The 115,343-nt window shown below is 60.2% G+C and carries 92 protein-coding genes, 4 tRNA genes, 3 rRNA genes and 1 riboswitch (2 of these 100 cut by a window edge); of the genes, 50 read left to right on the top strand and 49 right to left on the bottom strand.

The annotated features are described in order from the left end of the window. Together EGY12_RS06750 and metF are read left to right on the top strand one after the other, a co-directional pair. Positions 1 to 2,391: the 3' portion of a bifunctional aspartate kinase/homoserine dehydrogenase II gene (locus tag EGY12_RS06750; protein ID WP_123892954.1), read on the top strand. 45 nt of this gene lie to the left of the window's left edge; only the last 2,391 of its 2,436 coding nucleotides appear in the window; its start codon lies off the left edge, out of view; its stop codon occupies positions 2,389 to 2,391. A 227-nt stretch (positions 2,392 to 2,618) separates the two neighbouring features. Beyond that, the gene (gene metF / locus EGY12_RS06745; RefSeq protein ID WP_033645217.1) at positions 2,619 to 3,515 is read left to right on the top strand and encodes a methylenetetrahydrofolate reductase; all 897 of its coding nucleotides are present in this window, start codon (positions 2,619 to 2,621) and stop codon (positions 3,513 to 3,515) included. A gap of 105 nt (positions 3,516 to 3,620) precedes the next feature. Here the strand turns inward: metF and ppc are convergent, their stop codons facing one another. Together ppc and argE are read right to left on the bottom strand one after the other, a co-directional pair. Further along, complete coding sequence (ppc, locus tag EGY12_RS06740) at positions 3,621 to 6,257, bottom strand: phosphoenolpyruvate carboxylase (RefSeq protein ID WP_015379411.1); 2,637 nt, start codon at positions 6,255 to 6,257, stop codon at positions 3,621 to 3,623. Between the two features lie 258 nt (positions 6,258 to 6,515). Beyond that, the gene (argE, locus tag EGY12_RS06735) at positions 6,516 to 7,661 is read right to left on the bottom strand and encodes an acetylornithine deacetylase (protein ID WP_172962905.1); all 1,146 of its coding nucleotides are present in this window, start codon (positions 7,659 to 7,661) and stop codon (positions 6,516 to 6,518) included. Between the two features lie 216 nt (positions 7,662 to 7,877). On the opposite strand from argE, the gene argC reads away from it, so the two are divergent. The 4 genes from argC to argH all read left to right on the top strand — a co-directional run bounded on the left by argC (position 7,878) and on the right by argH (position 12,366). Beyond that, positions 7,878 to 8,882, top strand: coding sequence for an N-acetyl-gamma-glutamyl-phosphate reductase (gene argC / locus EGY12_RS06730; protein ID WP_123892952.1), 1,005 nt, complete (start codon positions 7,878 to 7,880; stop codon positions 8,880 to 8,882). Between the two features lie 20 nt (positions 8,883 to 8,902). Then, positions 8,903 to 9,676: an acetylglutamate kinase gene (gene argB, locus EGY12_RS06725; protein ID WP_123892951.1), complete on the top strand. Its 774-nt coding sequence runs from the start codon at positions 8,903 to 8,905 to the stop codon at positions 9,674 to 9,676. 25 nt (positions 9,677 to 9,701) lie between these two features. Continuing rightward, positions 9,702 to 10,922 (top strand): argininosuccinate synthase, encoded by a 1,221-nt coding sequence (locus EGY12_RS06720; protein WP_033649897.1) that lies wholly within the window; start codon positions 9,702 to 9,704, stop codon positions 10,920 to 10,922. Positions 10,923 to 10,992: 70 nt separating this feature from the next. Continuing rightward, complete coding sequence (gene argH, locus EGY12_RS06715; RefSeq protein WP_123892950.1) at positions 10,993 to 12,366, top strand: argininosuccinate lyase; 1,374 nt, start codon at positions 10,993 to 10,995, stop codon at positions 12,364 to 12,366. Positions 12,367 to 12,402: 36 nt separating this feature from the next. On the opposite strand, the gene EGY12_RS06710 is transcribed toward argH, so the two are convergent. The 4 genes from EGY12_RS06710 to EGY12_RS06695 all read right to left on the bottom strand — a co-directional run bounded on the left by EGY12_RS06710 (position 12,403) and on the right by EGY12_RS06695 (position 15,391). Further along, entirely contained in the window at positions 12,403 to 12,729 is a 327-nt protein-coding gene (locus EGY12_RS06710) for a type II toxin-antitoxin system HicB family antitoxin (protein WP_019452249.1), read from the bottom strand. Then, positions 12,716 to 12,976, bottom strand: a complete 261-nt coding sequence (locus EGY12_RS06705) for a toxin HicA (protein ID WP_123892949.1) — start codon at positions 12,974 to 12,976, stop codon at positions 12,716 to 12,718. Before EGY12_RS06705 ends, EGY12_RS06710 begins: the two co-directional genes overlap by 14 nt. Positions 12,977 to 13,138: 162 nt before the next feature. Further along, a complete protein-coding gene (locus tag EGY12_RS06700) occupies positions 13,139 to 14,587 on the bottom strand; it encodes a dihydrolipoyl dehydrogenase (protein ID WP_123892948.1) in 1,449 nt (482 codons plus the stop codon). Positions 14,588 to 14,659: 72 nt separating this feature from the next. Continuing rightward, complete coding sequence (locus EGY12_RS06695; RefSeq protein ID WP_004931051.1) at positions 14,660 to 15,391, bottom strand: glutathione peroxidase; 732 nt, start codon at positions 15,389 to 15,391, stop codon at positions 14,660 to 14,662. A 151-nt stretch (positions 15,392 to 15,542) separates the two neighbouring features. On the opposite strand from EGY12_RS06695, the gene oxyR reads away from it, so the two are divergent. Continuing rightward, the gene (oxyR, locus tag EGY12_RS06690; RefSeq protein WP_025304651.1) at positions 15,543 to 16,460 is read left to right on the top strand and encodes a DNA-binding transcriptional regulator OxyR; all 918 of its coding nucleotides are present in this window, start codon (positions 15,543 to 15,545) and stop codon (positions 16,458 to 16,460) included. Here oxyR and sthA read toward each other — a convergent pair. Next, positions 16,443 to 17,840, bottom strand: coding sequence for a Si-specific NAD(P)(+) transhydrogenase (gene sthA, locus EGY12_RS06685; RefSeq protein WP_004931047.1), 1,398 nt, complete (start codon positions 17,838 to 17,840; stop codon positions 16,443 to 16,445). The genes oxyR and sthA overlap by 18 nt on opposite strands. Before the next feature lie 217 nt (positions 17,841 to 18,057). Between sthA and fabR the strand changes: the two genes are divergently transcribed. Continuing rightward, the gene (gene fabR / locus EGY12_RS06680) at positions 18,058 to 18,690 is read left to right on the top strand and encodes an HTH-type transcriptional repressor FabR (protein ID WP_004931044.1); all 633 of its coding nucleotides are present in this window, start codon (positions 18,058 to 18,060) and stop codon (positions 18,688 to 18,690) included. 15 nt (positions 18,691 to 18,705) lie between these two features. After that, the gene (locus tag EGY12_RS06675; RefSeq protein ID WP_004931042.1) at positions 18,706 to 19,077 is read left to right on the top strand and encodes a YijD family membrane protein; all 372 of its coding nucleotides are present in this window, start codon (positions 18,706 to 18,708) and stop codon (positions 19,075 to 19,077) included. Between the two features lie 33 nt (positions 19,078 to 19,110). Here the strand turns inward: EGY12_RS06675 and trmA are convergent, their stop codons facing one another. Continuing rightward, on the bottom strand, positions 19,111 to 20,214 hold the full coding sequence (gene trmA / locus EGY12_RS06670) for a tRNA (uridine(54)-C5)-methyltransferase TrmA (protein WP_123892947.1): 1,104 nt from the start codon (positions 20,212 to 20,214) through the stop codon (positions 19,111 to 19,113). Positions 20,215 to 20,336: 122 nt separating this feature from the next. Next, a riboswitch (cobalamin riboswitch) is annotated at positions 20,337 to 20,550 on the top strand. Between the two features lie 68 nt (positions 20,551 to 20,618). Between trmA and btuB the strand changes: the two genes are divergently transcribed. The 9 genes from btuB (at position 20,619) to EGY12_RS06625 (ending at position 29,101) form a co-directional block, all read left to right on the top strand. Continuing rightward, positions 20,619 to 22,490, top strand: coding sequence for a TonB-dependent vitamin B12 receptor BtuB (gene btuB, locus EGY12_RS06665; protein ID WP_123892946.1), 1,872 nt, complete (start codon positions 20,619 to 20,621; stop codon positions 22,488 to 22,490). After that, positions 22,435 to 23,298 carry a glutamate racemase gene (gene murI / locus EGY12_RS06660; RefSeq protein ID WP_060424947.1) on the top strand — a complete coding sequence of 288 codons (864 nt, stop codon included), beginning with the start codon at positions 22,435 to 22,437 and terminating at the stop codon, positions 23,296 to 23,298. Before btuB ends, murI begins: the two co-directional genes overlap by 56 nt. A 372-nt stretch (positions 23,299 to 23,670) precedes the next feature. After that, positions 23,671 to 25,211 (top strand): 16S ribosomal RNA (locus tag EGY12_RS06655). A 74-nt stretch (positions 25,212 to 25,285) separates the two neighbouring features. Beyond that, positions 25,286 to 25,362: transfer RNA gene (locus EGY12_RS06650), tRNA-Ile, on the top strand. A gap of 38 nt (positions 25,363 to 25,400) precedes the next feature. Continuing rightward, positions 25,401 to 25,476: transfer RNA gene (locus EGY12_RS06645), tRNA-Ala, on the top strand. A 207-nt stretch (positions 25,477 to 25,683) separates the two neighbouring features. Then, positions 25,684 to 28,581, top strand: a 23S ribosomal RNA gene (locus EGY12_RS06640). Positions 28,582 to 28,687: 106 nt separating this feature from the next. Continuing rightward, positions 28,688 to 28,803: ribosomal RNA gene (rrf, locus tag EGY12_RS06635) — 5S ribosomal RNA — on the top strand. Together the 16S, 23S and 5S rRNA genes with 4 tRNA genes alongside form the textbook arrangement of a ribosomal RNA operon. A 94-nt stretch (positions 28,804 to 28,897) precedes the next feature. Beyond that, positions 28,898 to 28,974 (top strand) — tRNA-Asp (locus tag EGY12_RS06630). Positions 28,975 to 29,025: 51 nt separating this feature from the next. Next, positions 29,026 to 29,101: transfer RNA gene (locus EGY12_RS06625), tRNA-Trp, on the top strand. Between the two features lie 270 nt (positions 29,102 to 29,371). On the opposite strand, the gene hdfR is transcribed toward EGY12_RS06625, so the two are convergent. After that, positions 29,372 to 30,199 (bottom strand): HTH-type transcriptional regulator HdfR, encoded by an 828-nt coding sequence (gene hdfR, locus EGY12_RS06620; protein ID WP_049198322.1) that lies wholly within the window; start codon positions 30,197 to 30,199, stop codon positions 29,372 to 29,374. Between the two features lie 119 nt (positions 30,200 to 30,318). Between hdfR and EGY12_RS06615 the strand changes: the two genes are divergently transcribed. Next, positions 30,319 to 30,657, top strand: coding sequence for a DUF413 domain-containing protein (locus tag EGY12_RS06615; protein WP_019455272.1), 339 nt, complete (start codon positions 30,319 to 30,321; stop codon positions 30,655 to 30,657). 28 nt (positions 30,658 to 30,685) lie between these two features. On the opposite strand, the gene EGY12_RS06610 is transcribed toward EGY12_RS06615, so the two are convergent. Continuing rightward, a complete protein-coding gene (locus EGY12_RS06610; protein ID WP_123892945.1) occupies positions 30,686 to 32,209 on the bottom strand; it encodes a YifB family Mg chelatase-like AAA ATPase in 1,524 nt (507 codons plus the stop codon). A 342-nt stretch (positions 32,210 to 32,551) separates the two neighbouring features. On the opposite strand from EGY12_RS06610, the gene EGY12_RS06605 reads away from it, so the two are divergent. From EGY12_RS06605 to EGY12_RS06560, 10 genes are all read left to right on the top strand, one after another. Beyond that, positions 32,552 to 33,784 carry an MFS transporter gene (locus tag EGY12_RS06605; protein ID WP_123892944.1) on the top strand — a complete coding sequence of 411 codons (1,233 nt, stop codon included), beginning with the start codon at positions 32,552 to 32,554 and terminating at the stop codon, positions 33,782 to 33,784. Between the two features lie 133 nt (positions 33,785 to 33,917). Next, positions 33,918 to 34,016 carry an ilv operon leader peptide gene (ilvL, locus tag EGY12_RS06600; protein ID WP_013814970.1) on the top strand — a complete coding sequence of 33 codons (99 nt, stop codon included), beginning with the start codon at positions 33,918 to 33,920 and terminating at the stop codon, positions 34,014 to 34,016. Positions 34,017 to 34,158: 142 nt separating this feature from the next. Then, positions 34,159 to 35,805 (top strand): acetolactate synthase 2 catalytic subunit, encoded by a 1,647-nt coding sequence (gene ilvG, locus EGY12_RS06595; protein WP_123892943.1) that lies wholly within the window; start codon positions 34,159 to 34,161, stop codon positions 35,803 to 35,805. Further along, positions 35,802 to 36,059 carry an acetolactate synthase 2 small subunit gene (ilvM, locus tag EGY12_RS06590; protein ID WP_004929955.1) on the top strand — a complete coding sequence of 86 codons (258 nt, stop codon included), beginning with the start codon at positions 35,802 to 35,804 and terminating at the stop codon, positions 36,057 to 36,059. Before ilvG ends, ilvM begins: the two co-directional genes overlap by 4 nt. 23 nt (positions 36,060 to 36,082) lie before the next feature. Beyond that, entirely contained in the window at positions 36,083 to 37,009 is a 927-nt protein-coding gene (locus EGY12_RS06585) for a branched-chain amino acid transaminase (protein WP_016930475.1), read from the top strand. 106 nt (positions 37,010 to 37,115) lie between these two features. Then, the gene (gene ilvD, locus EGY12_RS06580) at positions 37,116 to 38,966 is read left to right on the top strand and encodes a dihydroxy-acid dehydratase (RefSeq protein ID WP_123892942.1); all 1,851 of its coding nucleotides are present in this window, start codon (positions 37,116 to 37,118) and stop codon (positions 38,964 to 38,966) included. Between the two features lie 4 nt (positions 38,967 to 38,970). Further along, positions 38,971 to 40,515, top strand: a complete 1,545-nt coding sequence (gene ilvA, locus EGY12_RS06575; protein ID WP_123892941.1) for a threonine ammonia-lyase, biosynthetic — start codon at positions 38,971 to 38,973, stop codon at positions 40,513 to 40,515. Positions 40,516 to 40,627: 112 nt separating this feature from the next. Next, positions 40,628 to 41,623 (top strand): hypothetical protein, encoded by a 996-nt coding sequence (locus EGY12_RS06570; RefSeq protein WP_016930472.1) that lies wholly within the window; start codon positions 40,628 to 40,630, stop codon positions 41,621 to 41,623. Further along, complete coding sequence (locus EGY12_RS06565; RefSeq protein WP_123892940.1) at positions 41,623 to 42,201, top strand: hypothetical protein; 579 nt, start codon at positions 41,623 to 41,625, stop codon at positions 42,199 to 42,201. Before EGY12_RS06570 ends, EGY12_RS06565 begins: the two co-directional genes overlap by 1 nt. A 21-nt stretch (positions 42,202 to 42,222) precedes the next feature. Next, positions 42,223 to 42,924 (top strand): DUF2461 domain-containing protein, encoded by a 702-nt coding sequence (locus tag EGY12_RS06560; RefSeq protein WP_123892939.1) that lies wholly within the window; start codon positions 42,223 to 42,225, stop codon positions 42,922 to 42,924. Positions 42,925 to 42,932: 8 nt separating this feature from the next. Here the strand turns inward: EGY12_RS06560 and ilvY are convergent, their stop codons facing one another. Then, positions 42,933 to 43,823 carry an HTH-type transcriptional activator IlvY gene (gene ilvY / locus EGY12_RS06555; protein ID WP_033636409.1) on the bottom strand — a complete coding sequence of 297 codons (891 nt, stop codon included), beginning with the start codon at positions 43,821 to 43,823 and terminating at the stop codon, positions 42,933 to 42,935. 168 nt (positions 43,824 to 43,991) lie between these two features. Between ilvY and ilvC the strand changes: the two genes are divergently transcribed. Beyond that, entirely contained in the window at positions 43,992 to 45,467 is a 1,476-nt protein-coding gene (gene ilvC, locus EGY12_RS06550; protein WP_033636408.1) for a ketol-acid reductoisomerase, read from the top strand. 47 nt (positions 45,468 to 45,514) lie between these two features. Here ilvC and EGY12_RS06545 read toward each other — a convergent pair whose 3' ends face one another. Both EGY12_RS06545 and EGY12_RS06540 read right to left on the bottom strand, forming a co-directional pair. Further along, positions 45,515 to 46,216, bottom strand: a complete 702-nt coding sequence (locus EGY12_RS06545; protein ID WP_123892938.1) for a LuxR family transcriptional regulator — start codon at positions 46,214 to 46,216, stop codon at positions 45,515 to 45,517. A gap of 243 nt (positions 46,217 to 46,459) precedes the next feature. Continuing rightward, on the bottom strand, positions 46,460 to 47,392 hold the full coding sequence (locus EGY12_RS06540) for a sugar kinase (RefSeq protein WP_123892937.1): 933 nt from the start codon (positions 47,390 to 47,392) through the stop codon (positions 46,460 to 46,462). Between the two features lie 238 nt (positions 47,393 to 47,630). On the opposite strand from EGY12_RS06540, the gene pdeH reads away from it, so the two are divergent. Then, positions 47,631 to 48,422, top strand: a complete 792-nt coding sequence (pdeH, locus tag EGY12_RS06535) for a cyclic-guanylate-specific phosphodiesterase (RefSeq protein ID WP_123892936.1) — start codon at positions 47,631 to 47,633, stop codon at positions 48,420 to 48,422. Between the two features lie 90 nt (positions 48,423 to 48,512). Then, complete coding sequence (locus EGY12_RS06530) at positions 48,513 to 50,552, top strand: AsmA family protein (protein ID WP_123892935.1); 2,040 nt, start codon at positions 48,513 to 48,515, stop codon at positions 50,550 to 50,552. Here the strand turns inward: EGY12_RS06530 and EGY12_RS06525 are convergent, their stop codons facing one another. The 3 genes from EGY12_RS06525 to yhjD form a co-directional block, all read right to left on the bottom strand. After that, positions 50,553 to 51,320 (bottom strand): CDP-diacylglycerol diphosphatase, encoded by a 768-nt coding sequence (locus tag EGY12_RS06525; RefSeq protein WP_123892934.1) that lies wholly within the window; start codon positions 51,318 to 51,320, stop codon positions 50,553 to 50,555. Positions 51,321 to 51,421: 101 nt separating this feature from the next. Beyond that, entirely contained in the window at positions 51,422 to 52,744 is a 1,323-nt protein-coding gene (locus EGY12_RS06520; protein ID WP_038874673.1) for an MFS transporter, read from the bottom strand. 328 nt (positions 52,745 to 53,072) lie between these two features. Next, positions 53,073 to 54,092: an inner membrane protein YhjD gene (yhjD, locus tag EGY12_RS06515; RefSeq protein ID WP_049198311.1), complete on the bottom strand. Its 1,020-nt coding sequence runs from the start codon at positions 54,090 to 54,092 to the stop codon at positions 53,073 to 53,075. Between the two features lie 341 nt (positions 54,093 to 54,433). Here yhjD and EGY12_RS06510 point away from each other — a divergent pair, with 341 nt between their 5' ends. Further along, the gene (locus EGY12_RS06510) at positions 54,434 to 55,300 is read left to right on the top strand and encodes a crotonase/enoyl-CoA hydratase family protein (protein ID WP_033636400.1); all 867 of its coding nucleotides are present in this window, start codon (positions 54,434 to 54,436) and stop codon (positions 55,298 to 55,300) included. A 16-nt stretch (positions 55,301 to 55,316) separates the two neighbouring features. Here the strand turns inward: EGY12_RS06510 and pdeR are convergent, their stop codons facing one another. Then, positions 55,317 to 57,311, bottom strand: coding sequence for a cyclic di-GMP phosphodiesterase (gene pdeR, locus EGY12_RS06505; RefSeq protein WP_123892933.1), 1,995 nt, complete (start codon positions 57,309 to 57,311; stop codon positions 55,317 to 55,319). Between the two features lie 540 nt (positions 57,312 to 57,851). On the opposite strand from pdeR, the gene spy reads away from it, so the two are divergent. Further along, positions 57,852 to 58,343, top strand: coding sequence for an ATP-independent periplasmic protein-refolding chaperone Spy (gene spy, locus EGY12_RS06500; protein WP_123892932.1), 492 nt, complete (start codon positions 57,852 to 57,854; stop codon positions 58,341 to 58,343). Between the two features lie 120 nt (positions 58,344 to 58,463). On the opposite strand, the gene EGY12_RS06495 is transcribed toward spy, so the two are convergent. Continuing rightward, complete coding sequence (locus EGY12_RS06495; RefSeq protein ID WP_049198307.1) at positions 58,464 to 59,297, bottom strand: phosphoenolpyruvate hydrolase family protein; 834 nt, start codon at positions 59,295 to 59,297, stop codon at positions 58,464 to 58,466. A gap of 12 nt (positions 59,298 to 59,309) precedes the next feature. Then, positions 59,310 to 60,527: a Tm-1-like ATP-binding domain-containing protein gene (locus tag EGY12_RS06490; protein ID WP_123892931.1), complete on the bottom strand. Its 1,218-nt coding sequence runs from the start codon at positions 60,525 to 60,527 to the stop codon at positions 59,310 to 59,312. Positions 60,528 to 60,913: 386 nt separating this feature from the next. Here EGY12_RS06490 and EGY12_RS06485 point away from each other — a divergent pair, with 386 nt between their 5' ends. From EGY12_RS06485 to EGY12_RS06470, 4 genes are all read left to right on the top strand, one after another. After that, positions 60,914 to 61,480: a TetR/AcrR family transcriptional regulator gene (locus EGY12_RS06485; protein ID WP_171555245.1), complete on the top strand. Its 567-nt coding sequence runs from the start codon at positions 60,914 to 60,916 to the stop codon at positions 61,478 to 61,480. Between the two features lie 479 nt (positions 61,481 to 61,959). Then, positions 61,960 to 64,971 carry an autotransporter serine protease gene (locus EGY12_RS06480; RefSeq protein WP_123895564.1) on the top strand — a complete coding sequence of 1,004 codons (3,012 nt, stop codon included), beginning with the start codon at positions 61,960 to 61,962 and terminating at the stop codon, positions 64,969 to 64,971. 118 nt (positions 64,972 to 65,089) lie between these two features. Continuing rightward, positions 65,090 to 68,194 (top strand): autotransporter outer membrane beta-barrel domain-containing protein, encoded by a 3,105-nt coding sequence (locus tag EGY12_RS06475; protein ID WP_371415417.1) that lies wholly within the window; start codon positions 65,090 to 65,092, stop codon positions 68,192 to 68,194. Positions 68,195 to 68,650: 456 nt separating this feature from the next. Continuing rightward, on the top strand, positions 68,651 to 69,502 hold the full coding sequence (locus EGY12_RS06470) for a helix-turn-helix domain-containing protein (protein ID WP_123892930.1): 852 nt from the start codon (positions 68,651 to 68,653) through the stop codon (positions 69,500 to 69,502). Here the strand turns inward: EGY12_RS06470 and EGY12_RS06465 are convergent. From EGY12_RS06465 to EGY12_RS06450, 4 genes are all read right to left on the bottom strand, one after another. Next, positions 69,492 to 71,276, bottom strand: a complete 1,785-nt coding sequence (locus EGY12_RS06465; RefSeq protein ID WP_123892929.1) for an ATP-binding protein — start codon at positions 71,274 to 71,276, stop codon at positions 69,492 to 69,494. The two genes, EGY12_RS06470 and EGY12_RS06465, sit on opposite strands and share 11 nt — an antisense overlap. Beyond that, a complete protein-coding gene (locus EGY12_RS06460; protein ID WP_033636391.1) occupies positions 71,273 to 71,767 on the bottom strand; it encodes a molybdopterin-dependent oxidoreductase in 495 nt (164 codons plus the stop codon). The genes EGY12_RS06465 and EGY12_RS06460 overlap by 4 nt, the downstream gene beginning before the upstream one ends. A gap of 157 nt (positions 71,768 to 71,924) precedes the next feature. Continuing rightward, positions 71,925 to 73,277 carry a glutathione-disulfide reductase gene (gene gorA / locus EGY12_RS06455; protein WP_123892928.1) on the bottom strand — a complete coding sequence of 451 codons (1,353 nt, stop codon included), beginning with the start codon at positions 73,275 to 73,277 and terminating at the stop codon, positions 71,925 to 71,927. A gap of 130 nt (positions 73,278 to 73,407) precedes the next feature. Further along, entirely contained in the window at positions 73,408 to 74,250 is an 843-nt protein-coding gene (locus EGY12_RS06450; protein ID WP_004931012.1) for a 23S rRNA (adenine(2030)-N(6))-methyltransferase RlmJ, read from the bottom strand. A gap of 135 nt (positions 74,251 to 74,385) precedes the next feature. Between EGY12_RS06450 and EGY12_RS06445 the strand changes: the two genes are divergently transcribed. From EGY12_RS06445 to rsmJ, 4 genes are all read left to right on the top strand, one after another. After that, on the top strand, positions 74,386 to 74,790 hold the full coding sequence (locus tag EGY12_RS06445; RefSeq protein WP_123892927.1) for an ASCH domain-containing protein: 405 nt from the start codon (positions 74,386 to 74,388) through the stop codon (positions 74,788 to 74,790). Positions 74,791 to 74,806: 16 nt separating this feature from the next. After that, positions 74,807 to 75,268, top strand: a complete 462-nt coding sequence (locus tag EGY12_RS06440; RefSeq protein ID WP_123892926.1) for an HIT family protein — start codon at positions 74,807 to 74,809, stop codon at positions 75,266 to 75,268. Between the two features lie 118 nt (positions 75,269 to 75,386). Beyond that, positions 75,387 to 77,429 carry an oligopeptidase A gene (prlC, locus tag EGY12_RS06435; RefSeq protein ID WP_123892925.1) on the top strand — a complete coding sequence of 681 codons (2,043 nt, stop codon included), beginning with the start codon at positions 75,387 to 75,389 and terminating at the stop codon, positions 77,427 to 77,429. A gap of 8 nt (positions 77,430 to 77,437) precedes the next feature. Beyond that, entirely contained in the window at positions 77,438 to 78,184 is a 747-nt protein-coding gene (gene rsmJ, locus EGY12_RS06430; protein WP_123892924.1) for a 16S rRNA (guanine(1516)-N(2))-methyltransferase RsmJ, read from the top strand. A gap of 28 nt (positions 78,185 to 78,212) precedes the next feature. Here the strand turns inward: rsmJ and EGY12_RS06425 are convergent, their stop codons facing one another. The 10 genes from EGY12_RS06425 to EGY12_RS06380 all read right to left on the bottom strand — a co-directional run bounded on the left by EGY12_RS06425 (position 78,213) and on the right by EGY12_RS06380 (position 89,617). Then, the gene (locus EGY12_RS06425) at positions 78,213 to 78,812 is read right to left on the bottom strand and encodes an SIS domain-containing protein (RefSeq protein WP_060433490.1); all 600 of its coding nucleotides are present in this window, start codon (positions 78,810 to 78,812) and stop codon (positions 78,213 to 78,215) included. After that, positions 78,812 to 80,449, bottom strand: coding sequence for an FGGY-family carbohydrate kinase (locus tag EGY12_RS06420; protein ID WP_033649383.1), 1,638 nt, complete (start codon positions 80,447 to 80,449; stop codon positions 78,812 to 78,814). The genes EGY12_RS06425 and EGY12_RS06420 overlap by 1 nt, the downstream gene beginning before the upstream one ends. Positions 80,450 to 80,728: 279 nt before the next feature. Then, positions 80,729 to 81,682 carry an ABC transporter permease gene (locus EGY12_RS06415; protein WP_123892923.1) on the bottom strand — a complete coding sequence of 318 codons (954 nt, stop codon included), beginning with the start codon at positions 81,680 to 81,682 and terminating at the stop codon, positions 80,729 to 80,731. Between the two features lies 1 nt (position 81,683). Beyond that, on the bottom strand, positions 81,684 to 82,673 hold the full coding sequence (locus EGY12_RS06410) for an ABC transporter permease (protein ID WP_015379367.1): 990 nt from the start codon (positions 82,671 to 82,673) through the stop codon (positions 81,684 to 81,686). Then, positions 82,666 to 84,165 (bottom strand): sugar ABC transporter ATP-binding protein, encoded by a 1,500-nt coding sequence (locus tag EGY12_RS06405; protein WP_123892922.1) that lies wholly within the window; start codon positions 84,163 to 84,165, stop codon positions 82,666 to 82,668. Before EGY12_RS06405 ends, EGY12_RS06410 begins: the two co-directional genes overlap by 8 nt. Before the next feature lie 104 nt (positions 84,166 to 84,269). After that, on the bottom strand, positions 84,270 to 85,256 hold the full coding sequence (locus EGY12_RS06400; RefSeq protein WP_123892921.1) for an autoinducer 2 ABC transporter substrate-binding protein: 987 nt from the start codon (positions 85,254 to 85,256) through the stop codon (positions 84,270 to 84,272). A 328-nt stretch (positions 85,257 to 85,584) separates the two neighbouring features. Beyond that, the gene (gdhA, locus tag EGY12_RS06395; protein WP_033649380.1) at positions 85,585 to 86,928 is read right to left on the bottom strand and encodes an NADP-specific glutamate dehydrogenase; all 1,344 of its coding nucleotides are present in this window, start codon (positions 86,926 to 86,928) and stop codon (positions 85,585 to 85,587) included. Positions 86,929 to 87,127: 199 nt separating this feature from the next. Then, positions 87,128 to 87,565 (bottom strand): universal stress protein UspA, encoded by a 438-nt coding sequence (gene uspA, locus EGY12_RS06390; protein ID WP_004930988.1) that lies wholly within the window; start codon positions 87,563 to 87,565, stop codon positions 87,128 to 87,130. Between the two features lie 267 nt (positions 87,566 to 87,832). After that, complete coding sequence (locus tag EGY12_RS06385) at positions 87,833 to 88,741, bottom strand: LysR family transcriptional regulator (RefSeq protein ID WP_123892920.1); 909 nt, start codon at positions 88,739 to 88,741, stop codon at positions 87,833 to 87,835. A 102-nt stretch (positions 88,742 to 88,843) separates the two neighbouring features. Continuing rightward, positions 88,844 to 89,617 (bottom strand): SDR family oxidoreductase, encoded by a 774-nt coding sequence (locus EGY12_RS06380; RefSeq protein ID WP_123892919.1) that lies wholly within the window; start codon positions 89,615 to 89,617, stop codon positions 88,844 to 88,846. A 423-nt stretch (positions 89,618 to 90,040) separates the two neighbouring features. On the opposite strand from EGY12_RS06380, the gene uspB reads away from it, so the two are divergent. Continuing rightward, the gene (gene uspB / locus EGY12_RS06375) at positions 90,041 to 90,376 is read left to right on the top strand and encodes a universal stress protein UspB (RefSeq protein WP_016930435.1); all 336 of its coding nucleotides are present in this window, start codon (positions 90,041 to 90,043) and stop codon (positions 90,374 to 90,376) included. 73 nt (positions 90,377 to 90,449) lie between these two features. On the opposite strand, the gene pitA is transcribed toward uspB, so the two are convergent. Beyond that, positions 90,450 to 91,952, bottom strand: a complete 1,503-nt coding sequence (pitA, locus tag EGY12_RS06370) for an inorganic phosphate transporter PitA (RefSeq protein WP_123892918.1) — start codon at positions 91,950 to 91,952, stop codon at positions 90,450 to 90,452. A 300-nt stretch (positions 91,953 to 92,252) separates the two neighbouring features. Here pitA and EGY12_RS06365 point away from each other — a divergent pair, with 300 nt between their 5' ends. After that, positions 92,253 to 93,452 carry an NAD(P)/FAD-dependent oxidoreductase gene (locus tag EGY12_RS06365; RefSeq protein WP_123892917.1) on the top strand — a complete coding sequence of 400 codons (1,200 nt, stop codon included), beginning with the start codon at positions 92,253 to 92,255 and terminating at the stop codon, positions 93,450 to 93,452. Positions 93,453 to 93,455: 3 nt separating this feature from the next. On the opposite strand, the gene EGY12_RS06360 is transcribed toward EGY12_RS06365, so the two are convergent. From EGY12_RS06360 to EGY12_RS06340, 5 genes are all read right to left on the bottom strand, one after another. Next, complete coding sequence (locus tag EGY12_RS06360) at positions 93,456 to 93,710, bottom strand: hypothetical protein (RefSeq protein WP_123892916.1); 255 nt, start codon at positions 93,708 to 93,710, stop codon at positions 93,456 to 93,458. Between the two features lie 98 nt (positions 93,711 to 93,808). Further along, positions 93,809 to 94,219 (bottom strand): VOC family protein, encoded by a 411-nt coding sequence (locus tag EGY12_RS06355; protein WP_123892915.1) that lies wholly within the window; start codon positions 94,217 to 94,219, stop codon positions 93,809 to 93,811. 91 nt (positions 94,220 to 94,310) lie between these two features. Then, positions 94,311 to 96,491, bottom strand: coding sequence for a virulence factor SrfC family protein (locus EGY12_RS06350; protein WP_123892914.1), 2,181 nt, complete (start codon positions 96,489 to 96,491; stop codon positions 94,311 to 94,313). Then, the gene (locus EGY12_RS06345; RefSeq protein WP_172962955.1) at positions 96,488 to 99,433 is read right to left on the bottom strand and encodes a virulence factor SrfB; all 2,946 of its coding nucleotides are present in this window, start codon (positions 99,431 to 99,433) and stop codon (positions 96,488 to 96,490) included. Before EGY12_RS06345 ends, EGY12_RS06350 begins: the two co-directional genes overlap by 4 nt. Then, complete coding sequence (locus tag EGY12_RS06340; protein ID WP_123892912.1) at positions 99,433 to 100,653, bottom strand: SrfA family protein; 1,221 nt, start codon at positions 100,651 to 100,653, stop codon at positions 99,433 to 99,435. Before EGY12_RS06340 ends, EGY12_RS06345 begins: the two co-directional genes overlap by 1 nt. A 294-nt stretch (positions 100,654 to 100,947) precedes the next feature. Between EGY12_RS06340 and EGY12_RS06335 the strand changes: the two genes are divergently transcribed. Continuing rightward, on the top strand, positions 100,948 to 101,865 hold the full coding sequence (locus EGY12_RS06335; protein WP_371415416.1) for a DMT family transporter: 918 nt from the start codon (positions 100,948 to 100,950) through the stop codon (positions 101,863 to 101,865). Here the strand turns inward: EGY12_RS06335 and EGY12_RS06330 are convergent. The 9 genes from EGY12_RS06330 to EGY12_RS06290 form a co-directional block, all read right to left on the bottom strand. Further along, the gene (locus tag EGY12_RS06330; RefSeq protein ID WP_123892911.1) at positions 101,862 to 103,355 is read right to left on the bottom strand and encodes a PLP-dependent aminotransferase family protein; all 1,494 of its coding nucleotides are present in this window, start codon (positions 103,353 to 103,355) and stop codon (positions 101,862 to 101,864) included. The two genes, EGY12_RS06335 and EGY12_RS06330, sit on opposite strands and share 4 nt — an antisense overlap. Positions 103,356 to 103,434: 79 nt before the next feature. Continuing rightward, entirely contained in the window at positions 103,435 to 104,058 is a 624-nt protein-coding gene (locus EGY12_RS06325; protein WP_123892910.1) for a LuxR family transcriptional regulator, read from the bottom strand. Positions 104,059 to 104,167: 109 nt separating this feature from the next. Continuing rightward, positions 104,168 to 104,707 carry a fimbrial protein gene (locus tag EGY12_RS06320; protein WP_123892909.1) on the bottom strand — a complete coding sequence of 180 codons (540 nt, stop codon included), beginning with the start codon at positions 104,705 to 104,707 and terminating at the stop codon, positions 104,168 to 104,170. Between the two features lie 18 nt (positions 104,708 to 104,725). Then, a complete protein-coding gene (locus EGY12_RS06315; RefSeq protein ID WP_123892908.1) occupies positions 104,726 to 105,730 on the bottom strand; it encodes a fimbrial protein in 1,005 nt (334 codons plus the stop codon). A gap of 14 nt (positions 105,731 to 105,744) precedes the next feature. Then, on the bottom strand, positions 105,745 to 106,356 hold the full coding sequence (locus EGY12_RS06310) for a fimbrial protein (RefSeq protein ID WP_123892907.1): 612 nt from the start codon (positions 106,354 to 106,356) through the stop codon (positions 105,745 to 105,747). An 11-nt stretch (positions 106,357 to 106,367) separates the two neighbouring features. After that, a complete protein-coding gene (locus EGY12_RS06305; RefSeq protein WP_038871480.1) occupies positions 106,368 to 107,114 on the bottom strand; it encodes a molecular chaperone in 747 nt (248 codons plus the stop codon). A 24-nt stretch (positions 107,115 to 107,138) separates the two neighbouring features. Continuing rightward, positions 107,139 to 109,640 (bottom strand): fimbria/pilus outer membrane usher protein, encoded by a 2,502-nt coding sequence (locus tag EGY12_RS06300; RefSeq protein WP_172962903.1) that lies wholly within the window; start codon positions 109,638 to 109,640, stop codon positions 107,139 to 107,141. A gap of 71 nt (positions 109,641 to 109,711) precedes the next feature. Beyond that, positions 109,712 to 110,263: a fimbrial protein gene (locus EGY12_RS06295; RefSeq protein ID WP_123892905.1), complete on the bottom strand. Its 552-nt coding sequence runs from the start codon at positions 110,261 to 110,263 to the stop codon at positions 109,712 to 109,714. Between the two features lie 91 nt (positions 110,264 to 110,354). After that, positions 110,355 to 110,885: a fimbrial protein gene (locus EGY12_RS06290; protein WP_123892904.1), complete on the bottom strand. Its 531-nt coding sequence runs from the start codon at positions 110,883 to 110,885 to the stop codon at positions 110,355 to 110,357. Positions 110,886 to 111,642: 757 nt separating this feature from the next. On the opposite strand from EGY12_RS06290, the gene EGY12_RS06285 reads away from it, so the two are divergent. The 5 genes from EGY12_RS06285 to fetB all read left to right on the top strand — a co-directional run bounded on the left by EGY12_RS06285 (position 111,643) and on the right by fetB (position 115,143). Continuing rightward, on the top strand, positions 111,643 to 112,056 hold the full coding sequence (locus EGY12_RS06285) for a hypothetical protein (RefSeq protein ID WP_123892903.1): 414 nt from the start codon (positions 111,643 to 111,645) through the stop codon (positions 112,054 to 112,056). A gap of 29 nt (positions 112,057 to 112,085) precedes the next feature. Next, on the top strand, positions 112,086 to 113,189 hold the full coding sequence (locus EGY12_RS06280; RefSeq protein WP_253722943.1) for an FKBP-type peptidyl-prolyl cis-trans isomerase N-terminal domain-containing protein: 1,104 nt from the start codon (positions 112,086 to 112,088) through the stop codon (positions 113,187 to 113,189). A 38-nt stretch (positions 113,190 to 113,227) separates the two neighbouring features. After that, positions 113,228 to 113,515, top strand: coding sequence for a FaeA/PapI family transcriptional regulator (locus EGY12_RS06275; protein ID WP_123892901.1), 288 nt, complete (start codon positions 113,228 to 113,230; stop codon positions 113,513 to 113,515). 190 nt (positions 113,516 to 113,705) lie between these two features. Then, a complete protein-coding gene (gene fetA, locus EGY12_RS06270) occupies positions 113,706 to 114,383 on the top strand; it encodes an iron ABC transporter ATP-binding protein FetA (RefSeq protein ID WP_123892900.1) in 678 nt (225 codons plus the stop codon). Further along, positions 114,370 to 115,143: an iron export ABC transporter permease subunit FetB gene (gene fetB / locus EGY12_RS06265; protein ID WP_033645324.1), complete on the top strand. Its 774-nt coding sequence runs from the start codon at positions 114,370 to 114,372 to the stop codon at positions 115,141 to 115,143. The genes fetA and fetB overlap by 14 nt, the downstream gene beginning before the upstream one ends. 36 nt (positions 115,144 to 115,179) lie before the next feature. Here fetB and EGY12_RS06260 read toward each other — a convergent pair whose 3' ends face one another. Next, positions 115,180 to 115,343, bottom strand: partial view of a TIM barrel protein gene (locus tag EGY12_RS06260; protein ID WP_123892899.1) — the final stretch only. The gene runs 673 nt beyond the window's last position; only the last 164 of its 837 coding nucleotides appear in the window; the start codon falls outside the window, past its right edge; its stop codon occupies positions 115,180 to 115,182.

Below are 115,343 nucleotides of genomic sequence, written 5' to 3'. Positions count from 1 at the left end.
CACAAGTTTGGCGGCAGCAGTCTGGCGGATGTGAAGTGTTATCTGCGTGTGGCCGGGATTATGGCGGAATACAGCCAGCCGGGCGACATGATGGTGGTATCGGCCGCCGGCAGTACCACCAACCAGTTGATCAACTGGCTGAAGCTCAGCCAGAGCGATCGCCTGTCTGCGCACCAGGTGCAGCAGACGTTGCGTCGTTATCACAGCGATCTCATCAGCGGCCTGTTGCCGCCGGAAAGCGCCGAGCCGTTGATCGCCGAGTTTATTCAGGATCTGGAACGTCTGGCGGCGCTGCTGGACGGCAAAGTCGACGACGTGTGCTACGCCGAAGTGGTCGGGCACGGCGAGGTCTGGTCGGCGCGGCTGATGGCGGCGGTGCTCAACCACCTGGATATGCAGGCGGCCTGGCTGGATGCGCGTGATTTCCTGCGCGCCGAGCGCGCCGCGCAGCCGCAGGTGGATGAAGGCCGTTCTTACCCGCTGCTGCAGCAGTTGTTGGCTCAACATCCGGGCAAACGCCTGGTGGTGACCGGGTTTATTTCGCGCAACGACGCCGGGGAAACCGTGCTGTTGGGGCGTAACGGCAGCGACTACTCCGCCACTCAGGTCGGCGCCTTGGCCGGCGCTGCGCGCGTTACCATCTGGAGCGACGTGGCCGGGGTATACAGCGCCGACCCGCGCAAGGTGAAAGACGCCTGCCTGCTGCCGCTGCTGCGTCTGGACGAAGCCAGCGAGCTGGCGCGTCTGGCGGCGCCGGTGTTGCATACCCGCACCCTGCAGCCGGTCTCCGGCAGCGATATCGATCTTCAGCTGCGCTGCAGCTACCAACCGGAACAGGGTTCGACGCGCATCGAGCGCGTATTGGCATCCGGCACCGGCGCCAAAATTGTCACCAGCCACGATGACGTGTGCCTGATTGAGCTGCACGTCGCCGCTCAGCATGACTTCAAACTGGCGCAGAAAGAGTTGGATCTGGTGCTCAAGCGCGCACAGATCAAACCGTTGGCGGTAGGTATCCATCCTGACCGCAACCTGGTGCAGCTGTGCTACACCTCAGAGGTGGTCAACAGCGCGCTGGCGACCCTGCAGGCCTCGGCGCTGCCGGGTGAACTGCACCTGCGCGAAGGGTTGGCGCTGGTGGCGATGGTCGGTGCCGGGGTATGCAAGAACCCGCTGCACAGCCACCGTTTCTATCAGCAGCTGAAAGATCAGCCGGTCGAGTTTATCTGGCAGGCGGAAGATGGCATCAGCCTGGTGGCGGTGTTGCGTCAGGGGCCGACCGCGCTGCTGATCCAGGGGCTGCACCAAAGCCTGTTCCGCGCCGAGAAGCGCATCGGTCTGGTGCTGTTCGGCAAGGGCAATATCGGGTCGCGCTGGCTGGAGCTGTTTGCCCGCGAGCAGACCAATATCTCCGCGCGCAGCGGTTTCGAATTTATCCTGGCGGGGGTGGTGGACAGCCGCCGCAGCCTGCTGAACTACGACGGGCTGGACGCCAGCCGTGCGTTGGCCTTTTTTGAGGATGAGGCGCAGGAGCTGGACGAAGAGTCGCTGTTCCTGTGGATGCGCGCGCACCCGTTCGACGATCTGGTGGTGCTCGACGTGACCGCCAGCGAAGAGCTGGCCGGGCAGTATCTGGATTTCGCCAGCTACGGTTTCCACGTGATCAGCGCCAACAAGCTGGCGGGTGCCTCGTGTAGCGATACCTATCGCCAAATTCGCGACGCCTTCGCCAAAACCGGCCGCCACTGGCTGTACAACGCCACCGTCGGCGCCGGCCTGCCGGTCAACCATACGGTGCGCGATCTGCGCGACAGCGGCGACAGCATTTTGGCGATCAGCGGCATCTTCTCCGGCACGCTCTCCTGGCTGTTCTTGCAGTATGACGGCACGGTGCCGTTCACTGAACTGGTGGATCAGGCCTGGCAGCAGGGGCTGACCGAACCGGATCCGCGGGTCGATCTCTCCGGTCAGGACGTGATGCGCAAACTGGTGATCCTGGCGCGCGAAGCGGGCTACGACATCGAACCGAACCAGGTGCGGGTCGAGTCGCTGGTGCCGGCGGGCTGTGAGCTGGGCTCCGTCGATCAGTTCTTTGAGAATGGCGAGGCGCTGAACCAGCAGATGCAGCAGCGCTTTGAGGCCGCCAGCGAAATGGGCCTGGTGCTGCGTCACGTGGCGCGTTTCGACGCCAATGGCAAGGCGCGGGTCGGCGTGGAGGCGGTGCGTCCTGAGCATCCGCTGGCCTCGCTGCTGCCGTGCGACAACGTGTTCGCCATCGAAAGCCGCTGGTATCGCGATAATCCGCTGGTGATCCGCGGGCCGGGCGCCGGCCGCGACGTGACCGCCGGAGCGATCCAGTCAGACCTTAACCGGTTGGCGCAGCTGCTTTAATCCTCTGCGGGCGCGGGTTCACCGCGCCCCTTGCTTTTCCTGCCATACTTATCCCTGATGCCGTCATGAAATTCCCTCGTTGAGCGGGTGAGGATTAATCATCTTATTCCCCTCATTTTCCTGTTGACTCTTTAGCCAACATGCGGCATTTTCTATCTAGACGTCTAAACGTATAGACGCTCATCAAGATGAAATAAAAACAGTGATCGATAAGAGGTGAGCAGGGTATGAGTTTTTTCCACGCAAACCAGCGGGAAGCGCTGAATCAGAGTCTGGCGGAGTTGAACGGCCAGATTAACGTGTCATTCGAATTCTTCCCGCCACGCACCAGCGAGATGGAAGAGACCCTGTGGCAGTCGATCGATCGTCTGAGCATCCTCAAACCCAAATTCGTTTCCGTCACCTACGGCGCCAACTCCGGCGAGCGCGATCGCACCCACAGCATCATCAAGGGGATTAAGGAACGCACCGGCCTGGAGGCGGCGCCGCACCTGACCTGTATCGACGCCAGCCCGGCGCAGCTGCGCGACATCGCGACCGACTACTGGAACAGCGGCATCCGCCATATCGTGGCGCTGCGCGGCGATCTGCCTCCGGGCGGCGGCAAGCCGGAAATGTACGCGACCGATCTGGTGGCGCTGCTGAAAGACGTGGGCGACTTCGACATTTCCGTCGCCGCCTATCCGGAAGTGCACCCGGAGGCGAAGAGCGCCCAGGCCGATTTAATCAACCTGAAGCGCAAGATTGACGCCGGTGCCAGCCGCGCCATCACCCAGTTCTTCTTTGACGTCGAGAGCTACCTTCGCTTCCGCGATCGTTGCGTCGCCGCCGGTATCGACGTGGAAATCGTGCCAGGTATTCTGCCGGTGTCCAACTTCAAGCAGCTGCAGCGCTTCGCCACCATGACCAACGTGCGGGTGCCAAGCTGGATGACCAGCATGTTCGAAGGGCTGGACGATGATGCGGAGACCCGCAAAATGGTCGGCGCCAACATCGCCATGGACATGGTGAAGATCCTCAGCCGGGAAGGGGTGAAAGATTTCCACTTCTATACCCTGAACCGCGCCGAGATGAGCTACGCCATCTGTCACACGCTGGGCGTGCGCCCGGTGGCCGCCGCCTGACGGGTTTGTTCCATTGAAAAAGGGCGTCGCTTTACCGCGGCGCCCTTTTTTGTGGGGGAATACATAAAAAAGCGGCCCCGATCAACGGGGCCGCGATGAGACTCACTAGCCGGTGTTGCGCATCCCGGCGGCGACGCCGGCGATGGTGACCATCAGCGCCTGCTCGACGCGGGCGTCCGGCTGTTCCTGCTGACGCGAACGGTGCAGCAGTTCGGCCTGCAAGACGTTCAGCGGGTCGGTATAAACGTTGCGCAGCGCGATAGATTCGGCGATCCACGGCAGGTCTTCCATCAGGTGCGCATCGTTGGCGATGGTCAGCACCACCTTGATGTCACTTTCCAGCTGATCGCGCAACTGTTGGCCCAGCGGCCACAGCGACTTATCCACCAGGCGCTGATCGTAGTATTCCGCCAGCCACAGGTCGGCCTTGGCGAACACCATTTCCAGCATGGCGATGCGGGTGGAGAAGAATGGCCAGTCGCGGCACATCGCCTCCAGCTCCGCCTGTTTGCCTGCTTTCACCGCTTCCTGTAATCCGGCACCGGCGCCGAGCCAGGCCGGCAGCATCAGGCGGTTCTGCGTCCAGGCGAAGATCCACGGGATGGCGCGCAGGCTTTCCACGCCGCCGTTCGGCTTGCGTTTGGCCGGGCGTGAGCCCAGCGGCAGTTTACCCAGCTCCAGCTCCGGCGTGGCCGCGCGGAAGTAAGGCACGAAGTCCGGGTTTTCACGCACGTAACCGCGATACATCCGACAGGATGTATCGGACAGGTCGTCCATCAACGCCCGCCATTCTTTCTTCGGTTCCGGCGGCGGCAGCAGGTTGGCCTCGAGGATGGCACCGGCATAGAGCGCCAGGCTGCTGATGGTGACTTCCGGCAGGCCGAATTTGAAGCGGATCATCTCGCCCTGTTCGGTAACGCGCAGGCCGCCCTTCAGGCTGCCCGGCGGCTGCGACAGCAGCGCCGCATGCGCCGGTGCGCCGCCGCGGCCGATGGAACCGCCGCGGCCGTGGAACAGCGTCAGCGCCACGCCGGCCTTTTCACAGGTTTTGATCAGTGCGTCCTGCGCGCGGTATTGCGCCCAGGAAGCCGCCATCACGCCGGCGTCTTTCGCCGAGTCGGAGTAGCCGATCATCACCATCTGTTTGCCCTGAATAAAGCCGCGATACCAGTCGATGTTCAGCAACTGGGTCATCACGTCGTCGGCGTTGTTCAGATCGTCGAGGGTTTCGAACAGCGGGGCGACCGGCAGCGCGAACGGGCAGCCGGCCTCTTTCAACAGCAGGTGCACCGCCAGCACGTCGGAAGGCGTGCGCGCCATCGAAATCACGTAGGCGGCGATCGAGCCCTGCGGCGCTTCGGCGATCACCCGGCAGGTTTCCAGCACTTCCTGCGTGTCGGCGCTCGGTTGCCATTTCAGCGGCACCAGCGGGCGTTTGGAGTTCAGCTCACGGATCAGGAACGCCTGTTTATCGGCTTCCGACCAGCTTTCATAGTCGCCCAGCCCCAGGTAGCGGGTCAGCTCGGCGATGGCTTCGGTATGGCGGGTGCTTTCCTGGCGCACGTCGATGCGTACCAGCGGCACGCCGAAGCAGCGCACGCGGCGCAGGGTGTCCAGCAGCTGACCGTTGGCGATGATGCCCATGCCGCAGGCCTGCAGCGACTGGTAGCAGGCATACAGCGGCTCCCACAGCTGCTCGTTGTTCACCAGCAGGTCGTGTGGCTTCAGCACGCGCTCGCCCTTCAGGCGACCTTCCAGATAAGCCTGGGAGCTCATCAGCTGGCTGCGCAGCTGCTTCATGATTTCGCGGTACGGTTCCTGCACCTCGTCACCGCCGGCGCGGGCGCGCAGCTCAGGGGTGCATTCGGTCATCGACAGCTCGGAGACCAGCACCTGGATATCGCGGGTGAACAGGTCGCAGGCTTTCCAGCGGCTGAGCAGCAGCACATGGCGGGTGATTTCGGCGGTCACGTTCGGGTTGCCGTCGCGGTCGCCGCCCATCCAGGAGGTGAAGCGCACCGGCACCGCTTCCACCGGCAGGCTGTAATCGATGGAGTTTTCCAACTGCTCGTTGAACTCGCGCAGGAACGCCGGCACGCCTTCCCACAGGCTGTTTTCCACCACCGCGAAGCCCCACTTGGCTTCGTCGATCGGGGAGGGGCGGTGTTTGCGAATTTCATCGGTGTGCCACGACTGGGCCACCAGCTGGCGCAGGCGGCGCATGATCTTGTTGCGCTCGTAGTCGGCCAGATCGTTGTGATCGAGCTGGCTGAGGCAGGTGTTGACCTCCACCAGCTTGTGGATCAGGGTGCGGCGGGTGATCTCCGTCGGGTGTGCCGTCAGCACCAGTTCGATGGAAAGTTGCGACACCGCGTGCTGCAGCTCTTTGTCGCTGAGTTTTTTGTCTTTGAGACGGCTGAACAGCTGAGCCAATGCTTCCGGATTGCTGGCGGCCTCGCCGTTGGGCGAAATGCTGTGGTACTGCTCGGCGACGTTGGTCAGGTTGAGGAACTGGCTGAAGGCGCGCGCCACCGGCAGCAGCTCGTCGTTGGACAGATTCTGCAGGGTGGAGAGCAGTTCCTGGCGATGCGCTTCGTTGCCGGCGCGTGAGGATTTGGAAAGCTTACGGATGGTCTCAACGCGATCGAGAATATGCTCGCCCAGCGCTTCTTTGATGGTATCGCCGAGCAATTTGCCGAGCATACTGACATTACTGCGCATTGCCGAATATTGTTCGTTCATATAACCCCTGACCCAGTTCTGTATGATTTTTATCTTGTAAATAAATTTCACGCGTCAGGCGCAGACCGCCTGCCTGATCACATCGCGTTCCTGTCCAATCGTCAATTGACACTATTTTTAGCAAAAAAACATCAAAATCGGCGCTTTTTCTGAAATTTAATTACGGCGCGTCGGTTATCAGCACGGCTTATTTCGCCGTTTTCTACTTATTTTGAGTTAGGGGAAAGCATAAAGCATTTCCCCTGTTAAATGTCGGGTTTATTGCCGGCAAAAGTGGTTGACCAGCTGGCCCAGCAGTTTGCGCGTCGGTTCGATAAACGCGGTGTCGATGTATTCGTCCGGTTGGTGGGCCTGATCGATGGAGCCGGGGCCGAGCACCAACGTCGGGCAGATCTGCTGCACGAACGGTGCTTCGGTGCAGTAGTTGACCACCTGCGTGCGGGTGCCCAGCAGCTCCTCGATCACCGCCACCATGCGGTGGTCGGTCGGACATTCGTAACCCGGCACCGAAGCATGCAGCTCTTCGATGGTCAGGCGGCCCGGCCAGCGTTGACTCACCGGCTCCAATGCCTGATGCATCAGCTCGTTGATATTATCGAGCGTCATGCCGGGCAGAGGACGGATATCCAGGTGCAGCTCGCAGCAGGCGCAGATGCGGTTGGCCGCGTCGCCGCCGCTGATATGGCCGAAGTTCATGGTGGGATAAGGCACGGCGAACGCCGGATTGTTGTAGCGCTCCTGCAGGGTTTTGCGCAGCTCCATCAGGCGGCCGATGGATTCATGCATCAGATCGATGGCGTTGACGCCGCGTGCCGGATCGCTGGAATGGCCGGACTGGCCGACGATGCGAATGGCGTTGGCCATGTGGCCCTTGTGCGCGCGCACCGGCTGCAGCGAGGTCGGTTCGCCGATGATGGCGAAATCCGGACGAATGGCGGTGGAGGCGGCGAAATAACGCGCGCCGGCCATCGTCGTTTCTTCATCTGCGGTAGCCAGAATGTACAGCGGCTTGGTCAGTTTGCTCGCGTCGATGTCGCGTACCGCATCCAGAATAAAGGCGAAGAAGCCTTTCATGTCGGCGGTACCCAGGCCGTAGAGCTTGTTGTCGTGCTCGGTCAGGGTGAAGGGATCGCGCGTCCAGCGGCCTTCGTCGTAAGGCACCGTATCGGTATGGCCGGCCAGCAGCAGGCCGCCGCTGCCTTCGCCGATGCTGGCCAGCAGGTTGAATTTGTGGCGCGATTCCGGCACCGGCTGTACGTCGACGCGAAAGCCCAGGTCGGCAAACCATCCGGCCAGCAAGTTGATTAACGCCTCATTGCTCTGATCGAGGCCGGCATCGGTGGCGCTGATCGACGGAGTGGCGATCAACGCCCGGTACAGCTCAATAAATGGAGGTAATTTCATCTTCACTGTTGACAGCCTTTGGTTAGGATAGTATCAATATTCATGCATTTATTTTGAATAAAAATACAGTAAGCCGAAGCGTAAGGGAACCCGATACCCGGATGTTTATAAAAGCATCAACGCCTGGCTCCGTGGGTGAACGGCGCAACAACGCTGGCTAGCCCTGTTACCTGGGTCGAAAGCGACCGCACGTCAGTCTAGAAGGTGAAAGGCCACATGTTGAATACGCTGATCGTTGGTGCCAGCGGTTACGCCGGAGCGGAGCTCACGGCTTACCTGAATCGCCACCCACACATGAACATAACCGCTTTAGCGGTTTCAGCGCAAAGTGCAGATGCAGGAAAATTACTTTCCGATCTCCATCCCCAGTTGAAAGGCATCGTCGATCTGCCGCTGCAGCCGTTGACCGACGTTACCAAGGCGGCGCAGGACATCGACGTGGTGTTCCTCGCCACCGCCCATGAAGTCAGCCACGATATTGCCCCGGTCTTCCTGGCGGCGGGCTGCGTGGTGTTCGATCTGTCGGGCGCCTTCCGCGTGCAGGACGCCGGTTTTTATACTCAGTACTACGGTTTCGAGCATCAGCATGGCGCCCTGCTGGAACAGGCGGTGTACGGCCTGGCGGAATGGCAGAGCGACAAGATTAAACAGGCGCAGCTGATTGCCGTGCCAGGGTGTTACCCGACGGCGGCGCAACTGGCGCTGAAGCCGTTGATCGAAAAGCAACTGCTGAACCTCGACCAGTGGCCGGTGATCAACGCCACCAGCGGCGTCAGCGGCGCCGGGCGCAAGGCCAGCATGACCACCAGCTTCTGCGAAGTGAGCCTGCAACCGTACGGTATTTTCACTCATCGGCACCAGCCGGAGATCGCCGCGCACCTGGGCGTGCCGGTTATCTTTACGCCGCACCTGGGCAACTTCCCGCGCGGCATCCTTGAAACCATCACCTGCCGCCTGAAGGCAGGCGTGACCGCGCAGGACGTCGCGGCCGCCTATCATGCCGCCTATGACGACAAGCCGCTGGTGCGGTTGTACGACCAGGGCGTGCCAGCGCTGAAAGCGGTGGTGGGGCTGCCGTTCTGTGACATCGGTTTTGCGGTGCAGGGCGAGCATCTGATCGCCGTAGCGGTGGAAGACAACCTGCTGAAAGGCGCGGCGGCGCAGGCGGTGCAATGCCTGAATATCCGTTTCGGCTTCCCGGAAACCCAGTCACTCCTTTAAACCAGCGTGAGTAAACAGCAATGAACCCGTTAATTATCAAGTTAGGTGGCGTGTTATTAGACAGTGAAGAAGCGCTGGAGCGTCTGTTTACCGCGCTGGACAGCTACCGGCAGCAGCATCAGCGGCCGCTGGTGATCGTGCACGGCGGCGGCTGTGTGGTGGACGAACTGATGAAGCAGCTCTCTTTACCGGTGGTGAAAAAGAACGGCCTGCGGGTCACGCCGGCCGATCAGATAGACATCATCACCGGCGCGCTGGCCGGCACCGCCAACAAAACCCTGCTGGCGTGGGCGATTAAACACCAAATCAACGCCGTCGGCCTGAGCCTGGCGGACGGCGGCAGCGCGGTCGTGACCCCGCTCGATCCGGCATTGGGCCACGTCGGCAACGCGCAGCCCGGTTCGCCGGCGCTGCTTAATACCCTGCTGGGCGCCGGCTACCTGCCGGTTGTCAGCTCCATCGGCATCACTGCCGAAGGGCAGTTAATGAACGTGAACGCCGATCAGGCGGCGACGGCCTTGGCGGCGACGCTGGGGGCGGATCTGATCCTGCTGTCGGACGTCAGCGGCATCCTCGACGGCAAGGGGCAACGTATTGCGGAAATGACGGCGCAAAAAGCGGAACAACTGATCGCGCAAGGCATCATCACCGATGGTATGGTGGTGAAGGTGAATGCGGCGCTCGACGCGGCGCGCACCCTCGGCCGCCCGGTGGATATCGCCAGCTGGCGCCATGCCGATCAGCTTCCTGCTTTGTTTAACGGCGTGTCGATTGGCACCCGGATCCTCGCTTAATTTTAGAATTAGAAAGGAATAGATCATGCAAAACCAAGGCATCAAAAAAATCGTTCTGGCGTACTCCGGCGGCCTGGATACCTCGGCCATCATTCCATGGCTGAAAGAGAACTATGGCGGCTGTGAAGTGGTGGCGTTCGTGGCGGACATCGGTCAGGAGCGCAGCGATCTGGAAGGCGTGGAGCAAAAAGCCCTGCAGTCCGGTGCCTCTGAATGTCACGTGGTCGATCTGCGTGAAGAATTTATCCGCGATTACGTTTATCCGGTGCTGCAGACCGGCGCCCTGTATGAAGGCAGCTACCTGCTGGGCACCTCGATGGCGCGGCCGATCATCGCCAAGGCGCAGGTCGAGCTGGCGTTGAAAGTGGGCGCCGACGCGCTGTGCCACGGTGCGACTGGCAAGGGCAACGATCAGGTGCGTTTCGAAACCACCTACACCGCGCTGGCACCGCAGCTGAAAGTGGTGGCGCCGTGGCGTGAGTGGAACCTGCGTTCCCGTGAGGCGCTGCTGGATTACCTGAAAGAGCGCAATATTCCGACGACCGCGTCGCTGGAGAAGATCTACAGCCGCGATGAAAATGCCTGGCACATCTCCACCGAAGGCGGCGTGCTGGAAAGCCCGTGGAACGCGCCGAACAAAGATTGCTGGGTGTGGACCGTCGATCCGCAGGAAGCGCCGGATCAGCCTGAGCAGGTGACCGTTACCGTTGAGAAAGGCCGCGTCGTGGCGGTTAACGGTAAAGCGCTGTCGCCGTACCAGTGCCTGGAAACCCTGAACGCGCTGGGCGCCAAGCATGGCGTCGGCCGTATCGACATCGTGGAAAACCGTCTGGTGGGCATCAAATCCCGCGGCTGCTATGAAACCCCGGGGGGCACCATCATGGTGGCGGCGCTGCGCGCCGTCGAGCAGCTGGTGTTGGATCGTGACAGCTTCAAATGGCGCGAGCAGCTGGGCCTGGAGATGTCCTATGTGGTGTACGACGGCCGCTGGTTTGCGCCGCTGCGCCGCTCGCTGCAGGCTTCTGCCGAAGCGCTGGCTGAAGAGGTGAACGGCGAAGTCGTGCTGCAGCTGTACAAAGGCCAGGTGACGGCGATCCAGAAGAAATCCGCCAACAGCCTGTACTCCGAAGAGTTCGCCACCTTCGGCGAAGACGAGGTTTATGATCACAGCCACGCGGGCGGCTTTATCCGTCTGTTCTCTCTGTCTTCACGCATCCGCGCGTTGAACGAGAAAAAGAATAAATAATCGATTGGCGTGACTCTGCAAGGGCGCAGCATGCTGCGCCCTTTCGCATAAAGAATTCAGGAGAATAGGTATGGCACTTTGGGGCGGACGGTTCACTCAGGCGGCGGATCAGCGGTTCAAGCAACTCAACGATTCACTGCGGTTCGATTATCGCCTGGCGGAGCAGGACATCGTGGGATCGGTGGCCTGGTCGAAGGCGCTGGTGACCGTCAACGTGTTGACCGCGGCGGAGCAACAGCGGCTGGAGCAGGCGCTGAATGCACTATTGACGGAAGTCCAGGCCGATCCTTTGGCGATCGTCCAAAGCGATGCTGAAGATATCCACAGCTGGGTGGAGCAAAAGCTGATCGAGAAGGTCGGTGATTTGGGCAAGAAGCTGCACACCGGCCGCAGCCGCAACGATCAGGTCGCGACCGATTTGAAGCTGTGGTGCAAACAGCAAATCGGCGATCTGCATCAGGCGATCGTCCAGCTGCAGCAGGCGCTGGTGGAGACCGCCGAAGCCAACCAGGATGCGGTGATGCCGGGGTATACCCACCTGCAACGCGCGCAGCCGGTGACTTTTGCGCACTGGTGCCTGGCCTATGTCGAGATGCTGGCGCGCGATGAGAGCCGTTTGCAGGATACCCTGAAACGGCTGGACGTCAGCCCATTGGGCAGCGGCGCGCTGGCCGGCACCGCTTATCCTATCGATCGCGAGCAGCTGGCCGGTTGGCTGGGCTTCGCCTCGGCGACCCGCAACAGCCTGGACAGCGTATCCGATCGCGACCATGTGCTGGAACTGCTGTCCAACGCCGCCATCAGCATGGTGCACCTGTCGCGCTTCGCCGAAGATCTGATCTTCTTCAACAGCGGTGAAGCGGCGTTTGTCGAGCTGTCTGACCGCGTGACCTCCGGCTCTTCGCTGATGCCGCAGAAGAAAAACCCGGACGCGCTGGAGCTGATCCGCGGCAAATGCGGCCGCGTACAAGGCGCGCTGACCGGCATGATGATGACGCTGAAAGGCCTGCCGCTGGCGTACAACAAAGACATGCAGGAAGACAAAGAAGGGCTGTTCGACGCGCTCGACACCTGGATGGACTGCCTGCAGATGGCGGCGCTGGTGCTGGACGGCATCCAGGTGAAACGCCCGCGCTGCCAGGAAGCGGCGGAACAGGGCTATGCCAACGCCACTGAACTGGCGGATTACCTGGTCGCCAAGGGCGTGCCGTTCCGCGAAGCGCACCACATCGTCGGCGAGGCGGTGGTAGAAGCGATTCGCCAGGGTAAACCGCTGGAAGCGCTGCCGCTGGCGGACTTGCAGCAGTTTAGCGCGACGATCGGTGACGACGTTTACCCGATCCTGGCGTTGCAATCCTGCCTGGACAAGCGTGCGGCCAAAGGCGGCGTCGCACCGCAGCAGGTGGCCGCGGCAATCGCCGCAGCGAAACAGCGTTTGGCCTGACGACGACAAGGGCGGCCCGGCGCCGCCCTTGAACCTTTACCCCGCCAGGCGTGCGCACAGATAACGGTTCAGGCTCACGCCTTCCTCCATCGCGCCGATCGCCAGCCTGCGGTGTTGTTCCGGCGTCATGCGCAACACCAGTTTTCCGCTGAAGTTTTTTTCCGCCAGCGCCTGCGGCGGCGTTTCGCCTTGCGCCAGCATATCGGCGATCGTTTCGCTCACGACTTTTTCGATACCCTCCAGTGCGCCGGTACGCGTGGCCGCCAGCCAGGACAACGAGGGGAATTCGGCGCACAGCCCGACATATTCACGATCTTCCGCTGACCAGGTGATGCGATAGGTATAATGTTCATGCTTTTCCATGTTCTTCCTCCATTCTGGCCAGTGCGGCGATGACCTGCTTAAACTGATATGCCTTGGCTGCGCCGTTGTTGCCGCGTTGGATATTGATGCGCGGATCGCCTGACCAGGGCATGCGATAAACATGATGGCTGCTACCGTTTATGCGCGGCGGCCCAAACCATCGCACGCAGATTTTCGCTAACTCGGCGAATTTGATGCTGTTCTGCCGCTGTTGCAAATCAGCGATGTCATCCCTGATCTCGTTCATGCCGCCCCCTATTTTAGTATCATTATTGGTATCATTTCAATGTTGAAGTATAAAAAATGAGCGCAGAAGGGCCGTGAGGCAAGAGGAGGGAGGAAAATGTGGAAAGTGCTGCGCAAAAAACCGGGCCTGAAGGCCCGGTGGGGATGAACGGAGAATGAGAGGTTATTCGCCCGGGCAGCGCTGGCAGCGCTCGATTTCGGCCGTGCCGAGTTTGAGCTTCGCCTGCAGATCGCGCAGCGCGGTGCGCAAACCTTCTTCGATCACCGGATGATAGAACGGCATGTCCAGCATCTGATCGACGGTCATCTGCTGCTGGTGTGCCCAGGCCAGCAGGTGTGCGATGTGCTCGGCGTCTGGGCCGATCATTTCCGCGCCGAGGAAACGGCCTGTGCCTTGCTCGCCGTAGACGTGCAGAATGCCTTTGTTGCGCAGCATCACCCGCGAGCGGCCCTGATTCTCAAACGAGACGTTGCCCACTTCAAAGCAGCCGCAGGCGCTGAACTTCTCGCTCAGCTCGCGGAAGGTTGAGCCGACCATGGCGATCTGCGGATCGGAGAACACCACCGAAATCGCGCTGCGGCGCAGGCCCGGATTGATCTCCGGGAAGCTGCCGGCGTTGGCACCGGCGATGCGCGCCTGATCGCTGGCCTCATGCAGCAGCGGCAGCTGGTTGCTGGCGTCGCCGGCGATGAAAATATGCGGCACGCTGGTTTGCATCGTCAGCCGGTCGGCCAGCGGTACGCCTCGGGCGTCAAGCTGCAGCCCGGTGTTTTCGAGGCCCAGCCGATCGACGTTGGGGCGGCGGCCGGTGGCGGCCAGTACGTAGTCCACCAGGATCTCCTGCGGTTGGCCCTGCAGATCCCGATAGCGGATAAACACCTTGTCGCCTTCGCGCTGCATCATCTCTACCTTCACGTCGGCGTCGAGATAGAACTCTTCCCCCAGCGCTTTGGCGGCGTAGTCGCGCACGGCGCTGTCGGTGAGCGGCCCAACCGCGCCGCCGATGCCGAAGACCTTGGTGTCGACGCCGAGGCGGTGCAGCGCTTGCCCCAGCTCGAGCCCGATGACGCCGGGGCCGAATACCGCTACGGACTGCGGCAAATCATCCCAGTTGAACAGGTCGTCGTTGACGATCAGACGGTCGCCCAACTCGTTCCATGGCGCCGGCCAGCTGGGGCGCGAACCGGTGGCGATCACGATGCGCTGTGCCACGATGCGCGTATGCTCATCGACCTGCAGCGTGTTGTCGTCGATAAACCGGGCATAGCCCTGAATTTTGTCGCCGGCCGGGATCTCGTCCACGCCTTCCAGCACGAAGCCGACGAAGCGATCGCGTTCGCGCTTGACGCGCGCCATCACTTCGCGCCCGTCGATGCGGGTATTACCGGTTGGGTGCACGCCAAAGCCCGGCGCGCGTTCGATTTGATGCACCGCTTCGGCAGCGGCGATCAGCAACTTGGATGGCATGCAGCCAACGCGCGCACAGGTGGTGCCGTAAGGCCCGCCTTCGATCATCACCACGCTGGGGGTAGAAAGTTTGGCCGCGCGATAGGCGCCGAGCCCTGCAGTGCCGCCGCCGATGACCGCGACATCAACGTTCAACAGTTTCATATCCGCTCCTGAAAGGTAAAAAAAGGGCGGGCCGTAGCCCGCCAAAGTTCACGTTGGCTTTGTTATTACTTATTAAGCTGACAGGAAAGTTTCCAGATCGTCGCTGCCACCGATATGACGGCCGCCGATGAATACTTGCGGCACCGTGGCGCGGCCGCTGACGGCGCGCAGGCTGACGGTGGTGGCGTCTTTGCCCAGCACGATCTCTTCATACTGAATGCCGCGCTCTTGCAGCATCTGCTTGGCTTTGGCGCAGAATGGGCAGCCCGGCTTGGTGAACAAGGAGACCGATTCCTGCACTTTGAATTCCGGCGCCAGGTATTTCAGCATGGTGTCGGCGTCTGACACCTCAAACGGGTCGCCCGGCTTGTTTGGTTCGACGAACATTTTCTCGACCACGCCGTCGCGCACCAGCATCGAGTAGCGCCATGAACGCGGGCCAAAGCCCAAATCCGCTTTCTCGACCAGCATGTTCATGCCTTTGGTGAATTCACCGTTGCCGTCCGGCACGAAGGTGATGTTTTCCGCATGCTGATCGGCTTTCCAGGCGTTCATCACGAAGGTGTCGTTCACCGAGACGCACAGAATGCTGTCGACGCCGTGCTGTTTGAATACGCTGGACAGCTCGTTGTAGCGCGGCAGATGGCTCGAAGAGCAGGTCGGCGTGAACGCGCCCGGCAGTGAGAACACGATAACCGTCTTGTTTTTGAACAGGTCATCAGTGGTCACATCAATCCATTGGTCGCCCTGACGGGTGTGGAAAGTAACCTGAGGAACTTTCTTGCCTTCTTGACTGGTAAACATTGATTAACCCCTTAATTAGGAAAAGTAATTTTTAGCATTTAGCGCGATATCGCTTCGTTGGGACACATTATTGTCGCTGGGGCTTGATAGATCTAATCGCTCATTGCTATCTTATCTATCGCCATGAGCTATCATGGAATGGAGGGAAACAATGAATATTCGTGATTTAGAGTATCTGGTCGCCTTGGCCGAGCACCGGCACTTCCGCCGTGCGGCCGATTCATGCCATGTGAGCCAGCCCACGCTCAGCGGACAGATCCGCAAGCTGGAAGACGAGTTGGGCGTCATGCTGCTCGAGCGCACCAGCCGCAAGGTGCTGTTCACCCAGGCGGGTCTGTTGCTGGTGGAGCAGGCGCGTACCGTGCTGCGCGAAGTGAAAGTGTTGAAGGAAATGGCCAGCCAACAGGGCGAAGCCATGTCCGGGCCGCTGCACATCGGCCTGATCCCGACCGTGGGGCCTTATCTGCTGCCGCAGATCATCCCGACGCTGCACAAAACTTTCCCAAAACTGGAAATGTACCTGCACGAAGCGCAAACCCACCAACTGCTGGCGCAACTCGACAGCGGCAAACTGGACTGCGCCATTCTGGCGCTGGTGAAGGAAACCGAGGCGTTTATCGAAGTGCCTCTGTTCGATGAACCGATGAAGCTGGCGGTGTATTCCGATCACCCGTGGGCGCAGCGCGAGCGCGTGGCGATGCCGGATTTGGCCGGAGAGAAACTGCTGATGCTGGAGGATGGCCACTGCCTGCGCGATCAGGCGATGGGCTTCTGTTTCCAGGCAGGCGCGGACGAGGATACCCACTTCCGCGCCACCAGTCTGGAAACGCTGCGCAATATGGTCGCGGCCGGCAGCGGCATTACCCTGTTGCCGTCACTGGCGGTACCGCCACAGCGCGAACGCGACGGCGTCTGCTATTTGGATTGCTACAAGCCGGAACCGAAGCGCACCATCGCGTTGGTGTATCGCCCCGGTTCCCCATTGCGCAGCCGTTATGAGCAACTGGCCGAGGCGATCCGCGAACACATGCAGGGCTATATCGACAACGCGTTAAAACAGGCGGTTTAAGCCGTTAAGCGCCGCCACCCGGTAAGCTTCGGCCATGGTCGGATAGTTGAAGGTCGTATTAACGAAATACTCGATAGTATTGCCTTCACCTTTCTGTTCCATGATCGCCTGACCGATGTGGATGATCTCCGCCGCACGCTCGCCGAAGCAGTGGATCCCAAGGATCTGCAGGGTGTCGCGATGGAACAGGATCTTCAGGCTGCCGACGTTCATCCCGGCGATCTGCGCGCGTGCCAGATGTTTGAACTGGGCGCGGCCCACTTCATACGGCACCTTCATCGCCGTCAGTTCCTGCTCGGTTTTGCCGACGGAGCTGATTTCCGGAATGGTGTAGATGCCGGTCGGGATATCTTCGATTAAGTGACCGCTGGCTTCGCCCGAAGCGATCGCCTGCGCGGCGATGCGGCCCTGATCGTAGGCGGCGGAAGCCAGGCTCGGATAGCCGATCACGTCACCAACCGCATAGATGTGCGACAGCGCGGTCTGGTACATGCTGTTTACCTTCAGCAGCCCGCGGCTGTCCGATTCCAGGCCGACGTTTTCCAACCCCAGCGAATCGGTGTTGCCGGTACGGCCGTTGGCGTACAGCAGGCAGTCCGCTTTCACCTTCTTGCCGGACTTCAGGTGCACGATCACGCCGTCTTCGGTGCCTTCGATCTTCTCGAACTCTTCGTTATGGCGGATCACCACGCCATTGTTCCAGAAGTGGTAAGAAAGCGAGTCCGACATCTCCTGATCGAGGAATGCCAGCAGACGATCGCGGGTGTTGATCAGATCCACCTTGACGTTCAGACCGCGGAAGATAGACGCATACTCACAACCGATCACCCCGGCGCCGTAAATGATCACGTGGCGTGGCTCATGACTCAGCTCGAGAATGGAATCGCTGTCGTAGATGCGCGGGTGATTGAAGTCGACGCTGGCCGGATGGTAAGGACGCGAGCCGCAGGCGATCACGATGTGGTCGGCGCGGATGGTGTCCTGGGTGCCGTCCATATAGCTGACGCTGACAGTGTTGGCATCGATGAAGCGCGCGTCGCCGGCGAACAGTTTGCACTGGTTCCGCTCATAGAACCCTTGGCGCATGCGGGTCTGCTGGCTGATGACGTTATCGGCGTGGCGTAAAATGTCAGGGAAGGTCGCGCTGAGCGTGCGCGAGTTGTTGTAAAGCGGGTTCTGGTTGAATTCGATAATGCGGCTGACGGCGTGGCGGAGGGCTTTGGAAGGGATGGTGCCCCAGTGGGTACATCCGCCGCCTACGTTGTTGTACCGTTCGATAACGGCCACGCGGGCGCCCTGTTTCACCAGCCCCATGGCGGCACCTTCACCACCAGGGCCCGAGCCAATCACAATGGCATCAAATTGATAGTGCTGTTGCATGTAGGAGAGACCTGTTTTTTATACAAGATTACAACGGTATCTTAACATCATAGCGCTGCTCACCCAATCACCATTAGGCTTTTTGAGTCAAAGCACAATCGGCTCAGGGTGGAAGTGTGATAGAGCGCGTTAGTATAAATGCTGTTGCAATAAAATTTGCTATATTGCCGAGTCTAGGGCGTTAGACTGAGAGAATGGAACCTATCCGGATATGCATATGGGCGTCAGAGCACAACAAAAAGAACGGACTCGTCGTTCCCTGATCGAAGCCGCATTCAGCCAGCTGAGCGCCGAACGCAGCTTCGCCAGCCTGAGCCTGCGAGAAGTTTCACGCGAGGCGGGCATCGCGCCCACGTCGTTTTACCGCCATTTCCGCGATGTGGATGAGCTGGGGCTGACCATGGTGGACGAAAGTGGCCTGATGCTGCGTCAGTTGATGCGCCAGGCGCGCCAACGCATCGCCAAGGGCGGCAGCGTGATCCGCACCTCGGTGTCCACCTTTATGGAATTTATCGGCAACAACCCGAACGCCTTCCGCCTGCTGCTGCGCGAGCGCTCCGGCACGTCGGCGGCATTCCGTGCGGCGGTGGCGCGCGAGATCCAGCATTTCATCGCCGAACTGGCGGACTACCTGGAATTGGAAAACCACATGCCGCGCAGCTTTACCGAAGCGCAGGCGGAAGCGATGGTCACTATCGTGTTCAGCGCCGGCGCGGAAGCGTTGGATATTGACGTCGAGCAGCGGCAGCAGCTGGAAGAACGGTTGGTGCTGCAGCTGCGGATGATCTCCAAAGGGGCGTATTACTGGTATCGTCGCGAACAAGAAAAGGCTTCTGTGTCCCACGTATAAAAAAGGTAAAAAATGATGGAAAAACCAGGCCGTGAAAATGGCACCTTACTGCTGGCGTTGATTGCCGGCCTTTCGATCAACGGTTCCTTTGCCGCGCTGTTCAGCTCGGTGGTGCCGTTTTCGATCTTCCCGCTGATCGCGTTGGTGCTGGCGGTGTACTGCCTGCATCAGCGCTACCTGAACCGCGCTATGCCCGACGGTATGCCGAAGCTGGCGGCGGCCTGCTTCCTGCTGGGGCTGCTGATGTACAGCGCCATCGTGCGTGCAGAATACCCGCAGATCGGTTCCAACTTCCTGCCGTCGGTAATCTGCGTGGCGTTGGTGCTGTGGATCGGGGTCAAGCTGAAGGCGCGCAAGGCGCTGGATGCGCCGACTCAAGAGCCGTAATGAAATGGGGCGCCTGATGGCGCCCCTGTCGTATCAGCGGCGCTTTTCCAGCAACACGCCGCATTCCATGTGATGGGTATACGGGAACTGATCGAACAGCGCCAGGCGGCTGACCTGGTGCGTGGCCTGCAGCGTTTCCAGGTTGGCGCACAGCGTTTCCGGGTTGCATGAGATATACAGAATGCGCGGGTAGGCCTGCACCATCTTCACCGTTTCATCGTCCAACCCGCTGCGCGGCGGATCGACGAAAATCGTCTCGCAGTTGTAACTGCTCAGATCGATACCTTTCAACCGGTTGAATTCGCGCACCCCGTTCATCGCCTGGGTAAAATCTTCCGCCGCCATGCGGATGATCTGTACATTGTCGATATGGTTGGCGGCAATGTTGTACTGCGCCGCCGCCACCGACGGCTTGGCGATCTCGGTCGCCAGCACGCGCTCGAAATTGCGCGCCAGCGCCAGCGAGAAGTTGCCGTTGCCGCAATACAGCTCCAGCAAATCGCCTTTGGAACCGGCGGTCACCGCCAGCGCCCATTCCAGCATCTGCACGTTCATGGCCGCGTTGGGCTGCGTGAAGCTGTTTTCCACCTGGCGGTAGATCATGTCGCGGCCGGCGACCGGCAGCACTTCGTCAACATAATCCTGGTCGAGCATGATTTTGGTCTTCGACGCTCGGCCGATCAGCTGCAGGTCGAAACCTTGCGCGCGCAGATCGTCGCGCAGCTGCTCGGCGCGCCGTTGCCAAACGTCATCCAGCTTGCGGTGGTACAGCAGCGAGGCGATGATTTTACCGCTTTGCGTCGACAGATAATCGATCTGGAACAGCTTGTGACGCAGGATCGGTTCCGGTTTCAGCGCGGCGATCAGGGCGCTCATCAGGCGGTTGATTAGTTTGCTGGCAGCCGGGAATTGATCGACGCGAATACGCTGCTTGGTCTGCTGATCGAACATGATGTGGTACATGTCGTCCGCGTCGTGCCAGATGCGGAATTCAGCGCGCATGCGGTAGTGGTCGACTGGCGAGCGGAACACTTCCGGCTCGGGCGCCGCGAACGGTGACATCAACGTCTTCAGGCGGGCGACTTTCTCCGCCAGTTGGTCATCGTAACGTTCAATAGGCAAATTCTCGGGCGTCATGTGTTTCTTCTCGTCAGGCAAATTTGATCAGCGGGGATTGTAGGGAATCAGCCCGTGAAGTCCAGTTTTGTCGTGTTTATTATTTGTAACATTAATAGCAGTCTAGACATCTATTTGCATTGATCGTAGCATTGCCGTCCGGCCTCAAGCAGCGAGTGAAAAGGGAATCCGGTGTGAATCCGGAGCTGACGCGCAGCGGTAAGGGGAAGTCACGGCGATAGCGTTTCAACGCAGACACTGTCCATTGCAGGATGGGAAGTCATCGCCCGTTGCTGGTCGCACCCCGCGGCCCGCAAATCCCAAGCCCGAAGACCTGCCGGTGTTACGTCGCAATGTCCGTGGCCGTCGCGAACTACCGGCCATGATCCTGCGGCATCCGCCAATTAAGTTTGGATGCTTTTCTCATGACAATTACAAAAAATACGCTGCTGGCGGTGGTCTCCTCCGTCACGGCTTTTTCTGGATGGGCGCAAGACAACACGACAGCCACGAATGGCGATAACCTGGTGGTGACCGCCAACCGCTTCCCGCAGCCGGTTTCTTCCGTGCTGGCGCCGACTTCCATCGTCACCCGCAACGATATCGATCGTTGGCAGGCCAAAAGCCTGACCGACGTGATGCGCCGTTTGCCGGGTGTGGACATCGGCCAAAACGGCGGACTGGGGCAAAAGAGCTCACTGTTTATTCGCGGCACCAACTCCAGCCATGTCTTGGTATTGATCGACGGCATTCGCCTTAACCAGGCGGGCGTCAGCGGCTCTTCCGATCTCAGCCAAATCCCGATCTCACTGGTGCAGAAAGTCGAATACATTCGTGGCCCACGCTCGGCGGTGTACGGTTCCGACGCCATCGGCGGTGTGGTCAACATCATCACCACGCGTGAAAAGAACGGCACTACGCTCTCCGCAGGCGTCGGCTCCAACGGCTATCAATCCTATGACGCTTCGACCCAGCAACAGCTGGGCGACAGCACCGTGGCGACGGTGGCAGGGAATTACACTTATACCAAAGGGTATGATGTGGTGGCCTATGGCAGCACCGGCATGCAAAGCCAGCAGGACCGCGATGGCTTTATGAGTAAGTCTCTGTATGGCGCGCTTGAGCACCAGTTCAGCGAATCGGTCAGCGGCTTTGTACGCGGATATGGCTATGACAACCGCACGGCGTACGATGGTTACTATTCCTCTCCGACCAGCCCTCTGTTAGATACTCGCAAACTGTACAACCAAACCTGGGATACCGGATTGCGTTATAAAGAAGGGATTTACGCAACACAATTGATCGGCAGCTACAGTCATAGCAAGGATTACGATTACGATCCTCGTCGCGGTATGTATGACAGCTCGGCCAGTTTGGTGGATTCCGAACAGTACAACCTGCAGTGGGGTAATACGCTGCAGGTTGGAGAGGGTACCGTAAGCTCTGGTGTTGACTGGCAGCAACAGAAAATCAAGCCGGACTCCACCACCGTGAAGGGTGAAAAAAGCCAACGTGATGCAGGCATCTACCTGACTGCGCAGCAACTGGTTGGCCCGGTAACGTTGGAAGGCGCGGTTCGAGGTGACGATCATTCCGAGTTTGGCTGGCACGGCACTTGGCAAACCAGCGCAGCCTGGGAATTCGTCGAGGGATACCGTTTTATCGCTTCGTATGGCACGGCGTTCAAAGCACCGAATATGAGCCAGCTATACGGCAATTTCGGCAACAATACCGATCTGAAACCGGAAGAAAGCAAGCAGTGGGAAGGCGGCTTTGAAGGACTGACCGGCCCGGTGACCTGGCGCGTTTCCGGTTATCGCAACGACATCGACAATTTGATCGATTCCACGGGGGAAACCAACTACGTCTATTACAACGTGGGTAAGGCGACCATCAAAGGGATTGAAGCCACTGCCTCGTTTGATACCGGCCCGCTGACGCACCAGATTGGTTATGACTATGTCGATCCTCGCAACGCCAAGACCAATGAAGTGCTGCTGCGGCGCGCGAAACAACAGGTGAAGTATGAGCTGGATTGGCAGTTGTATGACTTTGACTGGGCGGTGACTTATCAATACCTGGGTCAACGTTATGACAAGGACTACGGTACCTATCCGGAGCAAAGCGTGAAACTTGGCGGCGTGAGCCTGTGGGATCTCGCAGTTTCGTATCCGGTCACATCTCATCTGACAGTTCGTGGTAGAATTGCCAACCTGTTTGATAAAGATTATGAGACGGCCTATGGCTACGCTACTCCAGGAAGAGAATACTACCTCACTGGAAGCTATACCTTCTAACAGCACCGCCACACCTCGCCCGACGGTGCTGGTTTTCGATTCCGGCGTCGGCGGGCTGTCGGTATATCAAGAGATTCGGCAATTGCTGCCGGATCTCCACTATATATACGCTTTCGACAACGTGGCGTTCCCCTACGGCGAGAAGTCCGAAGAGTTTATCGTTGAGCGCGTGGTGGAGATTGTCGGCGCAGTGCAGCAGCGGCATCCTCTGGCGATTGTCGTCATTGCCTGTAACACTGCCAGCACCGTTTCCTTGCCGGCCCTGCGCGAGCGTTTCAGTTTCCCGGTCGTGGGCGTGGTGCCCGCCATCAAACCTGCCGCCCGTCTTACCGTCAACGGCATTGTCGGCCTGTTGGCGACCCGCGGCACCGTACAGCGCAGCTACACCCACGAACTGATTTCCCGTTTCGCTACCGACTGCAAGATTGAACTGCTGGGCTCTTCAGAGCTGGTGGAGCTGGCGGAGGCCAAGCTGCACGGCGAAGCCGTGCCGCTGCCGGTGCTGAAGAAGATCCTGCATCCGTGGCTGAGCATGCGCGAGCCGCCGGATACCGTCGTGCTGGGCTGCACCCATTTCCCTCTATTAGCTGAAGAGCTGATGCAGGTGTTGCCGGAAGGCACCCGGCTGGTGGATTCCGGTGCGGCGATTGCCCGTCGTACCGCCTGGCTCATCTCGACGCAGGAAAATCTGGTCTCGAGCCAGGAAGAGAATCTGGCGTATTGCATGGCGTTAAATGAAGATACTGACGCTTTATTGCCCGTTTTGCAGGGCTACGGCTTTAAATCGTTGAAAAAACTGCCGCTTTAACGGTGTTTTGGTTAAACATTCAACGGTTGAAAAAAATATTGAAAATAGGGGTTGCGGCCTGCCGAGAACTCCCTATAATGCGCCTCCACTGACCGGGAACAACGACTGAAAAGCCGCCGGGTCAGCGAGAGGAAAGCGAAATAAACGCTTGACTCTCAGGGCGAAAAGCGTAATATACGCAGCCCGCGCCGATGAGTTTCTCGGCACTGCTCTTTAACAATTTATCAGACAATCTGTGTGGGCACTCCACAAGACGATATCCAGCATCTTCGGATGCAAAAAATATCAAGTCTTGAAGAGTGACTAACTGAAGTAAAATTCATGCAGTAAATCTTTGAGCATCGCTTCTCGAGTGGAAGCAAATCAAGCTTTTAATTGAAGAGTTTGATCATGGCTCAGATTGAACGCTGGCGGCAGGCTTAACACATGCAAGTCGAGCGGTAGCACAGGGGAGCTTGCTCCCTGGGTGACGAGCGGCGGACGGGTGAGTAATGTCTGGGAAACTGCCTGATGGAGGGGGATAACTACTGGAAACGGTAGCTAATACCGCATAACGTCGCAAGACCAAAGAGGGGGACCTTCGGGCCTCTTGCCATCAGATGTGCCCAGATGGGATTAGCTAGTAGGTGGGGTAATGGCTCACCTAGGCGACGATCCCTAGCTGGTCTGAGAGGATGACCAGCCACACTGGAACTGAGACACGGTCCAGACTCCTACGGGAGGCAGCAGTGGGGAATATTGCACAATGGGCGCAAGCCTGATGCAGCCATGCCGCGTGTGTGAAGAAGGCCTTCGGGTTGTAAAGCACTTTCAGCGAGGAGGAAGGTGGTGAACTTAATACGTTCATCAATTGACGTTACTCGCAGAAGAAGCACCGGCTAACTCCGTGCCAGCAGCCGCGGTAATACGGAGGGTGCAAGCGTTAATCGGAATTACTGGGCGTAAAGCGCACGCAGGCGGTTTGTTAAGTCAGATGTGAAATCCCCGGGCTCAACCTGGGAACTGCATTTGAAACTGGCAAGCTAGAGTCTCGTAGAGGGGGTAGAATTCCAGGTGTAGCGGTGAAATGCGTAGAGATCTGGAGGAATACCGGTGGCGAAGGCGGCCCCCTGGACGAAGACTGACGCTCAGGTGCGAAAGCGTGGGGAGCAAACAGGATTAGATACCCTGGTAGTCCACGCTGTAAACGATGTCGATTTGGAGGTTGTGCCCTTGAGGCGTGGCTTCCGGAGCTAACGCGTTAAATCGACCGCCTGGGGAGTACGGCCGCAAGGTTAAAACTCAAATGAATTGACGGGGGCCCGCACAAGCGGTGGAGCATGTGGTTTAATTCGATGCAACGCGAAGAACCTTACCTACTCTTGACATCCAGAGAACTTTCCAGAGATGGATTGGTGCCTTCGGGAACTCTGAGACAGGTGCTGCATGGCTGTCGTCAGCTCGTGTTGTGAAATGTTGGGTTAAGTCCCGCAACGAGCGCAACCCTTATCCTTTGTTGCCAGCGGTTCGGCCGGGAACTCAAAGGAGACTGCCAGTGATAAACTGGAGGAAGGTGGGGATGACGTCAAGTCATCATGGCCCTTACGAGTAGGGCTACACACGTGCTACAATGGCATATACAAAGAGAAGCGACCTCGCGAGAGCAAGCGGACCTCATAAAGTATGTCGTAGTCCGGATTGGAGTCTGCAACTCGACTCCATGAAGTCGGAATCGCTAGTAATCGTAGATCAGAATGCTACGGTGAATACGTTCCCGGGCCTTGTACACACCGCCCGTCACACCATGGGAGTGGGTTGCAAAAGAAGTAGGTAGCTTAACCTTCGGGAGGGCGCTTACCACTTTGTGATTCATGACTGGGGTGAAGTCGTAACAAGGTAACCGTAGGGGAACCTGCGGTTGGATCACCTCCTTACCTAAAGATATTAGTTCGAGTGGCGTGCTCACACAGATTGTCTGATAGAAAGTAACGAGCAGAAATACCTTTATAGGCTTGTAGCTCAGGTGGTTAGAGCGCACCCCTGATAAGGGTGAGGTCGGTGGTTCAAGTCCACTCAGGCCTACCACTTCTCGGAAGTGGAAAAGGTACTGCGCGTGACTGTATGGGGCTATAGCTCAGCTGGGAGAGCGCCTGCCTTGCACGCAGGAGGTCAGCGGTTCGATCCCGCTTAGCTCCACCATATAGTCCGGTATTTCAATACTTCAGAGTATATTGGCGACAGTATGCTGCGAAGTATTTTGCTCTTTAACAATCTGGAACAAGCTGAAAATTGAAACATGACGGCTGAAATTTATCCCTCCGTAGATGTACTGGGATGAAGAGTAACCTGTCATAGAGTCTCTCAAATGTTTGCAGCGCGAACGATGGAAACATCTTCGGGTTGTGAGGTTAAGTGACTAAGCGTACACGGTGGATGCCTAGGCAGTCAGAGGCGATGAAGGGCGTGCTAATCTGCGAAAAGCGTCGGTAAGGTGATATGAACCGTTATAACCGGCGATACCCGAATGGGGAAACCCAGTGTGTTTCGACACACTATCATGTCATGAATACATAGTGGCATGAGGCGAACCGGGGGAACTGAAACATCTAAGTACCCGAGGAAAGAAATCAACCGAGATTCCCCAGTAGCGGCGAGCGAACGGGGAGGAGCCCAGAACCTGAATCGGCTTGTGTGTTAGTGGAAGCGTCTGGAAAGTCGCGCAGTAAAGGGTGATAGCCCCGTACACTAAAATGCACAGGTCGTGAGTTCGATGAGTAGGGCGGGACACGTGACATCCTGTCTGAATATGGGGGACCATCCTCCAAGGCTAAATACTCCTGACTGACCGATAGTGAACCAGTACCGTGAGGGAAAGGCGAAAAGAACCCCGGCGAGGGAGTGAAATAGAACCTGAAACCGTGTACGTACAAGCAGTGGGAGCACCTTCGTGGTGTGACTGCGTACCTTTTGTATAATGGGTCAGCGACTTATATTTGTAGCAAGGTTAACCGTATAGGGGAGCCGTAGGGAAACCGAGTCTTAACTGGGCGATTAGTTGCAAGGTATAGACCCGAAACCCGGTGATCTAGCCATGGGCAGGTTGAAGGTTGGGTAACACTAACTGGAGGACCGAACCGACTAATGTTGAAAAATTAGCGGATGACTTGTGGCTGGGGGTGAAAGGCCAATCAAACCGGGAGATAGCTGGTTCTCCCCGAAAGCTATTTAGGTAGCGCCTCGTGAACTCATCTTCGGGGTAGAGCACTGTTTCGGCTAGGGGGCCATCCCGGCTTACCAACCGATGCAAACTCCGAATACCGAAGAATGTTATCACGGGAGACACACGGCGGGTGCTAACGTCCGTCGTGAAGAGGGAAACAACCCAGACCGCCAGCTAAGGTCCCAAAGTCATGGTTAAGTGGGAAACGATGTGGGAAGGCATAGACAGCCAGGATGTTGGCTTAGAAGCAGCCATCATTTAAAGAAAGCGTAATAGCTCACTGGTCGAGTCGGCCTGCGCGGAAGATGTAACGGGGCTAAACCATGCACCGAAGCTGCGGCAGCGACGCTTAGGCGTTGTTGGGTAGGGGAGCGTTCTGTAAGCCGTTGAAGGTGGCCTGTGAGGGTTGCTGGAGGTATCAGAAGTGCGAATGCTGACATAAGTAACGATAAAGCGGGTGAAAAGCCCGCTCGCCGGAAGACCAAGGGTTCCTGTCCAACGTTAATCGGGGCAGGGTGAGTCGACCCCTAAGGCGAGGCTGAAAAGCGTAGTCGATGGGAAACAGGTTAATATTCCTGTACTTGGTGTTACTGCGAAGGGGGACGGAGAAGGCTAGGCTGGCCGGGCGACGGTTGTCCCGGTTTAAGCGTGTAGGGGGTGTGACCTGGTAAATCCGGTTGCATACCAACCCTGAGGCGTGATGACGATGCACTACGGTGCAGAAGTAGTTGATGCCCTGCTTCCAGGAAATCCTCTAAGCTCCAGGTAACATTAAATCGTACCCCAAACCGACACAGGTGGTCAGGTAGAGAATACCAAGGCGCTTGAGAGAACTCGGGTGAAGGAACTAGGCAAAATGGTGCCGTAACTTCGGGAGAAGGCACGCTGGCATGTAGGTGAAGTCCCTCGCGGATGGAGCTGAAGCCAGTCGAAGATACCAGCTGGCTGCAACTGTTTAATAAAAACACAGCACTGTGCAAACACGAAAGTGGACGTATACGGTGTGACGCCTGCCCGGTGCTGGAAGGTTAATTGATGGGGTCAGCCGCAAGGCGAAGCTCTTGATCGAAGCCCCAGTAAACGGCGGCCGTAACTATAACGGTCCTAAGGTAGCGAAATTCCTTGTCGGGTAAGTTCCGACCTGCACGAATGGCGTAATGATGGCCAGGCTGTCTCCACCCGAGACTCAGTGAAATTGAACTCGCTGTGAAGATGCAGTGTACCCGCGGCAAGACGGAAAGACCCCGTGAACCTTTACTATAGCTTGACACTGAACATTGAGCCTTGATGTGTAGGATAGGTGGGAGGCTTTGAAGCGTGGACGCCAGTCTGCGTGGAGCCATCCTTGAAATACCACCCTTTAATGTTTGATGTTCTAACTCGGCCCCGTGATCCGGGGTGAGGACAGTGTCTGGTGGGTAGTTTGACTGGGGCGGTCTCCTCCCAAAGAGTAACGGAGGAGCACGAAGGTTAGCTAATCACGGTCGGACATCGTGAGGTTAGTGCAAAGGCATAAGCTAGCTTGACTGCGAGAGTGACGGCTCGAGCAGGTACGAAAGTAGGTCTTAGTGATCCGGTGGTTCTGAATGGAAGGGCCATCGCTCAACGGATAAAAGGTACTCCGGGGATAACAGGCTGATACCGCCCAAGAGTTCATATCGACGGCGGTGTTTGGCACCTCGATGTCGGCTCATCACATCCTGGGGCTGAAGTAGGTCCCAAGGGTATGGCTGTTCGCCATTTAAAGTGGTACGCGAGCTGGGTTTAGAACGTCGTGAGACAGTTCGGTCCCTATCTGCCGTGGGCGTTGGAAGATTGAGAGGGGTTGCTCCTAGTACGAGAGGACCGGAGTGAACGCACCACTGGTGTTCGGGTTGTCATGCCAATGGCATTGCCCGGTAGCTAAGTGCGGAAAAGATAAGCGCTGAAAGCATCTAAGCGCGAAACTTGCCTCAAGATGAGTCTTCCCTGGGCCTTCAAGGCCCCTGAAGGAACGTTTAAGACTAAGACGTTGATAGGCTGGGTGTGTAAGTGCAGCGATGCATTGAGCTAACCAGTACTAATGATCCGTGAGGCTTAACCTTACAACACCGAAGGTGTTTTGGTGAGACCAGGACAATATTCAGCTTGTTTACAGATTGGTTCTGATGGCTTCAGGAGAGTGGAGCGGTTGGAATGAAACAGAATTTGCCTGGCGGCAATAGCGCGGTGGTCCCACCTGACCCCATGCCGAACTCAGAAGTGAAACGCCGTAGCGCCGATGGTAGTGTGGGGTCTCCCCATGCGAGAGTAGGACACTGCCAGGCATCAAATAAACGTTATCAGTGTGACGACTGGTAATGCGCAAATCGCAGAGCGCGATTTTGCCGGCATCGAGAGATGCAACGTAAAAGAATCGGTGGAGCGGTAGTTCAGTTGGTTAGAATACCTGCCTGTCACGCAGGGGGTCGCGGGTTCGAGCCCCGTCCGTTCCGCCACTTATTTAATTATGCCTGCTTTATTAGCAGGCATAATGTTAAGCGAGATTTAGGGGCGTAGCTCAGTTGGTAGAGCACCGGTCTCCAAAACCGGGTGTCGCGAGTTCGAGTCTCTCCGCCCCTGCCATATTAAGAACCCTTTGCGAAAGCAAAGGGTTTTTTTTTGCCTATAATCTCCTTCCTTAGTGCTTTACAACTTTTGGAAAAGGATGCATTGGACGCTATATGCCGATGTTTGCCTAATCCTGGTTGCTTCATCTTCTTCCGATCTTTACCCCCGTGGACCTCCTGATTCCCTTGCTGTTTTTCGTTATCTTCTCTCAGAAGGCGATAGGCGCATTTTAGCGTGATAGACAGCCATGACCACGATGGCGGCGCTTAAGGCCGCCATAACGCTTTAGGCTGCGGTATTTAAAGGTATTTTAAGTAATTGTCGAATCAAAGGCTGTTGATCGCTGTTTTGCAGCCAGACGGCATACAGTGGGCGGATAATCGCTGGGATCTCGGCGGCGGCAACCAACTGCGGGTACTCTTGTTCCCACTGGCTGGGCAGGAAAGCACATCCGCCTGTGGTTTCCAGCAGCTGACGCGTCAGGTGAGCGGAGGTGGTGGTGAGTACCGGCACGTTATCACCTTCCAACATGCGGCTTTCCTGTTGGTGGAAGTCGGCTCCCCATTCCAGCTTGATGTAGGGCATTGGGGCTTGTTTATCACGATGTGCGGATGAGAACAGGCGTAATGAGAAATTGCTCAGCTGCTGGCTGGCCAATTCATCCATCTTCGGCGGTTCAGTGGTGATCAGTAAATCGAGTTGCCTTTCATGCAGTTGTTTTACCAAAGAGTGCCTTAATGCCACCCTGGCTTCGAGCTGTAGCGCCTCGCGTTGTTGATAGAGCGCCTGCAACCAGGGGGTCAGATAGGCCTCCCACAGCGAAGCGGTAGCGCCGATCGATAACTCGGTGTGTTGCAGCGAACGCACGACCTCTTTCTTCGCCAGCTGCCAGGTATTCATCAGGCTTTCGGCATAGGGCAGAAGCCGCTCGCCGGCAGGCGTCAGGCGGATATTATTGCGATGACGGGTAAATAAATTTGCGCCCAGCTGGTTTTCTAACTGACGGATGCGGAAACTGACCGCAGACTGCGTTAAGTACAAAGATTCTGCGGCTCGGCCAAAGTGACGCGTTCTACTGACCTCCAAAAAGGTTTTCAGTAATTCGGTATCCACACCTATCTCCAAAAAAATTTGTCGTTAAGATTTAAATGTTTTGTTTTACACGCTGTCAAGCCTATCTAATACTCCGCGCCATAAACAGCACGGCCATAAGAGAATTAGGAGCGTGTCAGATGGCGGATAGCTTCACCACGACCAATCGTTTTTTTGATAATAAACATTACCCTCGCGGGTTCTCCCGTCACGGCGATTTCACCATTAAAGAGGCGCAATTGCTAGAGCGCTTCGGCTACGCGTTTAACGAGCTGGACTCGGGCAAACGCCAGCCGGCCACTGAAGAAGAACAGCTGTTCGTCGCAGTGTGCCGCGGTGAGCGCGAAGCGGCTACCGAGCAGGAAAAAGTATGGGCTAAATATCTGGCGCGCACACGCCGTCCGAAGAAATTCCATACTCTGTCCGGCGGTAAACCGCAGGCTGACGCAGTAGAAGATTACAGCGACAGCGATGACTAAAGACGATGGGGCCTGCGGGCCCCATTTTCTATTCCAGACTACGATGCAGCTGTAACAACAGACGATCCATACAGCGATAGCCCAGCGCTTCACTGAGGTGGCACCTATCGAGCTCAGCATCCCCTGCCAAGTCCGCCAGCGTGCGTGCTACTTTCAAGATGCGCTGCCAGGCGCGGACCGACAACCCCAGCGCGTTTAATGTCGTCTCCAAAAACTCGGCGTCAGCCGCCTGCAGAACGCAATCCCTCTCCACCTCACGGTTGCTCAGCAGCGCGTTGACTTTCCCGGCGCGTTCGAGCTGTCGGGTGCGCGCCAGCTGAACCCTTTCCCGCACTTGATCACTGCTTTCTCCATGCGTTTTCCGCTGACTGAGCGTACCTGGCGGTAACAGCGGCACTTCGATAGACAGATCGAAGCGATCGAGAAAAGGCCCTGACAGCCGGGCCAGATAGCGCAACACCTGCTGCGGTGAGGCGCGATTGTGTAACCCCTGATAATGCCCTGTCGGGCTGGGGTTCATTGCCGCGATCAACTGCACTCTGGCGGGGAAACAGACCTTGGCGTTGGCGCGTGAAATCACGATCTCGCCGGACTCCAGCGGCTCACGCAGAGCATCCAGCACCTTACGCTCGAATTCCGGTAGCTCATCCAAAAACAGTACGCCGTTATGCGCCATAGAGATCTCGCCCGGACGCGGGAGTGAGCCGCCGCCGACCAACGCCGCCATCGATGCGCTGTGATGCGGTGCGCGAAACGGCCTCTGGCGCCATAGTAGCGCGGTGGGGATATGATGCTGCAAGCTGGCGACCGCCAGGCTTTCCAGCGCCTCATGTTCCGTCAGCGGCGGCAGCAAGCCCGTCAGGCGGCTGGCCAGCATGGTTTTACCGGTGCCCGGCGGCCCAATCAGCAGCAGGTTATGCCCGCCGGCGGCGGCGATCTCCAGGGCCCGCTTGGCCTGCTCCTGACCAATGATGTCGAGCAGGTCGGCATTTTCGCGGGCGGTGTCCGCAGCGGGAGGCATGGCTGCCACCGGCAATTCGCCCTGGCCGAGCAGAAAGGCGCAGACTTCCAACAGGTGCCGGGCGGTATGGGATTGTGACTGTGCGATCAAGCCGACCTCGGCGGTATTGTCCGTCGAGAGGATCAGTTGTCGCCCTGCATCAGCCGCCGCCAGCGCCGCCGGGATCGCGCCCCTGACCGCACGCAGCGAGCCGGACAGTGCGAGCTCGCCAAGAAACTCGTAACGTGCCAACGGTGCGAGAGGCAATTGTTCGGAGGCGGCGAGGATCGCCAGCGCTATGGGCAGATCGTAACGCCCGCCTTCTTTCGGCAGATCGGCCGGCGCCAAATTGACGGTGATGCGCCGGGCGGGAAAGGTGAAGCCGTTGTTGATCAGGGCGCTGCGCACTCGGTCGCGCGCCTCTTTCACCGTGGTTTCCGGCAGACCGACCAGCGTCAGGCCGGGCAAGCCATTGCTGATATGCACCTCCACCGTTACTGAAGGGGCCTGAACGCCGATGATGGCGCGGCTATAGATTACCGCCAATGACATATCGCTCTCCTTGCTGAGGGCAACATGATGCGCGATTCATTCTGGCTCCGCGCGGCGTTATTAGCGATTTTTCCCGGAGGTTCGCAGCTTAATTGCCGATTTTCATCTCAACGAATGAGGTTGTGCGATCTGTCTCGCAGCCTGCGGCAATACCCATTAACAATATCGCCGAAGGCTGCAACACATTAGCGGCCCAGACGCATTGCAACCATAGGCTTAATGGGTGTATTTAACAATTGATTAAAAGAAAAATCACTTCTTTAACAAACCCCGACCGCCGCCGCATTCTGCCCGGCAGCCGCTAAACCTCCTGACTTCGTACTCTACGGTAGGGATAACACTATGTTTGGTTGGACCCCGCTGCAACGCAATGCGGCAATCGCCAGCTTTTCAAGCTGGACGCTCGATGCTTTTGATTTTTTCGTGCTGGTATTCTTACTCAGCGATATCGCGCAATCCTTTCACGTCGGCCTGGAACAGGTGACGTTGGCGATTTTGCTCACGCTGGCGGTGCGACCGATCGGCGCGCTGATCTTCGGGCGTGCGGCGGAAAAATATGGCCGCAAGCCGATCCTGATGCTGAATATCGTCTTCTTCTCGGTGTTTGAGCTGCTCTCCGCCGCGGCGCCCTCGCTGACGGTCTTTTTGCTGTTGCGGGTGCTGTACGGGGTTGCGATGGGCGGTATCTGGGGCGTGGCGTCGTCGTTGGCGATGGAAACCATACCGGACCGCTCGCGCGGCCTGATGTCGGGCATTTTCCAGGCCGGCTATCCGTTCGGTTATCTGCTGGCGGCGGTGGTGTATGGCCTGCTGTTCGAAGCGGTCGGCTGGCGCGGCATGTTCGTTATCGGCGCGGCGCCGATCCTACTGCTGCCGTTTATTTATTATTGTGTGCAGGAGTCGCCGGTGTGGTTGGCGGCGCGTGAACGCAAAGAAAGCACCGCCTTGCTGCCGGTGTTGAAGAGCCACTGGAAGCTATGCTGCTATCTCGTGCTGTTGATGGCGGCGTTCAATTTCTTCTCCCACGGCACGCAAGACCTGTATCCGGTATTTTTGAAAGTTCAGCACGGTTTCGACCCTAAAACCGTCAGTATCATCGCCATAAGCTACAATATCGCGTCAATTATTGGCGGCGTTTTCTTTGGCTCGTTGTCGGAAAAGATCGGCCGTAAAAAAGCGATCATCATCGCCGCGCTGTTGGCGTTGCCGGTGATCCCGCTGTGGGCGTTTTCCAGCGGTTCGCTGATGCTCGGGATCGGCGCTTTCCTGATGCAGTTCATGGTACAGGGGGCCTGGGGCGTGATACCGACCTACCTGACCGAACTGGTGCCGGCCAATACCCGCGCGGTACTGCCGGGGTTCGTGTACCAGCTGGGTAACCTGATCGCCTCGGTCAACGCCACGCTGCAAGCCACCATCGCCGAGCATCATGGGCATAATTACGGCCTGGCGATGGCCATGGTTGCCGGGACGGTGGCGGTGGCGATCGCCCTGTTGGTGTTCTTCGGCAAGGATACGCGCGGCAAGGCGATCACCGACGCGGTGAAAAATCCGGGCATGCGCGCCAACGTGTGAAATGCGGGCGATTCGCGTGAGGTATGACCAGATTGCGCCGAATAATAACGCAAAAAAAGTGTTGTCATGTCGCGCGCGGCTGTGGTACCTCTGTAAGCATTAGTTCTGAATGAGCACAGTGAACAAACCCATTATGAAAGCCTTTGCCCAAGTGATTAGCCTAGTCGTGATTAGCGTGGTGGTGATTATTATCCCACCGTGCGGGGCTGCACTTGGACGAAGAAAGGCTTAGCAAACAAGCCGGAATCGCAAGAGAACCCCCGCACCGTCAGGTCCGGGGGTTTTTTATTGGCAAGAGAAAAGTGGAGCAAGGGGCAGAGCATGAGAAATAGAATAAAATCCTGCAGTTGTCGAAGTAAGGCGGGGAAATAACTATGAATGGCGCTCAGTGGGTAGTTCAAGCGTTGCGTGCGCAGGGGGTGGATACCGTATTCGGCTATCCGGGCGGGGCAATCATGCCGGTGTACGATGCGCTGTACGACGGCGGCGTGGAACACCTGCTGTGCCGCCATGAACAGGGTGCCGCGATGGCCGCCATCGGCTACGCTCGCGCCACCGGCAAAGTCGGTGTCTGTATCGCCACTTCTGGTCCCGGCGCCACCAACCTGATCACCGGCCTGGCTGATGCGTTGCTCGATTCTGTTCCCGTTGTCGCCATCACCGGTCAGGTGGGGTCCGCATTGATCGGCACCGATGCCTTTCAGGAGATCGATGTTCTCGGCCTGTCTCTGGCCTGCACCAAGCACAGTTTCCTGGTGGAATCGCTGGATGCCTTGCCGGGCATCATGGCGGAAGCTTTCGCCATCGCCGCTGGCGGCCGTCCCGGCCCGGTGCTGATCGATATCCCGAAAGACATCCAGCTGGCGCAGGGCGACTTGCACCCACATCTGATGCCGGTCGACGAAACGCCGGCGTTCCCAGCGGCGGCGTTGGCCGAAGCGGCTGAGCTGCTGGCGCAGGCGCATAAACCGATGCTGTACGTCGGCGGCGGCGTGGGCATGGCGCAGGCTGTGCCGGCGCTGCGCGAATTTGTCGCCGTGACCCGCATGCCGAACGTCGCCACCCTGAAGGGGCTGGGCGCACCGGATGCGCAAGATCCGTTGTACCTCGGCATGTTGGGCATGCATGGTGCCAAGGCCGCTAACCTGGCGGTACAGGAGTGTGATCTGCTGATCGCCGTCGGCGCGCGCTTCGATGACCGCGTGACCGGCAAACTGAACGCCTTCGCACCGCACGCCAAAGTGGTCCACATGGATATCGATCCGGCGGAGATGAGCAAGCTGCGCCAGGCACATGTCGCCCTGCAGGGGGATTTAAAAACGTTGTTGCCGGCGTTGCAGCGCCCGCTGAACATCGCCGCTTGGCGTCAGCGGGTAACGGCGCTGAAAGCCGATCACGCCTGCCGCTACGATCACCCCGGCCAGCCGATCTACGCGCCGCTGTTCTTGCGCCAGCTGTCCGAACGTAAGCCGGCCAACAGCGTGGTGACCACCGACGTGGGTCAGCACCAAATGTGGAGCGCGCAGCACATGACGTTCGAACGCCCGGAGAATTTCATCACCTCCAGCGGCCTCGGCACCATGGGGTTCGGCGTGCCGGCGGCGGTTGGGGCCCAGATCGCGCGTCCGCAAGATACGGTGATCTGCGTCTCGGGCGATGGCTCCTTCATGATGAACGTTCAGGAGCTGGGCACCATCAAGCGCAAACAGCTGCCGCTCAAGATCGTGCTGCTGGACAACCAGCGTCTCGGGATGGTGCGCCAGTGGCAGCAGCTGTTCTTCGACGGCCGCTACAGCGAAACCAACCTGTCCGATAACCCCGACTTCCTGATGCTGGCCGCCGCCTTCGGCATCCCCGGCCAGCGCATCAGCCGCAAGGATCAGGTGGAGGGCGCGCTCGAGGCGCTGTTCAACACCGAAGGCCCTTATCTGCTGCAGGTCTCTATCGACGAACTTGAAAACGTCTGGCCGCTGGTGCCGCCCGGCGCCGGCAACGAAACCATGTTGGAGGAAATATCATGATGCAGCATCAACTCTCAATCCAGGCGCGTTTTCGCCCCGAAATGTTAGAGCGCGTATTGCGGGTCGTGCGTCATCGCGGCTTTCAGGTTTGTGCTATGAATATGGTTTCTCCGGCCAACGCCGACAGCATCAATATCGAATTGACCGTTGCCAGTCCGCGTCCGGTCGCCCTGTTGTCATCTCAATTAAGCAAACTGATGGACGTCTCCTGCGTCGAGATCCAGCAGCCAACATCACAACAAATACGCGCCTGAGGCGCCGAGAAGGATAAATAACAATGACAAAGAAAGCCGATTACATTTGGTTCAATGGTGAGATGGTTCCTTGGGCCGAGGCCAAAGTGCACGTGATGTCGCATGCGCTGCATTATGGTACGTCGGTGTTTGAAGGGGTACGCTGCTATGACTCGCACTTGGGGCCGGTGGTGTTCCGTCATCGCGAACACATGCAGCGCCTGCACGACTCGGCGAAAATCTACCGCATGCCGGTTTCGCAAAGCGTCGACGAGCTGATGGAAGCCTGCCGTGCCACGCTGCGCAAGAACAATCTGGTCAGTGCCTACATTCGCCCGCTGGTGTTCGTCGGCGATGTCGGTATGGGCGTCAACCCGCCGGCCGGTTACAAAACGGACGTGATTATCGCGGCGTTTCCTTGGGGCGCTTATCTGGGTGAAGAAGCGTTGGATCAAGGCATCGATGCGATGGTCTCCTCCTGGCACCGCGTCGCACCAAACACGATCCCCACTGCGGCCAAGGCCGGCGGCAATTATCTTTCCTCCCTGTTGGTGGGCAGCGAAGCGCGCCGCCACGGCTATCAGGAAGGTATCGCGCTCGACGTGCACGGCTACATTTCCGAAGGGGCGGGCGAGAACCTGTTTGAAGTGAAAGACGGCGTGCTCTATACCCCGCCGTTCACCTCTTCGGCGCTGCCGGGCATCACCCGCGACGCGATCATCAAGCTGGCGAAAGACATGGGCTTCGAAGTGCGTGAGCAGGTGCTGTCGCGCGAATCGCTGTACCTGGCCGACGAAGTGTTCATGTCCGGCACCGCGGCGGAGATCACGCCGGTGCGCAGCGTGGACGGCATTCAGGTCGGCATCGGTAAATGCGGCCCGGTGACCAAACAGATCCAACAGGCGTTCTTCGGCCTGTTCAGCGGCAAGACAGAAGACAAATACGGCTGGCTGGATCCGGTAAATCCTTAACGAAAAGGTTCGCCGCGCCGCGTGGCGGATGACAAGACAGACAAGATAAGAATATCCAGGCGGTTCGTTCGCCGCCTGTCATAAATACATTTGGAGTGAAAAGAGCATGCCTAAGTACCGTTCCGCCACCACTACCCACGGCCGCAATATGGCGGGTGCCCGCGCATTGTGGCGCGCGACCGGGATGACCGACGCCGATTTCGGCAAGCCGATCATCGCCGTGGTCAACTCCTTTACCCAGTTCGTGCCGGGCCACGTGCATCTGCGCGATCTGGGCAAACTGGTCGCCGAACAGATCGAAGCTTCCGGCGGCGTGGCCAAAGAATTCAACACCATCGCGGTGGATGACGGCATCGCCATGGGCCACGGCGGCATGCTCTATTCCCTGCCGTCGCGCGAGCTGATCGCCGACTCGGTCGAATACATGGTGAATGCCCACTGCGCCGACGCGATGGTGTGCATCTCCAACTGCGACAAGATCACCCCGGGTATGCTGATGGCGGCGTTGCGCCTGAATATCCCGGTGATCTTCGTCTCCGGCGGCCCGATGGAAGCCGGCAAGACCAAACTCTCCAACCAGATCATCAAGCTGGATCTGGTGGATGCGATGATCCAGGGGGCGAACCCGAACGTCAGCGACGCCGACAGCGAGCAGATCGAGCGTTCCGCCTGCCCGACCTGCGGTTCCTGCTCCGGCATGTTCACCGCCAACTCGATGAACTGCCTGACCGAAGCGCTGGGCCTGTCGCAGCCGGGCAATGGCTCGCTGCTGGCCACCCACGCCGATCGCAAAGCGCTGTTCCTCAACGCCGGCAAGCGCATCGTTGAGCTGACCAAACGCTATTACGAGCAGGATGACGAGAGCGCGCTGCCGCGCAATATCGCCAACAAGGCGGCGTTTGAGAACGCCATGACGCTGGACATCGCCATGGGCGGCTCGACCAACACCGTGCTGCACCTGCTGGCTTCGGCGCAGGAAGGCGAGGTGGACTTCACCATGGAGGACATCGATCGCCTGTCGCGCCAGGTGCCGCACCTGTGCAAGGTGGCGCCGAGCACGCAGAAATACCATATGGAAGACGTGCACCGCGCCGGCGGCGTCATCGGCATCCTCGGCGAGCTGGATCGCGCCGGCTTGCTGAACCGCGAGGTGAACAACGTGCTGGGGTTGACCCTGCCGCAGACGCTGGAAGCCTACGACGTGATGCTGACCCGCGACGAAAGCGTCAAGAAAATGTACTCCGCCGGGCCGGCCGGTATCCGCACCACGCAGGCATTTTCTCAGGACTGCCGCTGGGATTCGCTGGACACCGACCGCAAAGAAGGCTGCATCCGCACCCGTGAGCACGCCTACAGTCAGGACGGCGGGTTGGCGGTGCTGTACGGCAACCTGGCGGAAAACGGCTGTATTGTCAAAACCGCCGGCGTAGACAAGGAAATCCTCACCTTCCGTGGCCCGGCCAAAGTGTACGAAAGCCAGGATGATGCGGTAGAAGCGATCCTCGGCGGCAAAGTGGTGGCGGGCGACGTGGTCGTTATCCGTTACGAAGGGCCGAAAGGCGGGCCGGGCATGCAGGAGATGCTCTATCCGACCACCTACCTGAAGTCGATGGGGCTGGGCAAGGCGTGTGCGCTGATCACCGACGGGCGTTTCTCCGGCGGCACCTCCGGGTTGTCCATCGGCCACGCCTCGCCGGAAGCGGCCAACGGCGGCCTGATCGCCCTGGTGCAGGACGGCGACATGATCGCGATCGACATTCCTCATCGCGGCATCCAGCTGGATGTCAGCGAGCAGGAGCTGGCGGCGCGGCATGAGGCAGAGCTGGCGCGCGGCGACGCGGCCTGGACGCCGAAAAACCGTGAACGTCAGGTATCCTTCGCGCTGCGCGCCTACGCCTCGTTGGCCACCAGCGCCGACAAAGGCGCGGTGCGCGACAAGAGCAAACTGGGGGGATAACGACATGGCGGTCTCTCAACCCCTACCCAGCGCCCCCTGCGGCGCGGAATATCTGCGAGCGGTACTACGCTCGCCGGTCTACGAGGTGGCGCAGGTCACCCCGTTGCAAGCCATGAGCAAAATCTCTTCGCGCCTCGGCAACACCATTTTGGTGAAGCGCGAAGATCGCCAGCCGGTGCACAGCTTCAAGTTGCGCGGGGCCTATGCGATGATCGCCGGGTTGGGCGAAGAGCAAAAGGCGCGCGGCGTCGTGACGGCTTCGGCCGGCAACCATGCGCAGGGCGTCGCCTTCTCCGGTAAGCGGCTGGGCATCAAAACGCTGATCGTGATGCCGGTCTCCACCGCGGACATCAAGGTCGATGCGGTGCGCGGCTTCGGCGGAGAGGTGTTGCTGCACGGCGCCAATTTCGACGAGGCCAAAGCGAAGGCGATCGAGCTTTCCCAGCAGCAGGGTATGACCTTCGTGCCGCCGTTCGATCATCCGACGGTGATTGCCGGGCAGGGCACGCTGGCGATGGAGCTGCTGCAGCAAGACGCGCATCTGGATCGGGTTTTCGTGCCGGTCGGCGGCGGCGGCCTGGCCGCCGGGGTGGCGGTGCTGATCAAACAGCTGATGCCGCAGATCAAAGTGATCGGCGTCGAAGCGGAAGACTCCGCCTGCCTGCGCGCGGCGCTGGATGCCGGCCATCCGGTGGATCTGGCGCGCGTCGGGCTGTTCGCCGAAGGCGTGGCGGTGAAGCGTATCGGCGACGAAACCTTCCGCCTGTGCCGTGAATATCTGGACGACGTGATCACCGTAGACAGCGACGCCATCTGCGCGGCGGTCAAAGATCTGTTCGAGGACGTGCGTGCCATTGCCGAACCTTCCGGCGCGCTGGCGCTGGCAGGGCTGAAAAAGTACGTCCAGCAGCACAACATTCAAGGCGAACGTCTGGCGCACGTGCTGTCCGGCGCCAACCTCAACTTCCACGGGTTGCGCTACGTTTCAGAGCGTTGCGAACTGGGCGAACAGCGCGAAGCGCTGCTGGCGGTAACCATTCCGGAACAGCAGGGCAGCTTCCTCAAGTTCTGCCAACTGCTGGGCGGCCGCTCGGTGACCGAATTCAACTATCGCTACGCCGATGCCGACAACGCCTGCATTTTTGTCGGCGTGCGCCTGACGCGCGGCCACGCCGAACGGCGGGAGATCATCGACGAGCTCAACGCCGGTGGCTATCAGGTGGTGGATCTGTCAGACGACGAGATGGCCAAACTGCACGTGCGCTACATGGTGGGCGGGCGTCCGTCGAAGCCGCTGCGCGAACGGCTGTACAGCTTTGAGTTTCCAGAGTCGCCGGGCGCGCTGCTGAAGTTCCTGCAGACGCTGGGTACGCACTGGAACATTTCCCTGTTCCACTATCGCAGTCACGGCACCGACTTCGGCCGGGTATTGGCGGCCTTCGAACTGGCGCAGTCCGAGCCGGAATTCGAGCGGCACCTGCAGGCGCTGGGCTACGATTGCCACGACGAAACCGACAACCCGGCGTTCCGCTTCTTTTTGCAGGGGTGAGCCGGATTGATAAGCAACCGTGACGCGTTAGTCAGTTTATAGGTTGCATGGTTGTGATTTTGTCGTGCATTTTTATACTGCCAAGACTTCTGACGTATAGGGATGCACGACAATGAAAACCGCTTTTTCTACGCCGTTCGGTTCTCCCGAAGACGACTTGACCAACGCCGAATTTGCCCGCCTGTTGGGCAATGCCGGGGTACAAGAGTTCTATCGCGATATTAATCTGCAAGCCTTGCAGGACTCGCTGGACTGCAGCCTCGCTTTTCATGGCGTGGGCATTATTTTTTCCGACGGGCAAAACTCATTTTTAGTCCGCCCGACGCAGCACACCGGTTATTCGAACGCTTCGCAGGTTACCCACGTGGTCATCAGCAAAACGGTGGCTCATACCTCGCGCGTTGCCGCGACCAATACGCTGTCGGAAGCGTTGAGCAAACCCAGCGTCAGCAAAGAGTTGGCCTCGGCCGCGCTGTCGTGCGGAACGCTGCTGGTATCGGTATTTTTACTGGCGTCGGGCAGCGTCGCCGTGCCGTTTACCGGCGGCACCAGCTCCGCGGTGGCTTATCTGGGCTATGCCGGCATGGCCGCCAGCGCGCTGCAGTGCGGCAATGGGCTATACCGCGTCAACAAGCTTTATGACGGAAAAGGCGATGAATTGGCTCAGCTCGACTCTGAGCAGTGGTATATCGCCACCAGTACCGTGCTCGATGTGATCTCGCTGGCCAGTGCGGGGGCCGCCCTGAAGGAAGCGACGATGACCTACCGCGCCATGCGCCGCATTTCGGCGCGCAAGGCGACGGAATGGCTGAAAAGCATGCCCCGCAGCGAAAGGAAGCGGCTGACCGAAAACATCATTCGGGCGGAAAACCCGGGGATTTCCAATAACGTCTTGAAAGAGATGGTGAAGAATGGCTTATACCCGAAGCGCTATCCGACGGAAGCGATCCAAAATGGGCTGCGTCAACAATTGCATTCGGCGCTCAATAACTCATTGACGTTCGTGGGCAGCGGCATCAGCGGCACCCTGTCTGCGCCGGTGAATGTGAAAACCACCGGGCAGTATTTTGTGGGCATTATGCAGAAATTGCCGCAGATGGTGAGGTAATGGCGGACTGGATGATTAAACGCCTGATCGTGCAGGGCCGGGAGATGGAACGCCAAATCGCGGCGCGCGATCGCGCACTTTTCGCCGGCGTGGATGCGCAGCTTGAGCAGCATTTCCTGACGCCGGGGCAGCGGCTGTCGCCGCCGGGCGTCGGCAACGTTATGTTGCTGATGGTATGCCTGACGTTGGGGCTGGCGGGCGTGATGGGCCTGGCCACGGACGTGGCGGCCGCCTGGAGCGGCAAGACCTCCGCCGCCGTTCTCATGGGCAGCGGCGCGATCGTGGCGGTGTGGATGACGCTGATCCTGTTCCAACTGGTGCAGGGTAAAAACAGCGGGGTGGTATTGCTGCAATATTACCTTGGCATGCTCGGTCTGTGTTGCCTCGGCGCCGCGGCGGCGTGGGCGGCGGGCATGATCGGCATCGCCACCGGCGCCCTGCTGCTGGGGGGCGCAGTTGGCGGGGCGCTGTTCAGCAACCGGGCGGCGTTCTACCTGTATGTCGCTTATTTCCGCACGCGTCGGCGCGTGTTTATCAAACGCCGTTGGCAGAGGGAAGATCTGCGCAACACCCGATAAACCGTCAGAACGGAAAAACTTATGACGCAACCTTTCTCCGGCTTTAGTCAGCAGGGCCTGAATTTCCTGCAGCAGGTGCGGATCGAGAACGATAAGGCGTGGTTCGACGGCAACCGCGATATCTACGATCGCGAGCTGCTGGCGCCGTTTCGCGCGCTGGTGGAGCAACTGGCCCCCGGCATGCTGGCGATCGATCCGCAGTTCGAGACTCGCCCGGCGATCGGCAAAACGCTGTCGCGCATTCATCGCGACACGCGCTTTTCTCATGACAAATCGCGCTACCGTAGCCGCATGTGGCTGACGTTCAAACGTCCGAGCAAAGACTGGAAAGACGCGCCGGTCTACTTTTTCGAACTGGGGCCGGACATGTTGCGCTATGGGCTCGGCTACTACAGCGCCAACAAGCCGACCATGGATCTGTTCCGCCATACGTTGAGGCAGCGGCCGCAGCCTTTCCTTGAGGTGGCCGCCTGTTGCCGGCCGCCGTTCGAGCTGGTGGGGGAGAGCTACAAGCGCCCGCTGGTGAAGGAACAGGCGGCGGAGATCGCCACCTGGTACAACCGCAAGTCGTTTGCGGTGATGGTGACCGACAGCGAAGTGGAAAAGCTGTTCAGCGCCGATCTGGTGCCGCTGCTGGCCGGGGCATTTTTGCAGCTTGAGCCGCTCTACCACTGGCTGATGCAGGTAGAGGCGATGAAGCAGGTCGATCCGGCGGATCTGTAAATCTCGCGTCAGCGGGGATGCAGCAGGCGCCAAAAGGCGTCGATCAGCGGATCGCTGAGGCGCTTTTTCTGGACGCAGACCCCCAGCTCGAACGGTTCGACCATCGAGATATTATCCAGCTGCGAGATGCGGTTGCGTACCGGCTCCGGGCTGTTGTCCACCACCACGCTCGGGATCAGCGCGATGCCGCAGCCCAAAGCGACCATCGACACGATGGCTTCGTGGCCGCCGACGGTGGCGTAAATCAGCGGATTGCTGATGCGGTGGCGGCGGAACCACAGCTCGATGCGTTTTCGCGAAGGGCCGTGCTCCGGCAAGATGAAGGGGATCTCGGCCCAGTCGGGCCTGTCGGCGAACGCCTGGCTGCGCACCGCACAGGGCAGCGCCGGCGCGATCAGCACCAGCGGGATTTCGCCGATTTTGGTGAACGCCACGCTGGCGGGCAGCGTTTCCGGCCGGCCGGCGATGCCGAGATCGGCCTCGTTGGACTGCACCTTGTCGACCGCGTCGGCGGCGTCGCCGGTGGTCAGCTTAATCTCGACCAGCGGGTGCTGCGCGCGGAAGCGATCGAGGATTGGCGGCAGGTGGCTGTACGCCGCGGTCACCGAGCAGAACAGCCGCAGTTCACCGCTCAGCGAAGGGCCATGCTGGCCGAGCGAGTGCTTCAGCTGCTGATATTGCAGCAGCGTTTGCTGGGCGAATTCTTTCAGCTGTTCGCCGGCGTCGGTCAACTGCACGGTGCGGTTGTCGCGCAGGAACAGCGGCTGCCCGAGGATCTCTTCCAGCCGCTGTATCTGGCGGGAGAGCGTCGACGGACTGACGTGCATCGCCTTGGCGGTGCGCCCGAAGTGATGGCTTTCGGCCAGGTGCAGGAACAGCTTTAAATCACGTAAATCCATATCGATACGCTCGCAGTGAGAGTGTTGCATAAATTGCAATACCACGTTCTCAATATATCAATTTAAGCAACGCATTTCCTGTTATACATTGAGTTTAACGAATCTCCGCACAGACAGGGCGGGGAATGAAAATAACAATGCAAGACAACATCAAACCGGAGTACCACCATGGCTAACTATTTCAACACATTGAACCTGCGTCAGCAGCTGGCGCAATTGGGTAAATGCCGCTTTATGGCGCGCGACGAATTTGCTGACGAAGCCGGCTACCTGAAAGGTAAAAAAGTGGTGATTGTCGGCTGTGGCGCCCAGGGGCTGAACCAGGGGCTGAACATGCGCGATTCCGGTCTGGATGTCGCCTATGCCCTGCGCAAAGAAGCGATCGACGAGAAGCGCGCTTCCTGGCGCAAGGCGACCGAAAACGGCTTTAAGGTCGGCACCTACGAAGACCTGATCCCGCAGGCGGATCTGGTGGTCAACCTGACGCCGGACAAGCAGCACTCTTCCGTGGTGCGTGCGGTGCAGCCGCTGATGAAAGACGGCGCAGCACTGGGTTACTCCCACGGCTTCAACATCGTTGAAGTGGGTGAGCAGGTGCGTAAAGACATCACCGTGGTGATGGTCGCGCCGAAATGCCCAGGCACCGAAGTGCGTGAAGAGTACAAGCGCGGCTTCGGCGTGCCGACACTGATTGCGGTTCACCCGGAAAACGATCCGAAAGGCGAAGGCATGGCGATTGCCAAGGCCTGGGCGGCGGCCACCGGCGGCCACCGCGCCGGCGTGCTGGAGTCCTCCTTCGTGGCCGAAGTGAAATCCGACCTGATGGGCGAGCAGACCATTCTGTGTGGCATGCTGCAGGCGGGTTCGCTGCTGTGCTTCGACAAGCTGGTTGCTGAGGGCACCGATCCGGCTTACGCCGAGAAACTGATTCAGTTCGGCTGGGAAACCATCACTGAAGCGCTGAAGCAGGGCGGCATCACGCTGATGATGGATCGCCTGTCCAACCCGGCCAAGCTGCGTGCCTATGCGCTGTCCGAACAGCTGAAAACCATCATGGCACCGCTGTTCCAGAAGCACATGGACGACATCATCTCCGGCGCGTTCTCCAGCGGCATGATGGCCGACTGGGCGGAAGACGACGTGAAATTGCTGACCTGGCGCGAAGAGACCGGCAAAACCGCGTTCGAGAATGCGCCGCAGTTTGAAGGCAAAATCAGCGAGCAAGAGTACTTCGATCACGGCGTGCTGATGGTGGCGATGGTGAAAGCGGGCGTTGAGCTGGCGTTCGAAACCATGGTCGATGCCGGCATCATCGAAGAGTCGGCTTACTACGAGTCGCTGCACGAGCTGCCGCTGATTGCCAACACCATTGCGCGCAAGCGTCTGTATGAAATGAACGTGGTTATCTCCGATACCGCAGAGTACGGCAACTACCTGTTCGCCAATGCGGCGGTGCCGCTGCTGAAGGATTTCATGACCACCCTGCAGGCGGGCGATTTGGGCAAAGCCGTGGCGGGTACGGCGGTGGACAACGCGCAGCTGCGCGACGTGAACGAAGCGGTGCGCAGCCACCCTATCGAAACCGTCGGCCGCAAACTGCGTGGCTACATGACCGACATGAAACGCATCGCCGTTGCAGGTTGATTTTCCGCAAGATAAAGCACAAAAAGCCGGCTGCGAAGCCGGTTTTTTTATGCCTCCGGCGGTGCGATCAGCTGCCGTTCAAGGCAGCGCCGGATCGCGTGCTTGGCGTTCACGACCCCCAGCTTACGCACCGCATTGCCGATGTGAAACTTCACCGTGCCGGTTTTGATCCCCAGTATCAGCGCGATCTCATGGTAGGTTTTGCCCTGGCTGGCCCAATAGATAATTTCTCCTTCGCGCGGCGAGAGCCGCTTTGTCCGGCTCGCCTCGTCGCCGGCCAAGGTCAGCGCGTGCTGGTGGGTATCGACCAATACCATCTGCAGGCTGGCCCTCTCGTCTTCCATCAGCTGCCGCAGTTCGGCGTCATCGGCCGCCGTGGCGCTGATCGACAAGATCGCCAGGTTATTGTCGTGATCGTGCAAAACAAAGCTGCAGCCGTGCACGATGTCGTACTCCCTCGCCTGGCTGAAGATCTTCCGGTAATGCCGATCCTCGGTGGTGAGGGGGGTATCGTGCCACATAAAGGGCGCGCAGCGGTTATGGGCGGCGCGGACGACGGGGTCGATGCGCTGATAGTGATTGGCGCTGTAGATGTCCAGCCATTCTTGCGGGTAGCTTGATACCAGCAGATGGCGATCGGGATGGTGTTTGTTGAAGGTCAAATAAGCGTATTTGAATTGGCTGAAGGCATGCAGCCGGCCGTCAAGATGCAGTCTTGCGGCGACGGCGTTGGCGAATGCGACGGCCATCGGTAACCTCCCTGTCGTTCGGCAGCTCAGCCCGACCTGCACCAAAGTCCAGCTAGTCAGTGCGGCGGATTGAAATTTATACTCGGCTAATAAATCCAAAAAGGCGGCAATGCCAAGACCCGAGCTTAGCAGCTCTGGGCAGAAATAAGCCAACGCCAGGGAAATTCTTTCAATCATCCTCTCATCAATGCTTCCGGGATCCATTGCGCGGCGGCGGGGTAGCCTCGCCGCCCGCCTTATTGGCTATGCGGGCATCGCCGCGGCGGGAATGATGGCGCCGCGATGTTGGATCACCGTCGCGGCGAGCAGGTGGCCGCGCTGCGCCGCCTGCTGGGCGCTGCCGCCGTTCAGGCGTACCGCCAGGTAACCGGCGCTGAAAGAGTCGCCCGCTGCAGTGGTATCCACCACCCGTGCCGGCGGCAGCGCGATCGCCGGTATCTCAAGCCACTCTCCCTCCTCGCTGAACACCAGACAGGCATCTGCGCCGCGTTTGATAACGATCTCGCCGACGCCGAGCGCCTGCGTGCGTGCCACCACCTGTGCAACCGGCTGCGCGCCCCACAGCAACTCTTCGTCATCCAGCGTCAGGAAGGCGATGTCGGTGCAGGCCAGCACCTCTCGGTAGGCCTGCTGCGTTTCCTCACGGCTTTGCCACAGGCGCGGGCGGTAGTTGTTGTCGAAGATAACCTGGCCGCCGTTGGCGCGGCAGCGGCGCAACAGCGCCAGCAGCTTCGTGCGGTCGGCAGGCGTGAGGATCGCCAGGCTAATGCCGCTGAGGTACAGGTAGTCGAACTGCGCCAGCCGGGCGCACAGTGCGTCGGCCTGGGGGCCTGCAAGCCAATACCGGGCGGCGGCGTCGTTGCGCCAGTAGTAAAAGGTGCGTTCGCCGGCGGCGTCGGTTTCGATCACGTACAGGCCAGGCAGTTTGTTTTCCAACTGTTGGATCAGCCCGATTTCGATCTTCTCCTGCCGCCAGGCCTGCAGCATCTCGCCGCTGAAACTGTCGGTGCCGAGTGCGGTGACGTAATGCACCTGCAGCGCCTGTTCCGGCATTTGGCGGGCGAGGTAGACGGCGGTGTTGAGGGTATCGCCGCCAAAGCCGCGCGTCAGCTGTGCGCCCTGCTGCGACAGCTCGATCATGCATTCGCCGATCACGGCGAGATTTCGGATAGTCATCGTCAATAAGCCCTGGCTAAAGAAGAAGCAACAGCCGTCAGTCTCCACGCAAGGCGGTGAGGGAGTCAATAAATTAAAACAGTGTTTTAATTTTTTATGATCGCGATCGGTCAATGCCAACGGAGCGAAGGGGAAAGCGTGCGGCAATTCGTGTTTAAAGTTTTATACGGCGCTGCCGATAAGCTGGGTAAAGAAACAGCGGCAGCGCTCTCACTTCCCCGCCACGGCGATAGTACCGATGATAACCAACCTGATCTCGGGTCTGCTGGCGCCCTGTTTTGCCCTCTATGCCTGCGCCAAATCGCGGCGTTACTGGCGGCAATGCCGGCGCTTGTATACCTTCCAGCCGATTTATCGCACCAGCGGCGCGCTGCTGGCGGTGGAACTGCTGACGGCGGTATATCACCCGAATGAGCCGGACAAACGGCAATCCCCGGAGCATTATTTTGCCTCGCTCGGCGTCGCCCAGCGTTTACGGGTGATCCAGGAACAGCTGGCGCTGTTGCAGCGCTGGCAGGCGTTGTTCATTCGCCACGCGGTGATGGTGTCGGTCAATATCGACGGCATCGCGCTGCAAGCGTTGCAGCGTCATAGCGAGTTGCAACGGCAGATCGCCGAGATGCCCTATCTGCGCTTCGAGCTGGTGGAGCACGCCGAAACGGCGTTAAACAGCCCGTTGCAGCAGATCGTCGGTGGCGAACGGCTGTGGCTGGACGATTTTGGCAGCGGGCTGGCCAACTTCTCCGCCGTCGGTGCCTGGCGCTATCAATACATCAAGGTGGCGCGCGAGTTGTTCACCTTGCTCAAACAGTCGGAAGAGGGCGTGCAGCTGCTCGGCACCCTGATCAAGATGATGAACCAGCACAGCGACGGCGTGATCGTCGAGGGCGTTGAAACCGAGCAGGAGTGGCGGCTGGTGCAGCGTTCCGGTGCGTTGGCCGCGCAAGGTTACTATCTTTCCCGCCCGGCGTGCTTCGAAACCCTGCACAGCGTACCGACGCTGTTCGCCGCGCCCGGCGCGCCGGCGTGAACTCCGGCCTATCCTCAGCTAGGCTTAAACGGGGCTGCCCATTCCTTTTCCGTTCATTCGGCAGCCCGGTTTATGTGCTGAGGGAGCCCTATGACAAGAACAGGAAAGGTTTTCAGCTGGCTGGGTGGCATTGTGCTGCTGGCGATTGCCGCGATGGCGATCTTCATCGCTACCTTCGACTGGAATCGACTCAAGCCCACCATCAACGACAAAGTGTCGGCCGAGCTGCGGCGGCCGTTCGCCATTCGCGGCGATCTGGGCGTCGACTGGTCGCGTAACCCGGATGAGGGCGGCTGGCGTGCCTGGGTACCCTGGCCGCATATTCACGCCGAAGACGTGTGGCTGGGTAACCCGAAAAACATGCCCGGCGACAACATGGCAACGCTGCAGCGCGTCGACGCCAGCATCGCACCGCTGGCGCTGCTGAGGAAAGAACTGCTGATCCCGCGCATCTGGCTCAAGCAGCCGAATGCGTCGTTGGAACGCCTGGCCAACGGCGACAACAACTGGACGTTCGATCTGGCTGCTGGTCAGGATCCGCAGCAACCGCCTTCCGACTGGTCGTTCACCGTTCACGACATCGTGTTCGACAAGGGGCAAATCGCCTTTAAAGATGCCACCCTGAAGGCGGATTTTCGCGCCGTCGTCGATCCGCTCGGCAAACCGCTGCCGTTCAGTGAAGTGACCGGCAAACAGAGCGGCGGCAAGGCCGCTACCCCCGACTATGTTTTCGGTTGGCAGGTAAAGGGTAAATATAACGGCGAACCGCTGAGCGGCAGCGGCAAGATTGGTGGCATGCTGTCACTGCAGAGCGCCGATCTACCGTTCCCGCTGCAGGCCGACGTGCGCTCCGGCAGCACTCGGGTGGTGGTGGCGGGCACCTTGTCCGATCCGCTGAATCTCGGCGGCCTGGACGTGCAGCTGAAGTTTTCCGGCGAAAGCCTGAGTCATCTCTATGGGCTGACCGGCGTGCTGTTGCCGAATACGCCGCCATATGCGACCGATGGCCATCTGACCGCCCGTCTGCATCAGTCGGGTGGCGCCGTGTTCGAATATCAGAAATTCGACGGAAAAATCGGGGACAGCGACATTCATGGCGACCTGAAATACGTTGCCGGCAAGCCGCGGCCGACGTTGAGCGGCGCGGTGAACTCCCGGCAACTGAGGTTGGCGGATCTGGCGCCGTTGATCGGCGCGGATTCCAACGCCGCCAAAGCCGGGCGCGGCGAGAAGAGCCGCCAGCCGGCGGATAAGGTGCTGCCGGTCGCACAGTTCGATACGCAAAGCTGGCGCAAGATGGATGCGGACGTGAAGTTTGCCGCCGCGCGCATCGAACGCGGCAGCGATTTACCGCTGAGCGATCTGGCCACGCATTTGAAGCTGAACAATGGCGAGTTGCGTTTGGATCCGCTGCGCTTCGGCATGGCGGGCGGCAGCCTGAACGCCGTTGTGCGCCTCGATGGCAGCAAAAAGCCGATGCGTGGCCAGGTGGATATGCATGCGCGCAAACTCCAGCTCAAACAGCTGTTGCCGAACGTAGAAGCGATGAAGCGCAGCCTGGGGCAAATGAACGGCGACGCCAGGTTGACGGGCAGCGGCAATTCGGTGGCTGAACTGCTGGCGACCAGCAACGGCGATCTGCGTCTGTTGATCAATAACGGGGTGATCAGCCGTAGTCTGATGGAGATCCTTGGCCTGAACGTCGGCAACTATCTGGTGGCGCAGTTGTTCGGCGACGACGTGGTAGGCATCAACTGCGCGGCGGCGGACGTCGGCATCCGCAGCGGCGTTGCCGCGCCGCGGCTGTTCGTGTTCGATACCGAGAACGCGGTGATCAACATCACCGGCAACACCAACCTCGCCACCGAACGGCTGGATTTGTCCATCGATCCGGAAAGCAAGGGGATGCGCGTGCTGACCCTGCGCTCGCCGCTGTACGTGAAAGGCACCTTCAAGCACCCCGACGCCGGCGTCAAAGCCGGGCCGCTGATCGCGCGCGGCGCGGCGGCGGTGGCGTTGGGGGCGGTGCTGACGCCGGCGGCGGCGCTGCTGGCGTTGGTCTCGCCCAGTGAGGGCGGCGAGGAAAATCAGTGCGGGCAGATCCTGCGGGAGATGAAAGGCAAAAAATAATCAGGCGCGCGGCGGCGGCGAGAGTAGCCGGCAGTCGTGATCCTGGATCTCTTCCGCCGAGGCCAGGGTGAACGGCAGCAGGCTGCGCTCGGTCGCCAGCAGCAGGAAATCGCCGTCCGGCAGCGCAGTCATTGCCAGGCCGAAGCTGCCCATGCGCCCGTCGGCGCGCGGCAGGCCGGAAGCCAGCAGGCGGAAGGCGCCCTGTTGCTCCAGCTCGGCAGGGGTCACTCGCCGCCCCAGATAGTCATGCCCCAACAGGCCGCCGGGCAGCGGTTGCCATTGCTCGATAAAAGCGGGGCCGATCTGCGCCAGCCGCTGTTTTACCGCCGGCAACAGGCAGGAGATATGAATATGCAGCTGGTTTTGCGTGCGGCCATATTCTGAGTTGATCGCCAGTGAAATATCACCGTCGTCGATCGGTTTGCCATAGCGTTCCGCCATCACGTGGCGCGCGCGCCAGGCTTGGGCGAAGAAATTCGGCGTGGCGGCGTCCAGCACCGCCGGGCTTTCTATCCCGGTGATTTTGGCGCTGGGCATCAGCAGATATTGCAGCGGCCCGTTGCGATCTTTAAACACCACGAAGCCGGCCGGCACATCCACCTGCGCGCAGGGCGCCGGATTGTCATGTGCCTGTTGATTGGGCAGGCATTGCTGGCTGACGATGCGCCACAGCGCATCGGAATGGTCGGGCTTCAACCCGTAATAGAGCGCGATGGCGATAGCCGCCAGCAGCGCAACGCAGACAAATACCCCACGACGCAGAGACATCGGCCAATCCTGTTACCGAGAGAAACGTCCAGCATAGCCCGGTTTTATGACAGGAAACGAACAACGCGTGCGGCCCCCCACCGTGAGGGGGCCGTAGGGGATCACAACGACTGGTGGCGGGTTTCTTTCATCAGCAGCAGGGCCAACAGCGTCAGCCCGGCCATCGCCGCCAGGTACATGCCGACGTAGAACAGCCCGTAGTGGGCCGCCAGCCAGGTGGCGATGTACGGCGCCACGGAAGCCCCGAGGATAGATGCGACGTTGTAGGAGAACGATGCGCCGGTATAGCGCACTTCGGTAGGGAACAGCTCCGGCAGCAGTGCGCCCATCGGGCCAAAGGTCAGCCCCATGATGCTCAGACCGCACAGCAGGAAGCCCATCACCAGCGCCTGGTTGCCGGAACCCAGCAGGGTCGGGAACAGGAACGCGAAGCCGATCATCAGCAGGGTAATGGCGATCATGGTTTTGCGGCGGCCGAACGCGTCCGCCAGCAGGCCGGCGATCGGCACCATCACGCCGAAACCGATCACCGCTACCATCAGCATCCACAGGAAACTGTTGCGGGAGTAGCCTAGGCCCAGCGGCTGCGGCGTGGTGCCGTAGGTCATCGAATACACCGTCATCAGATAAAACAGCGTGTAGGTCGCCAGCATGATGAAGGTGCCGAGGATGGTCGCCTTCAGATGCTTGCTGAGCAGCGTGCCGAGCGGCACTTTCACCTGTTTGCCGGCCTTGGCCACTTTGGCGAACACCGGCGTTTCATGCAGCGATACCCGAACGTACAGGCCGATCAGCACCAGCGCGGCGGAGAGGATGAACGGCACGCGCCAGCCCCATTCCATAAACTGCTGGTCGCTCAGCAACCAGGAGAGCAGCAGGAAGGTGCCGTTGGCGAAGAAGAAGCCGATCGGCGCGCCCAACTGGGGGAAGGAGCCGTACAGCGCGCGCTTTTTGGCCGGCGCGTTCTCCGTCGCGAGCAAGGCGGCGCCGCCCCATTCGCCACCCAGCCCCAGGCCCTGCCCGAAGCGCGCCAGCGCCAGCAGGATAGGGGCGAAGATGCCGATGGTTTCATAGCTCGGCAGCAGGCCGATCAGCACGGTGGAAATTCCCATGGTCAGCAGCGAGGCGACCAGCGTGACCTTGCGCCCCACGCGATCGCCGAAGTGGCCGAACAGCGCGGAGCCGATAGGGCGCGCGACAAAGGCGACGGCGAAGGTGGCCAGCGACTGCAGCGTTGCGGTGGTCGGGTCGCCCTGTGGAAAGAAGATATGTGGGAACACGATCACCGCGGCGGTGGCGTAGATGTAGAAGTCGAAGAACTCGATGGCGGTACCGACCAGCGAGGCGACGATGACTTTCCCGCGGGAGTTCACCGGTGTGGACGCGTCGTCGGCGTCGAGTGGGGGTGCGATGGTGGCTTGCATAATATTTCTTATTGTTGGAAGGGGTAAAAATCCATCTTAGTGACAGCATCCGGCGTTTTCAACGCGGGAACTTTGGGCAGTGACTTCGCTAACCGGTTAAAAAGACTAATGTTTTATCTGGCCTCTCTTCTGTAGCGTTAAACGTCGAGAAATGGCTCTCGTGCAGAGGGAATGGCTGTAAAAGAGGCAAAGAAAAGTGACGGAGTAGTTTGTTATGCTGCTTTTTCGGATCGCGTGCCGCGTTATTTAGACGTATTGACTGGTTTTTTAATTGATATCCAGAAGAAAGTGCCGGCATGTGCAATAACACCGGCACGATTGCATGGCTTCAGCGCGCCGGAGGCTCGCGTTCCGGCAACGCTTTATCGCCTTTGTAGTCGGCAGTGGCGATCCAGGCGGCGCAAAACAGCGTCAAGCGGGCGAAAAAGTAGAAGAACGCCATCAGCCCGATCACCGAACCGAAAGCCGCGCCGGAAGGCGACTTCGCCACCTGCGGCAGCGTCATCGTCATTACGAATTTGATGACCTCAAAACCGATGGCGGCGAGCAAGGTGCCGCGCAGCAGCGCTTTTTTCTTCGGTTTGTGGCGCGGCAGCATCCAGAAAATCCACAGGAACAGCAGATAGTTGGCGAAAATCGAGATCGACAGCGCGATCAGCGTCAGCGCCGGCCGCAGCCATTCGATGCCGTCCAGCCCCAGCGCATTGACGATCGCCGCCTGCGCCGACCCGGCGACCGAGGTCAGCGACAGCGTAATGATGAGCGCCACCACCAGGCCGGTCAGCGAGATGAAGTCACGGGTGTATTTGAAGTAGATTTTCTCTTGATCTTGCGGATTACGCTCCCAGACATCGCGCGACTGCGCGCGGATCGCCTCGCGCAGGTTGCCCATCCAGCTGATGCCGGAATAGAGCGCCAGCGCCAGACCGGTCAATCCCACGGTGGTGCGCTGTTGAATGGCGGTGTTGACGGTGTTCTTCAGCGTGCTGGCCAGCGTCGGATCGCTGATGCTGCCCACGATGCGGTTGATCAATCGGGCCAGCAGATCCGGGTTGGAGGCCAGCACGAAGCCGGCGGCGGCAAACGACACCATCAGGATCGGGATCAGCGAGAGGAATGAAAAATAGGTGATGGCGGCGCCGAACTGGCTACCCAGCCGGTCGTTAAAGCGTTCAGCGGCGCGCAGCAGGTGCGCCACGCTCGGCCAGGCTTTGATACGTTCAATCAGACGTGAAAAACCACCGATGCGGCGGTCGAGGGTCTCATGGCCGGTCTTGATGGCGATAAGCGGCTTCGGCGGCGTGTCTTGTGCGGGCTGGCGGCGTTCCTGGTCTGGTCCTGTAGGCATTACTTCACGATTTCCTTAACGTTAAACGGCATGTTTCAGCGTTGATTATAGCCAAAGCCTCGCAGCGTTTTGAGCACCGGGGCGGCCAACGGTCATTTTCCGAGCTTAGCGCGTTAGCGCCCGGCATGAAATGCCGGGGAGGGCCCGATAGGTAAAATTCCTATGAAAACCCCGTGGCGCCTCGGTTTTTTTCACTTCCCTACCTCCAATTTTTATCTGTTTCGTCGACGAGAAAGCGTTTACTCATGATGTGGCGTCGCGCTTTGCCGCTCGCCGCTCCGCTGCAGCCGTAGGGGCTGGAACGGTCTCATCCGTCATCAACAGAAAAACTGGAAGGTCTTATGAAATTGCTTAATCACCCCACCTGTCGTCCGTTTACCGAAGCGGGCAATCTGTCGCAGCTTTCCGCCTACTATGAAGAAGGGCGGCACATCATGTGGATGTTGTTGCGCGCCGCGCCGCGCCCCTGCTTCAACCAGGCGCTGATCGAAGACATCATGACGCTGGCGCAGGCGGCGAAGGAGTCTTCGCTGCGGTTCGATTTCTGGGTTACCGGCTCGCTGGTGCCGAACATGTTCAACGTCGGCGGCGATCTGCAGTTCTTCGCCGACGCGATCAAAAACCGCAAGCGTGAGGCGATGATGGCCTACGCGCGCGCCTGTATCGACTGCGTACATGCGGCGGCGCGCGGTTTCGACACCGGCGCGGTCAGCATTGCGATGGTCGAAGGCAGCGCGCTGGGCGGCGGCTTTGAAGCGGCGTTGGCGCACCATTTCGTGTTGGCGCAGAACAACGCGCGCATGGGGTTTCCGGAGATCGCGTTCAATCTGTTTCCCGGCATGGGCGGTTACTCGCTGGTGGCGCGCAAGGCGGGCATGCGCTTGGCTGAGGAGCTGATTTGGGGCGGCGAGTCGCACACCGCAGAGTGGTTCGAGAGCCGCGGGCTGGTGGATCAGCTGTTCCAACCCGGCGACGCCTACATGGCGACGCGCACCTTCATCGATACCATCCGGCCGAAGCTCAACGGCATGCGCGCCATGCTGCGGGCGCGTCAGCGCGTGTTGCAGCTGACGCGTTCCGAGCTGATGGACATTACCGAAGATTGGGTGCACTCGGCCTTTACCATTGAGGAAAAAGACCGCGCCTACATCGAGCGGCTGGTGATGTTGCAGGATCGCCATACCCTGAACCTGCGTCGTGCCGGCTAACGTTAACGCGCCCGCCTCACGCGGAGGGTGAGTGCGGGCGGTAGGACTGCAGCCAATGCTCCAGCTGTTCAGGGAGCATTGGCCGCGCAAACAGAAAGCCCTGCTTTTCGTCCACGCCGACCTCGTCGAGGAAGTGGTTTTCGCTCTCGGTCTCCACCCCTTCTGCGATCACCCGGAACGCCAACGCCTCCGCTGCCGCGACGATCGCGCGCACCAGCGATTGCGATACCGGGTTGAAATTCACCCCGCGTACAAAGCTTTTATCCAGCTTGATGGCGTCCAGCGGAATACGCGCCAGCTGCGCCAGCGACGAATAACCGGTGCCGAAGTCGTCGAGATGCACCTGCGCGCCCAGTTCGCGTAGCCGGGTGATCAGCGCCCGCGCGCGGTTCTCGTCTTCAATCAGGCTGCTTTCGGTCAACTCGAAGTCCAGCAGGCAAGAGGCCATGCGGTGACGGCGCAGCACCCCGAGCAGGTCGTTGACGATGCTGTCATCGGCCAGCTGCCGGGCGGAGAGGTTGACCGCCACCCGCAGATTCAACCCCTGCTCTTGCCACTGCGCCGCCTGGCCGGCGGCGGTCTGCAATACCCATTGGCCCAGCGGGCCGATCAGGCCGGATTCCTCGGCGTAGGAGATGAACTGCAGCGGCGGGATCAGGCCGCGCTCCGGCGAATCCCAGCGCACCAACGCTTCCACGCTGTGCACTTCACCGCTGCGCGTGTCGATTTTAGGCTGGTAATACAGCACCAGCTGATTTTGTTCCAGCCCTTTGCGCAGATTGGTGTCCAGCCACATGTATTCGGCGACGCGTTTGTTCATCTCCGGCGAGAAGACGGTATAGGTGCGTTTGCCGTGCTCCTTGGCGACGTACATGGCGGTATCGGCGCTGCGGATCAGGCTGTCGAGATCGTTGCCGTGTTCCGGGCATAGTGCGATGCCGATCGAGCAACCGGTATACACCTCAATCAGGCCGATGCGGAAAGGGGTTTTCAGCCTATCGATGATCCGTTGCGCCAGCGTTTGCAGGCGCTCGCGATCGGTTTGCGGCGCCAGCACCAAGAATTCGTCGCCGCCGAGGCGGGCGAGCACTTGGTCCGGGCTCAGGCAGCCGAGGATCGCCAACGCAACTTCGACCAGCAGCCGATCGCCGAACATATGGCCGTAGGCGTCGTTGACCTTCTTGAAGTTGTCGAGATCGAGGTAGACCAAGCCGAAACTCTCTTCGCCGCGCGTGGCGATGGCGTGATTGATCTTGTCCTGGATAGCGTTGCGGTTCGGCAGACCGGTGATGAGATCGGTGTTTGCCAGTACCCGAAGCCGCTCCTGCGCGCGGCGCTCTTCGGTGATGTCGGTACCGGAGCAGATTAGAAAGACTTCGTTCTTGCCGCTGCCGCTGTGCACGAACTTGTTGCGGAACAGGAACAGGCGTTCTCCCTTGACCGTTTTTACCCAGCGCTCCACCTCATAGGACGAACCGTTGCGGAAGAAGCCGGCGATGTTGCGCCGCGAGGCGGCGGCCTCTTCCGGGCTCATAAACAGCTGGAAAACGTTTTTGCCGATCACTTCGTGTTCGTGCAACCCGGTGTACTCCTCGCACAGCCGGTTGAAGCGTTGGATACGACCATGTTGATCGACGATCACGATCACCGAGTTGGCTTCGGACACTACCTGTTCGGCGAAGGAAAGGCCGTGTACCAGATCGCGCGCCACGGATTGGGTGTCGCTGAAGGCGGAGGCGGTGCCTGCCCATTCGAGATGGTTGACGCGCCGCCCCACCAGATGCAGATGCAGTGGTTCACCGGCTAGCGTAATGGTCAGTTCAAGGCTGGCGGTGACGCCGGTCAGGCGGCGGATTTTCGCTGCTTCCATGGCGCTGAGTGCTACCGCGACGTGGGCTTTGCCTTTAACGGCGGACAGCTCCAGCGCATTGCTGTCAAACGCCAGCCGCCAGTGGGGGCTTTGGGTGCCGAAGTGGGCGTTAAGAAGCTCAGGGCCTTGGTCTGCGGGCATGATGATTCCTCAAAAGAGCACGGGCGGCCGGTCTGCACGAGGCCCCGGGGCAGCCTGATGGCCCGAAAGTGGTCGCCGTGCGCGTCTGTGCATCATATAACAGGTTTTCACAGGCGGGGCGGTGATGGAAACTATTATATAAGCAATGATTAGTTTTGCGGTGTAAACGTCACCCGGCGATCGGTTGTCTTAAAGTGTAGGAAGAGAACATCGGGTCGTGTGAAGTTTGTACCGCCCTCTCTCGCTATCGAAAAACGGTTGATGCAAAGTTGCCGTGGGGGCGAGTAAATTATAGCGGTGAGGGTGAGGTTGAAAAATAACTCCGCCGAGGGGGATTTTACCGGGAAATTGAAATTTCCATCAAATAAACGCCATCTTCATAGTTTTCTCATAATTGGTGAATAAATCCGAGACGGGTTTTAAAAAGTTTACACACCCTCGCATTACTTGAATTTTATCAGCCTATTATTATCTCCGACGACGAATGAGCCTGTTAACGTACAGCGCTCCTGATGAAGAAAAACTTTTAAGGAAATGATTATGCGTAAATTGACGGCTTTATTTATTGCTTCCACGCTGGCTCTGGGTTCTGCTTCCGCGGCGTTCGCTGCCGACACGGCGGCTGCTTCGGCTGCGGATACGGCACCGATGAAAATGATGCATCACAAGGGTGAAGGTAAAGGCGGCCCGTTCGCCGGCCTGAATCTGACCGAGCAGCAGCGCCAGCAGATGCGCGATATCATGAAAGAGTCGCACCAGAAGCGCGGGCCGGGTATGAAAGAAGAACGCCAGGCGCTGCATAATCTGGTCGCTTCCGACAGCTTTGATGAAGCGAAGGCGAAAGCGCAAATTGACGCTATCGGCAAAGCGCAATCCGAACGCATGCTGGAACGTGCCAAGGCGGAAAATAAAATGTATAACCTGCTGACTCCTGAGCAGAAAAAACAATACAATGAGAATTATCAGAAACGTGAGCAAAAGATGATGGACCATATGAATAAAATGAAGGAGCAGATGTCCTCCGGTCAGTAATATTCGCTCGCGGGGAATAAAAAAGGGCCAGACTATTTGTCTGGCCCTTTTACTTACCTCACTGCACGTCCCGTTAAATAACGGGTTTTCCCTGGTGTTGTGCGCGAGTAAAACAGTCTGTTAACCCTTATTGATATTTTTGAATTGTCGGGTTGTTTCCGTCAAAGCCACTTCGGTGGGCAGGCGCTCCATGGAGCTGGCACCGTAGAATCCGTCGACTAAAGGGCAGTGTTGCATGATGTAGGCCGCATCCTTCGGCGTCGCGATAGGGCCGCCATGACACAGAACGATCACGTCCTCGCGCACGCGTTTCGCGGCCTGAGCCCACTCGTTGATCAGGGGAACGCAACCCGCCAGCGTCAGCGCCGTTTCCGCACCGATATTGCCGCCGGTGGTCAGCCCCATATGCGGTACGATGATGTCGGCGCCGGCCTGCGTCATCGCGACGGCATCATCTGCGCTGAACACATAAGGCGTGGTCAGCAGATCCTTTTCATGCGCCAGGCGAATCATGTCGACTTCCAGCGCATAGCCCATTCCGGTTTCTTCGAGATTGGCGCGGAAGTTGCCGTCGATCAAACCCACCGTCGGGAAATTCTGTACGCCGGAAAAACCGATCGCCTTGATGTCATTAAGGAATTTATCGAACTGACAGAACGGATCGGTACCATTGACCCCGGCTAAAACCGGCGTGTGTTTGACGACCGGCAACACCTCTTTTGCCATATCCATAACGATGTCGTTCGCATTGCCGTAGGCCAGTAAACCCGCCAGAGAACCTCTGCCCGCCATGCGGTAGCGGCCCGAGTTATAAATGACGATCAGATCGATGCCGCCGGCTTCCTCACATTTTGCTGAGAGGCCGGTTCCGGCGCCGCCGCCGATAATCGGCTCGCCACGGGCAATCATTTCTCTGAATTGAGTCAGTAGTTCCTGACGGGAATTTTTAGCCATGTTTAGCTCCAATCAAAAATGAGCGATCTCCCTGAACTGTTGCACGGCGAAGTCGGCAAAACGGGGATCGTTGATGTTATAAGGGGTCTTGATCAGGCGGCGCTTTTCCGTGACGCGCAATGTTGCTTCCAACGCGTCGATAAAGGCGGCCAATGCCTCTGGGTTCCAAAACGGTTGCCCTGGTGCATCCAGTGCGGAAACGCCACCCTCGGGTATCAGGAAACGTACATCGCCTTCGCAAGCATTGAGCTTGTCGCCGATCCAACGGCCCATCAGCGCATTCTCTTCCGGCGTAGTACGCATCAGCGTGACTTGGGCATTGTGTTGATAAAACTGGCGCTGAGCGTATCGGGCGGGAACGCTGTCCGGGTGGGAAAAGTTCACCATATCCAGCGCGCCGCAGGACATCACGCAGGGAACGCCGGTGCGTGCGAGAGCACCAAAACGATCCTCGCTGCACGCCAGTACGCCGCCGAACAGGTAATCGCAAACTTCGGTCGTGGTCAGATCCAGCACGCCGTTCAGCAAATGGCTGTCGATCAGCTTTTCCATCGCTCTGCCGCCGCTGCCGGTAGCATGAAATACCAGACAATCCAGGCTCTCTTCGAGCGCTGCCGTGGCGGCTTGAATACAGGGGGTGGTCACACCGAACATCGTGAGGCCGACGGCCGGTTTGCTGTCGACCGTTGCTTGAGCGGCGAAGCGAACGGCGCCGGCGATCTGATGCGCGGCATTGCCCAGCACGGTGCGGGAGATGCGGTTCAACCCGGCAACGTCAGTGACGGAATACATCATGCAGATATCGCTGGCTCCGACATACCCGGAAACGTCGCCGGAGGCCATGGTGGAAACCATCAACTTAGGCAAACCGATAGGCAGCTGTTGCATGGCGGGTGTGATCAGCGCAGTGCCGCCAGAGCCGCCCAGCCCGAGCAGTGCTGCGACATCGCGGCGCGACAGCATGAATTTTTCGAAGGCCAGTGCCATGGCGGCAATCGCTTTGCCGCGATCGCCACAAAAAACGGCGCTTTCGCCATCGGGATGGTAGCGAGCGACAGTAGCGGCGGAGATATCGGCCCGGTAGCTGTCGGAGGCCAGCGGTTGGGTGGAAAGATCGACGGTCAGCGTGGGTAATCCGGTTTCGGCGATCAGGCGGCGCACATAAGCCAATTCCCGTCCCTTGGTATCCGCTGTGGTTGCAACGTAAATCACTGCCTGATTGTCGTTCATTAGCCTCTTCCTGACGTAGGGTTCAGATGGCCGACACGCTGATTTATAATTTATATTTTAATGCGTTAGTAAAATTGAATTCCCTGGTGTTGACTAAGAGTGCTGAGCGTAGTCGGTGAATTCCTCATCATAATGAGACGGTAGTATCATTTATGCAAGTCTAATTCGCATCGAATGAGATGAAAGTCTCATTTTCGACGTGAAGCAAAGTGAGCTCGACGCACGCCGCATGGCGTAATAGCTGACAAGTTTGTTACAGTGGATTTTATTCGCCAGGTCTATGTTAGACGGGCGTAGAGAAAGAAGAGGTTGCCGTGCCATTAATCGTATCTACCCGCTTGACTCATACCCGGGCCAGAACTCGTAAGCTGTTGCTTGACAGCGCAATGGAATTGTTCGACGGCGGTGCCTTTCCTTCGATAACGGAGTTGGCTCAACATGCGCAAGTCTCGCGTGCGACAGCTTACCGCTACTTCCCTACGCAAAGCGATCTGATCACCGCCGTTGTGGCTGAAAGTCTGGGGCCCATTTTGGAGTGGCAGCCGAAAGACGACAGCGCCGAAGCGCGGATACTGCAGCTTCTCAGCTTTGCTTATCCGCAAATGGAACAGCATGAGGGAGCGCTGCGAGCGGCCTTGCAGCTTTCGTTGCAGCAGTGGGCACTGGCTCGGTCCAACACCGATAAACCAGGCGAGAAGCTGGTGCGCGGTAACCGCAAGCGGCTGCTGAAGATGGCGGTGGAACCGCTACAGGGCAAACTGCCACCGGACTCTCTACAGAGAGTGATTTATGCTTTCTCGCTGATTTACGGCTCGGAAGTGTTCCTGGTGTTGAAAGATATCTGGGGGCTGGAGCTCGATAATATCCAGGACGTCACACAATGGATGGCCAAAGCCATTCTTCGTCAGGCGGAAGAAGACGCGATGAACAGCAAAAAAACATCAGCAGGATAATCCAATTTTTGCCAATGGCTGACTGAAAAACCAGCATAATTCACTAAGTGAATATTGGCAAAGATTATAATTAATAGTGATAAAAGACGCCTGTTAAGCACTTTTCAGGCGGTCTGCCCCCTTCGTTTATTCATTAATTATATTCTTATTTATCATAATTATAATGTTATTTTCCGCTCTTTCTGTCGCCGCTTCGGCGCTGGGAAACGTCATTGCTATTTCTTATCCCCCTGCGCCTGATTCACCCCTGAAACTTTCTCTCCTCCCTCCTAATTGCCGGATGACACATTAAGCGCACTTGAGATTGTTGTGCTTTATTTATTTGGTGTTACCAAACTGTTACACAAAAAATCTTATAAAACATTTGCAAACAACAACGGACGGTATCTGGGATGGAGAAGAAACTTAGAGGAGTCAAATCCGCTCGGGCGGCCTTCGGCTGGCCTGAAATCGGCGTTCATCGCGCACAGTGGAGCGCGATGCTGATCTGCCTGACGGCGATCGGCGGGGCGCAGGCCGCCACCTATATAGAGAACGGCAAAGCGGGCGATCCGGCCAGCTGGCGCAGCAGCGAGTTCAACGCGGAATGGGGGCTGGGGGCGATCCACGCCGACCAAGCCTACGCCGCCGGTTATACCGGCAAAGGCATCAAACTCGGCATTTTCGATCAGCCGGTCTACGCCAAGCACCCCGAGTTTTCCGGTCCTGACAAGGTGATCAATCTGGTTACCCATGGCACCCGCGAATACACCGATCCCTATATTCCGGTGAAAAAAGGCGATGACTTCCGCTATGACGGTACGCCAAGCACCGACTCCAGCGGCAAATTAGGCTCGCACGGCACCCACGTGGGCGGCATCGCCGCCGGCAGCCGCGACGGCGGCGCCATGCACGGGGTGGCGTTCAACGCGCAGATTATCAGCGCAGAAAACGGCGATCCCGGCCCGGAAGACGGCATTGTGCTCGGTAACGACGGCGCGGTTTACCAGGCCGGCTGGGAGGCGCTGGTGGCCAGCGGCGCGCGCATCATCAATAACAGCTGGGGTATCGGTATCACCGAAAAATTCGATAAAGGCGGTTATGACCCGGCTTATCCACACTTCACGGTGAACGACGCGCAAAAGCAGTTCGATCAGATCAAACAGATCCTCGGCACCAATCCCGGCGGCGCCTATCAGGGCGCGATCGACGCGGCGCGCAGCGGCGTGGTCACCATTTTCGCTGCCGGTAACGATTACAACCTGAACAACCCGGACGCCATGGCCGGCCTGGCCTATTTTGTGCCGGATATCGCGCCGAACTGGCTGTCGGTCGCCAGCTTGCAAGATCCCACCAATAGCGGCGATTACAGCATCAGCACCTTCTCTTCCCGCTGCGGCTATACCGCCAGCTTCTGCGTTTCTGCGCCGGGTACCCGGGTGTACAGCTCGGTGATCGCGGGCACCGGTGTGGACGACCTTACGACCGGCTATGCCAATAAAAGCGGCACCTCGATGGCGGCGCCGCACGTGGCCGGCAGTGTTGCGGTGCTGATGGAGCGTTTCCCGTATCTGAATGGCGCACAGGTGGCGGAAGTGCTGAAAACCACCGCCACCGATATGGGTGCGCCGGGCATCGATGCACTCTACGGCTGGGGAATGATCAACCTGGGCAAGGCCATCAACGGCCCGGGCATGCTGGTTACCGAGCAGGACATTCCCGAAGAGTTTCGCGTCAACGGCGCTTACGGTTCACCACAGTTCGTGGTGGATCTGCCGGGCGTCGGCGCGGTGCTGGACAAGGGTAAACCGACCGAGCGCGTCTGCAGCAGCGATCTTTGCGGCCTGGACTTTTGGAGCAATGACATCTCCGGCCATGGCGGCCTGACCAAACAGGGTATCGGCACCCTGGTGTTGACGGGTAACAACACCTATTCCGGCCCGACGCTGGTCAATCAGGGGCGGCTGGCGATCAACGGCTCGGTCACCTCGGCCGTCAGCGTGCAGAGCGGCGGCATCGTCGGCGGCAGCGGCACGGTCGGTTCGCTGACCGCCCGTAATGGCGGCACCGTGGCACCGGGCAACTCGATAGGCACCCTGAACGTGGCGGGCAACGTCAGCTTCGAACCGGGTTCGCGCTACGCGGTGGAAGTGGGGCCGAACGGCCGGAGCGATCGGATCCAGAGCGGCGGATCGGCGACGATCGGCGGCGGCGAGGTGGCGGTCACGCTGGAGAGCAGCGCCAACCTGCTGACGCAAAGCGAGGTGCGCAGCCTGCTGGGCCAGCAGTACACCATTCTGAGCGCGCAGCAGGGGGTGAGCGGGCAGTTTGACGCGGTGGCGCCGAACTACCTGTTCCTCGGCACCGGGCTGAGCTACCAGCCGACCGGGGTGACGCTGAGCGTCGGGCGCAACGGCACGAGCTTCGCCAGCGTGGCGCAGACGCCGAACGAGCGGGCGGTGGCGGCGGCGGCGGATGCGCTGGCGGCGGGCAACCCGGTGTACGAGAGCCTGCTCAACAGCGGCACGGCGGGCGAGGCGCGGCAGGCGTTCCGTCAGCTGTCGGGGCAAATCCATGCGGATATCGCGTCGGCGCTGGTGAACGACAGCCGCTACCTGCGTGAGGCGCTGAACGGGCGCCTGCGTCAGGCGGAAGGGCTGGCGAGCTCGTCGGCCATCAAGGCGGACGAGGATGGCGCCTGGGCGCAGCTGCTGGGGGCGTGGGACCACGCGTCAGGCGACGCCAACGCCACCGGCTATCAGGCCTCGACTTACGGGGTGCTGGTGGGGCTGGACTCGGCGGCGGCGGCCGACTGGCGGCTGGGGGTGGCGACCGGCTACACCCGCACCTCGCTGCACGGCGGGTACGGGTCGAAGGCGGACAGCGACAACTACCACCTGGCGGCGTACGGCGACAAGCAGTTCGGGGCACTGGCGCTGCGGGGCGGGGCGGGCTACACCTGGCACCGCATCGACACCAAACGGTCGGTGAACTACGGAATGCAGTCGGACCGTGACACGGCGAAGTACAGCGCGCGCACCGAGCAGCTGTTCGCGGAAGCGGGCTACAGCGTGCAGGGTGAGTGGCTGAACCTGGAGCCGTTCGTGAATCTGGCGTACGTGAACTTCGAAAACAACGGCATCGCGGAAAGCGGCGGCGCAGCGGCGCTGCGCGGCGACAAGCAGCATACCGACGCGACGGTGTCGACGCTGGGGCTGCGTGCGGACACCGAGTGGCAGGTGACCTCGGGCACGACGGTGGCGCTGCGCAGCGAGCTGGGGTGGCAACATCAGTACGGCGGGCTGGAGCGTGGCACCGGGCTGCGGTTCAACGGGGGCAACGCGCCGTTCGTGGTGGACAGCGTGCCGGTCTCGCGCGACGGGATGGTGCTGAAGGCGGGAGCGGAAGTGGCGGTGAACGAAAACGCCACGCTGTCGCTGGGCTACGGCGGGCTGTTGTCGCAGCACCATCAGGACAACAGCGTCAACGCCGGCTTCACCTGGCGCTTCTAAGCAACATCGACTCAATCCTTGTATGGGAACCGTCTGCGGGCGGTTCCTTTTTCACATCCTGCTAATGAGAACCCGGCGCACCTGGGGCGCCGGCCAATAACAAGCAAAAGGTAAGGAAATGACAACAACAATGGGTTTTGATAGCAAAGGAAACGTTCGTCGCTCACCGTGGCGGCTGAACGCGCTGGTCTGCTGCATGGCGCTGGCGGGGTATGCGCAGGCGGCGCCGCACGAGGTGAACGGCCAGCCAGGCGATCCGGCCAGCTGGCGCAATGCCGAGTTCAACGCCAACTGGGGGCTGGGGGCGATCCACGCCGATGAGGCTTACGCCGCCGGCTATACCGGCAAAGGGCAGAAGGTGGGCATTTTCGATACCCCGGTCAACCGGCATCCCGAGTTCGCCGGCGACGGTAAACTGATCAACGTGGTCACCGAAGGTTACCGGGCCTACACCGATCCGCACCGGCCGGGCATCAACGCCGGCGACCGCTTTTACTTCGACGGCACCTTCCACTTCTACAGCGGTTCACAGGGCATGCTGAGCAATCACGGGGTGCACGTCGCGGGGATCAGCGCTGCCAATCGCGATGGTGTCGGCATGCACGGTGTGGCCTTCGATTCGCAGGTGATCAGCGTCGATAACGACAACGATGGCCCGGCCTACGGCGAATTCCTCGGTCTGGACGGCGCCGTCACCAATGCCGGCTGGCAGGCGATGATCAAGAGCGGTGCGCGGGTGATCAACAACAGCTGGGGCGTCAGTATTCCCGACTTCCTGTCCGACGGCGGCCGCGATCCTAATGCGCTGCACTTCGAGCTGAAGGATGCACAGGAACAATTCGATCAGGTCAAACCGCTGCTCGGCAGCCTGGCCGGCGCAGGCTATCAGGGCGCCATCGACGCGGCGCGCAAAAATATTCTGGTGCTGTTCGCCGCCGGCAACGACGGCAACTACAACCAACCGGATGTGATCAGCGGGCTGGCCTACTTCGTGCCGGACATCGCGCCGAACTGGCTGTCGGTTGCCAGCGTGGCGCAGGATGCGGCATCGGCCAACAGCGTGCCTTACACCATCAGCAGCTTCTCTTCCCGCTGCGGCTATACCGCCAGCTTCTGCGTCTCGTCGCCGGGCAGCAAAATCTACAGCACCGTGGCCAATGGTTCCGATCCGGCCAATCTGGTTTCGGATTATGGCAATAAAAACGGCACCTCGATGGCGACGCCGCACGTCACCGGCGCGGTAGCGGTGTTGCTGCAGCGCTTCCCATACATGACTTCGGCACAGATTGCCGACGTGTTGAAAACCACCGCCACCGATATGGGCGCGCCGGGCATCGACGCGCTCTATGGCTGGGGGATGATCAATCTGGGCAAGGCCATCAACGGCCCGGGCATGTTCTATACCGCCGAGGATATTCCTGCGGAGTTCCGCATTCCTGATCCGACGGGCGTGGCCTACGGCCCGACCCAGTTTGTCGCCAATATTCCGGGGAGGGGCGCCGAGGTGGATGCCGGTACGCTGCACGCCAGGAAATGTGATGATTTCCACTGTGGGTGGGAAATCTACTCCAACGACATTTCCGGCCACGGCGGCCTGACCAAAGAGGGTGCAGGAATCCTGGAGCTGACGGGTAACAACACCTATGCCGGCCCGACGCTGGTCAATCAGGGGCGGCTGGCGATCAACGGCTCGGTCACCTCGGCCGTCAGCGTGCAGAGTGGCGGCATCGTCGGCGGCAGCGGCACGGTCGGTTCGCTGACCGCCCGTAATGGCGGCACCGTGGCGCCGGGCAACTCGATAGGCGCCCTGAACGTGGCGGGCAACGTCAGCTTCGAACCGGGTTCGCGCTACGCGGTGGAAGTGGGGCCGAACGGCCGGAGCGATCGGATCCAGAGCGGCGGATTGGCGACGATCGGCGGCGGCGAGGTGGCGGTCACGCTGGAGAACAGCGCCAACCTGCTGACGCAAAGCGAGGTGCGCAGCCTGCTGGGGCAGCAGTACACCATTCTGAGCGCGCAGCAGGGGGTGAGCGGGCAGTTTGACGCGGTGGCGCCGAACTACCTGTTCCTCGGCACCGGGCTGAGCTACCAGCCGACCGGAGTGACGCTGAGCGTCGGGCGCAACGGCACGAGCTTCGCCAGCGTGGCGCAGACGCCGAACGAGCGGGCGGCGGCGGCGGCGGCGGATGCGCTGGCGGCGGGCAATCCGGTGTACGAGAGCCTGCTCAACAGCGGCACGGCGGGCGAGGCGCGGCAGGCGTTCCGTCAGCTGTCGGGGCAAATCCATGCGGATATCGCGTCGGCGCTGGTGAACGACAGCCGCTACCTGCGTGAGGCGCTGAACGGGCGCCTGCGTCAGGCGGAAGGGCTGGCGAGCTCGTCGGCCATCAAGGCGGACGAGGATGGCGCCTGGGCGCAGCTGCTGGGGGCGTGGGACCACGCGTCAGGTGACGCCAACGCCACCGGCTATCAGGCCTCGACTTACGGGGTGCTGGTGGGGCTGGACTCGGCGGCGGCGGCCGACTGGCGGCTGGGGGTGGCGACCGGCTACACCCGCACCTCGCTGCACGGCGGGTACGGGTCGAAGGCGGACAGCGACAACTACCACCTGGCGGCGTACGGCGACAAGCAGTTCGGGGCACTGGCGCTGCGCGGCGGGGCGGGCTACACCTGGCACCGCATCGACACCAAACGGTCGGTGAACTACGGGATGCAGTCGGACCGTGACACGGCGAAGTACAGCGCGCGCACCGAGCAGCTATTCGCGGAAGCGGGCTACAGCGTGCAGGGTGAGTGGCTGAACCTGGAGCCGTTCGTGAACCTGGCGTACGTGAACTTTGAGAACAACGGCATTGCGGAAAGCGGCGGCGCAGCGGCGCTGCGCGGGGACAAACAGCATACCGACGCGACGGTGTCGACGCTGGGGCTGCGTGCGGACACCGAATGGCAGGTGACCCCGGGCACGACGGTGGCGCTGCGCAGCGAGCTGGGGTGGCAACACCAGTACGGCGGGCTGGAGCGTGGCACCGGGCTGCGGTTCAACGGGGGCAACGCGCCGTTCGTGGTGGACAGCGTGCCGGTCTCGCGCGACGGGATGGTGCTGAAGGCGGGAGCGGAAGTGGCGGTGAACGAAAACGCCACGCTGTCGCTGGGCTACGGCGGGCTGCTGTCGCAGCACCATCAGGACAACAGCGTCAACGCCGGCTTCACCTGGCGCTTCTGACCTTCAACGGCGATCTCAAGGACAACGGAGCCGGCATGCCGGCTCCGTTTTTATTTGCGGCCGCGGGGTGAGAACGTATGATGGCGCGGCGCCAGGGGCAATAAAAAACCGGGACCCTGACGGATCCCGGCTTAAAAGTGGGTAAAACAGATTAGCGCTAAAGGCTCAAGCCCCGTTTGGTTTGTGCAGTCCGAGCGATGTGGGCATCGTCTCAGTAGCGGCAACGGAACAAATTTTCCCTGGTGTTACTATGGTTATTATTAAAAAACGTGCTGGTGTTATTTTTTATAGTGTATTGCTGTATGTCTCTTTTGATACCATGTTTGACGATGCAACATGGTATGTCAAGCAACGTTTTTAACGCATAATTGCATGGGATGCTAGTTTTAGGTGTGGCTTTTTCATCAGAAATAATCAAAACGACTGATAAATCAGTAAAAAAAATCGAAGGAACAAATGGATAACAATCATCAAAAATTCGATTCACAGTCGATTGCCAATCGGGTCAGGGAGCTGTTTTTACATTATGGGATTGGAAAACGTCAGCATGCCCGAGAACTCAGCCGCATCTTGGATCTGAGTTTTTCACATGCGCACCGCAAACTGAAAGGGCAAAGCCCCTGGACGCTGGAACAGATCAACAGCGTCGCGGCCGCGTTGGGAGAAACGCCGGCGGCGATCGCCGATTTGGGGGCCGAACACGAGACTCCCGAGCCAAACATGGCGCGTGATGCCATCTTTTTCGTGGCGGGGGTGGCGATGCCTTGCGTCGGGCACATTGGCGACGAGCTTTCTGCCGGGCGGCCGGCGGAATTTGTGGCGCTGCGCGCGGAGGGACAGTGGCATATCTATCGCGCCGATGAGGCGCCGGCAGGACCGCGTTACGGTGTCGATCTGATCGAAATCCGGCCCGGCTACGGCGACGACGAGCGGCTGAGCATTGCGGTATTGGACGATTCGCATCAGGCGGCCGATGAGCTGGCCAAGTATCTCGGTGGCTGCGGTTTCAACGCGGTGGCGTTTTACGATGTCGACAGCTTCTGCCAGGCGTTGCACCAAAGCCTGTTCGACGGTTACGTGGTGGACTGGCTGATCGGCGAGGAAACGGCGGATCGCTGTATCGCCACCATTCGCGCTTCCGACAACCCGGATGCGCCGGTGCTGGTGCTGACCGGCGAGTTGGGCACCGACCGACGCGAGTCTGAGATCGCTCAGGCGATGCGCGAGTACGACGTGCTCGGCCCTTATGAAAAACCGGTGCGGCTCCATGTGATCGAAGCCGCACTGCAACGCTGTTTTAATCTTTAGCGGGGAATACCTCGGCCAGCGCGTTTGACAACGCATCCAGCCGAACCGGTTTCATCAGGTAGTTGTCGAACAGGGCGCGCTGATCCGCCGTCAACTGCTCCGGCGTGTAGGCGCTGATGCCGATGATCGGCACATGGCGGTTGGGGCCGCGACGGTTGCGCAGCTGTCTGGCCAGGGCGGCGCCGTCGATGCCCGGCATCTGCAGATCCAGCAACAGCGCGTCGTAAGGGCGTCTGAGCAGTTTCTGCAGCGCGCGCTCCGGCGAGTCGCACAGTTCGTGCTGATAACCCAGCTTGTCCAGCAGCGCCGCAAAGGCGTCACCCACCGACTTGTTGTCATCCACCACCAACACCTGCTGCGGCTTCTGCTGCAGAGGGGCATTGGCGGCAGTGGGCTCGCCGGCGCGTTCTTCTTCACTGATCTGCACCGGAATGCTGACGATAAAGGTGCTGCCCTTCCTGATTTCGCTGTACACCGTGATGGTGCCGTCGAGCAGTGTCACCAGGCCGTGCACGATCGCCAGCCCCATCCCTACGCCGGCATACTGCTTGGTATGCGATTGATCCAACTGCGTAAAGGGTTTGAAGATCTGATCGAGCTGGTCCTTTTCGATACCGATGCCGGTGTCGGTCACTTCGATAATCAGCGAACTGCCGCCCGGTTGGCGGCGCAGGCAGCTGTGCAGCGTAATACTGCCGCTTTCGGTGTACTTGTAGGCGTTGGTCAGCAGGTTGACGATAATCTGCCGGATGCGCAGCGGATCGGAGTGCACCAGCAGGTGGCTGCATTCCACTTCACAGCTGAGTTTGACCTGCTCTTTGCGGGTCAGGGTGGCGATTTCGTTGGCGGTCTCCGCGATCAGCTTCTGTGCGTCGAACGGCACGATGCGCAATTCCATCATGCCGCTGTCGAGGTGCGCGTAGTCGGTCAGATCCTTCATCTGGCTTTCGATCTGCTGCGCGGCGGTCTCCAGGCGTTGGAAGGTGTCCGCATGCTCCGCTGATACCCGGGTATTCACCAGCACGTCGATGGCCGACATCACGCTCTGCAACGAGGTGCGCAGCTCATGGCCGATGGCGCCGAGAAAGGCGTTTTTGGTGCGCGTCGCTTTCTCCGCCTCGATGGCCTTGGCCTGCTGGCGAATGGTCAGCCGCTGCTGGCGGAACACGATCAGGGTGATGGCGACCAGCGCGATCACCGAGAACATGACGATCACCAGCCCATAGAAAATAATGTGCCGTTTCTCGATATAGTCCTCATAGGCGGCGGTGCGCTGCTTCACCTCGGCGTGGTCGGTCAGGTTGGCCATTTCGATCGAGTAAGGCTTAATGGCCTTCATGGCAGCGGAAACCTGGCCGAAGTCGATTTTCGGGCTGTCCAGCAGCTTGTCGATGCGGTCCATCTGCAGGCGCATCTGTTTGACCACTTCCGGGTAGCCTGGCTCGGCGTACAGCGGCTGGGTCGATTCGGAGACGGTTTCCAGCACGTAAAAACGCGAATAGAGGATTTCGAACCGAAGCCGCAGGTTGTCGTTGTCCACCTGCGCAGCGTGGCTCTGCTGCTCGACCAGCGTGTCGAACTCTGCCAGCTTGATGGAGAACTTGGCGATCGACCACGAGTAGTTCTCCTGCGTGCCGGCGATGGCATACAGCCCTTTCTTCGACAGGGTGGCGCTGTAGTAATAGAGCGTGACGGTCGACGCTACCAGAAACAGCGCGGCGAAGATGGCCGGGATCGCCAGCCTGCTGCCGTTCTTAAAGGTCGTCAGCTTCATTTGATCACGATCCTGTCGACTTGCCAGATAAAGCGCGAGTTGTACAACGGTGAGTTCAGTTCAGGCCCGGCGGCGTCGCGCGGGTAAACCAGGAACAGCGGGCCGAAGTTTCTGAGCTTCAGCATCTCCCCGTCCATCTTGTAGGCCAGGATCATGTTGTACTTTTTGACGTCGGACAGCGGCACGTCGATGTAATAATCGTTCAGCGCGTAGAAGGTCAGCGTCTCGCCCTTGGCGCCGACGCGTTCCAGGATATCGGCCACCGAAATCCCTTCGAATTTTCTCTGCGGCGTCCAGGAAGTGGAGGTGGTGATACTGCGCACCGGCATCGCCAACAGCTGTTTATCGGTGAACAGATAGCTTTTGTTGACCGGGTCGGTCACGTTATCGATCTTGCCCGCCACTTCCAGGGTAAAGCTGAGCGCGCTGCTCTGGGCGATAATCAGGGCCACGCAGGCCATCGCAAGGGTTTTGCATAGTTTGAACAGCATCGGTGTTCTCCAGAGGCGCGGGGAGGTTGTATCAGTCCCGCTAATTTATCAGGCAGAATAATGGCAGAAAAAGCAGGCGGGTGCGAAGGGAATAGTAAACCGCACAAAAAGAACAGGCCGGTGTTTACCCGGCCTGAGAATGGGCTAACCGCAGCGGTTAGCGCATGGTGACGAACTCTTCCGCTGCGGTCGGGTGGATAGCCACGGTGTTGTCGAAGTCCTTCTTGGTCGCGCCCATCTTCACCGCCACGGCGAAGCCCTGCAGGATTTCATCCATGCCGAAGCCGATACCGTGCAGGCCGACGATCTTCTCTTCTTTACCCGCGCACACCAGCTTCATGCGGCACGGCTGGCGGTGCTGCGTCACGGCGCTGTACATGGCGGTGAAGGAAGATTTGTACACCTTCACGTTGTCCGCGCCGAACTTCTCGATGGCTTCCGGTTCGGTCAGACCGACGGTACCGATCGGCGGGTGGCTGAACACCACGGTGGCGATGTTGCTGTAGTCCAGGTGCTCGTCCGGCTTGTTGTTGAACAGGCGCTCGGACAGGCGGCGGCCGGCGGCCACGGCGACCGGGGTCAGCTCTACCGCGCCGGTGTTGTCGCCTACGGCGTAGATGCCTTTGACGTTGGTGTTCTGGAACTTATCGACGTCAATGTAGCCTTGTTCGTTGGTCTTCACCCCGGTGACACCGAGGTTCAGGTTGTCGGTCGCCGGTTCGCGGCCGATGGCCCAAATCAGGCAGTCAACGGTGAATTCTTTACCGTTTTCCAGCTGCAGTGTCAGGCTACCGTCGGCGTTCTTGACGATCGCTTTCGGCACCGATTCGGTGTGCAGGCTCGGCCCTTCGGTGTTCATCACTTCCACCAGGGTTTCGACGATCATCGGATCGAAGCTGCGCAGCGGCGCGTGCTTGCGCACGAACAGGTGCGTTTCCGCGCCCAGCGCGTTCAGCACGCCGGCGATCTCCACGGCGATATAGCCGGCGCCGACTACGGCGACGCGCTTCGGCATGGCGTCCAGCTCAAAGAAGCCGTCGGAGTCGATGCCGTATTCCGCGCCCGGAATAGCCGGATGGCTCGGGCGGCCGCCGGTGGCGATCAGGATGTGGTCGGCGGTGATCGTCTCGCCGTTCACTTCCACGGTGTGTGCATCCACGAAGCGCGCGAAGCCTTTGATCACGTCGACCTTGTTCTTGCCCAGCACGTTATCGTAGGAGTTGTGGATGCGGTCGATATAGGCGGTGCGGTTGGCGACCAGCTTTTTCCAGTCGAAGGCGTTGACGGTGGTGTCGAAGCCGTAGTCCGGGCCGTACTGATGGATGGCCTCGGCGATCTGCGCCGCGTGCCACATGACTTTTTTCGGTACACAACCCACGTTTACACAGGTGCCGCCCAGCTCTTTAGCTTCAATCAGCGCACACTTTTGGCCGTACATGGCTGCCCGGTTGATCGATGCGATACCGCCGCTGCCGCCGCCAATTGCTAGATAATCGTAATGTTTCGTCATCTGGGATTTCCATGAGTTGTGAATTTGAAGAGGGTAAGAGTTTAACGCCTGACCGGGGTTTGTCGCAAAGATTGCGTCGATGGCTGCGATAGGTGGACGCAGGGCGCGGCGAACCGCGCCCTGCCGGGGATTATTCCGGTACCACCCAGTTCACCAGATGGTGGCCGATGCCCGACGGCACCAGCACCTTGTGCAGCCATGGCAGCACGTTTTTCATCTGCTGTTCCAGCTTCCACGGCGGGTTGATGACGATCATGCCGGAGGCGGTCATGCCGCGCTGATCGCTGTCGGGTTTCACCGCCAGTTCGATCTGCAGAATGCGGCGAATGCCGGTGGCTTCCAGATCGCGCAGCATGCGTTTGATCTGCTGGCGCATCACGACCGGGTACCACAGCGCGTAGGTGCCGGTGGCGAAACGCTTGTAACCTTCCTGAATGCCTTTGACCACATCCTGGTAATCGGTCTTCATTTCATACGGCGGGTCCATCAGGATCAGGCCGCGGCGCGACAGGGGCGGCAGTTGGGATTTCAGCTGCTGATAGCCGTCGGCGCGCTGCACTTTGGCGCGCTCGTCTTTCTGGAACTCGCTGCGCAGCAGCGGGTAGTCGCTCGGGTGCAGCTCGGTCAGGTGGATTTTGTCCTGCGGGCGCAGCAGCTGGCGAGCGATCAGCGGCGAGCCGGGATAGTAGCGCAGCGTGCCGGAACGATTGAAGTTGTGCACCACGCTCATGTAGGCCGCCAGCTCTTCCGGCAGATCGTCGCGTTGCCACAGCAAGCCGATACCTTCCAGGTATTCGCCGGTGCGCTCGGCGTGTTCGCCGCTGAGCTGATAACGGCCCGCGCCCGAGTGGGTATCCAGATACAGGAACGGCTTCTCTTTTTCCTTCAGCGACTCGATGATCAGGCTCTGAACGGTGTGCTTGAGCACGTCGGCGTGGTTGCCGGCGTGGAAACTGTGGCGATAACTTAACATGACGGGTGGCGATTCCTTGTGCTCCGCAGGCGGAGCATTCAATGCAATAAGGCTTATAATCTGCACAGTATAAACTGTCTGGCCGGGAAAAACTGGACTCCGTTGTCGCAGACGTTCACAGAAAGGGACAGAACAATGAGCAAACAGGCGATTTTGGCGAACTACCCCGACGCGGCGCGCTGGGCGTTCGGCGACGGCCCCGAGCTGGCCGATGAACTGCTGCAGTTGGTGCTGAGCGGGGAGAAGACCGCCACTTGCTGTTCTTATGCGAGCTATCGCCGGGAGCAAACGCCGATGGTCGGCGACGATAACATTATTCTCGACGGCCGCGGCGAACCGGCCTGCGTGATCAAAACCCTGGCGCTGCGCCTGGTGCGCTATGATCGGGTGACCGCCGAGATGGCGGCCAAGGAGGGCGAAGGCGACAAAAGCCTGGCGTTTTGGCGCCAGGGGCATCAGGCGTTCTTTACCCGCGAGGGCACTTTTGCGCCGGACATGTGGCTGGTGTTCGAAGAGTTCGAACTGGTTGAAACGCTGTGAATCACAAGGAGAAAGGATGAGCTGCATTTTTTGCGACATCGTGGCGGGCAAGACGCCGTGCCATAAAATCTGGGAAGACGACAACCATCTGGCCTTCCTGTCCATCTTTCCCAACACCGACGGTTTCAGCGTGGTGATCCCCAAGGCGCACCACCCGAGCTACGCCTTTGACCTGCCGGACGAGGTGTTGAGCTCGTTGATGCTGGCGACCAAGCGGGTGGCGAAGCAGCTGGACCGCGCGTTCGACGACGTCGGCCGCTGCGGCATGGTGTTCGAAGGCTACGGCGTCGATCATGTGCACGCCAAACTGATCCCGCTGCACGGCACCGCGTCGCTGGAGCAGTGGCGGCCGATCGAATCGACCTCGCCGAAGTTTTTCGAACGTTACGAGGGCTATATCTCCTCCCACGACGCCGCGCGCGCCGACGACGAACAGTTGGCGGCGCTGGCCGCCCGCATCCGCCAAAGCGCCGTTTAAGGCACGAACGATCAACGCCGGGCATTGATTTTCCTGCTGCCTGGCTCCATGTTAGAGATTCATACGCATTTTAAGGCTCGCCCTCGTGGCGGGCCCCAACGCTAATCAGGACTGCCCTATGACAAATCCGTTGCTGACCCCGTTTTCCCTGCCGCCGTTCTCGGCGATCCGCCCTGAAGATATCGTGCCTGCGGTGCAATCCGCGCTGGCGGACTGCCGCGCCGCGGTAGAGCGCGTGGTGGCGCAGCCGGGGCCGTTCACCTGGGATAACCTGTGTCAGCCGCTGGCGGAGTCGGACGATCGCCTGTCGCGCATCTGGTCGCCGATCGGGCATCTGAACTCGGTGAAAAACAGCCCGGAGCTGCGCGCCGCCTATGAGCAGGCGCTGCCGCTGCTGTCTGAATACGGCACCTGGGTCGGCCAGCACGAAGGGCTGTACCAGGCTTACCGCAGCCTGAAAGAAGGCGCGGCGTTCGAGGCGCTGAGCGTGCCGCAGCGCAAGGCGGTGGACAACGCGCTGCGCGATTTCGAACTGTCGGGCATCGGCCTGTCGGCGGATAAACAGCAGCGCTACGGCGAGATCGTCGCGCGCCTGTCCGAACTGGGTTCCACCTACAGCAACAACGTGCTCGACGCCACCATGGGCTGGAGCAAACTGATTACCGACGAAGCCGAGCTGAGCGGCCTGCCGGAGAGCGCCCTGGCGCAGGCACAGGCGATGGCGCAGGCCAAAGAGCAGGAAGGCTGGCTGCTGACGTTGGATATGCCGAGCTACCTGCCGGTGTTGACCTATGCCGACAACCGCGCGCTGCGTGAAGAGATGTACCGCGCCTTCGCCACCCGCGCCTCCGATCAGGGGCCGAACGCCGGCAAATGGGACAACAGCGAAGTGATGGCGGAAACGCTGGCGCTGCGCCACGAGCTGGCTCAGTTGCTGGGCTTCGACACCTACGCCGACAAGTCGCTGGCGACCAAAATGGCGGAAAGCCCGGAGCAGGTGATCGGCTTCCTGAGCGATCTGGCCAAGCGCGCCCGCCCGCAGGCCGAGCAGGAGCTGGCGCAGCTGCGCGCCTTCGCCAAACAGCACTATGGCGTGGACGAGCTTGAAGCCTGGGACATCACCTATTACGGCGAAAAACAGAAGCAGCACCTGTTCTCCATCAGCGACGAGCAGCTGCGCCCGTACTTCCCGGAACAGCGGGTGGTGGAAGGGCTGTTCGAAGTGGTGAAACGCATCTACGGCATCACCGCCAAAGAGCGTAAAGACGTGGAAACCTGGCATCCGGACGTGCGCTTCTTCGATCTGTTCGACGCTAACGGCGAGCTGCGCGGAAGCTTCTATCTCGATCTGTACGCCCGCGAAAACAAACGCGGCGGCGCCTGGATGGACGACTGCGTCGGCAGCCTGCGCAAGGCCGACGGCACGCTGCAAAAACCGGTCGCTTACCTGACCTGCAACTTCAACCGCCCGCTGGGCGATCAGCCGGCGCTGTTCACCCATAACGAAGTGACCACGCTGTTCCACGAGTTCGGCCACGGTCTGCACCACATGCTGACGCAGATCGATACTGCCGGCGTCTCCGGTATCAACGGGGTGCCGTGGGATGCGGTCGAACTGCCGAGCCAGTTTATGGAAAACTGGTGCTGGGAGCCGGAAGCGCTGGCGTTTATCTCCGGCCACTACCAGAGCGGCGAGCCGCTGCCGAAAGCTATGCTCGACAAGCTGCTGGCGGCCAAGAATTACCAGGCGGCGCTGTTCATCCTGCGCCAGCTTGAGTTCGGCCTGTTCGATTTCCGCATGCACTTCGAATACAGCCCGGAAAAAGGGGCGCAGATCCTGCCGACGCTGGCGGAAGTGAAGAAAATGGTGGCGGTGGTGCCTTCGCCAAGCTGGGGCCGCTTCCCGCACGCCTTCAGCCACATCTTCGCCGGCGGCTATGCGGCGGGTTACTACAGCTACCTGTGGGCGGAAGTGCTGTCGGCCGACGCCTACTCGCGCTTCGAAGAAGAGGGAATTTTCAATGCCGAAACCGGCAAATCCTTCCTCGACAACATCCTGTCGCGCGGCGGTTCGGAAGAGCCGATGGCGCTGTTCAAACGCTTCCGTGGCCGCGAGCCGCAGCTGGATGCTATGCTGCGCCATTACGGCATTAAAGGATAACCCGACACGTGAGCGTGTGTTTATTGTGTGAAGCAGGCGCCGATCCCGGCGCCTTGTCTGTTTTGGCGCAGCGCTGGCAGCTGACGTCCGACGAGGACGCGTCGATGGCGCTGGTACTGACCCCGCAGCGGCTGGAGCTGCGCAAGCGCGACGAGCCTAAGCTCGGTGGGATCTACGTCGATTTCGTCACCGGCACCATGGCGCACCGGCGCCGCTTCGGCGGCGGCCGCGGCGAGGCGGTGGCCAAGGCAGTCGGCATCAAGGGCAGCTACCTGCCGGACGTGGTGGACGCTACCGCCGGGCTGGGGCGCGACGCCTTCGTGCTGGCGGCGCTGGGCTGCCGGGTGCGGATGCTGGAGCGCAATCCGGTGGTGGCGGCGTTGCTGGACGATGGCCTGCAGCGCGGTTATCAGGATGCGGAAATCGGCCCGTGGCTGCGCGAGCGTCTGACGCTGCTGCATGCCTCCAGCCTGACGGCGCTGGCGGATCTCAGCCCGCGCCCCGAGGTGGTGTATCTCGATCCGATGTTTCCGCACAAGCAGAAAAGCGCGTTGGTGAAGAAAGAGATGCGGGTGTTTCAATCGCTGGTGGGCAGCGACGATGACGCCGACGGCCTGCTGGAACCGGCCCGCCGCTTGGCGACCAAGCGCGTGGTGGTGAAACGCCCGGACTACGCGCCGCCGTTGGCCGACGTGCCGGCGCATGCCGCCACGCTGACCAAAAGCCACCGTTTCGATATCTACATGCCGCTGTAATGTCTGCCGGGCCCGCCGTGTCGGGCCCTCAGTTTTCCTCCCGCAAGCTTTTCCCCACGCCACCGCCCGGATGCACCGCCAGCAAGGTGTCCTTATCGTAACCGCTGCGCGCCATCAGGCAGGCACAGGCGGCGTCGAAGATCGCCAACACCAGCACAATTGAGGTGGTGGCCAGCATGTTCAGCGGATCTATCTCCTTTTGCACCCCGGTGGCGATCGTCAGCTGCGCCGCCTGCGCGATGGCGGAATGCGGGTTTTCCGTCACCGCGATCAGCGTCACGCCCTTGGCCTGCAGCGTCGGCAGCAGTCGGGTCAGCTCGTCGGAATTGCCGCCGCGCGAGATCAGGATCAGCAGATCGTCGGCGCGCAGAAAACCCAGATCGCCGTGCGCCGCGCCGGTGGCGTCGAGGTAGACCGCCGGCCGTTCCACGCAGGCCAGCATGTGGGCTATCTTGCGCGCCGCAATCCCCGAGGTGCCGACGCCGGTGACGGCGATTTTACCGCGGCAGTCGGCCAGCAGCGCCAGCAGCCGCTGCCAGGTGCGCGCGTCGAGGCGCTCGCCCAGCTGCGCCAGCTCCTGGCTGTAGGTTTGCCAACCCTGCACAGCCTGCCGCCATTCCTGCTGCATCACGCCTCCTCCTGCATCAACCGGCGGTATTTCATGTGGTCGTTGTACAGCTCGTGGAATACCCGGTATTTGCGGTCGTAGTAGCTTTTTATCTGGTTGGTCTGCGGCGTGACCGTCTTGCCGATGCGGCTCATGGCGCTCATCGCCTCCGGCAGGGTGTCGAACACGCCCGCCGCCACGGTGCCCATCATGGCGCCGCCCAGCAGCATCGCTTCGCTCTCCTCCGGCAGCAGCATGGCGCAGCCGGTGGCGTTGGCGTGCTCCTGCACGAAGATCGGGTTCTTGGTGCCGCCGCCGCTGGCCATGATGGTGTCGATGCTGTAGCCGCTGTGGTTCATGGTTTCGATGATGTGGCGGGTGCCGAGCGCGATGGCCTGAATGGTGGCCAGGTAGTGCAGCGCCATGTCCTCCGGCGTGCGCGACAGCTTCAGCCCGGTCAGGATGCCGGTCAGCGTCGGGTTGGCGCGCGGCGAGCGGTTGCCGTGGAAGTACGGCAGCATATGGATGTCCTGCGTCAGGAAGGCGATATTCTCCGGCTCGCCGGCCATGCGGCGCAGAATGGCGTTCAGCACTTCATAGATGGTCTGGCCCTGGGTTTTCGCCTGCGCCAGCAGCTCCGGGTAGCACGGGTGCGACTGGATGACGTGGTCGATCAGCGCGCCGGTGGCGGACTGGCCGCCCTCGTTCAGCCAGTATTCCGGCAGGATCGCCGAGTAATACGGCCCCCAGACGCCGCCGATAAAGCGCGCGGTGCGCGACATCGCCATGTGGCCGGTGGAGGTGCCGCCGATCAGCGCGACGCGGCGGTTGAAGTCGGCCACCTCACCGGAGACGCCGGTGGCGCCCAGCGTGCCGAGAGTGCCGGCGTGGGCGTCGATGATCGACACGCTCACCGCCGTGCCGGCGATCAGCCCCATCTCGCCGGCGGCGCGCTGGGTCAGGCCGTGGCCCAGCGGCTCGCCCATCATTTTGACGTCGCTGCCGATCTTGGCCGCGTCATGTTCCAGCACGTCTTCCAGCCCGATCTGCTGGAAGTAGCTCTTGTCCCAGCGCTGTTCGTGGCCGAGATAGGTCCACTTGCACACCGTCGAGCACAGCGAACGGGTGGCGTCCTGGGTGGCGCGCCAGGTGAGGAAGTCCGGCAGATCGAACAGGTAACCGGCGTTGGCCCAGGTGGTGGGCATGTGCTGTTTCAGCCACAGCAGTTTCGGCGTCTGCATCTCCGGCGAGATAATGCCGCCGACGAAGTCCAGCACCCGGTGTTTGGTGGCATTGATGCGCTCGGCCTGGGCGATCGCCCGGTGATCCATCCACACGATGATGTTCTGTTCGGTGCGGCCGGAGGGGCTGACGGTCAGCGGTTTGCCTTCTTTATCCAGCACCACCAGCGAACAGGTGGCGTCGAAGCCCAGCCCTTTGACCTGGATCGGGTTGATGTCGGCCTGGTTGACCGCGTCGCGCACCGCATTGCACACCGCCTGCCAGATGTTATCCGACGACTGCTCGACGAAATCCGCCTTCGGCCGGTACAGATCGATGGCCCGGCTGGCCTGGCCGACCATGCGGCCATTGAGATCGAATACGCCCGCGCGCGCGCTTCCGGTGCCCACATCTACGCCAATAAAATAGCTCGCCATTATTTTCTCCTAAAGGTTGTGCCTCGCCATTGCCCGTGAGCGCCGCTGGCGGTCATTTAAGCGCGAAGCAAGGCGTGAGCCGTGAAGTTTGGTGGGCCCAAATAAGCGGTGAATAACGATGCTGCGCGCTTAAATGGCCCCAGCCCGAAGGGACTCGCCCCAAAATCCCGCTTTCTGCGTTGTCAGGTTTGGACATAGACTCGCTATGCCCTGCACCTTCCGCCTTGATAGCGGAATTTTGGGTCTGCGTCGGCGCCACGTTCAATGACGGGGCGCAACCTAAACTTTTCGATTCTGTAACGCGATAAACAGGATCAGCACGCCGCCCCACAGGGCCATGGTCAGGTAGCTGCTGACCCCCAGCAGATTGAGGCCGCTTTCCAACATTTGCAGCACGATCAGCGCCAGCACCAGCCCCAGAATACGGCCGAAACCGCCGTCCGGGTTAATGCCGCCCAGCACCGAGGCCAGAATGGTCACCAGCAGATAAGATTCGCCGTAGCCGGCCTTGGCCGAGTTGAATTTAGCCATCATCAGCAGGGCGGCGCCCCAGCCGAGCAGCGCCGACAGGATATACACCGCGATCTGCACCCGCGCGGTGTTCACGCCGCTGAAGCGGGTGGCCTGTTCGTTGGAGCCGATCAGGTACAGGCTGCGGCCCAGCGTGGTGTGCTCCAACAGCAGCCACAGCCCGGCTGCCACCAGCAGGAACAGGATCAGCGCCACCGGTACGCCGAGCACGGCGCCGTTGCCGAGAAATTGAATCGCCGCCGGGAAGCCGGAGATCACCGCGCCGTTGGACAGCAGGATGTTCAGGCCGGTGATCAGCGTCATGGTGCCGAGCGAGGCGAGGATTGGCGAAACGTCGATCCAGGCCACCAGCACGCCGTTCAGCGCGCCGATCGCCACTGCCACCAGCAGGCCGGCCAACAGTGCCAGCACCAGGAACAACGGCTGATCGGGATGGCTGACGATGATCGCCGCCATCACCAGCGAACAGGCGTTGGCGCCGGCGATGATCGACAGGTTGATGCCGCCGGTCAGCATGGTGATGCCCATGCCGAGCGCCAGCAGGCCGAGGATCGGCAGCTGCGAGGCGATCGACTGGAAGTTGCCGAGGCTGAAGAAGCGCGATCCGAGCAGCCCGGCGAAGAGCAGCGCCACCGCGATGATGATCGCGCCCTGCAGGCGAATGATCCGATCGTTTGGGATCAACCGAGTTAACTGCGTCATGTCAGATCTCCTTGAGCAGCTTGCGTTTTTCGTTCCAGGCGGTGGTGCTGATGCTGATCAAAATGATCGCGCCGCTGAATACCTGGTGCCAATAGGCTGAGACGCTGAGCAGCGTCAGTCCGTTCTGCAGGAAGGCCAGCAACACCACGCCGAGCAGGGTGCCGGTCAACGAGCCGCGGCCGCCGCTCATGCTGGTACCGCCCAGCACCACCGCCGCCAATACCGTCAGCTCGAACCCGAGCAGCGAATTGGGGGCCACCGACTGAGTGATCTGCGCCTGCACCACCGCCGCGACGCCGGCCAGAATGCCCATGTAGCCGTAGACGCAAAAATGCAGCCGCAGCAGGTTCAACCCCAGGCGCGACGCGGCGTCGCGGTTGCCGCCCATGGCGTAGATCTGGCGCCCCAGCCGGGTGCGGTTCATCAGCACGCCGGTAACGACGATGGTCGCCAGCAGGCACAGCAGCGGCAGCGTCAGGCCGTAGTCGTAGCCGTCGGCGCCCTGGAACGAGAACCAGTTGATGCCGTTCATGAACCAGTCCGGGAAGCCGTAAAGCCAGGTGCCGTTAGTGGCGTACACCAGCAGGCCATAGAACAGGTTAAGGGTGGCGATGGTGATGATGATCGCCGGCACCTTCAGCCAGTACACCAGAAAACCGTTCACCAGCCCGAGCAGCAGGCCGACGCCGATCGCCAGGGCGAACGCCAGCGGGAAGCTGCCGCCGTGCTGGATCACCCAGCTGGCCATCACATACTGGGCGATGGCGGTGACCGCCGGGAACGAAATGTCGATGCCGCCGGCGATCAGCACCACGAACAGCCCGCAGGCCAGGATGCCGAGAATGGCGTAGCTGGTGGCGACGTCGGTCAGGTTGCCGAGCGTCAGAAATTCGTCGGTGCCGGCGCTCAGGCCGATCGCCAGCAGCAGCACCAACAGGCCGAGATAAAACTCGTGCCGCCCGGCCAGGCGGGCCAATAATGACTTATCCATTCACCACCTCGGCGATCTGTTGTTCGGTACTCTGGTGCGGCGCAAACTCGGCGATCAGCTCGCCCTTGCGCATCACCATCACCCGATGGCTGTTGTAATAGGCTTCCGGGATCTCGTCGCAGATCATCAGCACCGCCATGCCCAGCTGCGCCAGATCGCGCGCGATCTGGTAGATCCCTTCTTTGTTGGCGATATCCACGCCGACGGTGGGCGAATCGAGGATCAGGATCTTCGGCTGGGTCGCTACCCATTTGGCGATGGCGATACGCTGGGCGTTGCCGCCGGACAGGGTTTTCACCGGCAATGCGCTGTCGGACACCTTGATGTTCAGATCGCGGATCAGCCGGTTGACCAGCTCGGTCGCCTTGGCGTGATCCAGTAGCCCGAGCGAGGTATGCAGCCGATCGAAGACGGTGACGATGGTGTTGTCGTAGATCGATTGTTCCATGATCAACCCCTGTGTCAGGCGATCCTCCGACACATAACCGATGCCGTGGCGCACCGCTTCGCGGTTGTTGTGCAGCTGCACCGCCCGGCCCTCGATGCGGATTTCGCCGCTGTCCGGCCGCGTCATGCCGAACAGGCTGAGGCACAGTTCGGTGCGGCCGGCGCCGAGCAGGCCGACGATAGAAACGATCTCGCCGCCGCGCAGCGCCAAGTTGACGTTGCGGTATTTCTCGCCGCGGCTGAGGTTGCGCACCTCGAGCAGCGGCGCCTGTTCGGCCGGCGGCAGCGGCGGCAGCGGGCTGTAATGGAAGCGTTGGCCGGTCATCAGGAACGCCAGTTCATGGCTGTCCAGGTCGCTGGCCGGCCAGGTGCCCACCAGCTTGCCGTCGCGCATCACGCTGATGCGATCGGCGACTTCCATCACTTCATCCAATCTGTGGCTGACGAATACCACGCAGATGCCGGCCGCCTTCAGTTCGTTAACTACCCGCAGCAGGCCGTCGACCTCCTGGCGCGTCAGCGAGGCGGTCGGTTCGTCCATGATAACCAGCCGCGCCTCGGCGGCGATGGCGCGGCAAATCGCCACCAGTTGCCGATCGGCGATCGACAGTTTTTCCACCTTTTTATCAGGATCGATGCGTACGCCGACTCGCGCCATGGCGTCGAGCGCCGTCTGACGCATCAATCGCTTGCGCACCCAGAAGCGGCCGCCGGGCAGGTAACGGTGGATGGCGATGTTTTCCGCTACCGTCAGATTAGGGAACAGCGACAGGTCTTGGTAGATCACCTGTATGCCGTAATAACCGGACAGCTGTGGCGTCAGGGCGTGGAAAAGTTTGCCTTCCAGCGAAATATTGGCGCCTTTTTCCGGCTGATAGACGCCGGAGATGATTTTAATGATGGTGCTTTTGCCACAGCCGTTTTGCCCGGCCAGGCAGTGCACTTCGCCTTTATTCAGCGTCAGGTTGATCTGGTCTAATGCCAGTACGCCTGGGAATCGCTTGCTGATATTCTCCAGGGTGATAAATGCGGGGGAGGCTGTCATAACGTTAACCTGTGCTTACGTAGCGGCCGAAGCCCTGGGCGCAGCAAGCTGCGCCCCTACGAGGGTTTAACTACTTTCCCGGTGTAGCGAAATTACGCGAAAAATCAGAATCCAAGCGATTGGGCGTTGTCTTTGGTGACTTCCAAAATCTTATTAAACCGAATCACTTTGTGGTCCATGTCGACGTCAGCCTTGCCGAGGCCCTCGATCGCCAGGTCTTTGTTCACTTCTTTGCCTTGCAGCAGCTGATCGGCCACCGTCACCAGCGCATAACCGGCGTCTTTCGGATCCCACAGCAGCGCTTTTTTAATGTCGCCGCGCATCAGGTAAGGGGCGGCCTGCGCCGGCATGGCGATGCCCACCACCGCGATCTTGTCCTTGGCGCGTTTCTTGGCCACCGCCTGGCCGGCGCCGATCGGGCCGAGCGAGCCGAAGCCGATGATGCCCTTCATCTGCGGATAGGTTTTCATCAGATCCAGCGTGGTGGCATAGGATTTGTCGATGCTTTCCGCCACCGGCAAGCGCGAGGTGACTTCAAACATGTCCGGGTATTTTTCTTTCTGGTATTTGATGGCGGAGTCGGCCCAGGCGTTGTGCAGCGGCACGGTCAGCGAGCCGACGTAGATCGCGTAGCCGCCTTTACCGCCCATGTCTTTCGCCAGCTCATCGACGTTGGCCTGCGCGTATTTCTCGCTGTCAATGGTCTCGATGTCCCACTGGCCGATCTGCTGGTCCGGGGATTCATGGGTCAGCACCACGATGCCTTTGTCGCGTGCTTTTTTCAGCACCGGCTCCAGCACTTTGGCGTCGTTCGGCACCACGATGATGGCGTTGACGTTCTTGGCGATCAGATCCTCAATCACCTTGACCTGCGCGGCCGGATCCGGCGTAGAAGGGCCGGTCTGGTAAGCGTTGACGTCAAGTTTTTTCGCCGCTTCGTTGACGCCCACTTCCATGCGGTTGAACCACGGAATGCCGGTCACTTTGGCGACTACGGCAATCTCATATTTCTCAGCGGCGAACACAGGTGTTGTCGATAACATGCACGCAGAAACCACACATGCATTTAATAATGCGAGGTTAAATTTCATTAGCTGTACCTTTTTTATCTGTAGGGGTGGCGGTTTTTCCACCGCTGCAGATTACAAAGGAATGGAAGAGGGGGCGTAGCTGAAGTTAATGAAATGTGATCTGCGCACATTTAAGTAAAATAATGACGAATTTAATGTTAAATAAATGTTTAATTATTTAGTGGTGGTAAATTTACTACCGATTAATTCGCAGTAAATAACTATAAATTAACAATTTATTAACATTGTGGCATCATTTTGATGGCGTGAAAGCATAAAAAAATGCCGGCGCAGAGGCCGGCATTGAAGCATTTAATCGATGTGTGAACAAGATCACCTTTAAGGCGGATTACAGCACGCCCTGCGCCAGCATGGCATCCGCGACCTTGACGAAACCGGCGATGTTCGCGCCGTGTACGTAGTGAGTTTGCTTGCCTTCGCCGCCGTATTCCACGCAGGCGTGGTGAATATCCGCCATGATATGTTGTAAACGTACATCCACTTTCTCTGCCCGCCAGCCGATGCGCGCGGCGTTTTGCGCCATCTCCAGGCCCGAAGTGGCGACGCCGCCGGCGTTGGCCGCCTTGCCCGGCGCGAACAGCACGCCGGCGTCGAGGAAGGCGTCGGTGGCCTGGATGGTGGTCGGCATGTTGGCGCCTTCCGCTACCGCCTTCACTCCGTTGCGGATCAGCGTCTGCGCCGCCTCGAGATCCAGTTCGTTCTGGGTGGCGCACGGCAGGGCGATATCCACCGGCACGTTCCACGGCTGCTGGCCCGCCAGATACGTCAGGCCGCGTTCGCGGGCGTAGTCTGCCACCCGGCCGTAGCGTTGGTTTTTGATCTCCGCCAGGTGTGCCAGCTTCTCGGTGGTGAAGCCGTCTTCGTCTACCAGAGTGCCACCGGAATCCGACACGGTGATCACGCGCGCGTCCAGTTCCAGCGCTTTCTCGATGGTGTACTGCGCTACGTTGCCGGAGCCGGACACCGCCACCCGCATGCCCTCAAAGCCCAGACCGTGGCGCTGCAGCATGGCGTCGGTAAAGTACACCAGGCCATAGCCGGTCGCCTCGGGGCGGATCAGGCTGCCGCCGAAGGAGAGGCCCTTGCCGGTAAATACACAGGCGGTATTGTTGGACAGTTTCTTCATCATGCCGGCCATAAAGCCGACTTCGCGGCCGCCGACGCCGATATCGCCGGCCGGCACGTCGGTGTCCGGGCCCAGATGGCGATACAGCTCGGTCATCAGCGCCTGGCAGAAGCGCATGATCTCGCCCTGGCTTTTGCCCTTTGGATCGAAATCGGAGCCGCCTTTGCCGCCGCCCATCGGCAGGGTGGTCAACGCGTTCTTGAAGGTCTGCTCAAAACCGAGGAATTTCAGGATCGACAGGTTTACCGACGGGTGGAAGCGCATGCCGCCCTTATAGGGGCCGATGGCCGAGTTGAACTGCACGCGGAAGGCGCGGTTGACCTGCACCTGGCCGCGATCGTCCACCCAGCTGACGCGGAACTGAATGACGCGCTCGGGCTCCACCAGGCGCTCCAGCAGCGCCTGTTCGCGATAGCGCGGGTTGCGTTCGATAAACGGCCACAGCGAGGTGAATACTTCGCGCACCGCCTGCAAATATTCCGGCTGGTGGGGGTTATGGCGTTGTAACGAGGACAGGAAAGACTCTACCGATACGGCATATTCCATGGATAACTCCTTTTCGCATTAAATTTCCCCCGCTATTTCTTATAGATATGGGTATAGGCGATGCCCGGGGGAGGATGTTGTGTCTTTAGCGACTATATCATCGGAGGGCGGTTGATTATCAAGCGATTAATCGGCGCGGCGGCATGAAAAACGCCCGCATGGCGCGGGCGTTGGGCAGTTAAGTTAGCGAGCGCTTACTTTATTCGTCTTCTTCATCGCGCAGCGGCACGATCAGCATATCGATGTGCACGGTATTGATCAGCTGGCGAGCGGAAGACATCAGCTTGCTCCAGAAGTCCTGGTGGTGGCCGCACAGCACCAGGTCCATGTCGTATTTCTTGATGGCATCCACCAATACCTGCGCCAGATCGCCGCTGCCGCTCAGGGTCTCGGTGATCGGGTAGCCGGCGTTCTGCGACAGCTCGGTCAGTGCCTGATGGGTTTCCTCGGAGATGCGTTTTTGCATGTCGCCGAGATTGACGTCGATCAGGCCGGTATAAAGGTCGGAATAGTTGACATCGACGTGGATCAGAGAAACTTTAGCGTTGTACGGCCGCGCCATTGAGACGGCTTTTTCTACCAGAATCTTGCTTTCCGGGGATAGGTCCACCGCGATCAGGATGTGTTTGTAAGCCATAAGAATACTCCTTCCATAAACATGCCGATTAAAAAGGGTTAGCAGGCGTTCCGTTTACCCGCCTGGCGCTTTTGGTTCCATAGTATCATTCGGATAACGCAATGATATGTTGGGGCGATCACACTGCGCCGCATCGAAAATCTCTCTGCCCGATACCTTTCGTTGTACACCCGCGCGGCGTAAAAGCCTATTGATTATGCGGATGTTGACGGTCTGACCGCTTGAATTATAAGCGTTATTAAACAAAGTATAGCGCTAAATGCGCAATCAGCGCTCGAGATGCGGTTGCAGCAGGCTTTCAAACCACTCATGAAACACCGCCAGGCGGCGCGATCGCTGGCGGCGATGGGGATAGATCAGGGAGATTGGCATGGAGGCGGCGCGGTAACCGGGCAGGACTTCCACCAGTTCACCGGCGTCGAGCAGGTGTTGCACGTCGTAGCGCGGGATTTGCATCAGCCCCAATCCGGCGCGGCAGCAGGCGATATAGCTTTCGGCGTTGTTGACCACCACCCGGCTGGGCAATTCGAGCCGTTGCGTATGGCCGTCGTCGGTCAGGTATTCCCAGGGGGATTCCCGGCCGGTTTTAGGCGAGGCGTAGCCGATGCTCCAGTGTCCTTCGACGAGATTGCCGGGCTGGAGCGGGTGGCCGAATTCGCCGAGGTAGGCGGGGCTGGCGCAGTTGATCAGCGCGATATGGCCGAGTGGGCGCATCACCAGGCTGCTGTCGTGCAGATCGCCGACGCGCACCGCGCAGTCGACCCCTTCCTGCACCAGATCGATGGCGCGATCGGCGGAGCCGAGCACCAGCTGCAGATGGGGGTGGCGCAGCAGCAGGCCGGGCAGCGCCGGGGCGATAAGCCGGCGGGCGATGCGGCTCGGCACGTCGACGCTGAGTCGACCGGAGGCCTGGCGTTGGCTGGCCTGAAACGACTGATCGATGTCTTCCACTTCGGCCAGCAGCGGGCGCAGCCGTTCGAGCAGCTGTTCGCCGTCGGCAGTCAGCCGCACTTGCCGCGTGGTGCGGTGCAGCAGGCGCACGCCCAGCTGCGTTTCCAGTTGTTGCACGGCGGCGGACACCGAGGCGCGCGGCACTTCCAGCGCATGGGCTGCCCGGATAAAGCTGCCCATCTCCGCCACCTGCACGAATATGCGGTATTGATTGAATCTGTCCATCTCGTTGACCTGCTGTTCCTTGGCGCCGTTTCTGACAAAGAGTGTAGCCGCATGGCGCGGTTGCGCGCGAGCAGGTGCGGGGGCATTCCGCCCCCCTCGAGCTTATTTGGTGGTGTAGCCGCCATTGATTAGGATGGTTTGGCCGGTTACCCACCAGCCATCGCTGACCAGATGGCGAATGAACGGCACCACGTCTTCGATATCGGTCAAGCCGGTTTTGCTGAACGGCGACAGCGCTGCCGCCGTCTTGTGGTAGGCCACGGCGTCCGCACCCTCTGCCGGGTAAAAGAACGGGGTGTCCATCGGGCCGGGGCCGACCGCCGTCACGGAGATGCCGCGTTCGCCGAACTCCTTGGCGGCGGCGCGGGTGAAGTGTTCCACCGGCGCTTTGGTGCCGGCGTAAGCGGCGTAAAACGGCGTGAAGGCGCCGAGCAGCGAGGTGACCAGCGTGCAGATTTTACCGTTGTCGTTGAGGTGTTTGCCCGCCTCTTTCAGGAAGAAGAACGCGGTTTTGGCGTTGACCGCCGTCATCTCGTCGTATTCGGCTTCGCTGATGTCGACCATCGGCTTTTTCAGCACTTTGCCGACGGTATTGATGGCGATATCCGGCTTGCCGACGGCGGCGACCGCATCGGCGAACAGCTTCTCGACTGCATCTGCGGTGGTCAGATCGGCCTGCAGTGCGACGCCTTTCGCCCCGGCGGCCTGAATGGCGGCGACGGTTTTCTCCGCCTCGGCTTTGGAAGCGGCGCTGTTGTAGTGGATTACCACCGCTTTTGCGCCTTGTTCAGCCAAATCGCGCGCGATCAGCCCGCCGAGGTTTTTGGCGCCGCCGGCGATGAGGACGGTTTTTCCTTTGATTGAATGGTTTGCCATAACAGTTTCCTTGGATGAACATAACGGAAACCTGAGTCTAGCCAGCGTGGGGGGAAAGATCAGCGGCGCGGAGCGGGATAGACTATCCAGAAAAACCGACCAATCACCGGCCGGCGGTGAGCCGTTAGCACGCCCCGGCGGAGGACGTTTCGGTAAATTTTATCCACTGCTCAGGCCAGTTTGCGTTTCATTAACCTACAATGATGGATATGGGCCTCACCATTTCCCCTCTGAGTGGAACCACGCTGTGCAAATCTCTCTGCGCGGTGCGGTAACGTCTCCGGAGGCGGTGGGTTATGGGCATGGCCCGTGCAGGCAAAAAAGGGGATGAGAGCGGTAAGCTCCAGCAGAGTATCGGGTAATGAGGTAGGGCGGTTGGACCCGGCGGATGGCCGCGGATAACAACGCCTTGAGGGGGCAATCATGATCAGTACCGTCGCGCTGTTTTGGGCCTTATGTGTGGTGTGTGTGGTAAACATGGTGCGTTATTACTCTTCTTTGCGCGCGCTGCTGGTGGTATTGCGCGGCTGCGACCCGCTGCTGTACCAATACGTCGACGGCGGCGGTTTCTTCACCGCCCACGGGCAACCCAGCAAGCAGCTGAGGCTGGTGCGCTATATCTTTGCGCAGCGCTATGTCGAACACCACGATCCGGAGTTTATTCGCCGCTGCGAGCGGGTGCGCGGGCAGTTTATGCTGACCTCGGCCCTGTGCGGCCTGGTGGTCATCAGCCTGATAGCGCTGATGATCTGGTATTAATGCCTTCCTGTTTCCCTTGATGCAGGCAAAAAAAAGGCGGCCCTGCGGCCGCCTTTCTCATGATGCTTATCGCTTAGATCAGCTTCAACGCGACCCAATACAGCGCACCGGAAAGCAGAATCGAGATTGGCAGGGTCAGTACCCAAGCCAACAGAATGTTCTTCACGGTTTTGCTCTGTACGCCGCCGCCGTCCACGATCATCGTCCCGGCAACTGCCGAAGAGAGAACGTGGGTGGTGGAGACCGGCATGCCGGTATAGCTCGCCACGCCGATCGACAGCGCCGCGGTCATCTGGGCCGACACGCCCTGAGCGTAGGTCATGCCTTTCTTGCCGATCTTCTCGCCGATGGTGGTGGCCACGCGTTTCCAGCCCACCATGGTGCCGAGCGACAGCGCCAGCGCGACGGCGACGATGATCCACATCGGTGCGTACTCGACGGTCTGCAGCAGATCCTGACGCAGGTTCTTCAGGAAGCGCTGGTCGGCGGATGAGGTTTCCGGCAGCTTGGCGACTTTATCCGCCGTGTCGGTCACGCACATCAGCAGGCGGCGCAGGTGGCTGCGCTGGTCAACCGTCAGCTGATCGTAGCTTTGCAGGTTGGTCAGCATGCCCTGAGCCAGCTCGATCGCCGGCATGGCGCGCGAACTGTCGCAGTGGAACTCGGCCGGCTTGTTAGGTTCGGCCTCGTCATCCGGGCTTGGCACCAGCGGCGTCAATGACACCGCATGCGACAGGGCATCACCGTGCTGCTGGTAATATTGTTGCAGGTGGGTCACGGCATCACGCGTACGTGTGATGTCATAACCGGTTGCATTCATATTGACCACGAAGCCGGCCGGCGCAACGCCGATCAGCACCAGCATGATAAGGCCGATGCCTTTCTGGCCGTCGTTGGCGCCGTGCGAGAAGCTGACGCCAATCGCCGACAGGATCAGTGCGATACGGGTCCAGAACGGCGGCTTGCGTTTGCCGTCGACCTTTTCACGTTCCGCAGGGGTCATGTGGATACGCTGGCGTTTCTTGGTGCCACTCCAATAGCGGCGCAAGGCGAACACCATCACTCCCGCCACCATCATGCCGACCAGCGGCGAGAACAGCAGAGAAAGGAAAATACCAATCATTTTCGGGACGTTAAGCGCATCCACCACCGAAGTGTGGGTCATCAGGGCGTTGGTTAAACCGACACCGATGATTGCGCCTATCAGCGTATGGGAACTGGAGGCCGGCAGACCGAAATACCAGGTGCCGAGGTTCCAGATGATTGCCGCCAACAGCATGGAGAAGACCATGGCTAATCCGTGTGCTGAACTGACGTTCAACAACAGATCGGTAGGCAGCAAGTGGACGATGGCGTAAGCAACACTCAAACCGCCGAGCATTACGCCAAGAAAGTTGAACAAACCTGCCATCACGACCGCAAGTTGCGAGCGCATGGCGCGGGTATAAATAACTGTAGCGACCGCATTGGCCGTATCATGAAAACCGTTGATGGCTTCATAAAACAACACGAACAACAATGCGAGAATTAACATCAGGCCGGTATGGAAATCCAGGCCAGCGAACAAATGCAGCATAAGCGTTACGCCAGTTTGTGGACATGAACGCCGCGCATTATCAGTGACAACCGGGGCCGGGGAAAAGGAAAATATGACGTTTTTTTGATTTGGACATGACGAAATGATGGCGTGTCTATAACAAAAATATGAAATATCAACGCGTTATTCTCCTCTGACCTCTGTAATATTTTCTTACTATGGCGTTGGCGGCGCCGGGGCTTTACAATCTGCCGCCGTGAATTTGGCGGTGACCGGCGGCGAAACGGCGTAATATGGCGCTCTTTTGTCGCGATTGTGGTTTTGATAAGTGAGGCTCAGGTGGAACAGTTTGATGTCGTAGTGATTGGGGCGGGCGCCGCCGGCATGTTTTGCGCCGCGCAGGCGGGGCAACTCGGTTGCCGCGTGTTGCTGCTCGACAACGGCAAAAAACCGGGCCGCAAGATCCTGATGTCCGGCGGCGGACGCTGCAACTTTACCAACATGTACGCTGAACCGGCGGCTTACCTGTCGAACAATCCGCATTTCTGCAAGTCGGCGCTGGCGCGCTACACCCAGTGGGACTTCATCGATCTGATCAACCGCTACGGCATCGCCTACCATGAAAAAACGCTGGGGCAGCTGTTCTGCGACGACTCGGCGCAGCAGGTGGTGGATCTGTTGGTCAAAGAGTGCGAGCTGGGCCAGGTGACCATGCGCCTGCGCAGCGAAGTGCTGGGCGTGGAAAAAACCGAACACGGTTACGAACTGGCGCTGAATGGTGAGGAAGTTAGTGCTCGCTCACTTGTGGTGGCCAGCGGTGGATTGTCCATGCCGGGGCTGGGCGCTTCGCCGTTCGGTTACAAGCTGGCGGAGCAGTTCGGCCTCAAGGTGCTACCGACGCGGGCCGGGCTGGTGCCTTTTACCCTGCATAAGCCGCTGTTGGAGCATTTACAGACGCTGTCCGGCGTCTCGGTGCCGGCGGTGATCACCGCCGAGAACGGCGTCAGCTTCCGTGAAAGCATCCTGTTCACCCATCGCGGCCTGTCCGGCCCGGCGGTGCTGCAGCTGTCCAGCTACTGGCAGCCGGGTGAGTATGTGAGCGTTAACTTACTTCCTGATCTGGATTTGGCGGCCTTCCTGGATGACCAACGCCGTCAGCACCCGAACCAAAGCCTGAAAAACACCCTGGCGTTGCACTTGCCGAAGCGGTTGGTGGAATGCTTGCAAACGTTGGGACAACTGCCGGAGGCGACATTGAAGCAGCTGAATGCGCCGCAGCAGGCGGCGCTGACGGATCTGTTGCAGAACTGGCGTGTGCAGCCGAACGGCACCGAAGGCTATCGCACGGCGGAAGTGACGCTCGGCGGCGTCGACACCAACGAACTCTCCTCCAAGACGATGGAAGCCCACAAGGCGCCGGGGCTCTACTTTATCGGCGAAGTGGTGGACGTAACCGGGTGGTTGGGCGGCTACAACTTCCAGTGGGCCTGGAGCTCGGCCTGGGCCTGCGCGCAGGCGTTGGCGGCGCAGGGGCGTTAACGTTCAGCAGTGTGACGGGCTAGGCCGATTTTTGGGAATAAAACGCAGACACCGCCAAGCGATTACCGCTGCTGCTGCGGCATAAAGCATCAGCAGGTAGGCTGTCGAACGCGCCTTCGGATCGCCGAGCCCCGATTCATTAGACTTGTGAATCATTTTCAACGCCATATCCGGCGTAAGCAGCAGCCGAGATGGAATGATGTTTGGCAAGAAGGCGAAGATCAGAACAGAAATCACCAAGGCAATCCGTTTTCTCATGCGGGGCAACGCCCCTCATAAGCCACGATGGCAATGCACAACGAGATGAACAGATGGAGCCGATAAGGCTCCCTTTTCTATTCTATGGCTCGTTAATCTCATTCCGCCGGTCCCTTAAGCTCTATGCGGTTGCCGTCCGGATCGTTGAAGTAAATCGACGGCCCGTCGCCTTCCGCACCGTAGCGCGATTCAGCGGGATTGACGGCGATCCCCTGCGATCGCAGATAGGCCAACAGATCGTCTTCGTTGAAAGGATCGATGCGCAGGCAAACGTGATCGACATTTTGCCGGCGAGGATCGGGCGCTTCGCCGCCTTTTTTCCCAAGCTGGCCGTTAACGTCGACCAGATCAATCATGGCTGCTCCGGCGCGCAGGTGCATCAGCCCCAAATCCGGCCGCTGTTTGGCGATATCACAGCCGACGATCTGGGTATAAAAATGCAGGCTTTTCTGCATATCGCGCACGCGCAAAACCACATGATCGATAGTCTTCAGGCTGAAAGGGGGCATGATTTTCTCCCAGAATCGCAGCGTTACTCATCAGCATAATCGGCAACGCCCGATTTATCCTGTTTTCACCCCCTATTGCTGCCGGAGCCGCTTAGCGCAGGGTGGCCACGATCTCTTCCAACGCCGCGCGCTGCGCCTCACCGAGCTTGTTTTCCGTTGCCGCATTCTCCGCCAGCAGGGTTTGCAGGCCGATCAGCCAGTCATAGATATAAAACGCGGTATTTTTGGTCGGCGTCGGCGCCAGCCGGGTTAACCGCTGCTGGTTGCTCCAGTCCACCGCCGGCTGCGGCGGTGGGGTAAAGATCGGCTGGCCGGGATTGACGCGGCTCTCGGGGCGCGTTGCCGCATCGCGCCGCTGGAAGCCGAGCCAGGCGACGAAGTCGCCCAGTATCGCCAGCGCCTGGCTGATTTGCCGATCTTCACTCTGGTCCGGCAGGCCCCCGGCGCACAGCGCGCGCTCCAGCTCATCATCGAGCCGCAGGCGACAGGCGGCACCGATCAGCGCATCGACCAGCAGTTCCAGATGCGGCTTTTCGACGCCGAGCAGATCCAGCAACCGGCGGCTGTCCGGCAGGCTGCGCAGATGGTTGATCCAATCCGCAAACACCCGCGTAGCAAAGGGTAACGCGGGGGGCTCGCCGGGCGCTGAGGCTTCCGGTGCGCCGAACAGGTCGATGTCGAGCCCGAACGGCGCAGGCGTCGCCGCCGGGGCCGGCGCGGCGTGCTGCTGTTGCTGATAAAGCTGGCGCAACGTATCGCGCTGGGGTAACAGCCGTTCCAACAGCTCGCCGTGGCGGCCGGCCTGCGCCTGCAGCGCGCGCAACAGCTGTTGGCCGCGCTGCTGCGCCGCGTGCGGATCGGCGGCGGTGAGCCAGTTGCCGAGCAGGCTTTCCGTCAGCTCGCGCTGCAACTCTTCGCGTTGTTCGAGCAGGCGGGCTTGCTTCTGGGCCGGGCGCGCCTGAGTGGCCAGGTAGCTCACCATGCGGCGGCAATCCTGTTCATCCAGCGCCAGCAGCGTGGCCCAGCTGTCGCCGGGCTCGCCGACCTGGCGCTGTACGGCGTCGTCGGGGCGTGCTTTACCTTCCCCGCGCTGGTCGAACGGTGTGACCGCCCAAATCAGGCCGGGTTTGCGGCGCTGGCGCAGCGCCGGGGTTTCCCCCTGGGTTTGGTTGACCCAGTTGGCGAGCGCCTGGCCGACGCGGGCGGCGTCCTGCGGCGTGGCGGCGGCATCGGCCACCAGCAGCAGATTGGCGTGCAGGCCGTCCGCGCAACGGGTCAGCAAATGGGCGCGTTTCGCCTGTTGCAGCCGCTGCGTCGGTTCCGCCTGCGGGCAGGCGCGGCTGCCGGGCAGGTCGATCAGCGCCACGTCGGCGGGCAGGGCCGCCTGCGCCGTTTGCGGCAGAACGGTAGTCACTTCGGCGGTCAACCAGGTCAGATCGCTCAGCGCGATCTCCCGTTTACCGCCGTGTTCGGCCATCACGACGATCGTGGCGTTTTCCGCTGCGGCGCTCGCGGTCAGCAGCGCCAACGCGCGGTGCGGAGCATGAACCTGTCGGCTGCCGCCGAGGGCGTGCAGCGTGTGTGCCAGCTGGCGATAACGCGCCGTCAGCGTCGTTTCCTCTCCCCACAGCGGCGCAAACAGGCGTGCGCGGTCGTCGATGCTCAGTTGCGGCGCCAGCGCCACGGCCTGCGGCCAGAAATGCCTGTCCAGCGTCTGTTGCCCTTTGTCGCCGTGGCGGCGTTGGCTATCCCACAGCGCCAGCACATCGTTGTCGCTGAGGCCGTCGAGAGCGACGGCTTGGCGGTGGCGCGCCAACGCTTGCAGATGGGCGGCGATCGCGCGGGCGTCCCAGTCCAGCCGGAAGCCGCCCATCGCGGCGGCATCGAGCGTGATGGCCAGCCATTGCGCTTCATCGAGCAGCGCGAGGGCGAGAGGATACTCGGCGCATGGTGCCGGCGCGGTGGCGCAATAACGCACCGCCAGCGCGGCGTCTGCGTGCAGCCTTTCTGCTCCGGGGGCCAGCGCCGCCAGCAGGTGGGCCTTGGCGGCGGCGTTGTGGCCGTACAGGCCGATAGCGACCTGGTCAGGCTGCGCGTTCGCCAATTGCAAAGCGCGGTTATGGCAACGGCGCAGGCGCAGCGTCAGCCGGTCCGCCTCCTGTTCCAAACGGGCGGACTGCCGTCGCGCGGCGTCCACCCAGTCGATCGCCTGCAGAATGCCTGTGCTGAGTACGTGGTTCGGGGCCGATTGGGCGGTGGTGGTAGCTTTCATCGTGGGTAAATGCTCCCGCTGTCTATCCAGTAGTGGGTCGCGCCGGAGGCGCTGGCAGCCAGGGTATTGAGTTTCAGTTGCAAGTGGTGCGCCGGGACAGGGCTGCCGTCGGCCATTACCGCCTGCGCGATCTTGACGCTTTCTGCGCCCTGTTCGGCGCTGGCGGTAATGGCCAGCCGCAGGGTGATCACCGCGTCACCGGCCAGCTTGCGTGCCAGCGGGGCGTCATTGATGGTCAGCGTATAGAGCGGCGAGGCCGGCCAGCGTTCGTTGTCCAGTTGGCGGAAGCCCAGGCGCAACGGGCCGCGCAGCTGGAAGCTGCCGGCGGGATCGAGCGCGAAGTCGGCGCGATCCAGATCGATGTCGCGGTAATAGACGTTATCGTCCGCCAGCATGTTGTTACCGTCCAGCATACCCAGATGGCGAATGGTGGAGTAAGGCTGGAAATCGCCGACGTTGAAGTAAAAGCTCTCCAGCCGCAGGTCGATCGCCAGCAGGCACAGCATGGCGCCTACCGCTGCGGTGGATTTGGGGTTATCGATGCGGCCGCGTTTGTTGAACGGGTACCAGCTGCGGGTGTGGTAGCCCTCGAGCGGCAGAATACGGCTGGCGGGCAGCGGCTGCAGATGGCGCAGCAGCGCCTGCACGCCGGGGAAACGCGCCGGACGGCCGGTCAGCAGCAGCACGTCGCAGGTATACAACGCCACCACCTCAGCCAGCAGGCGCAGGCAGCGGCCGATGCCGATGCGATCGGACAAGAAGGCGGCGTGCAGATCGGCCAGACGAATCACCAACGGGGTGTGCAGAATATCGAAGGCGTCGCTGTCGGCTTCGCGCTGCACCTCGCCGTTGATAAACGCCAGCACCTGCGGCGTCGGCGGCTGCGGCAGCAGATCGCCCAGGCTGGCGGCGATTTCCGCTCGGCTGTCCAGCGGATCGTATTCTTCATAGGCGCCGAGCAGCGCACGTCCGGCGGGCATGAAAATCTGCAGCGCGGCCTGCTGACGCAGGGTGGAAAGCCCGTCCATGCGTCCTTCGTTGCCGAACAGTCTGTCCATCAACGCCGGGGCGGCGCTTACGCCGGCGGCTTCGAACGCCTGCTGCACGGCGGGCAGGATAAACTGTTGGATGGCGTCCAACAGAATATCGTCGCCGGCGACTTTAAAGCCCTCGCGGAACAGCAGGCGCGGGTTGATTTTGATGTTATTGCCCACGCCGTCGTCGAGCGAATAGTGTGTGATCGCCAGATCCGTGGTGCCGCCGCCGATGTCGATGGAGGCGATACGCAGCGTTTTTCCCACCTGCTCGCCCGGGGCCAGCGGCCGGTCAGGCCGGGCCATGGCGGCGAAAAAGGCGTCGGTGCGGCCGGCGAAATTCACCTGGGTTTCGTTGTACAGATAAACCATCTGGCCGCAGGTGGCCTCGTCCCACTCCATCTGCACCTGCGGCACCGGGAAGCGGGCGTGCGCGCCGTCGAACGGCGCATCCTGCGGGTGCCAGCCGAGGGCTTTCCACACCAGCCCGATCGCCTCCTGCATGCGGCGGCGGAAAATCTCGCGCTCCGGCTTCGGCATGGCCGAAGGCAGCGTCAGAATGATGGCGCGCAGACGGCGTGGCGCGGCGGCGTTCGGCATGCGGCTGCGCTGAGCGATGCTGTTGATCTGCATCAGCGCCTGCGCCAGCAGCTCGGTCAGCATCAGGGTCATCACCGCGCTGCGGCTGTAGTGGGCGGCGAACACCGGCAGCCGTTGCGCCGTCGGCAGGGCGGACAGCGGCACGCCTTCGTCGTTGATCAGGGTGGTCAACGGCGCGGCGGCGGCCATGGGTTCTTGCGGTTCGTTGAAGCGCCAGCCGGACGCATAGCGTTCCTCGTCCCACAGATAGCGGCGCGGGCTGGAAATGCCGGTGGTGCCTTCATGGCCTGTTCGCCGCTGCGCCAACTGCGCGGCTTCACGGCCGACGCGGGTGATGGACGGCCATTGGAAGGCGTCGTCGCGCCCGCTCTGGAACGACAGATGTGGCTTGCCGAACCCGGCCCGCGAAAACTCTACCCGGCTCTCGAACAGTTCGTTGTAGACGCGATGCGGTTCGGAAAGCGAGCGCAGCTGCAGCTCGTAGGTTTGCTTCAGGCCGTTGCTCTCCTCCGGATGGTCCTCGACCAGCACGCCGCAGGTGTGCGAGTTGCCGACGTCCAGCACCAGATCGACGTCGATCGCCGGTTGCTGCAGCGTCGCCGCCACCATTTTTATCTGCGGCACCGCCAACTGGTGGCCGAGCATGTGCAACAGGTTGAGGTAATGCGCCTGATACTCGAAGGTTTTCAGCCCGGCGTTGATCTCCGCTTCGGCGCGCTGCTCCCGCTCGGCGGCGCGTTGGCTGAATGCCTCGCGCAGCCAGCCGTCTACCCAGGTCAGATCGAGAAACTCACCCAGTTCGTGGTTGCGGTGAGCCAACGCGAAACGGAGATCGGTGCCGAGATCGCTTTCGCCCGGTGCCAGCGCTTCCTGGCCGGGTGCCGCACCGCGGGTGTCGAAGGCCAGCACCACGCGCAGCAGGTTGCCGTCCTGATCCGGTTCATCCAACTGCACCACCTGCAGGCGCGCCCAGTTGTCCGGGCCCGATAAAAACAGGCCCGCCGGGGTGTGGCGCAAGAAGGGCAGTGGCAGCCAGAGCTTATCCAGCAGACGCAGCGACTGCTGCAGCGGATAGCTGAACTCCGGCCGCACCACTTCGGCGGCCTGGCCGCTCGCGGCCGGCAGCTGGTATTTGCCGCTCTCGGCCTCCCATTGCAGGCGCAGCAGCGGGCCGCTGGCGGTCTTGCGCACGAATTTGCCGGGAAACTCGGCATCCAGCAGCGGCGTCAGGGCAAAGTCCAGAAACTGAATGCCGCTGTCCTGAATCAGCGTAATGCCGTGTTTGTAGTCCGTAAGGGGTGCCAGCATCATTTACTCTCGCGCTTGAACGTCATGGGATAGGTGGTGTCCGCATCGTAGCGGCCGGTGCACTCCGCCGCGCCGGTTTCGCCCTGGCGGCAGACGATCTCCGGGATCTGGTAGCGGCTGCCGTCGCTGCAGTGCGCCTTGGTGCGGCTGTTGATCACCAGATTGCCGGACTGCATCAGCCCGGCTTCGACCGCTACCCGGCAGCTGACGCCGTCGCCGTAGGCGATGATGGCGCTGCCTTTGCCGCCGTTCAGACGGTATTGCAGGCCGGGGCGTTTGCCGGTGATCGGGTCTTTCAGCGCCACCGTGGCGCGCCATTTGCCGTTAAGGAAACGGGTGGAGCCGGCTTTCACCGCCTCGGGCGGCAGCACCAGCGCATTTTTGTCCGCCGGCTGCGGGATGGCCGGCGCCGGTGGCGGCGGCATCAGCGTCGCGTGCGCCAGCGGTAAGCGCAGCTTGGGCAACGGCGCGGCAGCTTTTTCCGGCGGCGCCGGAGGCTGAACTTCTGCCGGCATCGCCGGTTGCGGCGGCGGCGAGCGGTGCAGCCAGGTGGCCAGCGCCGCGCTACCTAGCAGCAGTATGAGCAAGAGCCAGAGAGCGTAGCGCCGGCGAGGGCGAACGATGGCAGGGGATTCGATAGGCGCTGCCGGGGCGGGCAGCGGTTCGGGCTCGGCGGCCGGGGCCGGTTTTACCGGCTCGACAATGGCCGGTTTTTCCACTTCGACTTTCACCTCTGCTTCGATCGGGCGCAGGCAAGCCAAAGGATCGTCAGGGCTCTGCGCTTGTGGCTTGATAAAGCCCCAGAAGGTCAGCACCGGCCGGTCGTCCACCAGGTAAACGTGGTTGGGGTCGGGTATGTGCATCGCTTTAGCCAGCAGCGCGCCGAACAGACGATGGCTGGGGTGATCGGTCGCCTGGGCCTGTTCCGTCAGGCAGCGGAAGGTCGCCAGGCAATGTTCCAGGTGGCGTACCGCCTGCGCGCGCTGGGCGTCGCTCGCCGCCAGCCAGGAGGTGACCTTGCCGGGGAAGGGCGCATACCAGTCGATGCGGGTGCCGCTTTCGTTCGGCTGGGGGATCGCCAGACAGTCGGCGGCCTGCTGCTGCCGGCGAAGACGCAGGGTTTCCCGCAGCTGCTGCGCGCAGGCGTAGACCGGTTGGCCGTTTTCGCCTAAAGCCAGCACATCATCCAAACTGCCACTGCGTAAGAAGGGTTTCACCACGGCACCGCACCTTGTCCTGTTCTGCAAAAACGCATAAAAGTCCATGATACCCCGTGGGCAGAGCCGCCAAACGGCCAAGGACAGCCCGAAAAACGCCCTTCTTTGGCGTTAGCGGCGCGCTTTGCTAACCGGCACAGTGAAAATCTCGCTATCTGGACCTGTCTGTGAACCGCTTTATCTGAAAAATAGAGCGTAACCCCGGCAAGCGACGTCGGGGAACGATGTTCTCTTTCACTATGACATCGCCTCGCGGGTTGCCGATTTCGGTATGCCTCAGGCGTGCGGAGCCTTCACATGACGGACAGTCAGTCTGAAAAAACTCTCGTTGTTACCCCTGCACATCCCGCCGTCGGGCATTCGGCCCAGGGCTGGATGAACGGCTTCCTCGGCATGATTATCTTCAGCGGCTCGCTGCCCGCCACGCGAGTGGCGGTGCTGGAGCTCGATCCGCTGTTTCTGACGGCGGTCAGGGCGGCGATCGCCGCCTTGCTGGCCCTGTGCGCGCTGTTGATCACCCGCCAGGCGCGGCCCACGTGGGCCGACTTGCCGCCGCTGCTGTTTGTGGCGCTCGGCGTGGTCATCGGTTTTCCGCTGCTGACGGCGCTGGCGCTGCAGCACACCACGTCGGCGCATTCGCTGATGTATATCGGCCTGCTGCCGCTGGCGACCGCCGGTTTTGGCGTTTTGCGCGGCGGAGAACGGCCCAGGCCCGCTTTTTGGGCTTTTTCAGGCGTCGGTGCTGCGCTGGTGGGCGCCTTCGCGCTGAGCCAGGGGAGCGGTGGTGCCTGGCAAGGGGATGCACTGATGGTCGGGGCGGTACTGCTGTGCGGGCTGGGTTATGCCGAAGGGGCGGTATTGTCACGCCGGATCGGCGGCTGGCAGGTGATCTCCTGGGCGCTGGTGGTGGCGTTGCCGTTGACGCTGGCGGCCACCTGGCAGGCGGCCCCGGCCGGCTGGCCTGTGATCAGCGGCGCCGCCTGGCTGTCGCTGGTTTACGTCTCGGTGTTCAGCATGTGGATTGGGTTTATTTTCTGGTATCGCGGCCTGGCGCAGGGCGGCATCGCCGCCGTCGGACAGCTGCAGCTGCTGCAGCCATTCTTCGGCCTGGCGCTGGCGGGCTGGCTGCTGCATGAGACCGTCCAGCCGATGATGATCGCCGTGATGACCGGCGTGGTGGTTTGCGTGTTCGGCGCCAAACGCTTTTCCCGCTAGGCGCCGCTACCGGCGCAGGCCAGGATCACCTGTCCAAGCCGTTCCACCGCCTGTTGCACCTGGCGGTCGGCGTAACCGCCCAACCCCAGCACCAGACCCGGCTCACCGTGGCCGGGTGCATACATCGGCGACACCGCCCGCAGCGCCAACCCGGCTTCGTTGGCGCATTGGGCGACCCGCACGTCGTCGAGATCTTTCCTCAGCCACAGCACCATGTGCATGCCCTGATCGCAGGGCTGCACCACCGCCAGTTCTGCGGGGATATGCGCGTTGATCGCCTCGATCAGCACCCGGCGTTTCTCGGCGTAGACGCCGCGCATTTTGCGGATATGTCGGTCGAGGTACCCTTCGGCGATGAAGGCGGCCAGCACGTGTTGATCCGCGCTGGGAGGGTGACGATCCATCAGGATCCTGGCGCCGCAGAAAGCGTCGACCAGCGCTGGCGGCACGATGGCGTAACCTAACCGCAGCGAAGGGAACAGCACCTTGCTGAAGGTGCCGAGATAGAGCGTCCGTTCGGGCGCCAGCCCCTGCAGCGACGGGAACGGGTGGCCGGCGTAGCGCATCTCGCTGTCGTAATCGTCTTCCACGATCCAGGCCTGTCGCTCCCTGGCCCAGGCCAGTAGGGCGCTTCTTTTCGCCATGCTCATCGGCATGCCCAGCGGGTATTGATGCGACGGCGTGACGAAGGCGGCGCGGGCATCGGCGGCCAGACGCACGCCGGCGGCGACGTCGATGCCGTCATCGTCGACGGGCACTCTGACCATGCGGCGGTCGCGAAATAGGCTGTCGAAAATGGCGGTAATGCCGGCGTAGGCGGGATCTTCGACCCAGGCGCTGTCGCCGGCGTCCAACAGGATCTGCGCGGCCAAATAGAGCCCTTGTTGCGTACCGGAGGTGATGAGGATTTGCTGCGGCGCGCAGTTTACCGAGCGGGAACGGCGCACATAGTCGCAGATGGCTTCGCGCAGCGGCAGTGCGCCCAGCGGATCGCCATAGCCCGACGGAGCGCCGGCGCCGCGAGCCCGGATGCGGTTGCCGAGCCGGCGCCAGACATCGTCGGGCGCGGTATCGCCGATCGGCACAGAGACGGTGAACGGCACCGGCGGCAACGCCCGCGCCTGGGCGGCAAAACGCGCCAGATGTTGCGCCTGCGAAGAAAGCGGAACCGCTACCGTGGAACTCGCCTGCACGTTGGCGTGCGGCGTGCGGTGCGGCGCCTGATAGTGAGCGACCCGGGTGCCGGAGCCGGGTTGCGGTTCGAGAAAGCCTTCCGCCGTCAGCTGCGCAAAGGCTTCCAATACCGTGCCGCGCGCCAGATTCAGCGCCGCCGACAGCCGGCGCGTCGAGGGCAGCAGATCGCCCGCTTTCAGATCGCCCCGATGGATGGCCTGGCGCAGGGCCTGGGCCAGCTGGTGGCTAAGCTGGCCCGCTTGGCGATCGAGCCCGCCGATTGCGGGGACGTCAACGACTTTGGCTGTTCTGGGCATGCATTCCGGCTCGTTTTATAGTGCGAAAATGAGTATTCAGAGTAAACCACTTTCGTGTCACTCGCGAGCCTGTTGTCGTTCAGCTCAGCCCCCGTTGATTCAGCAGTACCTTATTCAACTCACTGTTTTTGCGCACGTTCAACTTGCGCATCGCCGAACGCTTGTGGGCGCTGATGGTTTTCTGGCTGCGCTGCAGCAGGCCGGCGATGCTGCAGGCGGACATGCCGCTGCTCATCAACCCCAGCACTTTTTTTTCGCAGTGGCTGAGTGCGGCGATGCGGCAGGACTGGCATTTCCACATGCCGGCGGTGTGTACCGCCATCCACGGATGTTGGATGAATTTTTCCAACGCCATCTGCAGCTTGAGGCGAATGGCATAGGCCGAATCGCGCCGATGAATGCTGAACAGCGGCGACAGGTTTTTCACCTGTTGCTGAGTCGTGTCGTCGAGGATCAGCAGGGTCAGCTGCCGCTGGCGCGGGATGCCGTAGGGGCTCTGATAGCAGCTGGCGCAGCCCCAGCGCTCTTCCGGCGTGCGGAACACGATTTCGATGTTATCCAGCGCCTGAAGCGCCAGCGGTGAGAACTGCGGATACAGACGCTGGCATTCGTTCAGGGAGTGCAGATAGTCCTGCATCAGCAGACGCAGCCCCTGCTGGTAGAAGTTATCGCTGTCGAACAGCGTGAAGCGAATATCTGGCATGGGTGACTCCTTAAAAGGCCGCAGCACCGCAGCGGAGCGAACGGTGACGGCCAATCGCCGGCGATGGTGCGCCGGTCGTTTTCCTGATTTCCCTGGGATGGTGCGGGGCTTATTGGTACGCCAGCACAAAATTGGCGACGGAAGTGAATTCGCCTTCGGTAATACTTTGGTTCTGAATCGCACTCGGCCGCCCCTGCACATAGGCGGTGAAATTCAGGCTGTTGGGGCCGTTTTGCAGCGTGACCGTACTGGTGGCCTTATTCAGGTCGATATCTGCACCCTGATGATCGAACAAGGCGATGGCGGCGCCATTCGCGCCGTTGTTGATCGCCAGTTTGCCCGGCAGCTCTCCGTCTTCGGTGCCGCTGAAGGTCACGCTGACGGATTTGAATACCGTGGTCTTGCAGTCGGTCAGCTTGATGCTGAACGGCACCGGCGTGGTGTGGCCGTAGCGGTACAGAGTTTTGACGATCACCGTCCCCATCTCCACCAACTGATCGGCGGACTGCGGCTCGATATTGCACGGGCGGCTCACCACGGTGCCGTGGAACTGCACCGGCGCGCCGATAAGCTCGGTGTTCGCCGTCGCCGGCATGACGGCAAACCACCAGGGCGCACAGCTCAGCAGCGCTAAAGCGCGTAGACGCATTTTTCGTTCCTCCCTCGATTACTGGAATGCCGCCACGATGGTGGCCGATGCGTTGAATTCCCCTTCGCCAATCTCTGCGCCGCCGTTGGCGAACGGTGCCGCCACCAGGTTCCAGGAACCGCCGTTGCCAATGTTCGGCACCGGATAAAATTCATTCGGGATGACCGGTTGGCCGTTGTGCGTCAGCCGGATGCCGAGATCGTTCTTGTCGGTTTTGAATACCTCGTTATTGAAAGAGGCCGCCGAGCCTGAGACCGCCAGTTTGATGTTCAGCGTGCCGTCCTCAAAGCTGCCGCCTTCGCATTGGAAGCGCACCGGAATGCTTTGCGGGTAGTTCGAACCGTTAAGATCGCTGCCGCCGATCTCGCCGAACTCCACGTTGATCAGCTGGCCTTCGTTCACCACACACTTATCCGGTACGTAGAGGATCGCGGATTGGATAAACACCTGCGCCATCGGGTTGGGCCCGAAACCGCCGTCGGTCGAGCCCAGGCGGCCGAACATCTCGATGATCTGCCGATCGTTAATCTCGACGCCGTTGATGATTTTTTTGCGCACCCGGAAGGTGATGCGGCCTTTGGAGCCGCTTTCATAGTTGTTGACCTGCACATAGGGCGGCGTACAGCTGTGATTGGGGTACTCGTTGGATTCGTTGTAAAAAGGCACGGTGACATAGGCCTTCTTATAGCCGGCGATCCACACCTCGGCTTTTAAATCCAGGAAGTCGTTCAGCTGCAAGAAGCCGTTGCCGTAACTGGATGGGGGGAGCGCCGAATCCGACTTGTAAAAGTGCGGGCTTTTGGGGATCGGCGTGTTGCAGTAAGCCTTGCCGGTATAGGTGCCGCCTAATGAATAGGGGAACACTTTGGTGAACCCTACCTGGTTGGTGATGTTGCTTTGATTCAGATCGATATAGAACGGTTTCGCCCCGCCGTCCGGCGTGACGTAGCCGTTGGCCCAGGCGGCGGGAGCCGCCAGCGCGATCGCCAGCGGCAGGCAAAGTTTGGTCAGTTGCATTTTCATCGCGTTCTCGAGCCTCACAGGTAAATCACCTGAATGTGCGCCACGGCGGCGAACCCGGCAGCCATCACTGCTCGCTGGGTGGATTCCACGCTGGCGCTGAACCAGAGGGTGTTGCTACCGGGTTGCAGAATGTAGGGGCGGCTGCGCTGGTTCAGTTCCAGCGCTTGGCCCTGCTGGTCTTGCAGCCGCAGGCCGATGCCTCGTACGCCGCCGTTCAGCTTCAGCAGCGACGGATTGTCGACGTCGCTTTCGCCGAGAAAGACCAGCGTAGCGGCCTGTTCACCCTGTAGGTAAAGGCGGCCGGCGTCGCCGTTACGTGGGCCGGCCGGGTTATCCGCCAGCGCGCGCGCGCCCAGCAGGCAGTTGCGGAACGAGAGGCGAAAACGCACCGGCGCGCTGCGATCGCCGGCGTTTCGGAAGTCGCGTGCGCTGACGTCGCCCAGATCGACGGCCTGCTCCCGGCTATCCGGCGTCAGGCTACAGGGGGAGCTGAGCAGGCCGCCGTGAAAACTGACGGTGCCGGTGGTGCCTTCGATCACGCCCAGCGGCGTTGCCGCCATCGCGCTGCCGCCGCACAGCAGGGCGCCGAGCAGCAGCGGGCGCAGTCGATCGGTGAATTCAGCCATGCTGGACCTCCTTATTTTTTCTCGGGCACGGCGGTGCAAACGCTGCCGTTGCAGGCGAAGCGCAGTTCGGGGTGGCCGCCGTAGTCGTTGATGTAGGTGATGACGAAGCTGTTCATGCCGGTGTCATGCAGCTTGAGGCTTTCGCTGGACTTCGGCTTCAGCATCAGCGGTTGGAAGCCGCCGATCGCGCCGCCGCCCTGTTTTTGCGTCTGCCGCGTCATGCCGGTCAGGGTGATGTAAAACGGCGTCGGGTTGTCGACGGTGACGGCGCCGCCGCTTTTACGGAATACCAGCTTTTCCTGCCACACTTCGCCCTTGGGCGCGACGATGGCCTTCGGCCGGTAGAACAGCTTGATCTGCGTTTGCAGTGCCAGCTGCATCACGTTGGTTTTGGTGCTTTTCGGCGGGATCTCGCGCAGGTTGAAGTAGAACACCGACTCGCGATCCTGCGGCAGGCGATCCGCCTCCGGCGTCTTGGTGATGCGCACCACGCTGCGTTCGCTCGGTTCCACGCGCTGCAACGGCGGCAGCACCACCAGCGGCGAGGTGATTTTCTGGTGCTGTTCGTTCTCCAGCCAGGACTGCGCCAGGAAAGGCAGCTCTTTGTTTTCGTTGACGATATTCAGGCTGATCGATTTAGCGTCGCTCACATAGACGGCGCGTGTGCGATCCAGCGATATCGCCGCGTCGGCGGTGGGCAGTACGGCGCTCAAGGCCAGGCCGGCGGCGGTCAGTAGCGTTATCGGGTGTTTGTTCATGTCATTATTTCTCAGCGTTACGGATTACAGGGTGGCGCACGGTAGCAGCAGCTGGTCCAGCGGCTTGGCGGCGCCCGGGATCACGATGCGGCAGCGGCGTTGGCCTTCCCAGGCGACATCCAGTTTTTCCTCCGGCTGCACGCCGGTCAGGTAGACCGAACCACCGTCGTTGACCACCGCGACCTCGCGGCCTTTCTCGCTCAGCACCGCAGCGCCGAACGGCGGCTCGCTGCCGTCCGCGAGGCGAATGGTGGCCAGCAGCTTGCTGCCTTTTACCACCTCGAAGTGGCGGTAGCCGATGGCGCCTTCGGTCAGCGTGCCTTGCACCACCGCGCGGGTGGCTTCAACGTCGTCCGCCAGTTTGTTGACGTCGATGCGGGTGTCGGTGTTGTAGTAGCTGGTGATGTCGGAAATCACCGCCAGCCCGAAGCGGTTGCTGTAGGCGCGGCCGTTGTTGATCGGCACGCCGGCGATGCCGTCGGTGTCGAGCATCATGCGGCTGCCGCCGTTGCTCGAGTTTTGGTGCGCCGCGATACCGTGCCGGGTGGCGGTGAGGCCGCCGCGGAACGAGCCGCCGATCGACGAATAGCTGTCCTGCTGGTAAGAGGCGCTGGCGTTCAGCGAGCCGAACGAGGCGTTGTGGGTGTAGTACCCGCGCGCCAGCGATTTGCCGGACTGATTAAAGCCGCCGCTGACCTGCCAGGTATTGTCCGGATCGCTGTAGTCGTTGTACGACGCGGTCTGCGTGACGTCGCCGTTGTTGGTTTGCAGCGCATAGCCGACGCGCCGGCGATCGCCGATCGGCACGGTGAAGTTGAGCATCACGCTGTCGTCGGTGCGGCCCTGGTAGTAGGTGCGGTAAGCCGACAGCGATGCAGTAATGTTGCTGATATCGCCGATGCTGAACAGCTTGCTGGTCGACAGCCCGTAACGGTCCTGGGTTCGCGCGTCCCAATAGGTCTGGTGCGAGTAGGTCAGATAGGCGGTGATCGCCTTGGCGCTGTCCTCCGCCATAAAGGTTTTGCTGGCGGTGATGGTGTACAGCTCTTTCTGGCGGCCATTGTAATTCTTGTCGTAGTCGCCGTAGCGCTCCTGCAGATACTGCGACATGTTCATGAATTTGCGCTGCGAGAAGCGGTAGCCGGCGAAGGTGATCTGGCTGTTCAGTTCGTCGAAGCGTTTGGCGTAGTTGAGCTTGAACGACATGCCGCTGGCGGTCGGTTCGCCGGGCAGACGGGCGATCGACTGGGTGACGTCCACCGACATGGCGCCTAACACGTTCAGATCGCGGCCGAGGCCGAGCGCCCAGGCGTTATAATCGCCACCGAGCAGCGCCCCGCCATACAGTGACCAGGCGTTGCTCAGGCCCCAGGAGAAGTCGCTGGCGGAAAACAGCGGCCCCTGGGTGCGGTGGTCGTAGGCAGAGGTTTTGCCCAGCGCCACGTTGTAGCGCACGTAGCCCGGCCGGGTCAGGTACGGAATGGTGGCGGTATCCACCTGGAAGGTCGAGACGGTGCCGTCCTGCTCTTCGACCTTGACGTCCAGTTTGCCGCGTACCGAGCTGTTGAGATCCTGGATGACGAACGGACCGGCGGGCACGGTGGTTTCGTACAGCGTGCGGCCTTCCTGCGAGACGGTGATCTTGGCGTTGCTTTTGGCGATGCCGCGCACTTCCGGCGCGTAACCCTGCAGATTGGGCGGCAGCATGCGCTCGTCGCTGGCCAGGTTGAGGCCGGTGAAGCGGTAAGCGTCGAACACCCCGGAATCCAGGTAGATCTCACCCAGCGTCAGCTTGGCGGCCTGCATCGGTAGTGCGCGGTAGGCGTAGATTTGGTTCCAGTCGAAACCGGTGCTGCGATCGCCGGCTTGCTGATTGTAATTGGCCTGGTAGTCCGCGCGCAGGCGCCAGGCTCCCAGGTTGGCGCCCAGCGTGCCGTAACTGCTCAGGTTCTGGGCGGTGTTGTTGTTGTGGCTTTGCTTGCCGAGCTGACCGCTCAGGTTGTAGTCCAGCAGCAGGCCGGGAATGCCATCATCCCACTGCTCGGGCGGCGTCCAGTCGGGATCGGAGTATTTCATCCACGCCTGCGGGATGGTGATCGCCAGCACGCCGCCACCGATGCGATCGGAGACGGTTGCCCCCTGGATCGCGCGAATGTCGGCGCACTGGTTGTCGTGCCACAGGGTGACTTTTTTGGCCGCTTCTTCTTTCAGCGCCATTTTTTCCACCAGGTCAGGCGGCAGGCACACTTGGCTGCCGCTCTTGTTATCCTGCGACGGGAAATACTGAATGCTGCGCTGAGGCAGCGTTTTCTGGTTGATCTTGATGTCCAGCAGATAAGCGCCGGGCATGACGTAGTCGGCGTCGGAAAAGCGCGAAAGATCCACTTTGCTGCGCTCGCCGATATCCAGGACGTCGGTATTGAATTCCGTGGCGGAAAATGCCGGACGCACCCAGAGGAAAGATAGAATGACGAGGAGAGGTAGGTGTTTCCGTGTCAGTAATGACGTCATAGCATAATCACTCATGGCAAGTCCGCGCCCAATAGCAGGTCATCCGTGCGACCTGAACTTGTAATGCTGTGCAGCGCCCGCCGGCGCTAGAGATAAGACAGGGTGAATTTGGCCAGAGAGCTGAAGCCGCCCGCTCGCGCCTTATCGGGATGCAGGCGCAACTGCGCGCCGAAGCGCAGCGTGTTGTCGCCGGCGACGATCTGGTAATCCGCCGTCGTGCTGCCGAGCGGGATCGGGGTACCGGCATCGGTCAACAGCTCGATAGCCACACCCTTCGCCTCGCCGTAAACGCCGAGCAGAGAGGGATCACGGCTGTCGGCGGTGCCGTCGAACGTGACGTTGGCCGCACGATAGACGAAGTCAGGCTTCACCTGGCTTGCCAGCTCGCAGTTCACCAGTTTTATCGTGAAATGGCGGCGGCTGCCGAGCAGCACCGATTGCCCGTCCTGTGAGGCGTCGGTCATGGAGATCAGGCCAAAATCGACGGTTTGGTCCAGGCTGTCGCTGGCGATGCCGCACGGCGTTTCGACGATGGTGCCGCCCAGGCTGACTTTGCCGTGGCCCTGATTTTTCGCTGCCGCCGCCGTGCTGCCTACGCTGAGCGCGATGAGCAACAGGCTGCAAAGGCGGATAGTCATACTGGCGTCTCCCTGTCTTTCCCTGTTCCCTTGCCGGTATCCTCGGCATGCAATAAAGCGGGGGATGCCCTGAGACATCCCCTATGGGGTATTACAGGTAAGCCAGGGTGAAGTTCGCCACGCTGGTGAAGTCGCCCGGTACCACGGCGGCAGAGGCGCTGCTGCCCTGCAGGTAAGCGGCGAATTTCAGCGAGTTGTCGCCGTTGTTCAGGCCCTGGCCGTCAGTCGCCGTACCCAGTTCCACTTCTTTGGAGTGCAGGTTGTCGTAAATCACGATGCCGGCGCCGGTCGCGGTGCCGCTCAGGGCCAGCAGTTTGCTGTTGACCGGATCAGGCGTGCCGGTAAAGGTCACTTCGACGTTTTTCATGGTGGAGATGGAGCAATCTTTCAGTTCGATGCTGAAAGGTTGCATGCTGGATTTGCCCTGGTTGGCCAGGATACGGCTGCTGATCTGGCCCATCGGCACGGTCTGATCAACGGATTCCGGTGCGACGCTGCATGGCGCATCGATAATTTCGCCGGTAAAGGTGACTTTACCGCTGCCCTGATTTGGTGCTGCATGCGCAACAGATGCGGAAGCGAAAGCAATCACGGTTGCCAGCATTAATTTATTCAGTTTCATTTCTCAGGTTCCTGTAGAGAGTTTTTAAATAAAAAGAACAGCACATCTAAATCCCCCGCGGCGGCGGCAACGCCATGTCACCGGTCGTGCGGTTGGAGCCAGATCCTTTTGCTCTGGGCAATACGCCAACATCCGTTATTTGTGAGAAATAACGAGATTTGGAAAATCAACAATGGATTTTCTGGTAAATAAAATACGGGTTTTAAGTGTGGCGTGTTGCTGGGAATATTCTTGCAAATAATAGTATTGCTTGGAAATAGATTTTATTAAATTAAGTCAAATTCAGAATATAAAACTAAAAGGAAAAAGAAATATATTTGCTTTAAAACCAATAGATCGTATACAAATATTATCCAGTATAAATCACTATATAAATAACGATATGCGAGATATTAGATCGGATGAAATAGGGTGGCACCTACAATTCACAATATTGTTTTGCTAATATCGCTCTTAGGCAGCAGATGCTGAATTTCCCGTTAGAAACAAAATATAAAACATAATTCATTGTTTTTATTGTTGTTTCATGGTTTTCTGTTCACGATTGATTGGGTTTCTTATTCGCGTTTAGCCTGCGTTTAGATCTAATTGGTTAACAATTAAATAACAATTTTACCGGTAGTGAATTATTCTATCGCATTGCGATATAGGGATTTTTCGCTACCTAACCTATTTTGATTAATCAAATTAAGGCATGTGCCGCTGCCGTTCGCCACATAATGATGACCTAAGTGACAATTAAAGGATTATAAACGGAATGATAACGATGATTAATGCTTGCGGCGGACGCCGCACGGTGGGTTTGGCTATATTTTTTCTGTCTTTTATGGCGTTGTCTGGCTGTGCGGGCGGTAGCAAGACAAAACTGAATTCTGTGAAAAAAATCTCACAGAACAATCCTAATGATAAATCCGATGAGCAACGCATCGCGCTTTGCCAACAACGAGTTAATTCGTTAAAGAATATTAATCCGCAAAGTTACCAGAAGCGCATAGCCTATTTTAACGGTCTGCTTTCCAATGCTTCCGGATATGCCGGGGTACGTGGGAACGTGGATGAGAGCACCCGTAAAGCGATTGATGCTCTTTATCAATATAAAACCGAGAAATTCTGCGCCGACGTCGAACATGAGCTGATGTCCGATCTGTCCAGCCGGGTTGAGAATCTGTAGCCATGAAGCGATGCGCGCAAGGATGGGCGATGGCTTTTTGGCTGTTGACGGCGAACGGGGCGGCTTGTGCCGCCGACGACGGCATTCCCGCCCTGTTGAAGTTTGCCGAACAGCGGCAGGCACCGCCGGCCGCGCTCAAGGAAGAAGCCGCGCGTAAACCGGCGCCCGCACCGGCCGCCAAACCGGCTGCCATCGTCGGGGCAGACAGCGTTCGTTTAACTTCACTGAAGCAGTCTTTGCAACGGCAGGCGGAGAAAATCCGTCAGTTGGAGCGCCAGTTAGCGGCGGCTCAGGCGGCACCGAAACGGGAGCGGGCCGTCGTCGATATTCGGCCTCTGGTCGATGCCCTGAAGGGATTGCGGCAGGCCGTTGCGCCGGTGCCTGAGGTGGGGGTATTGGCCGCTTCGCTAGCGCGGGCCGAACAGCGCAGCGCAAGGTTGGCGGCGCAGTTGACGCGGCAACAGCAACGGATAGACACCTTGCTGGCCGAGCGGCAGCAGGCGGCCGAGCCGCCCTTGCTGACTAGCGAGGCGGACAAACTGGCGTATGCCGCCGGCGTATCGCTCGGGCGCGACATTTTGCATCTGCAGCAGGAGAATCGGCGCGCTGGGCTGGAGGCGGATCGGCAGCTGTTGCTGGCGGGCATCGCCGATACCCTGGCCGGGCGGTTGCGGCTGGATGAAGCCGTTATCGACAGCGCTCTGCACACGGCGCAGCAGCGGCTGCAGCAAGCGCAACAGACGCAGGCTTCCCCTCTGGACGGCAAGGCCTATCTGGCCGATTTCGCCCGTCAGGAGGGGGTCAAGCAAGATGCGCTCGGTTTCTACTACCGAGTGGACTATGCCGGTAGCGGGGCGATCGGCGCCGACGATCGAGTGGATATCGTGGTGCGCGAAAGCCTGACCGACGGCCGGGTGGTCAAAGACATGGAACTGGCGGGGACGGTGATCTCGCAGCCGTTGACGCGCTACCCGCCGCTGTTTCGCGCCGCTATCGAAAAGCTGCAGCGCCACGGTTCGATCACGCTGGTGGTGCCGCCGGCGCTGGCGTACGGCAAGCAGGGCAGTCCGCCGACGATCCCTCCGGACGCCACGATGATTTATACCCTGCGCATCGCTGACGTGCAGTCATGAGCGGGGGAGCTCAGCAGTAACCACTCAGGAGGAATGCTATGGCCAAGGCGCCGAAAACGTTTGAAAGCAGAAAATCGCTGATGCTGAATGTGTTGCAAGGATTGTGCAGGGATCGTGTTGAAGGGTCTGGGGGGCATCATCCCCCGCCGGAGCAGTGGCCGAAGACGCGCGAACTGGCGGATAAATGCGGCGAAAATATTTATACCACCCGCACCCTGCTGCTGGCGCTGGAAAAGGAGGGTAAGGTGCATTGCACCCACCGCAGCATTAATAATTCTCTACGTTGGTACAGCTGCGACGAACAGGCAGTGCTAAAAAAAGAGTGATTCGACCTTGCCGGTCGCTTTTGACTATTCCTACAGCTAATCATTAATTAATCTTATCATTTGGCGGAGCATTTCGCTCCGCCGCTCCACCTTCTCGCGCCCTGTCCGCCGCACAGGCATTGCTAAGATGTTTTTTGCAGCCATATACTTATCGCTCAGACGGGAACAGGTGTAGGGAGCCGGCATCACAATGAAGGAAAAGAAAGACATACTGAGATTGGATGATATTCATTATCAAATAGACAACCAGGTGATCCTGGACTCCGTCTCTTTCACGCTGGGGGAAGGGGAATTTAAATTGATCACCGGCCCTTCCGGCTGCGGGAAAAGCACCTTACTGAAAATCATCTCTTCCTTAATGGATCCGACGAGCGGAAACCTCTATTTCGATGGCCGGGCGATCGCCGAGATATCGCCGGAGGAGTACCGCAAACAGGTCTCTTATTGCTTCCAGACGCCGGCACTGTTCGGCAATACGGTTTACGACAATCTGGCGCTGCCCTACCAGATCCGCCAACAGCCGCCGGCCGAGCGCAAAATGAAGGCCGATCTGGCACGTTTCGGGCTGCCGGAGGCAATGCTGACCAAAAGCATCAATGAGCTGTCCGGCGGGGAGAAGCAACGCGTATCCCTGATCCGCAACCTGCAGTTTATGCCGCGGGTGCTGTTGCTCGATGAGATCACCAGCGCGCTGGACGAGGAAAATAAGCGCAACGTCAACGAAATCGTTCATCAGCTGGTGGCGGAACACCGGCTGGCGGTGCTGTGGGTGACGCACGATACCGAAGAGATAGCGCACGCGGACGAGGTTATCACCCTGCGCGCACACGGCGCCGAGCAACAGGAGCAACAGCATGAATCAGCATAACATCACCAACGAATCCTTAGGCTTGTCGATGGTCCTGGTGGTGGTCGCCATCCTGATCAGCCACCGGGAAAAACTGGCGCTGGAAAAGGACATTATCTGGAGCATCTGCCGCGCAGTGGTGCAGCTGATCATCGTTGGCTACGTGCTGAAGTATATTTTCGATCTGGATAATGCGGTTCTCACCGTGTTGATGGTGCTGTTCATCTGCTTTAACGCGGCCTACAACGCCAAGAAACGCAGCAAGTACGTCGAACATGCGTTCGTGACGTCGTTTATTGCCATCACCACCGGCGCGGTGCTGACGCTGGCGGTGCTGGTATTGACCGGCTCCATCGAATTTACGCCGATGCAGGTGATCCCCATCTCCGGGATGATCGCCGGTAACGCCATGGTGGCGGTGGGATTGTGCTACACCAACCTCGGCCAGCGTTTCAAAAGCGAACAGCAGAAGATTCAGGAGATGCTCAGCCTGGGGGCGACGCCCAAGTTCGCTTCGGCGGCGTTGATCCGCGACAGCATCCGCGCTTCGCTGATCCCGACCGTGGACTCGGCGAAAACCGTCGGGCTGGTCAGCCTGCCGGGCATGATGTCCGGGCTGATCTTCGCCGGCATCGATCCGGTGAAAGCGATCAAATACCAGATTATGGTGACCTTCATGCTGCTTTCCACCGCCAGCCTGTCGACCATCATCGCCTGCTATCTGGCCTACCGTAAGTTTTACAATGAGCGCCACCAGCTGGTGGTCGGCAACCTGAAGTAACGCCATGAAAAACGGCCTCCGCGGAGGCCGTTTTTTTTACCCTTGCAGCAGGGCGATGCTCTGGCGGATTTCCCGTTCGATATCCGCCTCGCTCCAGCTTTCCAGCTGCGAAGAGAAGGGTTCGAAGGCATAGACGCCGGTGTAGCCCAGGCGTTCCAGGTTCTGCACCTGGCGGCGGCTCTCCAGCCGATCGCCTGCGC

This window comes from Serratia sp. FDAARGOS_506, assembly GCF_003812745.1.
Classification (GTDB): domain Bacteria; phylum Pseudomonadota; class Gammaproteobacteria; order Enterobacterales; family Enterobacteriaceae; genus Serratia.
The sequence above is the reverse complement of the archived record's forward strand: the minus strand, read 5'-3'. Positions and strand labels throughout refer to the sequence as shown.

Excerpts from the sequence above, each read along its gene's own strand:
- metF (WP_033645217.1), top strand. The coding sequence starts at position 2,619 with ATGAGTTTTTTCCACGCAAACCAGCGGGAAGCGCTGAATCAGAGTCTG.
- ppc (WP_015379411.1), bottom strand. The coding sequence starts at position 6,257 with ATGAACGAACAATATTCGGCAATGCGCAGTAATGTCAGTATGCTCGGC.
- argE (WP_172962905.1), bottom strand. The coding sequence starts at position 7,661 with ATGAAATTACCTCCATTTATTGAGCTGTACCGGGCGTTGATCGCCACT.
- argC (WP_123892952.1), top strand. The coding sequence starts at position 7,878 with ATGTTGAATACGCTGATCGTTGGTGCCAGCGGTTACGCCGGAGCGGAG.
- argB (WP_123892951.1), top strand. The coding sequence starts at position 8,903 with ATGAACCCGTTAATTATCAAGTTAGGTGGCGTGTTATTAGACAGTGAA.
- EGY12_RS06720 (WP_033649897.1), top strand. The coding sequence starts at position 9,702 with ATGCAAAACCAAGGCATCAAAAAAATCGTTCTGGCGTACTCCGGCGGC.
- argH (WP_123892950.1), top strand. The coding sequence starts at position 10,993 with ATGGCACTTTGGGGCGGACGGTTCACTCAGGCGGCGGATCAGCGGTTC.
- EGY12_RS06710 (WP_019452249.1), bottom strand. The coding sequence starts at position 12,729 with ATGGAAAAGCATGAACATTATACCTATCGCATCACCTGGTCAGCGGAA.
- EGY12_RS06705 (WP_123892949.1), bottom strand. The coding sequence starts at position 12,976 with ATGAACGAGATCAGGGATGACATCGCTGATTTGCAACAGCGGCAGAAC.
- EGY12_RS06700 (WP_123892948.1), bottom strand. The coding sequence starts at position 14,587 with ATGAAACTGTTGAACGTTGATGTCGCGGTCATCGGCGGCGGCACTGCA.
- EGY12_RS06695 (WP_004931051.1), bottom strand. The coding sequence starts at position 15,391 with ATGTTTACCAGTCAAGAAGGCAAGAAAGTTCCTCAGGTTACTTTCCAC.
- oxyR (WP_025304651.1), top strand. The coding sequence starts at position 15,543 with ATGAATATTCGTGATTTAGAGTATCTGGTCGCCTTGGCCGAGCACCGG.
- sthA (WP_004931047.1), bottom strand. The coding sequence starts at position 17,840 with ATGCAACAGCACTATCAATTTGATGCCATTGTGATTGGCTCGGGCCCT.
- fabR (WP_004931044.1), top strand. The coding sequence starts at position 18,058 with ATGGGCGTCAGAGCACAACAAAAAGAACGGACTCGTCGTTCCCTGATC.
- EGY12_RS06675 (WP_004931042.1), top strand. The coding sequence starts at position 18,706 with ATGGAAAAACCAGGCCGTGAAAATGGCACCTTACTGCTGGCGTTGATT.
- trmA (WP_123892947.1), bottom strand. The coding sequence starts at position 20,214 with ATGACGCCCGAGAATTTGCCTATTGAACGTTACGATGACCAACTGGCG.
- btuB (WP_123892946.1), top strand. The coding sequence starts at position 20,619 with ATGACAATTACAAAAAATACGCTGCTGGCGGTGGTCTCCTCCGTCACG.
- murI (WP_060424947.1), top strand. The coding sequence starts at position 22,435 with ATGGCTACGCTACTCCAGGAAGAGAATACTACCTCACTGGAAGCTATA.
- EGY12_RS06615 (WP_019455272.1), top strand. The coding sequence starts at position 30,319 with ATGGCGGATAGCTTCACCACGACCAATCGTTTTTTTGATAATAAACAT.
- EGY12_RS06610 (WP_123892945.1), bottom strand. The coding sequence starts at position 32,209 with ATGTCATTGGCGGTAATCTATAGCCGCGCCATCATCGGCGTTCAGGCC.
- EGY12_RS06605 (WP_123892944.1), top strand. The coding sequence starts at position 32,552 with ATGTTTGGTTGGACCCCGCTGCAACGCAATGCGGCAATCGCCAGCTTT.
- ilvL (WP_013814970.1), top strand. The coding sequence starts at position 33,918 with ATGAAAGCCTTTGCCCAAGTGATTAGCCTAGTCGTGATTAGCGTGGTG.
- ilvG (WP_123892943.1), top strand. The coding sequence starts at position 34,159 with ATGAATGGCGCTCAGTGGGTAGTTCAAGCGTTGCGTGCGCAGGGGGTG.
- ilvM (WP_004929955.1), top strand. The coding sequence starts at position 35,802 with ATGATGCAGCATCAACTCTCAATCCAGGCGCGTTTTCGCCCCGAAATG.
- EGY12_RS06585 (WP_016930475.1), top strand. The coding sequence starts at position 36,083 with ATGACAAAGAAAGCCGATTACATTTGGTTCAATGGTGAGATGGTTCCT.
- ilvD (WP_123892942.1), top strand. The coding sequence starts at position 37,116 with ATGCCTAAGTACCGTTCCGCCACCACTACCCACGGCCGCAATATGGCG.
- ilvA (WP_123892941.1), top strand. The coding sequence starts at position 38,971 with ATGGCGGTCTCTCAACCCCTACCCAGCGCCCCCTGCGGCGCGGAATAT.
- EGY12_RS06570 (WP_016930472.1), top strand. The coding sequence starts at position 40,628 with ATGAAAACCGCTTTTTCTACGCCGTTCGGTTCTCCCGAAGACGACTTG.
- EGY12_RS06565 (WP_123892940.1), top strand. The coding sequence starts at position 41,623 with ATGGCGGACTGGATGATTAAACGCCTGATCGTGCAGGGCCGGGAGATG.
- EGY12_RS06560 (WP_123892939.1), top strand. The coding sequence starts at position 42,223 with ATGACGCAACCTTTCTCCGGCTTTAGTCAGCAGGGCCTGAATTTCCTG.
- ilvY (WP_033636409.1), bottom strand. The coding sequence starts at position 43,823 with ATGGATTTACGTGATTTAAAGCTGTTCCTGCACCTGGCCGAAAGCCAT.
- ilvC (WP_033636408.1), top strand. The coding sequence starts at position 43,992 with ATGGCTAACTATTTCAACACATTGAACCTGCGTCAGCAGCTGGCGCAA.
- EGY12_RS06545 (WP_123892938.1), bottom strand. The coding sequence starts at position 46,216 with ATGGCCGTCGCATTCGCCAACGCCGTCGCCGCAAGACTGCATCTTGAC.
- EGY12_RS06540 (WP_123892937.1), bottom strand. The coding sequence starts at position 47,392 with ATGACTATCCGAAATCTCGCCGTGATCGGCGAATGCATGATCGAGCTG.
- pdeH (WP_123892936.1), top strand. The coding sequence starts at position 47,631 with ATGATAACCAACCTGATCTCGGGTCTGCTGGCGCCCTGTTTTGCCCTC.
- EGY12_RS06530 (WP_123892935.1), top strand. The coding sequence starts at position 48,513 with ATGACAAGAACAGGAAAGGTTTTCAGCTGGCTGGGTGGCATTGTGCTG.
- EGY12_RS06525 (WP_123892934.1), bottom strand. The coding sequence starts at position 51,320 with ATGTCTCTGCGTCGTGGGGTATTTGTCTGCGTTGCGCTGCTGGCGGCT.
- EGY12_RS06520 (WP_038874673.1), bottom strand. The coding sequence starts at position 52,744 with ATGCAAGCCACCATCGCACCCCCACTCGACGCCGACGACGCGTCCACA.
- yhjD (WP_049198311.1), bottom strand. The coding sequence starts at position 54,092 with ATGCCTACAGGACCAGACCAGGAACGCCGCCAGCCCGCACAAGACACG.
- EGY12_RS06510 (WP_033636400.1), top strand. The coding sequence starts at position 54,434 with ATGAAATTGCTTAATCACCCCACCTGTCGTCCGTTTACCGAAGCGGGC.
- pdeR (WP_123892933.1), bottom strand. The coding sequence starts at position 57,311 with ATGCCCGCAGACCAAGGCCCTGAGCTTCTTAACGCCCACTTCGGCACC.
- spy (WP_123892932.1), top strand. The coding sequence starts at position 57,852 with ATGCGTAAATTGACGGCTTTATTTATTGCTTCCACGCTGGCTCTGGGT.
- EGY12_RS06495 (WP_049198307.1), bottom strand. The coding sequence starts at position 59,297 with ATGGCTAAAAATTCCCGTCAGGAACTACTGACTCAATTCAGAGAAATG.
- EGY12_RS06490 (WP_123892931.1), bottom strand. The coding sequence starts at position 60,527 with ATGAACGACAATCAGGCAGTGATTTACGTTGCAACCACAGCGGATACC.
- EGY12_RS06485 (WP_171555245.1), top strand. The coding sequence starts at position 60,914 with ATGGAATTGTTCGACGGCGGTGCCTTTCCTTCGATAACGGAGTTGGCT.
- EGY12_RS06480 (WP_123895564.1), top strand. The coding sequence starts at position 61,960 with ATGCTGATCTGCCTGACGGCGATCGGCGGGGCGCAGGCCGCCACCTAT.
- EGY12_RS06475 (WP_371415417.1), top strand. The coding sequence starts at position 65,090 with ATGACAACAACAATGGGTTTTGATAGCAAAGGAAACGTTCGTCGCTCA.
- EGY12_RS06470 (WP_123892930.1), top strand. The coding sequence starts at position 68,651 with ATGGATAACAATCATCAAAAATTCGATTCACAGTCGATTGCCAATCGG.
- EGY12_RS06465 (WP_123892929.1), bottom strand. The coding sequence starts at position 71,276 with ATGAAGCTGACGACCTTTAAGAACGGCAGCAGGCTGGCGATCCCGGCC.
- EGY12_RS06460 (WP_033636391.1), bottom strand. The coding sequence starts at position 71,767 with ATGCTGTTCAAACTATGCAAAACCCTTGCGATGGCCTGCGTGGCCCTG.
- gorA (WP_123892928.1), bottom strand. The coding sequence starts at position 73,277 with ATGACGAAACATTACGATTATCTAGCAATTGGCGGCGGCAGCGGCGGT.
- EGY12_RS06450 (WP_004931012.1), bottom strand. The coding sequence starts at position 74,250 with ATGTTAAGTTATCGCCACAGTTTCCACGCCGGCAACCACGCCGACGTG.
- EGY12_RS06445 (WP_123892927.1), top strand. The coding sequence starts at position 74,386 with ATGAGCAAACAGGCGATTTTGGCGAACTACCCCGACGCGGCGCGCTGG.
- EGY12_RS06440 (WP_123892926.1), top strand. The coding sequence starts at position 74,807 with ATGAGCTGCATTTTTTGCGACATCGTGGCGGGCAAGACGCCGTGCCAT.
- prlC (WP_123892925.1), top strand. The coding sequence starts at position 75,387 with ATGACAAATCCGTTGCTGACCCCGTTTTCCCTGCCGCCGTTCTCGGCG.
- EGY12_RS06425 (WP_060433490.1), bottom strand. The coding sequence starts at position 78,812 with ATGCAGCAGGAATGGCGGCAGGCTGTGCAGGGTTGGCAAACCTACAGC.
- EGY12_RS06420 (WP_033649383.1), bottom strand. The coding sequence starts at position 80,449 with ATGGCGAGCTATTTTATTGGCGTAGATGTGGGCACCGGAAGCGCGCGC.
- EGY12_RS06415 (WP_123892923.1), bottom strand. The coding sequence starts at position 81,682 with ATGACGCAGTTAACTCGGTTGATCCCAAACGATCGGATCATTCGCCTG.
- EGY12_RS06410 (WP_015379367.1), bottom strand. The coding sequence starts at position 82,673 with ATGGATAAGTCATTATTGGCCCGCCTGGCCGGGCGGCACGAGTTTTAT.
- EGY12_RS06405 (WP_123892922.1), bottom strand. The coding sequence starts at position 84,165 with ATGACAGCCTCCCCCGCATTTATCACCCTGGAGAATATCAGCAAGCGA.
- EGY12_RS06400 (WP_123892921.1), bottom strand. The coding sequence starts at position 85,256 with ATGAAATTTAACCTCGCATTATTAAATGCATGTGTGGTTTCTGCGTGC.
- gdhA (WP_033649380.1), bottom strand. The coding sequence starts at position 86,928 with ATGGAATATGCCGTATCGGTAGAGTCTTTCCTGTCCTCGTTACAACGC.
- uspA (WP_004930988.1), bottom strand. The coding sequence starts at position 87,565 with ATGGCTTACAAACACATCCTGATCGCGGTGGACCTATCCCCGGAAAGC.
- EGY12_RS06385 (WP_123892920.1), bottom strand. The coding sequence starts at position 88,741 with ATGGACAGATTCAATCAATACCGCATATTCGTGCAGGTGGCGGAGATG.
- EGY12_RS06380 (WP_123892919.1), bottom strand. The coding sequence starts at position 89,617 with ATGGCAAACCATTCAATCAAAGGAAAAACCGTCCTCATCGCCGGCGGC.
- uspB (WP_016930435.1), top strand. The coding sequence starts at position 90,041 with ATGATCAGTACCGTCGCGCTGTTTTGGGCCTTATGTGTGGTGTGTGTG.
- pitA (WP_123892918.1), bottom strand. The coding sequence starts at position 91,952 with ATGCTGCATTTGTTCGCTGGCCTGGATTTCCATACCGGCCTGATGTTA.
- EGY12_RS06360 (WP_123892916.1), bottom strand. The coding sequence starts at position 93,710 with ATGAGAAAACGGATTGCCTTGGTGATTTCTGTTCTGATCTTCGCCTTC.
- EGY12_RS06355 (WP_123892915.1), bottom strand. The coding sequence starts at position 94,219 with ATGCCCCCTTTCAGCCTGAAGACTATCGATCATGTGGTTTTGCGCGTG.
- EGY12_RS06350 (WP_123892914.1), bottom strand. The coding sequence starts at position 96,491 with ATGAAAGCTACCACCACCGCCCAATCGGCCCCGAACCACGTACTCAGC.
- EGY12_RS06345 (WP_172962955.1), bottom strand. The coding sequence starts at position 99,433 with ATGCTGGCACCCCTTACGGACTACAAACACGGCATTACGCTGATTCAG.
- EGY12_RS06335 (WP_371415416.1), top strand. The coding sequence starts at position 100,948 with ATGACGGACAGTCAGTCTGAAAAAACTCTCGTTGTTACCCCTGCACAT.
- EGY12_RS06330 (WP_123892911.1), bottom strand. The coding sequence starts at position 103,355 with ATGCCCAGAACAGCCAAAGTCGTTGACGTCCCCGCAATCGGCGGGCTC.
- EGY12_RS06325 (WP_123892910.1), bottom strand. The coding sequence starts at position 104,058 with ATGCCAGATATTCGCTTCACGCTGTTCGACAGCGATAACTTCTACCAG.
- EGY12_RS06320 (WP_123892909.1), bottom strand. The coding sequence starts at position 104,707 with ATGCGTCTACGCGCTTTAGCGCTGCTGAGCTGTGCGCCCTGGTGGTTT.
- EGY12_RS06315 (WP_123892908.1), bottom strand. The coding sequence starts at position 105,730 with ATGAAAATGCAACTGACCAAACTTTGCCTGCCGCTGGCGATCGCGCTG.
- EGY12_RS06310 (WP_123892907.1), bottom strand. The coding sequence starts at position 106,356 with ATGGCTGAATTCACCGATCGACTGCGCCCGCTGCTGCTCGGCGCCCTG.
- EGY12_RS06305 (WP_038871480.1), bottom strand. The coding sequence starts at position 107,114 with ATGAACAAACACCCGATAACGCTACTGACCGCCGCCGGCCTGGCCTTG.
- EGY12_RS06300 (WP_172962903.1), bottom strand. The coding sequence starts at position 109,640 with ATGAGTGATTATGCTATGACGTCATTACTGACACGGAAACACCTACCT.
- EGY12_RS06295 (WP_123892905.1), bottom strand. The coding sequence starts at position 110,263 with ATGACTATCCGCCTTTGCAGCCTGTTGCTCATCGCGCTCAGCGTAGGC.
- EGY12_RS06290 (WP_123892904.1), bottom strand. The coding sequence starts at position 110,885 with ATGAAACTGAATAAATTAATGCTGGCAACCGTGATTGCTTTCGCTTCC.
- EGY12_RS06285 (WP_123892903.1), top strand. The coding sequence starts at position 111,643 with ATGATAACGATGATTAATGCTTGCGGCGGACGCCGCACGGTGGGTTTG.
- EGY12_RS06280 (WP_253722943.1), top strand. The coding sequence starts at position 112,086 with ATGGCTTTTTGGCTGTTGACGGCGAACGGGGCGGCTTGTGCCGCCGAC.
- EGY12_RS06275 (WP_123892901.1), top strand. The coding sequence starts at position 113,228 with ATGGCCAAGGCGCCGAAAACGTTTGAAAGCAGAAAATCGCTGATGCTG.
- fetA (WP_123892900.1), top strand. The coding sequence starts at position 113,706 with ATGAAGGAAAAGAAAGACATACTGAGATTGGATGATATTCATTATCAA.
- fetB (WP_033645324.1), top strand. The coding sequence starts at position 114,370 with ATGAATCAGCATAACATCACCAACGAATCCTTAGGCTTGTCGATGGTC.